Genomic DNA, 115,343 nt, shown 5'->3' with positions numbered 1-115,343 from the left:
CAAGTGGCACCAACAGATATCTCGGTTTTAGTAACTGGAGAATCTGGTGTTGGTAAAGAAAGTATTCCAAAAATCATTCATCAATTATCGCACAGAAAACACGGAAAATACATTGCTGTCAATTGTGGAGCTATACCAGAAGGCACTATAGATAGTGAACTTTTTGGACATGAAAAAGGTGCTTTTACTGGTGCAACTCAAACACGTTCTGGTTATTTTGAAGTAGCAGATGGAGGTACTATTTTTCTAGATGAAGTTGGCGAATTACCACTTACAACACAAGTGCGTTTGCTTCGTGTTCTTGAAAATGGCGAGTTCATTAAAGTAGGTTCCAGTCAAGTACAAAAAACCAACGTACGCATAGTTGCTGCAACAAACGTAAACATGTTCGATGCAATTAAAAAAGAAAAGTTTCGTGAAGATCTTTATTACAGATTGAGTACTGTTGAAATTCACTTACCACCTTTAAGAGATAGAAAAGAAGACATTCACTTATTATTTAGAAAATTTGCAAGCGACTTTGCTTTAAAATATAAAATGCCAACCATTAAACTAACAGATGAAGCTATAGTTTTATTGTTAAAATATAGATGGAGTGGAAATATTAGACAATTACGAAATGTTGCTGAACAAGTCTCAGTTTTAGAACAAGATAGAACCATTAACGCTTCAACACTAAATGGCTATCTACCTAGTGCAGGAACAAATCTACCAGCCATTATTAACACATCTAAAGCTGAAAGCGATTTTAGTAATGAACGCGAAATTTTGTATAAGGTATTGTTCGACATGAAAAACGATTTAAACGACTTAAAGAAGCTAACCATGGAACTTATGAAAAGTGGTAATGCTAAAGACGTTCAAAAAGATCATGAAGGTTTGATTCAGAAAATTTATGGTCAAGAGGAAGAAAATGAAGATACTATTGAAGACCTAGAAGTGTTATCTATTCCTGAAAAATCTACGAATAATGATACTACCGAAGAACTGCAAGACAAATATCATTTTGCCGAAGAAATTGAAGAAGAAGAAACACTATCTTTACACGATAAAGAACTGGAACTCATAAAAAAATCGCTTGAACGTCATCAAGGAAAACGTAAATTAGCAGCTGCTGAGCTAGGCATTAGCGAGCGTACTTTATACAGGAAAATTAAGCAGTTCGATTTATAGATTAAGTTTTTTGTATCTTTAAAAAACTAAAAATCAGTTCTCATATGAAAAAATCACTGTACTATCTTTTCTGCTTTTTAATTATTTCTTCCTGTGGTAATGATGACGATGCAACTACATCACAATCTCAACCTAATGAAAACCCTTCTCTTGAAGTCACCAATACTGTTGAAGTAACTACAGATGAAAATAACTTTTTAGGTGTAGATGATGTTTTAACCTATACCATATCTGTTAAAAATACTGGAGATGTTACTTTAAACAATATCAACCTAACTTATAATTTAACAGATAATAATGGTGGTTCCTTATCATTAGATTCTGCTATTAGTTTTGTTAATTCAGATGCAAATAGTGAAGATGGAACTTTATTAGTTGAAGAGACTGCCAATTATACAGCAATCTATACAATTACACAAAGCGATGTGGATGCTGGTGGCATATCAAATAGCATTATTTCCAATGGAACAACTCCAAATGGAACTGAAATTAATGACACTAGTGATAATGGAGATGATGAAGATGGTAACGATTCAAATGACCCAACAGAAACCATTATTGAATTTGACCCATTAATCATTTCAGAATATCACGAACTCAATAGTTCAGGTGATATTAGAACTAAATATGCTTTTAACGAAGAAGGTGATTTCTACAAATACAGCGATATTGGAGCAAATTTGAGCCTCATTTTTGAATATGATTCTGAAGGAAAAATTACAATTATAGAGGAAACGGACTTACTAGGCACAGTATTGAATACACATGAAATATCTTATGATACTGATAATAGAGTCACCAGTATTGGCAACCATAATTACATTTATAATACAGATGAAGAATACTATTATGATGAAGATTCCTATTTTGAAAGCACCTATGAAGATGGTGATTTGATTTATACTGAAATTGGTTATTTAAAATTTTTGATTTCTGAAAGCGCTGCTAATAGTTTCACAGATTTTTGTAATTACGGTTATAATTCTGTCTATAATACTGTAACAGAGACTTACACCGAAGAGTACACCTATTGTAACGTTCTTCTCGATGGTATTATTGGTCATGATGGAATAAATGTCATAGCAGATTATAACGAAAATGATGATATTACTTACGAGCACTTTTCTTCAATCAATCCAGTATATACAGATTCAAACAATCTACAAATGTTATTTGATTTTCTTAAAAATCTTAATATTTTAGACGATAATTTCAACTATAAAGTAATTTGGTCTCAAAACAATTTACAATCAAGTATTCCAGAAATAGAGCCTTCATCAAATATATGGTTCTACAATTTTAATGATTTAGAACTGCCTATCGAATCAACTATTCAAAGTTATTATGCAGGTAGTCTTGAATATGAAGGGCTTTTTGCCAATTATTACTATCAAGGAGATACCATTCCAGATTAAAAAAAATATTTTTTGAAAACTTTATGAACTACTTGTATTTAAAGAATTAAAATTGACTTATAATATTTTTGTTATCTTATTGGTTTAAAATTCACACTAATATGACACGTCAACTATTACCTATTATTCTAATCTTTTTATTTTTTTCTTGTAGCAATAATTCAGACGACAATCAATCTCCTAATTCAAATGAAAATGCAGCTCTTGAAGTCACCAATACTGTTGAAGTCACTACTAACGAAAACAACTTTTTAGGCGTAGATGATGTTTTAACTTATACTGTATTAGTCAAAAATACTGGCGAAGTTGATTTAACCAATATCAATTTAACATATACTTTAACCGACAATAACGGAAATCCTTTAACTCTTAATTCTGCTATTGCATTTGTAAATTCAGATTTAGGAAGTAGTAATGGATCATTATTAACTAATGAAACGGCAACTTATACAGCAACCTATACTATTACACAAAGTGATGTTGATGCTGGTGGAGTCTCTAATAGTATTTCAGCCGAAGCTTTAACGCCCGACGGGAATACAATAACCGATATTAGTGACGATGGTATTGATGATGATGGCAATTTAATTGATGACTCAACTATTACCATATTAACTGAACCAACTGTCGATTCAACTATAATTTCACAATTCCATGTTCTTAATTCAGATGGCGACCCATACATTAAATACTATTTTGATTATTATGGGCAACTATACAAGATTTATTATACTGATATAAGAACACATCCACACAACATTTTCATTTACAATTTTGAATTTGATTCAGAACAAAAACTCATTAACTACTCAAAAAATAATGAAAATGGTGTGCCATTATGGTCTAGCGATATTATTTATGATGCTCAATACAGGATAATGAGTATAGGTAGTAGGCAGTTTGAGTTTGTGGACGAAGATTCGGATTATTATATTGATTTAGACAATTATTCTGAAGAAATCTGGACCAATGGCGATATTGAATATACTGAAATTTATTTCACCAAGTACAGTGTAGGCAGTAACCCAATAATGAGTGTGTGTAGTTATTCTTATAGTTCTGAATACAATACCATTACCGAAGAATTTTCTGAATATGGTGGCTGTGGAGATACGTGGTGGAATAACTACAACGGCAATGTCACTAGTGATTGTTCTGATACTGATTGTGTAATTTTTAGTCACAACACAATCACAAATCCACTATATTCTACAACTAATTTAATTAATTTATATCCTCTTGTTAGTCCTTTTGGCGGGAATTATAATCTTCTTTTCTTTTTATTCTCACAAAACAACTTGACATTAATAAATTATTCAGATCCAAGTAGAATAGCTTTTACCTATATCCTAAATGAAAATAATTTACCAGAATCTTCAACTAGACAATATATTGATGAACTTGGGCCTCAACCTGCGCAAGCGTTTGGAAATTATTACTATCAAGGAGATGCCATTCCAGATTAAAAAAAAATATTTTTTTGAAAACTTTATGAGCTACTTGTTTATAAAGAATTAAATTTGAACTCCCTATAAATTTAGTTTTCAAAAAAACGAGAATGAAAAAAATAGTATTATACAGTATATTAATCATTTCAACCCTAACATTAATTGGTTGTGGAGCTTATTCATTTACAGGTGCATCCATTTCATCGGACACTAAAACCTTTCAGGTAAATTATTTTAGAAATGATGCCATATTAGTCGAACCAGGATTAGATAGACAGTTTACACTAGCTTTACAAGACTTACTCCTAAATCAAACCAATTTAGAGTTAGTAACCTCAAATGGCGATTTGGTTTACGAAGGAGAAATTATAGAATATAGAATCTCGCCAACAACAGCAACTGCAAATAATACAGCAGCGCAAAACAAATTAACTATAACTGTTAATGTGCGTTTTTATAATAGGAAAAATGATGAAGAAGATATGGAACAACGTTTCTCTTTTTTCTATGATTATTCTGGAGACGCCAATCTTGTTGGCACACAAAAAGTAGTAGCCATAGAAACTATTTTTGAAAGATTAACCCAAGATATTTTTAATGCAACACTAGCAAAGTGGTAAATAAATGAATCAAAAAGAATTTATACACGTTCTTCAAAATCCACAACAAGTAACTGCTGACCATACGTTAGATTTGAAAGCAATTACAGAAGAATTTCCGTATTTTCAATCGGCTCGTGCACTGTATCTTAAAGGATTAAAAAACAAAGAAAGTTTTAAATACAATCAAGAGTTAAAAACAACTGCTGCATATACTACAGATAGAAGTATTTTATTTGATTTTATTACTTCGAAAGAATTTCTTCAAAATGAAATCTCTCAATATATAAAGCAAAACACAGCAAATTTAAAAGATATTTCTGTAGATGTTGAAGATATATCAGTTCACAAAAGTGTATCTATAGACGATGCCTTAAAACAACAAATAAAAGATACCTCTGGTGTTCTTGATCCAGAATTGTTTCAGCCAAAAATTAAACGAACTGAAATTGCAAGTTTTAAATTAGACGAAACAGAAAAAATTGAAGAATCCAACAAAACTGATGCATCTCAAGAAGAACTTTCTCCAGATACTGTTTTAAAATTAGGTAAACCATTACAATTTCACCATAACGAAACACATTCCTTTAACGAATGGCTTAAGTTAACACGATTTAAACCTATTGAAAGGACAGATGAAATTGAGTCTGTACAAGATTCAGATGCAACAACTTTAGACAGAGAAAAGAAATTCGATTTAATTGAAAAGTTTATTATCGAGAACCCAAAATTAAAACCTGAAAAGACTACAACTAAAAATACAAACCTTGCCGAAGAACAAATGATTCAACCAGAATCTTTAATGACAGAAACTTTAGCAAGAATTTATGTAGAACAAAAAAACTATAAAAAAGCAATTCAATCTTACAACATATTAAGTTTGAAATATCCAGAAAAAAGTGGTTTCTTTGCAGACCAAATTAAAGCAATAAAAAAATTACAAGAACATAACAATAAATAACATGAGTACGTTTACAATATTTTTAGCTCTAATAGTCGTTGTAGCCTTTTTACTAGTAGTTGTAATTATGGTTCAAAATCCAAAAGGTGGAGGATTATCTTCTTCATTTGGTGGAGGTGGCACTCAACAATTAGGTGGTGTAAAAAAGACAACAGACTTTTTAGACAAAAGCACATGGACTTTAGCAACATTAATGTTAGTATTAATATTACTTTCTAACGTAGCTATTAACAGAGGTTCTGAAACTTTAGAATCTAAAGCTTTAGATACTGAAGCAACAACACAACCAGTTGTTCCTGCAACTCCAGCTGCTCCAGTACCAACAAACAATAATGAAACTGAACCAGTTTCAGAATAATTAAATTGTTTTAAAAAACTTATAAAAATGCCAACTAAACTAGTTGGCATTTTTTATTTAATGAAAATTTGTCAGTCTCTTTTTATTGGCACATTTTTAGCACAACGCTAAAGCGTTAACATTAACTTTTTAATTAAAAAACATATAAATATGAGTTTAAACATTAAACCATTAGCAGATAGAGTTCTTATAGAACCTGTAGCAGCTGAAACTAAAACAGCTTCTGGAATTATAATTCCTGATAATGCCAAAGAAAAACCACAACAAGGAAAAGTTATGGCAGTTGGTAAAGGCACAAAAGACGAACCTATGACTGTAAAAGTTGGCGATACTGTTCTTTATGGAAAGTATTCTGGAACAGAATTGAAACTTGAAGGTAAAGATTACTTAATGATGCGTGAAAGCGACATTCTTGCAATTATATAATTGCAAATTCCAAAAAAAAATAAAAACTAAAAAACAAATTCCAAAACCTTAAAATTGAAATGCAGTAATTCCTTTTTTGGAATTTAGTATTTGAATATTGAGAATTAAAAATTTTAAATAAAAATTTTCATTATGGCAAAAGATATAAAATTTGATATTGAAGCACGTGACGGTTTAAAACGTGGCGTTGATGCATTAGCAAATGCAGTAAAAGTTACTTTAGGACCTAAAGGTCGAAATGTAATAATTAGCAGAAGCTTTGGTGCACCTCAAGTAACTAAAGATGGTGTAACAGTAGCTAAAGAAGTAGAGCTAGATAACGAGCTTGAAAATATGGGAGCACAAATGGTAAAAGAAGTTGCTTCTAAAACCAACGATTTAGCTGGAGATGGAACAACAACTGCAACTGTTCTAGCACAAGCTATTGTAAAAGAAGGCTTAAAGAACGTAGCTGCTGGAGCAAATCCTATGGATTTAAAACGTGGTATTGACAAAGCAGTTGAAGCTATTACTAAAGATCTTGAAAAACAAGCTAAAAAAGTAGGTAACTCTTCTGAAATGATTAAACAAGTTGCTGCAATTTCTGCAAATAACGACGATACTATTGGTGATTTAATTGCTAAAGCATTTAAGAAAGTTGGTAAAGAAGGTGTAATAACTGTTGAAGAAGCAAAAGGTATGGAAACATACGTTGATGTAGTTGAAGGAATGCAATTTGACAGAGGTTATCTTTCTCCTTACTTTGTTACTGATGCTGATAAAATGATTGCCGATTTAGAGAATCCATACATTTTATTATTCGATAAGAAGATTTCTAACTTACAAGAAATCCTACCAATATTAGAACCAGTTGCACAATCTGGACGTCCATTATTAATTATTGCTGAAGATGTTGAAGGACAAGCCTTAGCTACTCTAGTAGTAAACAAATTACGTGGTGGATTAAAAATTGCTGCTGTAAAAGCTCCTGGATTTGGAGACAGACGTAAAGCTATGTTAGAAGATATTGCTATCTTAACTGGAGGAGTTGTTATTTCGGAAGAAAGAGGTTTCTCTCTTGAAAATGCCGATTTAAGCATGTTAGGTACTGCAGAAACAATTACAATTGACAAAGACAATACAACTATTGTTAATGGCTCTGGAGATGCAAAAGACATTAAAGCTAGAGTAAATCAAATTAAAGCTCAAATTGAAACAACTACATCTGACTACGATAAAGAAAAGCTTCAAGAACGTTTAGCTAAATTAGCTGGAGGTGTTGCTGTACTTTATGTAGGTGCTGCTAGTGAAGTTGAAATGAAAGAGAAAAAAGATAGAGTGGACGATGCATTACATGCAACTAGAGCTGCTGTAGAAGAAGGCATTGTTGCTGGAGGTGGTGTTGCTTTAGTAAGAGCAAAATCTGTTTTAGAAAAAATAACTACTGAAAATTTAGACGAAGTAACAGGAATTCAAATTGTTGCTCGTGCTATTGAAGCTCCTTTACGTACTATTGTAGAAAATGCTGGTGGCGAAGGTAGCGTTGTTATTTCTAAAGTAATGGAAGGTAAAAAAGATTTTGGTTTTGATGCCAAATCTGAAACATACGTAGACATGCTTAAAGCTGGAATTATCGATCCTAAGAAAGTAACACGAATTGCGTTGGAAAATGCTGCTTCAGTTGCTGGAATGATATTAACTACAGAGTGTGCATTAATCGATATTAAAGAAGATGCTCCTGCAATGCCTCCAATGGGTGGAGGTGGCATGCCAGGTATGATGTAATGGCAAAGCACTAAAAATAGATTAAAAAAAACGCCTCGAGAATTCGAGGCGTTTTTTATAGTTTTTATTTAATAATGCTCACTAATTTATTACCATAGTATCCCACAAAAGATTAATCATATCTTCTCCTTCATTATTTCCATCTCCTCCTAGGTTCATAGTCATGATTAGAATTCCTTCATCTTTCTTTCCAACTGCAGAAATTTCATAAACCTCAACTTCACCTTTATATTCTAATTCTGCTTTAAGAATTCTAAGTTCATCTCCAGATTTTAATTTTTTATCATAATCTTTTCTCTCCAATGTATAACCATAAGTTACACTCTCTTTAGTTACTTCATTCAACATCATTTCCTGCAACATAGTTGGATTAAATGAATCGTATTTTTGCACAATAATTCCAGATCCACCTGCAGTCATCAACATAATTTGTTCAATGCCCATATCTATTTCAGTTTTAGAAACTTTATGGTTTTTTGAATATTTAAAACTGTAAAAAGAATCGTTATAAATTAATGTGTCTTTTTCTTTTACTGAAATTTGAATGGTTTTTCCATCTACTTTAAACTCATACTCTTTTTCTAATGATATTTCTTGAGATTGGTTATTAACAGTAATTATAAAATCGGTTTGAGAATATGTATTTGAAAAACATAAACAGGTGAAAATAAAAAGTAATTTTTTCATGAGATTTGGTTAGTTATTAAAAGTGCAATATAAAAAAAGTCCAAACATTTGTTTGGACTTTTTAATTAAATTAATCTTCTTTATGATCTTCAACAACAGATTCTTCACGATACTTACAACAATCATGAACGCTATTATAAGCTTCATCTGTTGCAATTATTTCTTTTGTGTCATGACCAACTGCAGCAATGTTTTTTTCTACAGTTTTTAAATCTGTTTTGTTTTCGTCGTAAATTAATTTTAACTCGTGTGTATTCACGTTCCAAACAGCAGATTTTACTCCTTTAGTTTTTAAACACGCTTTTTCAATTCGATCTTTACACATGTTACAAACACCATCTACTTCAATTGATGCTTTAGCATTTTTGTTTTGAGAAAAGGCTGTCATGCTAATAAGCATAATAACAATAATTCCTAGTTTTTTCATAATATTAATTTTAATTAGTTTGTTTATTCTACTTTAAATCTTAATCCAGCATAATACATACTTCCAAAAATTGGACCATATACAAATGTAGTATCAAAATATGAACCAAATGGGTCGTCTGGAGATACTATAGGATTATCTTGTCTTACATCTGTAATGTTTTCACCTCCCAAATATATTTCAAATTTTGGAGAAAACACCTTTGTTATTTGCGCATTTAATGTCCCAAATGTTGGCGAATACTCTGACACCTGATATGCTACTGGATTGGCAGCAGTTGAAGAAAAACGTTGTTCGCTCAACCAGTTATAAGTAGCATCAAACTTCCAGTTAGCTCCATTAGGTTTTACAGGTGTTTCGTAAGAAGCATTAGCAAACAAACGATTTTGAGCTGTTAATGGCTTTTCAAGTTTACCAGATTGATACTGTGTTTTTACGTTGTAATATTTATAGGCCAATCGTAAATCGAAATGACTAAACACATTATAATTGAGCTCCAATTGAAAACTATTCGCAAAACTTTCGCCATCTAAATTATAAAAACTCACAGCTTGTGGATTTTCATAATCAACCACAACTTGATTGATAAAATTAGTTTTATAAAAATCTAATGTCACATCAGCTTTTCTGCCAAACAGATTAAATCCTTGTAAAAAAGACACACCATAATTCCAAGCAATTTCAGGATCAAGACCATAAATATCTCCACCAGAATTCACAATATTAATTTGTCTGGAAGTAGCAAACATGTTTTGGTTTTCAGTAAAAATATTGGCACTACGTTTTCCTCTACCAATAGACGCTCTAACAGCTGACTTTTCCCAAGGAGTATAACGCATATGCAATCTAGGAGTAATAAAAATTCCAAGTAAATTATGATTATCTACACGAACACCAGCTGTTAAATTCAGCTTGTCAAGATTATCGTAATTATATTCAAAAAAACCTCCAATAGATGCTTCAGTACGTTCGTATTCTGTTGAATTTACCAATTCTTTATAATGGTCGTATGTATAACTTAATCCAGTTTTAATTTTGTGTCTGGAATCGCTAATAATAGAATTGTACATCGCATTTGCATAGACACTATTATGAACAATATCATAAATATTAAGTCCGAAATACGATTCCTGTTCATGCCAACTAAATGCACTTTGTACACCTAAACTTCTATAAGGAATTTCTGGATCTACATAGCCAAATTTTGCTGCTGCTTCAAAACGTTGCGTATCAATTTCGCTTCCCCAAGCATTGGTTGTTAATTTATCTGTTTCTGGATCAAAATCTAATTGACCAGATTGTTTTCCATCATTCAGATATTTTACATTAATAAAACTTACCAAACCTTTTTCAAGATTGGTATATTGCCAACGATTCATAATGTTAATCTGATTATAGATTGGCATATCCATAAAACCATCATCATTTATATCGTGCTTTTTATCATGTGTATTTCCATGAATATATAAACCAGTATCCCATTTATCTGAAACCTTCGTGTTTAAATGTGCATTAAGCTCCAAACGTTCGTTGCTTCCTGCATATAAGTTTACAAACAAAGACTTATCTGTTCTTGGTTTTACTAACTCTGTATTTATTTGTCCTGCTATACTTTCATAACCATTAACAACACTACCTGCTCCTTTGGTAATCTGGATGCTTTCCACCCAAGATCCAGGAATAAAACTCAAGCCATATGCTTGTGAAGCTCCACGAATAGAAGGAATATTTTCGGTAGTAATAAGAATATATGGACTTGTTAAGCCTAACATTTTAATTTGTCTGGTTCCTGAAACAGCATCTGCAAAATTAACATCTATAGATGGATTGGTTTCAAAACTTTCAGATAGGTTACAACATGCTGCTTTTAAAAGCTCGTCGCTACTAACATTCATTATGTTTTGAGACTGCAAATAAGATCTAGCTGTTGCTTGTTTTCTGGTTGTCAAAACCACTTCATCTAAACTACTGCTTGGTTGTAATAAATGATGAATATGGTCTGTGTTATCAACCGTTAATGTATCGGTTTTATAACCAACATAACTAACTACAAGTTTTTTATAATCGGTTTTATATGGAATGGTAAATTTTCCATCAAAATCGGTGACATCACCAACAGTTGTGTTCAGCCAATACACATTGGCTCCTATTACGGGAATATGCTTGCCATCTTCATTTACTTGCATTATCATGCCATTAATTTTCTCTTGTGAAAATGAAAATATAGGAATTATGATTAATATTAGTGCTAATTTTCTCCTAATTGCACGATTATAATATGTATGAAATTTTTGAATAGTTATATCTATCATTATTGAATTTTAATTTGAAAAAATAGTGTCATTTCTCATTTTGCAAAGGCAAAAGATTTCTTGAAGTCCCCATCCTCCTGTCTATCGACATGCAAGGGGATGAAAAATAATCTGTTTATCAAATAATAAAAACCTGATCGAGAACTTGTATGTCTGCAACCAGATTAGGTGGAGAGTAATCTTTATGAGGTATTACCATTTCTGGTAATCCTTCAAATAAATTTATATAAGTATAAATGTAAGAGCTAAGAAATTGTTGCTGATCAAATTGCAAGTCTTCAAAAGATGTCTTAGTAAGCTCATCCTGACCTTTAACAACTTCTATTTCATCTTTACAACAATGCTTTTTCTCTAAATTAAATGCAGCAACAGATTCCATGTCCATACCACAATTATCTACTTTAGAAAATATGGCAACATCAACTAAATTATCGCCACAGTAGTGCTTTTCAACTGTAAAAGACAACGTTGAAAACAAGACTAAACAGGCTAATGTTACTGAAAACGTTTTATGTAAAAATGCTTTTATCACAATGCAAATTTACAAAAAAAGGAATTGAAACACATTTTTTATTAAAGGATTAACAATTACAACCGTTGTTTGTGATAATAAAAAGCTGGAATAAGCAATAAAGCTATTAGTGGTTGAATTAAGAATCTTCTACAATTAAAAAATAAATAATAGTCTTCTTGTTTTGGATGGATTACAAAATAGAGAAATAATGACATGAATACTACATAAGCGATAATATAAATCAATACTGAGAATTTTATAACACTTTTATCATAAAAAAGGATAAACAATATTCCTAAAGAAATTATGGTGTTCAAAACATAACGAAGTGTTGTATAAGCTGCCAATTTAAACACTTCCTGTCTTGGCGAATCTATATACAAATAATCGTTTTTAAAAAATGCTAAATATGGATCATAAAATAATTGTTCTTCGAAGATTCTAATAAGCACTAACAAGCTAACCAGAACAAAAAATAATATGTATTTAAAAAGCTTACTCATGATTCTTACTTCTAATTGAAAATCTATTTACCCATAACAACCAAAGCAAACAAACCATTCCATAAATAATGGCTGGAAAAATAACTGTGTGTAAAATATCTTTTCGCCATGGGTAATGATATAGTCCAATAGACAAAATAACTACACGAAATAAATTAGCAACATAAATTAACACGCTACCTACTAATAAATAGAAAAACGTGGTTTTAAACTTTCCAGTAAAAGCAATTATAAAAGATGCAAAGAGAATAATAACACTTACAGAATTACAACCTTCTATAACTCTTGCCACATATTTTTTATTAATAATTAATTTCATTGAAGGCTCATTTGGATGAGGAATTACTTGTGCGTTATAACCTAAACTCTCAAGCACTTCCTTACTTTGTTTAGCAACCAAATTTGTCATGTAATCTGGATAATAAATCTCGCTGGAAGCATATTGTAAATATAATTTATATGAAAAAGTTAAAACAGTATACACCAAAATAAAAGTTAGAATAAACTTGATAACTGTTTTGTATTGTTTAATAAGGTCTTTCAAAAAAAAATAATTTAGTTACGACGTTAAATTTATACAAATTCAGAGATTCTATAGGTTCTTTTTAAATACTTTTGTTTAAAATTTTTTGAATAATGACTTTTACATCACTTAAACCACAAATAGAAAACATTATTTCTTTAACAGAAAAAACGGTTGACACACGTTTAAAACACATTTGCGAACTTTTAGAATTAGAAATTCCTCATTACAATTGGGTTGGTTTTTATTTTAAAAATGGTGATAAAAACGAATTAAAATTAGGACCTTATGTTGGTGAACCTACAGACCATACTATTATTCCATTTGGAAAAGGTATTTGTGGGCAAGTTGCTGTAAGCAATAAAAATTTTGTGGTTCCAGATGTTGCAGCTCAAGATAATTATATAGCTTGTAGTATAACAGTAAAAGCAGAAATTGTGATTCCCATTTTTGTTAATGGTGAAAATATTGGTCAGATAGATATCGACTCGAATACTCCAGATCCATTTACTAAAGATGATGAACGTTTTCTAGAATTTGTTTGTGAAAAAGTAGCAACAATTCTATAGTTGTTAATAACTTTGCCTTTAAGTTAAAAAAACACAACTTTTTAGCGCTTCTTCATTCTCTTTTTTTTGATTGAAATACCTACTTTTGCACTCATAAAATGCAACTTACATTCATAAGTGAAATAAATTCATTTCATAAAGAATGTCCATACAACAACACAACTAAAATGAACAACAACAAAACTATTAAATCGGCTTTAATTTCTGTATTCAGTAAAGACGGATTAGAACCAATTGTAAAACAATTACATAAACAAAATGTAACTATTTACTCCACAGGTGGAACAGAAATATTTATAAAAGACTTAGGGATTCCTGTTATTCCAGTAGAAGACGTAACCTCCTATCCTTCTATTCTTGGTGGTCGTGTTAAAACATTACATCCTAAAGTGTTTGGTGGTATTTTAAACAGACAAAATAACGAAAGTGATGTTAAAGAACTGATAGATTTCGAAATACCTCAAATAGATTTAGTGATTGTTGATTTATATCCTTTTGAAAAAACTGTTGCTTCAGGAGCAAGCAATCAAGATATTATTGAAAAAATAGATATAGGTGGTATTTCTTTAATTCGTGCAGCAGCTAAAAATTATGCAGATGTTGTTTGTGTATCTTCAGTTGAAGATTACAGTGAGTTTTTAGAATTACTTCAAACCAAAAATGGAGAAACTTCTGAAGAAGATAGAAAACATTTTGCTGCAAAGTCTTTCAATGTCTCATCACATTACGACTCATCCATTTTTAATTATTTCAATAAAAATCACGACATAGCATCATTTAAATTAAGTCAGACTAAAGGAAAAGTTTTACGTTATGGTGAAAATCCTCATCAGAAAGGGTTTTTCTTTGGAAATTTCGATGATATCTTTACAAAACTTCATGGAAAAGAGTTAAGCTACAACAACCTTTTAGATGTTGATGCTGCTGTAAATTTAATGAACGAGTTTAAAGGCGAAGCTCCAACGTTTGCTATTTTAAAACACAACAATGCATGTGGTTTTGCTCAAAGAGACTCTGTACATCAAGCATATGTAGATGCATTAGCTGGAGATCCAGTATCTGCTTTTGGTGGTATTCTAATAAGTAATACAGAAATAGACTTGGCAACAGCTGAAGAAATACACAAATTATTTTGCGAAGTCGTTATAGCTCCTTCATTTTCAACTGAAGCAGAAGCAGTATTAAAAGGAAAAAAGAACAGAATATTATTAATTCTAAAAGATGTAGACTTACCACAAACAACTGTTAGAACTTGCTTAAATGGTGTTTTAGTACAAGAAAAAGATGCCATTACAGATTCTATAGAGAATTTATCTTATGCTACAAACAATAAACCAACCAAAAGTGAGTTAGAAGATTTAATATTTGCTTCTAAAATTTGTAAGCATACCAAATCGAATACCATTGTATTAGCAAAAAACAAACAATTATGTGCTAGTGGAACAGGACAAACAAGTCGTGTAGACGCATTAAATCAGGCCATACATAAAGCCCAAACTTTTAATTTCGAATTAAAAGGAGCAGTTATGGCAAGTGATGCTTTTTTTCCATTTCCAGATTGTGTAGAGATTGCAGATAATGCTGGAATTTCAGCAGTTATTCAACCTGGTGGCTCCATAAAAGACCAATTTAGTATTGATTATTGTAATGAAAATAATCTGGCTATGGTATTTACTGGAACACGTCATTTTAAGCATTAAAATTCCCACGAAGGTGGGAATCTCATTAATTAACTGAGAATACTTCATTTAAAAAATAAGTATATCTCATCGAATTATGAGAATCAAAAAGAAAAGCAAAGATAATATTGCATAACTTTTATTACATTTACAAGATTAGATTAACAACCCTCAAATAAACAACATAAACGCATGGGATTTTTTGATTTCCTAACCGAAGAAATCGCAATAGATTTAGGAACTGCAAACACACTTATTATCCATAATGATAAGGTTGTTGTAGATAGCCCTTCAATTGTTGCTAGAGACAGAATTTCTGGAAAAATAATTGCAGTTGGTAAAGAAGCCAGCATGATGCAAGGGAAAACACATGAAAATATTAAAACTATTAGACCACTAAAAGATGGTGTAATTGCAGATTTTGATGCAAGTGAGCAAATGATAAGTATGTTCATTAAAAATATTCCTGCATTAAAAAAGAAATTTTTCACTCCTGCATTACGTATGGTTATTTGTATACCTTCTGGAATTACAGAAGTAGAAATGCGAGCAGTAAAAGAAAGTGCAGAACGCGTTAATGGAAAAGAAGTTTATTTAATCCATGAACCAATGGCAGCTGCTATTGGTATTGGTGTAGATATTATGCAACCTAAAGGAAACATGATTGTGGATATAGGTGGAGGAACTACAGAAATTGCTGTTATTGCTCTTGGAGGAATTGTTTGCGATAAATCGGTTAAAATTGCAGGCGATGTTTTTACTAACGATATTGTTTATTACATGCGTACACAACATAATTTATATGTTGGTGAGCGTACTGCTGAAAAAATAAAAATTCAAATTGGTGCAGCTACCGAAGATTTAGAACTTCCTCCAGAAGATATGAGCGTTCAAGGGCGTGACTTATTAACTGGAAAACCTAAACAAGTAAATATTTCTTACAGAGAGATAGCTAAAGCATTAGACAAATCAATTTTACGTATAGAAGATGCTGTTATGGAAACCTTATCTCAAACACCTCCAGAATTAGCTGCAGACATTTACAATACTGGTATTTATCTAGCAGGTGGAGGATCTATGTTAAGAGGTTTAGACAAGCGCTTATCGCAAAAAACAGATTTACCTGTTTATATTGCTGAAGACCCTTTAAGAGCTGTTGTAAGAGGAACTGGTATCACGCTAAAAAACTTACCTAAATATAAAAGCGTCTTGATAAAATAGTTTAACACATGCAGCAAATAATAAACTTCATCATAAGAAACAAATCGTTTTTGTTATACTTATTGTTGTTTTCAATTGCCATTGTGTTTACCATTCAATCGCATTCGTATCATAAAAGTAGATTTATAAATTCTGCTAATTTTTTATCTGGTGGCATTTACAAATCTGTAAATGACGTAAATGAGTATGTTAATTTAAAAACTCAAAACGAAATTCTTCAGGAAGAAAACAGTGCGTTAAGATCTCTTTTGTTTAACCAAACAGATTCCATAAACAGAACATTTATAGACAGTTCTTTTTCAGGTATTTCTTATAAATTTTCACCAGCTATAGTCCTTAAAAACAGTTATTCTTTAAGTAATAATGTGTTATTAATTAATAAAGGCAAGAAAGATAGTATTCATCAAGATTTTGGAGTTATTTCTTCAAAAGGAATTGTGGGTATAATAGATCATACAAGTAAAAAGTATGCAACTGTTATTTCTATACTAAATACCAATAGTAGAATTAGCGCAAAGTTAAAAAACTCAAATCATTTTGGATCTTTAGTTTGGAATACAGAATCTCCAGAATTCATTCAATTAACCGAAATACCAAAGGTTGCTCCAATAAAAAAAGGCGACACCATAGTAACTTCAGGACGATCGACTATATTTCCAAAAAACATTCCAATAGGTGTTATTGATAGTTATAATTTAGATGTTGCTAAAAATTATTATACTGTACATATTAAATTATTTAATGATATGACAAGTATAGAACATGTTTATGTTATTGAAAACAAAGACGCAGAAGAACTAAACACTTTAATAAATAATACCGATGAATAGTATTATTTTTACACATACTTTTCGCTTTATAATACTCGCTTTATTACAAGTATTGGTATTAAACTATATTAATTTTCTTGGCTTTATAAATCCATATTTATATATTTTATTTATTCTTTTATATCCTTTAAAAAACAACAGAGTTGTATTTATCCTTCTTAGTTTTTTATTAGGTTTAACAATAGATATGTTTTCAGATTCCGGAGGAGTTCATGCAGCAGCTTCTGTTACAATTGCTTTTATTAGACCCTTTATTTTAAAGTTTTCTTTTGGTGCAGTTTATGACCATCAAACCATGAAATTTGCTAATGTTGAATTTGGTTCTAAACTTACTTATATAGCAATTCTCACTTTTATTCATCATTTCATATTGTTTTCATTAGAAATTTTTAACTTTTCTAAAATAATTTTAATACTCCAAAACACGTTATTCTCAAGTATATTTACTATTATACTCTGTGTACTAACAACCATTATATTTAGCAGGAGAAATTAATGAGACAATTTTTACTTTTCATATTAATTATCATTGTAGGTCTAACGTTCATTACAAGGCTTTTTTACCTTCAAGTTTATAATTCAGAAGCACATAATTTATTTGAAGACAATGCCATTCGAAAGGTTTATGATTATCCGAAACGTGGTTTTGTTTACGATAGAAATGGTGTGCTTTTAGTAGCAAATCAACCATCTTATGATGTTATGATTATTCCTCGAGAAGTAAAACCCTTAGACACTTTAGAATTTTGTTCACTTTTAAAAATTAGCAAGGAGCAATTTATTAAAACCTTTAATAAATCTTATCACTATTCACCAAGGTTACCTTCTGTTTTTGTATCTCATCTTTCAAAAGAAGATTATGCTGTATTACAAGAAAAAATGAGAAAGTATGAAGGTTTTTATATTCAAAAGCGTTCTCTAAGAGATTACCAAACAACTATTGGAGCAAACGTATTAGGTTATATTGCTGAAGCTACACAATACCAGATAGATAATGACCCATATTATAACATGGGAGATTTAGTTGGAAAACAAGGTGTTGAATTATCATATGAAGAAGAACTTCGAGGTGTAAAAGGTATAAAATTTATACAAAAGGATAGATTTAACAGAGATATTGGCCCATATAAAGATGGTATTTTCGATACTATCCCTCAACAAGGAAAAGACATTACCATATCTATTGATGCAAAACTTCAAGAATATGGCGAACAACTCATGCAAAATAAACATGGTGGCATTGTTGCCATAGAGCCAAGTACAGGAGAAATATTATCCTTAATCTCTGCTCCCACTTATAATCCAAATTTATTAGTAGGAAGAAAGCGTTCCAGAAATTTTACAAAACTTTATAACGATACCATAAGCAGACCTTTAATAGACAGAGGCTTATTACGTATGCATGAACCTGGATCTCCTTTTAAAGCGCTTGTTGCATTAGTTGCATTACAAGAAAATGCCATAACGCCTCAAACAACAGTAACGTGTAGTGGTGTTTACCATTATGGAAGAAAAGGAACTATGGGCTGCCATTGTGGTGGTGGTAAACGTGATTTGGTTTTAGGTATAGCAAAGTCTTGTAACTCATATTTTGCAAATGCTTTTCGAAAAAGCATCGATATCATTCCAGATGCTGGACAAGCAATGGATGTATGGAGCGATCATATGAAAAGTTTTGGCTTAGGAAATTTTTTAGGTTACGATTTGCCAATTGGAAAAAAAGGTAATATTCCAGATGGTGCTTATTACGATAAATGGTATCCAGATTTTAATTGGGGAGCTACAACCATAATTTCCAATGCCATTGGGCAAGGCGAAGTTTTAGTAACTCCTATTCAATTAGCAAATGTAACAGCAGCTATTGCAAATAAAGGTTTTTATTATACACCTCATATTATTAAAAATATTGATGGTCAAACAATAGATGAAAAATTTACTACCAAAAGACAAACTACAATTGATGAAAAACACTTTGATCCAGTTATTCAAGGTCTTCATGATGTTTATAACAATGGTACAGCATGGTTTCTTAAAGTTCCAGACATTGAAATTTGCGGAAAAACAGGAACCTCTGAAAATTTTGCCATAATAGATGGCAAGAGAACTCAATTAACAGACCATTCCATTTTTATTGCTTTTGCACCAAAAGACAACCCGAAAATAGCCATAGCAGTATTTGTTGAAAACGGGTATTATGGTGCACGATGGGCAGGAAGAATTGCTAGTTTGATGATAGAAAAATATTTGAAAGGCGAAGTTACTCTGAAGCAAATGGAAAAACTTGTTTTAGAAAAAAGTCTTGAAGATGAATATGCTAAACCTTATTCTGGAAAACCGTTTACTATAAATAAATAATGTATAGAGAAACAAATAGACATTTTAGATTCGATTGGATGACCATCATTTTATTCCTTCTTCTAGTAGGATTTGGGTGGTTAAACATTTTATCTGCTTCTCATATTGGAGAAACAGTCGATTATTTCGACTTTTCCCAACCTTATGGTAAACAATTAGTATTTATTATCTTAACTTTTTTACTCATTATACTAATACTTTCAATAGAATCTAAATTTTACGAACGATTTTCAAGTTTAATATATTTAGTTTCCATGCTGTCACTTATTGGATTGTTCTTATTTGGTAAAAATGTCAATGGAGCAACCTCTTGGTATGCTATTGGAGGTATGACTATTCAACCTAGCGAATTTGCAAAAGCTGCTACTGCGCTTGCAGTTGCAAAGTATATTAGCGATTTACAAACAGATATTAGAGTTTTTAAAGATCAAATACAGGTGTTTATTATTATAGTTATTCCAGCCATTTTAATATTACTTCAAAATGATGCTGGAAGTACTGTAGTTTATGCGTCCTTCTTTTTTGTTTTATATAGAGAAGGCTTGCCAAAAGTATATCTAATTATTGGACTCTTATTAGTCCTTATTTCTGTTAGCTCATTAAAATTTGGCGCAATAGTTACTGCTATAGCTATTACGTTAATAGTTTTAGCGTATCACTTTACAAGGAGAAAAAAACCTGCTTTTTTAAAAACAATTTCAGTTATTATTGCCTGTATAGTTTTAAGCTTTGGTATTAAGTTTCTTTATCAAAATATTCTACAACCTCATCAACAAGATAGAATTAGTCTGTGGTTAAGATTAGAAAAAGATCCAGTTAAAATTGCACAAATGCGTAGAGATATTTTGTACAATTTATACGAATCTGAAAAAGCAATTAGTTCTGGTGGCATAACAGGCAAAGGATTTTTAGAAGGTACAAGAACTACAGGAAAATTTGTTCCTGAACAACACACAGATTATATTTTTAGTACAGTTGGCGAAGAATGGGGATTTGCAGGAACCACTTTTGTCGTAGTGCTCTTTGTTCTTTTATTATTGCGAATTTTACATTTAGCCGAATTACAAAAGTCACAATTTAGTCGTGTCTATGGCTATAGTGTGGCATCCATACTTTTTTTCCATTTCATGATCAATATAGGCATGGTCATGGGATTAATTCCAACTATAGGAATTCCACTGCCTTTCTTTAGCTATGGAGGTTCTGGACTTTGGGGCTTCACTATCTTACTTTTTATTTTTATTAAGCTCGATTCTAATAGAATTAATGAGTGGTAATTAAAACAAATCACTTATTTTGCTTTATAATAATTTTTTGTACTTTTATTTAATCTATTTTCTTGTATTAATTAATTCCTATAAAACACTATGAAAAATCCACTCAAAAAAATAAGTTTTTTGTTTGTAGCTTTTTTAATTACATGTAACAGTAATGCACAAGTTAACAGCGATTACGATAAAAATACAGATTTCACAAAATACAAAACTGTAAGTTTTGGCGGTTGGGAAAAAGAGAGCGATAAAATATTAAACGACTTCGACAAAAAAAGAATTACAGATGCCTTAACAAATGAATTTAACTCTAGAGGAATCAATCTAGTAGAATCAAATGGAGATGCAACTATAACTTTATACTTGGTTATACAAACTAAATCCAACATTACTGCTTACACAAATTTTAATGGAGGCCTAGGTTATACTGGCCGTTGGGGATATGGTAGAGGTTTTTATGGAGGTATGGGAAGTGCCACTACTTCACTTAGTGAAAACGATTATAGAGTAGGTACGCTTGTTATTGATATGTATGATACTGCTGAAAAAAAACTTATCTGGCAAGGTGACATGACTACTGATGTTCAAGAAAAATCTCAAAAAAGAGAAAAAACAATACCTAAAAACATTGGTAAACTAATGAAAAAATTTCCAATTGCTCCTCTAAAAAAATAAGTCCAACTAAATATTTAGAAGTACGCAACACCTTTTCTATTGTTTAGAAAAATCTAAACAATAATTAATAATAAATTTTAAACACCATTATGAAAAACACATTTTTAGCTACTAGCTTACTATTAATCTCATTTATGGGATATTCACAAGAAACAAAAATAATAGATTCAACAGCTGTTTTTATTTTAGATCAAATGGGAGATAATATAGGAGATTTACAATCTGTATCTTTCGATTTAAGTAATTCCATTGACGAATTTGATGATCAAGGTAATATTGTTACCCAGTTTTCAACAAGCACAATAACATTTTCTGGTCCAGACAAACTTTTAATAAGAACAGATGGAACTAAGGGAAAAGTTGGCTATTGGTACGATGGAACTTATGTAACCTATTATTCTTACGATGAAAACAATTATGTTACATTAGAAGCTCCTGAAACAACTATTGAAATGATAGACACAATGCATGAAAATTATAGTTTTCAATTTCCTGCTGCCGATTTCTTCTATCCAAGTCTTACAGACGACATGATAGAACAATTTGACTCAATTTCATATTTAGGAAAAAAAGTTGTTCGTGGCGTAGAATGCTATCATATAATGGCTTCTAATGAAAAGCTAAATATTCAAATGTGGATATCCAACGAAACATTTTTATTGCCTAAACATTTTATAGTTATATATAAAGAAAAATCTAATATCCAATACGAATCTACGTTCAGTAATTGGTCTATTAATCCTGTTATTCCTGAGTCTGCATTTTCTTTTCTTGCTCCTCCAACAGCAAGGTTAATTAGCATTCTAAAAAAGTCATAATAATATTAAAATAAAGAATCATGTCAATATATTTTTCAAATTTAAAATTTAAAGCAGGTGTTTTATTAGTGTTTTTAGCATTGGTAATGCCAACAGAACAATTACAAGCACAAAGAATGGGACACTCAGCTTCAAGAGGTGGTGGTCATTCTATGTCTAGAGGTGGTGGTCATTCTGTATCAAGACCAGCTAGCAGACCTTCCAATAATAGAGCAACTACTAACAGAACGCCAAGTAGAAGTAAACAAACAACGCGTCCTGCGACTAGCAATAGAACCCCTTCAAGAAGTATTAATGGTGGACATAATAAAAGTACAAATAGAAATTTTTCTAAGAATAATGTTCCAAACAGAAGTACAAAACCAGCTACTGCTAACAAATCTACTCGAGACAAGTCTAAAGTTGGCGATAGATCGAACAATAATGCAGCTCCAAAACTAAATACACGAGATCGTAAAACTTCTAATGTTAAAACTAAAGATATTAATAGAGGTTCTGGAAATCGTGGCAATGGAAATAGAGTGGGCAACAAAAATCATATTGGTAATAACAATGTAAATATTAATGTTAATAATAGTAGAAATACTCGAGTTAATGCTAGTTCTAGACATTATTCAAGACCTCCTTATAGATATGGTGGACATAGTTATTATTGTCACAGACCTTATTACTACCATCCATACAGACCTTTTTATTGGGGATCTTATTATCATCCTTGGGGATATTTTACTGCCACATTAGTATCAACAGCAATAATTGTTGCTATAGTAAATGACGATGATGATGATGACAAAGAAGAATATCATTATGATAATGGTACTTATTATTTAAAAACAGAAGACGGCTTTGTTGCTGTTCAAGCACCTGTTGGTGCACAGGTACCCGAAATTCCAAAAGAGGCTGAAAAAGTAGAAGTAAATGAAACCAACAATTACTATTATGGTGGTGCTTTTTACGAAGAGAATGCTGACGGTTATATTGTTGTTCCAGCAACTGCAGGAACCATCGTTCCAGGAATTCCTGAAGGTGGTGAAGAAGTGAAAATTGGAGATGTTACTTATGTCCAATTTGGAGAAACTTATTATCAACCTATTCAAGTGGATGGAGAAAACATGTATGAAATTGTAGAAGTAAAAACAGAATAGATTCGTTTTAAGAATTGATTTCATGAAATTAATTACAGATAATTATTTAAAGGCAGTAATAACAATTACTTTATTACTGTCTTCAATTTATTTGTATTCACAAGGAGATGGTCCAAGAGCACATTTACAATCACCTATAGGTGTATGGGCTATAAACCCAAAATACCTCCATCTGGATCAAAACTTACTACCTAATGGGAATATTTTAGTAAAAAACGCCAATATAAATGTGGATGTATTCCCAACGACATTAGTTCATACTTTTAGTATTAAGGGTAAATTTGCTCGTGTTTTTGGAATGATAAATCCAGGATCGTTAACAGCCACTGGAAACTTTGAAGCAAATTCAATTCAGACCTCAAAAGAATTAAGTGCTAGTGGTTTTTCAGATGGCTTTATTGCTTTTGAATATGGTCTAATTGGCTCACCTGGACTCAATGCATTTGAATTTGCAGAACACAAACCTCAATTCAATTTGAATGGTTTTTTTAGGTATTGGTATTCTGGAACTTACGATAGTAATAAGCTTATAAATCTAGGAACCAACCGTTCAACATTCGAATTTGGAACAACCATGACAATACCTTTTCATAAAGATCTTTCACAAAATGCAACCTGGTTAGAAATAATGCCAACAGTTCAGTTCTATACAGACAATAATAATCCTGCACGTTCTTCAACAGCAAATAAAGTAGCGCAAAAACCATTATTTATAGTTGAAAATCACTTAACACATAATTTAAATAAGAAATTATGGATTGGAGCCGATTTACGCTATCAATTAGGTGGAGAAACTAGTGCTGATGGCGTTTCAGATGACAATCAAATTAATATTTTAGGAGGTGGTTTAAATGTAGGTTATCAAATAATACCACCATTATCTGCTTTTATGGGTTATGACACAATATTGCTTGGAGATAATGATGCTCAATCTAATATGCTACGCGTTAGTTTGGTGTTTGCTTATATTAATTTAAAAAAAATAAACACTAAATAATTTGTTATGAAAACGCTAAAAACAATATTATTGACACTGCTTTTCTTTTCAATTCTAACTAATTGTAAGAAGGATTCTGAAAATAAATCAGAAACAGAATTACTTACTGATGGAGTTAACCATGAAAAAACATCTGAAATTCTATATTTTGAGAATAAGGAAGCTTTTTTCGGAGAAACACATTTACATACTAAATATTCTCTTGATGCTTTTATTGGAGGCAATAGATTAAATGCTTCTCAAGCTTTAAAATTTGCACAAGGAGAAGAAGTATTATTAGAATCTACTGGTAAAACTATGCAACTTAAAAGACCTCTAGATTTTGCAGCAGTAACAGATCATGCTGAATATATAGGCGAAATGTATTCTGTACTTAGCCCGAATTCCAAAGCTTATAATAATGAACAAGCAAAATCTTTGCGAGAAGTTAACGGTTTAGAAGAAGGTCTTAAACTTTTTGTAGAACTAGTGGTTAAAAATAATCGTAGTTCAAAACCACAACATTTAGAGTTTTACGAAGGCACTATGTCCACCATGAGTGCTTGGGAGATAATGAATAAACAGACCGAATTGAATTACAAGCCTGGAAAATTTACCACGTTACATGCCTTCGAATGGTCTGGAGCTCCTAATGGTGGTAATTTACACAGGAATATAATTTTCAGAGACACTATTGTTCCAGACCTACCAGTTAGCTATATAGAGGCAAATAGAGAAACAGAGTTATGGGAATGGCTCGACAATATTAGTAGAAACGGATCTTCAGTACTAGCAATACCACATAATTCTAATGCTAGTAAGGGGATGATGTTTGATGAAAATATGCCAAATGGCGATCCAATTACAAAAGAATACGCAGAGATGCGTCAAAAATACGAACGGACTATAGAAATCATGCAAATAAAAGGAGCCTCGGAAGTTCATCCTAATTTTTGGCCAAATGACGAATTCGCCAATTTTGAAAATGCACAGTCTCTCGAAAATTATAGTGGACGCTCTTTTGAAGAAAAAAACTTTGTAAGGTACGCTTTAAAAAAAGGGCTACAATATGAAGACGAATTAGGCATTAACCCTTATAAATTAGGTTTTAATGGTGGTACAGATAATCACAATGGTTTAATGAGTAATGTTGAAGAAGACAACTATTCTTCAGGAAGTCATGGTTATGTAGATGCTACAGCTCAAGATCGTGTAAAAAACACAGTAGATGGATGGGCTAAGGCTTACGATATAAATCCAGGTTCATTAACTGGTGTTTGGGCACCTAGAAATACACGCGAAGATATATGGGACGGGCTTTATAACAGAGAAACATTTTCAACAAGTGGTCCGAGAATGAAAGTTAGGTTATTTGCAGGTTACGAATATAAAGACAGCTATGAAGATTACAATTCCTTTGTAAAAGATGGTTATGCTAAAGGCGTACCAATGGGTGGAGATTTAGGTGTCGATTTAGAAAAAACACCAAAATTTTTAGTCTGGGCTCTTAAAGATCCTATGAATGCAAATCTTGATAGAATTCAAATTATTAAAGGTTGGTATGAAAATGGAGAGTTATTTGAGAAAACCTATGATGTAGCTGTTTCTGACAATAGATTAAAAACTGATGGAACTATAACACCTACTGATGCTAAAGTAAATCTAACTACGGGTGAATTTGATAATTCTAAAGGATCTGCAAACTTTATGACAACTTGGACTGACCCAGATTTTAATCCAAATAATAAATCTTTTTATTACGCTAGAGTATTACAATTACCAACTGCTAGATGGACGCAATGGGATGAAATAAAAGAAGGTGTTAAATATCCTGATAATGTGGCAAAAACTATTCAAGAACGTGCTTGGTCTAGTCCAATTTGGTATAGCCCAAAATAAATTAAACATCATGAAAACACTAAAAATCAACCTTCTATCAATGTTAATCTGCTTCATTTTCACTAATTGTAAAAATGATAACAAAAGTATTCCTGATAAAACAGGACCTAACCAAAACACTGAATTAAAAGTAGAACGCACAGCTGGTTACAATGAGTTCAAAAACCCTTATTTCGGTCAAACCCATCAACATACAGGATGGTCTTTTGATGAAGCTTTTTATAATGTTAAGCTTGGACCAGAGAATTCCTATAGACATGCAAGAGGTGAAAAGGTAAAACATCCTTCTGGGTATGATGTACAGTTAAAACTTCCATTAGATTTTATGGTGGTTTCAGATCATTCAGAATATTTAGGTGTTTTAATTCAAATGTACGACCCTAATAATCCGTTATCAAAAAATCCTTTGGCTAAACAACTTATCGATTCTGGTGACGATATTACCAAGTCAACAAAAGGGTTTTATGGACTAGTTACTAAAACCATTCAACCTGATGGCACAACGAAGCCTGATTCAACACTTAACACGATTGAAATTAGAACAAGTGCTTGGGATAAATATGTTAAGATAACCGATGATTTTTACGAACCAGGAAAATTTACAACCCTTGTAGGTTACGAATGGTCTTCTCAACCTAATATGTCTAATCTGCATAGAAACGTCATTTTTAGATCTTCTAAAAATCTTCCTCTTCCCTTCTCATACTTTGATTCAGAAAAACCTGAAGATTTATGGAAATGGATGGATAGCCAACGTGATTCAGGCATAGAATTATTAGCCATTCCACACAATGGTAATTTAAGCAATGGACTCATGTTTGCGCTTCAAGATTCATACGGCAACCCATTAAGTATCGAATACGCCAAAACACGTATGAGAAATGAAAAACTAACAGAAATTATTCAAACAAAAGGGCAATCTGAAACCCATCCTTTAATGGCTCCAAATGATGAGTTTGCATATGACTTTGAATTATGGACAAAACCAGTAGCAGGACCAGGAACGGTAAAAGTATTGGAAACTAATTACGTTAGAAACGCATTTAAAAACGGTTTAAAACTAGAACAAGACCTTGGTGTAAACCCTTTTAAATACGGCGTTGTTGGTGGTGGAGACATACATACCTCTATTGTTTCGCATGAAGAGTATCAACATACAGGAGAGCATAATTTAAAATCTGGGACACCAGAAGAACGCTTATTACAAAATTTACCTGGTGAACCTTCAAAAATTGAACAAGGATCTGCAGGATTATCATGTGTATGGGCTGAAGAAAACACACGAGAATCTATATACGATGCTATGGAACGTAAAGAAACTTGGGCTACTTCTGGCTCAAGAATAACAGTTCGTATTTTTGGTGGTTACGATTTTGGTACAACTCAACCTGGTGACTCTAATTGGGCAGAAATAGGTTACGCCAATGGTGTACCAATGGGAGCAGACATGAACTCTAATTCAGGAAATAAAACCCCTCAATTTATGGTTTGGGCACTTAAAGGACCAAATAGTGGAAATTTAGATCGCATACAAATTATTAAAGGCTGGGTGGATACAAATGGTGAAAGTCATGAAAAAATATACAATGTAGCTTGGTCTGATAATAGAGTGTTAGATGCTAAAGGCAAGCTACCTGCTGTTGGTAATACCGTTGATATTCCAAATGCTACTTACACAAATACTATTGGAAGTCCAGAATTGAAAACCGTTTGGGAAGATCCAGATTTTGATGCAAGTCAACCAGCATTTTATTATGTACGCGTATTAGAAATACCAACACCTCGCTGGTCTACTTATGACGCTAAAGCTTTAGGTATAGACCCTCCAAAAGATTTTCCTGCAACTATTCAAGAACGTGCTTGGTCAAGCCCTATTTGGTATAATCCTAATTAAACACACATATTTGGAGAAAATAAAGGGTTTTTTTGTAATTTGTGTACTTAATCTAAAATTCATTTTATAATGAAAAAACTCACCTTTTTATTAGTTGCCCTAGCTTTAGTAGCTTGTAAAAACGATAAAACAACTGAAGTAAATACAGAAAAAGAAACTACTTCTGAAACTAATTCTACTTCAGAATCTGCATCAAGTGAGTATCCAACTAAAGTTTTTTGGGGAGATACGCATCTTCATACCGATTTATCTTTAGATGCTGGTGCTTTTGGAAACAGAATTGGCATGGACGAAGCCTACAAGTTTGCTCGTGGTGAAGAAGTAACTTCTTCTACTGGTTTAAAAGCTAAATTAGCTAGACCTCTGGATTTTCTTGTAATAGCAGACCATTCCGATGGTATGGGTGTGTTTCCCGGAATAGTTAATAAAGAAGAATGGGCAACAAAGCTAAAAGAATATCCTCGATGGAGAAAATTTTATGACGAGGGGAAGAATTCAGAAATGGCTTTAGATATTATCTCTAACTTCAGTCAACGTACTTTATCATTTAAAACAAATGATTCAACTATGATGAGGCCTGTTTGGAATTCAGTTGTTGAAGCTGCAGAGAAATATAATGAGCCTGGTAAATTCACAGCCTTTATTGGTTACGAATGGACCTCACTTATTAAAGGAAACAACTTACATCGTAATGTAATTTATAGAGATAATGGAGATAAAGCTATAACACAAATACCTTATACTAATGAAGATAGTTCAGATCCAGAAAAACTTTGGGAAAATCTAGCATCTTATGAAGAAAGAACTGGAGGACAAGTCTTAGCAATTCCACATAATGGAAACTTATCAAATGGAATGATGTTTATGGAAGAAACAATCTCTGGGAAAGAGTTTGATGAAGCTTACCTAAAGAAAAGAGCAAAGTGGGAACCATTATATGAAGTTACTCAAATAAAAGGTGATGGTGAAACACATCCTTATTTATCACCAAACGATGAATTTGCAGACTATGAAAATTGGGACTATGGTAACTTAGATTTAAGTGCTTTAAAAACCAATGAGATGCTAGAACACGAATATGCACGTTCAGCTCTAAAAATTGGATTGAAATACAAAACAACTATGGGAACCAATCCATATAAATTTGGAATGGTAGGAAGTACAGATTCTCATACATCTTTAGCAACAGCTGATGACGATAATTTCTATGGTAAAGCATCAAATGTAGAGCCTTCAAAAGACAGATGGAAGCATCCTTTTGTTCAATCTGATAAAGGAATAATATATACATGGCAAACTATTGCTTCTGGATATGCAGCCGTATGGGCACATGAGAATACAAGAGCATCAATTTGGGATGCCATGGCTCGTAAAGAAACTTACGGAACAACAGGAGCTAGAATGCAAATTCGCTTTTTTGGAGGTTGGAATTATACAGATAGTGATTTATCTAATTTAGTAGAAGCTGGTTACTCAAAAGGTGTACCAATGGGTGGAGATTTAATTAATGCTGGCACTAAGAAACCTACTTTTATTGTTTATACGCTTATGGACCCTTTAAATGGGAGTTTAGATAGAATTCAAATTGTAAAAGGTTGGGCACATGCAGATGGCACTTTAGAGGAGAAAGTATTTGATGTGGTTTGGAGTGGTAATCGTGAAATTGATTCAAATGGAAAAGTACCATCTGTTGGTAATAGTGTTAATTTAGAAGATGGAACTTGGGATAATTCTATTGGGGCAACAGAACTGAAAGCTGTTTGGACAGACCCTAATTTCGATCCAACTTTAGAAGCATTTTACTATGTTAGAGTAATTGAGATCCCAACACCACGTTGGACATTATATGACAAATTAAATTATGGAGTAGAATTTACTGATGAAGTACCTCTAACTCATACAGAAAGAGGATATACTTCTCCAATATGGTATAGTCCTAAATAAATAGATTATTTATAAAAATTTTATTTAAAAGACTGCTATTTTTAGGCAGTCTTTCTAAATTTACAAAATGAAAAAATTATTAAAAGACCCCTTTTTGCATTTTATTTTAATTGGTGTCATTTTGTTTGCATTATTTAGACTTGTAAATCAGACAACAGAAACTAAAAACACCATTGTTATTAATGATTTTGATATAGAAAATATAATTTCAACATGGGAAATGCAATGGAAAAGACCACCAACAGAACAAGAAATACAAAACCTAATCAATGTTAATTTAAAACAAGAAATATTTTATCAAGAAGCTCTAAAAATGAATTTAGATCATAACGATGAAATTATAAAAAGAAGACTTTCTCAAAAAATGCAGTTTTTATCGAATGATATTGCTGCAATGATAAAACCAACAGATGCAGATTTAGAAGACTATATACAAAAGAATAAAGAAAAATATCTTACTCCTTACTCCTATTCTCTTTACCAAATTATTTTCAGTCCTGATAAAAGAGACAATAATCTAAAAGATGCAACAGACGTTTTAAATCTGAATAAAAACACTTCATTTGAAGAAATGAAATCTAAAGGTGATGCATTACCTTTCAATTATCATTTTACAAATATAAATGCTGATGAATTGGCTTTACAATTTGGAACTCAATTTTCTGAAGCTTTAGTAAATCAGGAACTCAATAATTGGGTAGGACCTATTCCTTCTGGATTTGGATATCATTTAGTTTTTATCACTCAAAAAACAAAACCTGAATTACCTAAATTAGAAGATATTAGAAAAGAAATCACAAGAGATTACGAATATGATTATCAAAAAGAACTAAACGAAAGTATTTATCAAGAGTTGAAAAAACAATATGATATTAGAATTGATATAAAATCACCAGATTTTGACCCTGAATTTGTAAAGTATTTGCAGGAAAAATTAAATAATTAGAATGAAAAAGTTTTTATTTTTCATATTTACCATAATCACTTTTAACAGTTGGTCACATGAAATTCGCCCAGCTTTCTTACAAATAATTCAAAATAGCGACTCCAGCTATGACGTTTTTTGGAAAGTTCCAAGTTTAGGAGATGGAGTTCCAAAAATAAGTCCCGTATTTGCACCATTTTTCTCTGTTGAAGTTTTAGAACAACCTAATCAAATACCAGGTTCTGTAATATATAGTTATAGAATTAATTCTAATAAACCTTTACAAGGAAGTATAATAACTATTGAAGGTCTTAACAAAACTCTAATTGATGCCTTAGTTAGTATATCTTATCTTAATGGAGAAAAAGTCACATTAATGTTACAACCAGATAAAACATCGATGATTATTCCCGAAAAGGAGACCTTATTAAACACAATAAAAACATATTTGATACTTGGTACAGAACACATTTTATTAGGTGTAGATCACCTTCTATTTGTTTTGGCTTTATTGCTTATTACACCTGGTTTTAGAAAGCTAATAAAAACTATTACAGCTTTTACCATAGCACACAGCATCACGTTATCGCTTTCTGCTTTAGGTTTTGTAGGTCTACCAGGACCACCTGTTGAGGCCGTTATTGCTTTAAGCATTATATTCCTTGCCTATGAAATAATAAAATATTATCGAGGAGAAGAGTCTATAGCTATAAACCATCCATGGATTATAGCTTTTGCTTTTGGTCTATTGCATGGTTTTGGATTTGCAGGTGCATTAACAAGTATTGGCTTACCTCAAACTACTATTCCAGCTGCATTGTTGTTTTTTAATATTGGAGTTGAACTTGGTCAAATTTTATTTATTGTATCAGCAATCGCAATTATTTGGCTTATAAAAAAATCTAAAATCAGCATTCCAGATTGGGTAAAATTAGTCCCAGTTTATGGTATAGGATCAATTGCATCATTTTGGCTTATAGAGAGAATAGTAAGCTTTTGGGCATAAAACTATTTCTTACTATTAAAATTGTGGAACAAAAATATTATCCTTATTTTTATATTTCTTACTAATCAAATTATAAAATCAATGAAAAACACAAAAACAATTAGTGCTTTTATTTTATTAATGCTAATGGCATTTTCTGTAAACGCACAAAAAAAACCAAATATTCTAGTTATCTGGGGAGATGACATTGGCACTTGGAACATTAGCCACAATAATCGTGGAATGATGGGCTATAAAACACCTAATATAGATCGCATAGCAAAAGAAGGTATAGGCTTTACAGATTATTATGCGCAACAAAGTTGTACAGCAGGTCGTGCTGCTTTTATTGGAGGAAGTGTACCTGTTCGTTCTGGAATGACAAAAGTTGGTATGCCTGGAGCTATGGAAGGTTGGCAAAAAACCGATGTAACTATGGCAACAATTCTTAAAAGTCAAGGTTATACTACAGGACAATTTGGTAAAAATCATCAAGGAGATAGAGATGAGCATCTACCAACCATGCATGGTTTTGATGAATTTTTTGGAAACCTATATCACTTAAATGCTGAAGAGGAACCAGAAAATTTTGATTATCCAAGTGACATGGTATTAAAAGACGGTCAAACATTTAAAGAAAAATTTGGCCCTCGTGGTGTTTTACACTCATGGTCAGATGGTAAAGGTGGACAACGTATAGAAGATACAGGACCACTTACCAAAAAACGTATGGAAACTATTGATGACGAGAGTGTAGCAGCAACTAAAAAATTTATTAAAAAAACAGTTGAATCAGGCGAACCATTCTTTGTTTGGTGGAATGGTACTCGTATGCATTTTAGAACACATGTAAAAGAAGATAGACGTCATGAAGGAAATGATGAATATACTGATGGTATGATAGAGCATGACATGCATGTTGGACAATTACTAGACTTTTTAGACGAATTAGGTATTGCAGATAATACAGTAGTTATGTATTCTACAGATAATGGCCCTCACTATAATACTTGGCCAGATGCAGGTACGACCCCATTTCATGGTGAAAAAAACTCGAATTGGGAAGGCGCTTATCGTGTACCAGCATTTGTTCGTTGGCCTGGTCATTTTCCAGCAGATATTACTTTAAATGGCATAGTGTCTCATGAAGATTGGTTACCAACTTTTGCAGCTATTGCAGGAAATCCTAACATTAAAGAACAATTAAAAAAAGGCACTTCACTTAATGGTAGAAGTTATAAAAATCATATAGATGGCTATAATCAATTAGACTATCTAACTGGAAAAACTGAAGAATCTCCTAGAGAAGGATTTATTTATGTGAATGATGCAGGATCTATTGCTGCATTAAGATATGGTGATTGGAAAGCTACTTTCTTAGAAAACAGAGCTAGACAATTACAAATTTGGTTAGAGCCTTTTGTTGAACTACGTGCACCACTTTTAGGAAACTTACGTCGTGACCCTTTTGAAAAAGCATATCTAGGTTCCAACACATATTACGATTGGTATATTGATAGAGCTTATATCTTAATAGCCATACAAAGCTATGCGTTTAATTTCCTTTCAACCTTTCAAGAATATCCACCTAGTCAAACTGCTGGAGATTGGAGTTTAAGTAAAGTTGAAAAGCAAATTGAAAATATGACTACAAAAAGTAATTAAATACTCATTAAAAAGACAGGCTTTTGGTCTGTCTTTTTTTTTATTATTATGAAAAAATATATTCTGTTAAGTATTGCTTTTACTTTTCTTCTTATAATAAGTTGTAAAAAAGAAAATTCAAATCAAATAGAAAATGTTACTATTGAAACTGAAGTAACAGAATCAGACCCATTACCTTCTTGGAATGAAGGCGCAACAAAATCTGCTATTATGGATTTTGTTTCTGATGTCTCTAATTCTGAAAGCCAAAACTTTATTCCCATTGCAGATCGTATTGCTACGTTCGATAATGATGGAAATCTATGGTCAGAACAACCTGCTTACTTTCAATTATTCTTTGCAATAGAAAGAGTAAAAGCACTTGCCTCTGAGCATCCAGAATGGCAAACAACACAACCTTTTAAATCGGTTTTAGAAGATGACATGAAAACGTTGGCTTCATTTGGAGAACATGGTTTATTAGAATTAGTAATGGCTTCACATTCTGGAATGACAACTGAAGAATTTGAACAAATTGTTACTGATTGGCTGGCAACTGCAAAACATCCTAGATTTGATAAACCTTATAATGAATTAGTTTACCAACCTATGTTGGAATTACTTGATTATTTAAGAGCTAATGACTTTAAAACTTTTATTGTCTCAGGTGGAGGTATAGAATTTATGAGACCTTGGGTTAATGAAGTTTATGGCATTCCAACAGATCAAGTGGTTGGTAGTAGTATAGCAACTGAGTTCGATTATAATAATGGGAATCCTGTAATAAGAAGATTACCTAAATTAGATTTTATAGACGATAAAGAAGGAAAACCTATTGGAATAAATAAATATATTGGCAAAAAGCCTGTTTTCGCATCTGGAAATTCAGATGGCGATTTACAAATGCTACAGTATACTGATTCTAATTCTTATCCATCTTTTCAGCTTTATTTACACCATACAGATTCTGTTCGTGAGTGGGCTTACGACAGAGATTCGCATATTGGCAAACTAGACAAAGGACTTGATGAAGCTAACGAAAAGGGCTGGACTATTATTGATATGAAAAACGATTGGAAGGTAATTTACCCATTTCAATTAAACTAATATTGATTTTTGATTAACATAAAGATTAATTTTTTAAAAGACTGTTTTGAAAATTTTCAAAACAGTCTTTCCTATTATATCAACTTTTGCATTATCATTAATTGATTTTCTTTTTTTTTGTATATTGGATTATAATTTACTAACAATCATTCCTTTATATTACTAACTAAACTTATTAAAAACATGAAAAAATTATTAGCTGAATTTATTGGAACCTTTTGGCTTGTGCTTGGAGGTTGTGGAAGTGCTGTTTTAGCAGCTGGTGTTGAAAATGTAGGTATTGGACTTGTAGGAGTTGCTCTTGCATTTGGTTTAACTGTACTAACTGGCGCCTATGCATTAGGTCATATTTCTGGAGGTCATTTTAATCCAGCAGTTTCTATTGGATTATTTATGGGAGGTAGATTTGAAGGTAAAGATTTACTAGGATATATTATTGCTCAAGTATTAGGTGGCATTTTAGGAGCTGCTATTTTATATCTAATTGTAAGTAGTTCTGCAGATTTTAGTGGAGTTGGTTCTGCACCAGGAGCGTTTGCCACTAACTTTTACGATGCTAATGTTTACGGTGTAAACTTTGGGCTAATTGGTGCTTTAGTTACCGAAATTGTAATGACATTTATGTTTTTAATTGTTATTCTTGGTGCTACACATAAAAATGCTTCTCCTGGATTTGGTGGTATGGCAATTGGTTTAGCTTTAACGCTAATTCACTTAATTAGTATTCCTGTAACTAACACATCTGTAAATCCTGCAAGAAGTACAAGTCAGGCTTTATTTGTTGGTGGAGAAGCAATGGGACAACTTTGGTTATTCTGGGTAGCTCCAATAGTTGGCGCGATACTAGCTGGTTTAGTCTATAAATTTATGGCTCCAAACAAGGACTAATAAAAGTATATTTATAAAAAAAGGCACTTTAAAAGTGCCTTTTTTTATTTCTTTAATTCTAATTTTTCTGCAAAATAATCACAAAAATCTTTCATTGTAGCAGTCATTTTTTCATCCTGAGTCGCTCTATTAAAAGTATCACTCATGGCTACTAATGTTTGATGAAAGAATAACTTCATCTCATCTACAGGCATATCTTTAGTCCATAAATCTATTCTTAAAGTTTCTTGAGCTTTACTATCCCAAACAGATAACAACATAGCTTTTGCTTCTTCGTTATTAATACCTCCATCGTCTGCTGTCCATGTTAATTTTTCTGGAATTCTATTGTCGTCTAATTCAACCGTTAATTCTATAGTAGATTTTAAATTTGCCATTTATTTATTTGGTTTAAAATTTGAATGATTAAAAATTTCTTTTGGATCTGCTTGTAGTAAATCTTTTAAAGACACATCGTTTCGTTTCATATAAGCTCTAACTATTTGCCAACCCATATATTTTCCTATTTGACCTGGAGATTCTTTATCAATTTCTTCTAAATAAAATTTAGAAAAAGGTGCTGGGTTAATAAACCTATTTGGCAATTTAGAATCTGTACTAAACAGTAATTCTTCTTCTATAAAAAAGCGCCAAATTTCAGTTTCGTTAGATTTGGCCCATTCAAGTTGCGACTTAGAGTAACCAATTTTTTCTGCATCTGTTTTAAAAGGAATAACAACATCTTTAAAATAGAGCTGCTTTCCAAAATAAATCATCTCGTCTAATAAGGTTTTGTTCTGTTGCTGATATATATATTTATCTCCATAAGCTCCTGCAAGGTCTACAACAATTTGTTCTCTATTAAAATCTTGCCTAAGGTAATTCTGGATACCTTCATAAAATTTATGGTCACTTCCTAAATACGTATCTAAAGAAATTAAAACAATAGTATCTGTAACTATTACTTTATTTCTGTAATCAACCTCTGAAGTAACAGTTATAACTCGAGGTGTTTTAAATTCTGGAAAATAATATTTTAAATGTTGAAAAAGTTGTGCGATTTCCTTTTTCTCATCTTTTAAATCTAAAAATACGTCTTGTGTTTCTTGTGTTAATTCTTGTTGTAGAGTATCATTTACTTTAGCTATCCAAAAAGAATCTGGATACTTTTCTGAAAACATAAACGGATAAGCTTTTTTTAAATCTGGTAAACTAGTTGCAGTTACCTTCCCGAAAGCGATATCAAATCTTTCAATAATATAATCTACTTCAATTTTTGCAATCTCATTTTCATTACTATTGTCCTTTTGACAAGAAAAAATTGAAAATAAAATTAAAAACAATAAAATAATTTGTTTCATATAAAACTAAAAGGGTGTTAATTTTTATTAATAAAGCGATTCCTTTATTTTTGTTCGACAAAGGTAGTATTCTTTGTTTAAATACATTTAAAATGCAAACAGAAAAAGTAATAGATTATATAGTTAAATGGCTTAAAGATTATGCTATTAACGCAAAAGTTAATGGTTTTGTTGTTGGAATTTCTGGAGGAATAGATTCAGCCGTCACTTCTTCCTTGTGTGCTAAAACTGGATTAAATGTATTATGTATTGAGATGCCAATACATCAAGCTGAAAGCCATGTTACAAGAGCTCAAGAACATATAAAACAATTAAAGAAGGAGTATAAAAATGTAACAGATATTAAAGCCGATTTAACACCTGTTTTCGAAGAATTTAAAACTGAAGTTTCTCTTGATGGCGAACAAGCTATTGTAGATATGGCTTTAGCTAACACAAGAGCTCGATTGCGTATGACTACCTTATACTATTACGCAGGTTTAATGAAATTATTAGTAGCTGGTACTGGAAATAAAGTTGAAGATTTTGGTGTAGGTTTTTATACAAAATATGGAGATGGAGGTGTAGATTTAAGCCCAATTGCCGATTTATTAAAATCTGAAGTCTACCAATTAGCCAGTAAACTAAATATACCAGAGACTATAATAAATGCAGCTCCAAGCGATGGATTATTTGGTGATGCCAGAAGCGATGAAGACCAAATTGGTGCCTCTTATCCAGAATTAGAATGGGCTATGAAAATGGTTGAAGAACATAAAACTGAAGCAGATTTTGTTGGTAGAGAGAAAGAAGTATTTAAAATTTATAAACGTTTCAATTCTTCTAACAAACACAAAATGAAGCCTATACCAATTTGTGAAATCCCAAAGAATTTAAAATAATATTGATGAAAATTTGGCAATAATTTACTATATTTACTTATTACACTTTAATTCTCACTTTTTTTGCCTCGACAGTAAAGATATTTAAAACTCTTTAAGATGATAAAACTGTTGGTAGTAGATAGCCACCCAATTATTAGAAAAGGTATTGAACTTCTGTTTGTAGCTTCCAAAGACATAAAAGTTGTTGGAGGAGTAAGCAATGGCGAAGCTATTTTTGATTTTTTAAGACAAGAAAAAGTAGATGTAATTCTATCTGAAATAGATTTACCTAAATTAAATGGTATTACAGCCTTAAGACGTCTGTCTAAAGAATACCCAAACATAAAAGTACTTATTTTCACGTCTCAACCAGAAGAAATTTATGCTCTTAATACTATAAAGGCTGGTGCTTCTGGATATTTAACAAAAACTGCTAATGTAATTACATTAAAAGAAGCCATTATGAAAGTTGCTGAAGGCGACACCTATTTAAGTAACAACCTAGCTCATCAATTAGCTTTTGGAAGACAAATTAATAAATCGTCTAGCACTCTTTATAGAAAACTCTCAACAAGAGAAATTGAAGTTTTAAAACTAATTTCTATTGGCAGAAAGAATAAAGAAATTGCTAAAGAATTAGATATAAACGAAAAAACGGTTAGTACTTACAAATCACGATTAATGAAAAAACTACACGTAGAGAATATTGTAGATTTAATTAATAGAGCCAAATTAATGGAGCTTTAAAGGGGCTTATTCAACTTTCTGGATAATAAATTGTCTAATTTTTTATAACCAACAACTTCTTCTAAGATATCTCTATATTGTTTTTCCAAATCTCCTTTAGTTTCAAGACTCAATTCTTCAATTTTTTTACTAATTAAATAACAACGTAGGCTTAAAATAGTTTCACTAACTAATTGAGCAATCGAATCTGTTTTATCTTTAGGAAAGATATTTTTACTATTCCAATTAGATAATGCGTAGCGTTCATCTTCCATTAAAATAGTTGTCATTTCACTAGCAATTTCAGCATCTACATGATTTATAAAATTTTCTAAAGCAAACTCTGGATTTTGATTTAATGTATCGATTATTTTATAGTAAAGTTCTTTGAATTTAAGGTTAGTAAACTCCATTTCGTCTTCCTGAAGGTCTAAATATATTTTTTCAAATACTTTAGCTTGATGAATTACAGGCTCTAAAATTAATTCGCTTTTATCGTTTTCTTTTAGAATTAAATCCTCAAAATCTTCTGTTCTATTTCCATAAAGTAAGAGTAGTTGGATGATTTTTCTTTCTAACTCGTACTGAACATCCACTTTTCTTTGTGGTTGCTTATTTTTTATTACTTCGAATGCCTTTTGTTCTTGCTTATATTGTTTATTGGCTTCTTGATTGTCTTTTTTTGACATTTGCGCCAAGGTGCTGTATAAAACACCTTCACTTATATCCATTATTTTAGAACACTCTTGAATATATATTTCGCGCTTTATTCTATCTGGAATTTTCGAAATGCTATTTACAATATCTCTTACTGTTTCAGCCTTTTTAATAGGATCGTTTTTTGAATCTTCAAACAACATGGAGGCTTTAAACTGAATAAAATCTTGAGCATGTTCTTCTAAATATAAGGTAAGTTCTTCCAACGTATTCTGTTTGGCAAAACTATCTGGATCTTCACCTTCAGGAAACGTACAAATCTTAACATTCATACCTTGTTCCAATATTAAATCGATACCTCTTAACGAAGCTCGAATTCCAGCTGCATCGCCATCAAAAAGAACTGTTATGTTTTTTGTTAATCTGTTTATTAACCTAATCTGCTCTGGTGTTAGTGCTGTACCAGACGAAGAAACCACATTTTTAATTCCTGTTTGATGAAACTGAATAACATCTGTATATCCTTCTACCAAATAACAATTATCTTCTTTAGCGATGCTTTGTTTGGCATGAAAAATACCATAAAGCACTTTGCTTTTATGGTAGATGTCGCTCTCTGGTGAATTTAAATATTTAGCAGCTTTTTTATCGTTTGTTAAAATACGTCCTCCAAAACCTAAAACTCGTCCACTCATGCTTCTAATAGGAAACATGACACGACCTTTAAATCTATCAAAACGTTTTTCTTCTTTAACAATAGTAACTCCTGTTTTAGCTAAATAATCTAAATTATAACCTTGTTTTAAAGCTTCATCTGTAAAGGCTTGCCATTCATCTAAGGAATAACCTAATTGAAATTTTTTAATAGTTTCTTCAGTAAAGCCTCGTTCTTTAAAATAACTTAAACCAATAGCTTTACCTTGATCTGTTTTATGCAGTATCTTCTGAAAATATTTACTGGCATATTCGCTCACTAAATACAAGCTTTCACGTTCGTCTGCTTGTTCTTTTTGCTCGCTTGTTTGCTCTGTTTCTTCAACTTCAATATTATATTTATTAGCTAAATATTTAATAGCTTCTGGATAGGTAAAATGTTCATGCTCCATTAAAAAGGCTACCACATTCCCTCCTTTCCCACTTGAAAAATCTTTCCAGATTTGCTTTACTGGAGACACCATAAAACTTGGAGAACGCTCATCGCTAAAAGGACTTAAACCTTTAAAACTACTACCAGATTTTTTAAGTTGGACAAAATCGCCAATAACCTCCTCTACTCGAGCAGTTTCAAAGACTTGATCTATGGTGGATTTTGATATCAATTTAAAAAATTAGTGGTTTTGGAAATACAATTTACATCGAATGGTAAAAGTAATAAAATACAAATAGAAAAGGCTTCAAATTTAGAAATTGAAGCCTTAAAATTCAAATTAACTACTTAAACTAATCCATATCGAAACGAATACCTAAAGAAATATTATTCTGGTCTATAGCTTGATCTTTAAAAATGGTCGATAAATCGTATTTTGCATAAATTCCTACATGTCCAAAAGAAATATAAGAACTCAATCCATACACAAAGTTATTGGTGTTGTAATCTTTAATTTTATCTTTTTGGAAATCGCCATTGGCATCATCATACTTTAATTTCTGCATGGATTGTAACACAAAACCTCCATAACCACCAACACCTATTTTAAACTTCTTGTAGGTTGAATATCTAAAATAATTTTCTTTTTCAATTTTCTTAGAAGGCCCAAACTCAAAATGCACAGGAAATACCAAGTTTGTTGATCTAAACTTCGATTTATCTAAGTTTAACGGAAACTCTTCTAAAGTGACTACATTATCTTCTTCTTGAAAATACAGATTATCTTTTATATCTAATTTATTCCATTGAAAAGAAATACCATATTTTAAACGAATGGCATTAGAGTTATTAAGTAATCTTGTTTTCCAAGCCCAACCTAATTCTACAAATCCAGAACCTCCAAGTTTGTATGGCGAATCGTTAAGAGATTGCCCTTCAATAATGGCGTTATTAAACCCAATGGCAAAAACCAAGTCGCTTGTAGTACGTCTATCGTATTTTTTAGGTTCAATTCTTTTCTGTGGTCCTATATATATGCTTCCAGTATCAAATTCATCTGAATCCTTATCTTTTCCAAGAATAATTGTAAAACCTTCTAAATTAGCTCCAGTGTCGTAAGGCACATGCTCATTTCGTTCTAAAAGAGCAATTCTATTATCTATAATAGCTAACCTGTTTTCTATATTTAGTGCATGTTTGGTAGCTAATTCTTCTTTTAAAGTATCTGCTTTATCTTGGGTAATTTCGTTATTATCTAATTGTAAGTCTATAGCTTCTACTTCTGTTTTTAGCAACTCTTTTTCTTGGGTTACTACCTGCTCTTTTTGTGCCTCAAGAGCTTCAATTTTATCTTTATTAGATATTTCTTGTGCAGAGATAAATTGCACAGATAACGCTAGCACTATAAGTGCTACATATTTAGTGATTGTTTGCATAACTATTGTTTTTATTATTGATGAATGTTGTTAATCATTACGCTGGGCAACTGCAGTTTTTACCTTTATGTAATTTGTTTTCACTGTTTCAAAAACTTTTGCTCTAAAGGACTCGTCCATATCTTCTTCAACGTCTTGAAGCAACTTATTTGCGTCTATAGAATATGTTTTTGTTTGAGATTTTTCAGCAATATTTTGCTGTGCTTTTTTTAGTAAAGCATCAATATCTGTTTCTGTTTGATTCTTGTTTATTTGAGTTTTTAATTGTGCTAATTCTGTTTCTACTGATGGTGTTTCAAGTAATGAATTGCTAATTATTTCTTCAGGTTCTTGAATGTTTTTCTCTAGGGCTATACTTGAGTTTTTAGCTTGAGAATTTTTGGAAACCACTGATTCTTTTTTAGTTTTATGAGATTCTATTTTTCCATCTGAAATATTATCAACTTCTACTTTCTTTTCTTCAATACTAACTAATGTCTCTTCTGACTCTATTACAATATTATTTTGAATTGTTTCAATTTCTTTAGCTTCAGTTTCTACTAATACAGGTGTTTGATTATTTGTTTCAGAAGTATTAAAAAACATATTTACCATAAAGAGAATTCCTACCAAACTTGCTGCAATACCTAAGAACCAAATAGTTTTATTGGGTGTGTTTTTAGCATCTACATCCAATCTATCAGAAAGGGAATTCCAAGCTTGACCTGATGGCTGGAGAGTTCTTTTTTCCAGCTTTTCTTTTATGTTTTCCTCGAATTTAATTGGAGCCATAACTTGTATTGTTTTGTTTATTAATCAATTCTTGCAACAATTTTCTTGCTTTAAATAATTGCGATTTAGAAGTCCCTTCTGTTATCTGTAAAAGTTCTGCAATTTCAGCATGTTTGTAACCTTCTATGGCATACATTACAAATACCATTTTGTAGCCTTCTGGCAAACCATCTATTAACTTCTGGATTTCGGCTACTTCAATTTCGGTATTTATTTGATTTGAAAAATCGTTTGATTCTTCAATCTTTTCTACCGAAAATTCAATGTGCTTCTGTTGTCTTAAAAACGAAATAGATTCTCGAACCATAATACGTCTAATCCAACCTTCAAAACTTCCTTCAGCTTTATAATTTTTAAGGTATTTAAACACCTTAAAAAAACCGTTTAACATAGCTTCTTCGGCATGTTGAACATCTTTAATATAATATCTACAAATACTCAACATTTTAGGTGCATGCAGTTCAAACAAAACGTGTTGCGCTTCACGATTGTTTTTTATTGCTTTTTTTATAAGCACAGTTTCGTTTTTGTGGAGTTGTATAACTTTCACTTAAAGGGATTTGTTCTGCTTCTATTTATAAAGACGAAAAAATCTTGCTAAAGGTTGCCTGACTAATAGGTTTATTTTTATAAAAGAATGTTTTATTGAATTTAAATATCTGTAAATGTATGTGTTAGAATTTACTTTTTTCTATCAATCACATAATTAACCATCAACACAAGAGATGTTTTATATGTAGATTCTGGATAGATCTGAAGAATTTGTAGGGCTTCTTCTTGAAATTCCTTCATTTTAGAAACTGCGTAATCCAAGCCACCATTTTGTTTCACATAACTAATAACTTCAGACACACGTTTTTTATCTCGATTTTTATTTTTAATAGAGTTAATTAGCCAGCGTTTGTCTTTTTTATCTGCTTGGTTTAGTACATAAATTAAAGGCAAGGTCATTTTTTGTTCTTTAATATCTATTCCTGTAGGTTTACCAATAGCCTCGTTCCCATAATCGAACAAATCGTCTTTAATTTGAAAAGCCATACCTATAAGTTCTCCAAATTTTCGCATACGTTCTACATGTTCAGATTCTGGTTTTACAGAAGCTGCGCCTAGACTACAACAAGCAGCAATAAGCGTTGCTGTTTTTTGACGTATTATTTCGTAATAAACGTCTTCAGTAATGTCTAATTTTCTGGCTTTTTCAATTTGAAGTAATTCGCCTTCACTCATTTCTCTAACTGCAATAGAGATAATTTTTAGTAAATCGAAATCGTTGTTATCAATAGAAAGAAGTAAACCTTTAGAAAGTAGATAATCCCCTACCAAAACAGCAATCTTGTTTTTCCAAAGCGCATTGATAGAGAAAAAACCTCGACGTCTGTTGCTTTCATCAACCACATCATCATGCACTAAAGTGGCTGTATGTATTAACTCTATAACAGAAGCACCTCGATACGTACGTTCGCTAATTTCGCCATTTGAGACCATTTTAGAAACTAAAAACACAAACATTGGTCGCATTTGTTTGCCTTTTCTATTAACAATATAATGCGTAATACGGTTTAGTAGAGCTACTTTTGAAGACATAGAAAGCTGAAACTTCTGTTCAAAAAGTTCCATTTCGTATTCGATTGGCTGTTTTATTTGTTCTACTATTTTCAAATGAAATGAGAATGCATTATTAAAGTAACAAACCTAATAAAAAAGCTTGTCATTTACTATTTTAACTAATTCTTCAACCATTTTTAGAAAATAATTCGTATTTTTAATAATATAGTAACCATTAAAATCAATATTTATGAAAAAAATTACTTTACTTTTTATTCTGCTTTTAGCATTCACAACCCAAGCACAAACTGTTGTGTGGTCTGATGATTTTAACGATGAAGATATATCTGATTGGACACTAACTGATAGTGATGGTGATACTAATAATTGGGGAGATCAATTTGTCATCAATGATTCAGGAGGTAGTCCTGTTACACCAGTATCTTTAATTTCTAGATCTTGGTTAGGAAGTCCATTAACACCAGACAATTGGGCTGTTTCACCAAGCATTGATTTATCAGAAGCTTCTGGTTTAATAACTCTAGAATACATTACTCAAGTTGCAGCAGCATCTTGGGATGAAGAAAAATACAGCATTTATGTTGGTACAACTAATGATATTAGTGTTTTAGTTAACTCTGCAGTAACTCTTACAGAAACTTTAGGCGATGCAGGAAATACTGGAACACCTACTCCTCACCTTTTTGACATCTCTGCTATGGCTGGAGAGCCTGTAGTTTATGTTGCTTTTAGACATTGGGATTGTGTGGATCAAGATTTTTTATCTGTCGATGATGTAACTGTATCAGCTGAAACTTTAAGCATTGAAGAATTTACAGAACCAAATGTTTATAAAATTGGTTGTAATAATCAGTATATTTCTATTTACAATGTAAATGATGAAGTGAATTATAAACTAATTTCATTAACTGGACAGCAGCTTTTAGAGGGAAAAACTTCTAATAAAACTCATACAATTGATGCTACAAGTTTAGCTTCTGGTGTATATATTATTGAAATTTCTAACCCATTAACTAATGCTGTTTTTAGAAAGAAAATTGCTTTTTAAGTATAGTATTAATTAAAAATATATTAAGACTGCCTATCAGGCAGTCTTTTTTTTAGCTTTTATTAGCCAATTGTCCACATGCAGCATCAATATCTTTTCCTCTGGAACGTCTTACGGTTACAGTAATATTTTTAGCTTCAAGCATAGACACATACATATCTATTGCTTGAGAGTTTGCTTGTTGAAATTCGCCATCATCAATTGGATTGTATTCAATTAAATTAACCTTGCTTGGTGCGAATTTGCAAAAAGCAATCAAGGCATCCACATCTTTCTTTTTGTCGTTAATGTCTTTCCAAACCACATACTCATAAGTAATTCTATTTTTTGTTTTGGCATACCAATATTCTAGAGCTTCTCGTAAATCGGCTAATGGAAAGTTTTCGTTAAAAGGCATGATAGATGTTCTAACCTCATCTATTGCAGAATGAAGCGAAACGGCTAGTTTAAATTTTACGTCATCATCAGCCATTTTTTTAATCATTTTTGGAACTCCAGATGTAGAAACCACAATACGTTTTGGCGACATGCCTAAGCCTTCGTCTGACGTGATTTTATCTATCGCCTTTAAAACATTATTATAATTCATTAGTGGCTCTCCCATTCCCATAAACACAATATTACTCAAAGGTCTATCGTGATACAATCTGCTCTCTCTATCTATAGCAACAACCTGATCGAAAATTTCGTCTGGATTTAAATTACGCATACGTTTTAATCGAGATGTAGCGCAAAACCTGCAATCTAAACTACAACCTACTTGACTGGAAACACAAGCTGTTGTTCTTGATTTAGTAGGAATTAATACAGATTCGACTATTAAACCATCATGTAAACGCACTGCATTTTTAATAGTACCATCTTTACTTTTTTGCATGGTATCTACATGAATATGATTGATAACAAAGTTGTCTTGCAGCATTTGCCTTGTTTCTAAAGATATGTTTGTCATATCTTCAAAAGTATGAGCTCCTTTACTCCACAACCACTCGTAAACCTGATTCCCTCGAAAAGCCTTATCTCCTTCTTTGACAAAGAATTCTCGAAGTTGGTCTTTTGTTAATGCACGTATGTCTTTCTTTTTTGTTTCCATGTATTTGCAAAAGTAAGAAAAAGGGATTAGTAAAAAGGAATTAGGGACAAGGTAATGGTTGCGTGAAATACGCATTAGCAATTGAACGCATGTTTGAGCTCTTTTTTTGTTGTTGCGCCTATGCAACATAAAAAAGCGAGTAGTGAAAGTGCGACCCTTTTGGGTAATGCAAAAAAAAGCCTCTAAAAAAAGAGGCTAATAATTGTTTTTAGTTTGTATTTAAAATCTAGATACAATTTTTGAGATTCTTAATCAAGTTGAGGACTAGATAATAAGCATGGCATCACCATAACTGTAGAATTTATATTTTTCTTTTATTGCTTCATCGTATGCTTTTTTAATGAAATCGTGTCCAGCAAATGCTGAAGCCATCATTAACAACGTTGATTTTGGTGTATGAAAATTAGTAATCATGCAATTTGCTATACTAAAATCGTAAGGAGGAAAAATAAATTTATTAGACCAACCATCAAATTCATTTAAAGTACCACTTGAAGACACTGCACTTTCTATAGATCTCATGGCTGTAGTTCCAACAGCACAAACACGCCTTTTTGTTTTAATTCCAGTATTAATAATATCGACAGCGTCTTTTTTAATAATAATTTCTTCACTATCCATTTTATGTTTAGATAAATCTTCAACCTCAACTGGGTTAAAAGTACCTAAACCTACATGTAATGTTACTTCGGCAAAATTGATTCCTTTAATTTCTAAACGTTTTAATAAGTGTTTAGAGAAATGTAATCCTGCAGTTGGAGCAGCTACAGCTCCTTCATTTTTTGCATAAATAGTTTGGTAGCGTTCTTCATCTTCTGGTTCTACATCTCTTTTTATGTACTTAGGAAGTGGTGTTTCTCCAAGTTCCTGAAGTTTCATACGGAAATCTCTATAAGATCCATCGTATAAGAAACGTAAGGTTCTACCTCTAGAGGTTGTATTATCGATTACTTCTGCTACTAAAGATTCTCCTTCTCCAAAATATAGTTTGTTTCCAATTCTTATTTTTCTAGCTGGATCTACAAGCACATCCCAAAGACGTTGCTCTTCGTTTAATTCTCTTAATAAAAACACTTCAATTCTTGCTCCAGTTTTTTCTTTGTTTCCAAAAAGTCTTGCAGGAAATACTTTCGTATTATTTAGAATCATTACATCGTCCTTATCGAAATAATCTATAAGATCTTTAAACATTTTATGTTCAATGGTTTGCTTTTCGCGATTTAAAACCATTAAACGAGATTCGTCCCTATGTTCTGATGGATACTCTGCTAATAATTCTTCTGGAAGGTCAAAACTAAAATGTGATAATTTCATGTGTGTCTATCAGTTTTTATGTTAAAATGAAAGTGTTTATTTTTGTAAAGGTTGCAAATATACAATCTGAAAGTAGGCGTTGTCAAGTATTTAGGTAGTTATTTTAAAAATCATTTGGTATAATTTGAAATCCTATGTTTTTTAAATCTTCCCAAAACGAAGGATATGATTTTGAAACTACTTCGGCATCGTTGATTCCTATTGAAGTCTTTAAGGCTAATGGTGCAAAAGCCATAGCCATTCTATGGTCGTTATAAGTATCAATTGCTACTTGAGATTTTATTGCTTTTGAGGCTTCTAACAATAAACTATCTTCTGAAACAGAAACTTCGCCTCCTAATTTCTCAATTTCTATTTTAAGAGCTAAAAGTCTATCTGTCTCTTTAATTTTTAATGTATGAAGTCCAGTTAGTTTGCATTCAAGTCCTAAAGCAAAACATGTTACTGCAATAGTTTGTGCAATATCTGGAGCATTGGATAAGTCTAATTCTATTAATGTTTGACGATTAACTGTTTCTGATTTTTGAAGTATAATGCTATTATTAAGATAAGTTGTTTCAACACCAAACATCTTATAAATGTCTGCTAAAACAGAATCTCCTTGCAAAGAGTTTTCTTTATATGAAGATAAGTTAACTATTGTTCCAACTTCACTTAATGCTACAAGACTATAGTAATAGGAAGCAGACGACCAATCGCTTTCAATTATCAATCTTTGATTTTTGATACTTGATTGCTGATTAACTTTAATAACGTTTCCATTAAAAGAAGTTTCTATTCCTACTTGTTTCAATAAACTTAAGGTCATTTTGATATATGGAATAGATGTTACCTTTCCATCAAGAGTTAATTCTAAACCATGTTTTAATTTTGGAGCAATAAGTAATAAAGCAGAAATATATTGACTACTTACATTGGCTTTTAAAGTCACACTATTTTTGGTCAATTTTTTTCCTGTAATTTTTAATGGAGGAAAACCTTCTGATTCTAAATATGAAATCTCTGCTCCTAAGCTTTTAAGGGCATCTATCAATATTTTTATTGGACGTTGTTTCATTCTATCGGAACCAGTTAAAACTACTTCTCGTCCTGCTTGTGTAGCAAAATAGGCAGTTAAGAAGCGCATAGCTGTTCCAGCATGATGAACATCAATAATCTCTGATGAAGACGACAAGGCTTTAGACATGACTTGTGAATCATCAGAATTTGAGAGGTTTTCTATCTCGATATTTGGATATAAAGCTTGCAATAACAACAACCTGTTAGACTCACTTTTAGAACCTGTAATGTTGATTGTTGATTGTTTATTTAAAGTAGATTTATTAAGCTGAATGTTCATTTTAAAAAAGATTCCTTCTTTTTAAGGAATTTATTATTTAAGCTTTTCGTTATTATGATGTCTATCGTGATCGCGTTTGGTTTTTTTTTCCATTTTTTTATCGAAAGCCGTTTGCAAATCGATTCCTGTTTGGTTGGCAAGACATAATACTACAAAAACAACATCTGCTAATTCTTCTCCTAAATCTTTGTCTTTATCACTTTCTTTTTCGCTTTGTTCTCCATAACGTCTGGCTATAATTCGGGCAACTTCTCCCACTTCTTCGGTTAATTGAGCCATGTTTGTTAATTCGTTAAAATAACGTACACCATGTTCTTTAATCCATGTATCTACTATTAATTGTGCGTTTTTTATATCCATTCCTATACTTTTTTAAGAACAATTTTTTCGGCTTGTTTACTTACTACCAACTCAAAAAACTTTTTAAACTGCTCATAATTTGTTGGCAATATTAATGTGTTATTTAAATCCAAAGTAATTACCATTTGGAGCATTGTACCATTTTCTCTTATTAAATATGTAAATTCTCCTTCGGTATTATTATACTGTAATTTTTCGTTTTCAGGCAAAGATTCTACTTGAAAACCTTCAGGTAACATAATGTTCACCATATATTTCCTCGATGTAGGAAAATCTAAATCTATTGGGTATTTTCTAGTTTGAAGTTTAAAAGGCGACTCTTCAATTTTTAAAAATAATAATGGTGAAAAATAATAACTATCTCCTATTTCTTCTAAGGCTTCATCTAATTGATATTCATAAGATAAAAGTACAGGTTTTATAGGAATATTCATGTCTGCTACTTCAATATTTGACACTTGCAAATTTCCATTTTCAGATTCTATTTCTTTTATTAAGTCATCTTGCGAATGGCTTTCAAACGTATTCCTATAATCTAAAGCGCTATAATCTGTGTACTGACTTCTTACTTTTCCAGTTGCTGATAAGTCTGAATTTAATTTAATATTTAAAGAAATTACTTCTTTTGAAGGTTCTTGTACAGATAAATCTACCCAATCTGAGCTTCCATCTCGACGTATTAAACGACCTTGCCAATTTAACACTTTTACTGGTAAGACATTTAAACTTGTAAAGCTCTTTGAAGCGTCTAAAAGCACCATGCCTTGTTCTAAATTGACTGCACAAATAACATAATTAAATCCACCTCGCGTTGGGAATAACGGAACACCATTATCTTTTGTACTAATTAAAACTGGATTTGCATCAAGACCAGATTCACGCAACATAGCTATTAAAATTAAATTAATATCTGCTACATTTCCAGCTCCTTGCTTGTAGGCTTGCCTTACTCCTAAATCTGTAAAATAGCCATGAATACCATTCCATTTTACTTTGTTTTTTACAAAATTAAAAATGTTATAGGCTTGCTCTGCTGGGTCTGTTGCTCCAGCTTTCGCTGAATTTAAGTCATCTCCAAAATAACCTGACTTTTTTAACTGTTCTCCAAAATCGTTGCTATCGTAAATGGTTTTTGTTACTTTTTCCCAATTAGTTGTAAAATCCTTTCTTGGTTGATCTGGATACTTGATATAGCTTAAATCCATTTTCATGATAGCTCTATAATTATCTATATTAGACACATGAGTTTCATTTTTTAAAGCTGGAATGTTAACCAAATTGGCTGTAGTTATATTTTCTCTATAGTTCCATTCATTTTTACTAAAATCAGAACGAGTTCCTCTTGTTGGAGTATGAGAAATTTTAGTTTGCATTTCACCTGATAGAAAAACAGTTGTCTCTTTATAAGTGTCATTTAATTGTGGATAATATGCTGATCTAACATTTGGGTATTTTGCGTAATTATAGAATTCTGGTGTAGACATTTTAAATTCTAATCTTCTTATTGGTATTTCTTGTTGAAACTCAATATCATCTATTCTAATTAGCTCAGATTCTATAGTATATTTATATTCAATTATGCATCCTTCTTTAATATTAGGCATTGTGAACTTAGTAGTTAACCAATATCTATTCGTTTCTTCTTCAAAAATACCATCGTTTTTTAACTTGTCTTCAGTAATTTTATTACCATTTAAATTATACGTATATGCTTTAAAACCTGTTAAACTTTCTTCTAACTCATTAGACTCATTATATAGTTTAATTGATTTTGTTGCTTGTTCAAATCCTTCTTTATTGTAAATTTTAATCCGTTCGTGAATCTCATTTTTTTGAACAAACCCTTTACTCTCTATATACTCAAATTTAATTTCTTGATTTCTATATAAAACTGTAGCATTTGCTTCTGGATCTGTTGGGTCTGATTTTTCTTGAAGTTCTTCTTTACTTATTTTTCCAAATTTATAGTCTTGAGCTGTTGCTATTTGTAAAGTGAATACGCATGCAAATAAAAAAAAGAATTTCATAGGTTAAGATTTTGAGTTAAATACAATTTTAGAGTTATCGTGTTTTTTAATACTAAGGCAAAAGTCTCTAAATGTCTGATACTCTTCTTTAGAATAAGTGCCTTTATTTATTATCAATTCACGTTTATAGGTAATTACATTATTAGTTGTTGTGATGCTTAGAATATATGATCCAAATTTGTTTTGAATTGAAATGGGCTCCTTCATAGCTTCCACATGTAAAGCATTTGAGAATTTAATTTGATAGGTGTCTACATCTGTAAATCCTCTTTCTATAACAAATGGTAATTTTCTGTTTTTATATCTTGGAGGTGTTTCTGTTGTTTTATTAAACACATTAGGCTGAAACAACAACCTATTTCCAGCTTTAGAAGCATAATTTGGAATTCTAATATTCACATCTTCAGTAAACACAATACTATCTTTGTTATTATTGAAGCTCATGTTAAGAATTTCGAGGTTATTAATTTCGTTCCAAAAATCATCTTTATAATATAATTCCTGTTCTTTTTTGGTTCTGTTTTGTATGCCTTCGTGTTCGCCATATTGAGCTCCTTTAGAATTAATTTGAAGCTCTCCAATAACGGTTCCATTTTCATCTAGAATCATATCTGCATCTATCTCCTGAATGTTTTCTTCTGTTTTATACACTTTAGTATGTACAATTTTTCCACCTTCTGGTGTAATTATTAAAGCATCTCTATCGTCAGTAAAATTAGCATTATATCCAAATGGACTAGTTTTGCTTGTGCATTCTAACCAAATATAATTTTCATTATCAGGTAAACATAGAATAACGTGATTTCCTTGAATTGCAGAAAAGTCTTTATCTATATTTTTTAATTTATTGTCGCCATAAATAACTGTGTAATAAGAATCCACTCCAATTCCATTTAGCAAAGCCTTAGTATAATTTGTTAATGCTTTACAGTCGCCATAACTTAATCTATCTACATCCTGAGCAATCATTGGCTTCCATCCACCTATACCAACTTGCACACTTATGTAACGGGTTTTGTCTTGCATATACTGATAGACAATTCTCGCTTTTTCTACATCTGAATTAGCATTTGCAGTCAGTTGTTCCATTTTACTGATAACCGATCGAGGTAATTGTTCTGTTCCTTTAATTAAATTATTGTTCATCCATAAACCAAAATCTTCCCAATTGTTATTAACGCCTTTTACACCTTCCATATCAAACTCAGTCAACGCTGCTTTTAAATAAGGCGCGAAAGTTTCAAAATCTGGACTAAAAGATTCATATTCTATTGCAGCTAAATTTTTAGCCACAAAATGAAACTTACTAATAGAATCTATTTGAAATTCTTTAAAATTTGAAGTCTTAATTTTAATTGGAATCTCTGAAGTGTTCGTAATTTTATATTCTGCATTCTCTGTACTCACATAAAAACCTTCAATGGGTTTCCAACTAGGCATGAATGCTGTAGAATTATAAACTACTTGTGTTTCAAAAAGTATGGTGTATGGATAGGTATTTGGAGTGTAGTCTAAGTATTTTACACGACTATCTGAATAAAGTGTACCACCTGAAACAGCACTCACATCTTTAAAATCGTTTTTCTTGAATTTTGCTATTTCCTTTCCATTTGCGTTAAAAATACGAGCTTCAAGATCTTGAATATTTATATTCTCGTCGTAATAATGATAAGCATCTATTTTACTATCGCCTTCTTTGTTTAAAACAGTGACAATTCTTTTGTTAGAAAATATAAATTTATTGTAGTCAATAATTTCTATGTGCACATTATCAAACCTAACAACTGCATTTGATTTTATTTTAAGTTCTGAAGGGATGGAATATACATTGTATAAATTTTCATCCTGAGCTGCTATATGTGTGTAAATTAGTGAGGAGAGTACTAAAAGTAATATTTTCTGCATGTAGGTACTTTTTTTCTCTTACTCAAAAATAGGATTATTTGTGAATAAACAAAGTAGTTAATAAAATTAATTCTCTTATTCTTTATTTTTAGAATCTATTATTATAGTTACTGGCCCATCGTTTAAAAGTTCTACTTTCATATCTGCACCAAATTCGCCTGTTTGAACCTTTTTCCCTAAATCTGTCTCTAATTGTTTAACAAAAGCTTCATAAATAGGAATGGCAACATCTGGTTTGGCTGCTTTAATATAACTTGGTCTATGTCCTTTCTTTGTATTTGCGTGAAGCGTAAATTGACTTACCACAATAGCATCTCCATTTACATTAAGTAACGATTGATTCATTACGCCATTTTCGTCATTAAAAATTCTGAGATTAACTATTTTATTCGATAACCATGTAACATCTTCATTGGAGTCTTCGTCAATTATACCCAATAAAATAAGTAAACCATTAGTCATGGATGCTACTTTTCTCCCTTCAATGGTTACACTTGCTTTTGATACTCTTTGAATAACTGCCTTCATTTTTATTCAGATTCCCAATTATCTGTTCTATAATGTTCGTCTTCACCTTCTAAAATTTGAAGATAACTTCTGTAACGTGAAAAGGCTATTTCGTCTTCATCTAAAGCTTTTTTTACAGCACATTTTGGTTCGTCTACATGAATGCAATTATTAAACTTACAATCTTGTTTTAGCTTAAAAAATTCTGGAAAATAATCGCCAACCTCAGTTTTATCCATATCTACAATGCCAAAGCCTTTAATTCCTGGTGTATCAATAATTTTTGCTCCAAAGCTTAAATCGTACATCTCGGCAAAAGTAGTTGTATGTTGACCTTGCATATGCTGACTTGAAATAGCTTTTGTTTTTATTTCCAAATCTGATTCTATAGCGTTAACCAAAGTTGATTTCCCTACTCCAGAATGACCTGCAAACATGCTTACTTTATCTTTCATCAGTGCTTTTACTTTATCAATGTTTTTGCCTGTTGTGGCAGAAATACCAATACACTCGTATCCTATTTTTCTATAAACATGAGCTAAATATTTTACTTCATCTAACGTATCATTAGAGTAAGTATCAATTTTATTGAAGAGTAAAATGGTCTTAATGGAATAGGCTTCAGCAGTTACTAGAAACCGATCGATAAAACTTGTAAACGTAGGAGGATTATCTATAGTAATTAGTAAAAAAACCTGATCGATATTTGATGCAATTATATGTGTTTGCTTTGAAAGGTTTACAGATTTTCGAACAATATAATTTTTTCTATCGTGGATCTTGGTAACAACACCAACTGGTTCTTCATTATTAGTTGTATCTAAATCAAAATCTACAATGTCTCCAACAGCAATTGGGTTGGTACTTTTAATACCTTGCATACGGAATTTTCCTTTTATTCTGCATTGATATGTGGCACCTAATTCTGTTTTTACAGTGTACCAACTTCCAGTAGATTTATATACTAATCCTGTCATTAATACAAAGATGCCACTATTAATTAATATTTAAAAGAGATTCACAAATAATGACCTTAACTATTCGGTTTAACTATTAATAATTTTCTCTTGATGATTAATAGATTCCTGATGCACTGCTTTAAAAACACGCAAAATAAATTCTTCACTTAAATTCTTTTCTTCTCCTTGAAGAATCATTTTTCCAAGAATCTCATTCCAACGTTTGGTTTGTAAAACAGCCACATTATGTGCTTTTTTAAGTTCTCCAATATCGTCAGCTACTTTCATACGTTTGCCTAAAATATCTATCAATTGATGATCTATCACATCTATTTGCGTACGCATTGTGTTTATTTTGTTTTTAAATTCGGCAGCTTCACCAATTTCTTTTCTAATACGTAAATCTTTGGTGTATTGAATAAGTGTTTCTGGTGTAATTTGTTGAGATGCATCACTCCAAGCCTTATCTGGATTATGGTGTGTTTCTACCATCAAACCATCGTAATTTAAATCTAGAGCAGTTTGGCATAAATCGAAAATAATATCTCTACGTCCTGCAATATGCGAAGGGTCTAGAATTAATGGTAAATCTGGAAAACGATTTTGTAAATCGATAGGTAATTGCCATTCTGGATTGTTTCTATATCTTGTTTTTTCATAAGTTGAAAAGCCTCTGTGAATAACACCTAAGTTATTTACTCCTGACGTGTGAAATCGTTCCACAGCTCCTAACCAAAGGGCTAAATCTGGATTAACAGGGTTTTTAACTAATACAATTTTATCTGTTCCTTTTAAGGCTTCGGCAATTTCTTGAACAATAAACGGACTTACTGTTGTTCTTGCTCCTACCCATAAAACATCTACATCGTGCTGCAATGCTAAATCTACGTGATTGGCATTGGCTACTTCCGTAGAAATTAATAATCCTGTTTCTTCTTTTGCTTTTTGTAACCACTTTAAGCCTAAAGCTCCAACTCCTTCAAAATTTCCTGGTCGTGTTCTTGGTTTCCAAATTCCTGCTCTTAAAACGGTTGCATCGCTATCTTTTAATTGATGTGCAATCGTTAAAACTTGTTCTTCCGTTTCTGCGCTACATGGTCCTGCAATCACTAAAGGATGTTCTAAGTTGAATGCGTTTAACCAGTTTCTTAATTCTTTTTTATTATTCATAATATTCTCTTTATGCAATTCCGTTTAATATATCTTTTATATGATTGGTGTTTTCCATTTCATTAAAAATGTCATCAAAATTATCAGCCTCCATAAATTCCTTAAATTTAGTAAGATTGTTTATGTACTCGTCTAAAGTTTCAATAACATTTGTTTTATTTTGCTTAAAAATGGGTGTCCACATGTGTGGTGAACTTTTTGCTAACCTTACTGTTGAAGCAAAACCACTTCCAGCTAAATCGAAAATATCGCGTTCATTTTTTTCTTTTTCTATAACTGTTTTCCCTAGCATAAAAGCACTAATGTGTGATAAATGTGATACATATGCTATGTGTTTATCGTGTGCTTCTGGATTCATATAGCGCAAATTCATTCCCATAATTTTAAAAATGGTTAAGGCACGTTCTTGTAATTTAAATGCTGTTTTTTCTATTTCGCAAATAATGTTTGTTTTGTTTACAAACAAGCCTTCTATTGCAGCACTTGGTCCAGAAAATTCTGTTCCAGCTATTGGATGAGTTGCTAAAAAATTTCTTCGTTTTGGGTGATTCTCCACAACTTTACAAATATTTACTTTTGTAGAACCAGAATCAATTACTAACGTATTGTCTGATACTTTATTTAAAATCTCTGGCAACAAGCTTTCTGTAGCATCTACTGGAATGGAAAGAATCACTAAATCTGCTTTATATAAATCTTCAAAAATTGCTTTTTCATCAATTAGATTTAATGACAAAGCTTCATCTAAATGTGCTTCATTTTTATCAACTCCATAAATCAAAATATCAGGATTCAATTTTTTTACATCCTTTGCGATGCTTCCTCCAATTAATCCAACTCCTATAATGTATATGTTTTTCATATTATTTAATTCTTGCAATGGCTTCCTCTATTATATCTGTAGTTGCACAAAGTGAAAAGCGAACATATCCTTCACCTTGACTTCCAAAAACTGTTCCTGGAGCTATAAAAATGTCATGCTCTTTTAATAATAAATCGATAAACTCTTCCGATTTTAAAAAAGCTGGAATTTTTGCCCAAACAAACAAACCTGTTGCATTTTTGTCGTAAGTACAGTTTAAACTATCAGCTAATTGCCAAATTAGCTTTCGTCTTTCTTCATAGACATTGTTCAAGCTTACATACCATAATTTTGAACATTTTAAAGCTTCAATAGCGCCTTTTTGAACACCATAAAACATGCCAGAATCCATGTTGCTTTTCACTTTTAAAATATGATTTATATAATCTGATTTTCCTAAAACCATACCAATTCTCCAACCAGACATATTAAAGGTTTTACTTAAAGAATTCAATTCTAAACAAACATCTTTTGCTTCTGGAATACTCAAAATACTTCTTGGCGAATCATTCAAAATAAAGCCATAAGGATTATCGTTTATAATCAAAATTTGATGCCTTTTAGCAAAAGCGACAAGCCTTATAAAGAAAGCTTCAGTAGCAACTGCTCCTGTTGGCATGTGTGGATAATTTATCCACATAATTTTTACTTTAGACAAATCTTGTTTTTCAAGATTTTCTAAATCTGGCAACCAATTATTCTCTTCATATAATTTATAAAAAACCGGTTCTGCTCCAACCAAATTTGTTACTGAAGCATAAGTTGGATATCCTGGATTTGGAATTAACACTTGGTCTCCTAGGTTTAAAAAAGCCATAGAAACATGCATAATGCCTTCCTTACTTCCCATTAAAGGCAGTACTTCTGTAGTAGGACTTAAATTAACTTGAAATTGATCTCTATAAAAAGACACCATAGCTTCTCGTAATTCTGGCAACCCTTGATAGCTTTGATACTGGTTAGCTTGAGCATCGTTAAAACTATTACATAAAGTTGTTATTACTTTTTGTGGAGGCTGTAAATCTGGACTTCCAATCCCTAAATTAATGATTGGTTTTCCGTTTGCTTGTAGCAATCTAACTTCTCGAAGCTTTTTCGAAAAGTAGTATTCTTCAATGGTTTGCAATCTTAGTGCTGCTTCAATCATTGTTTTGTATTTTTATATTCGCCTAATATTTTAAATTCTTCGGTCATGATTTCCATGATGGATTTTGCTTTTTTATAATCTTCAAAATCGTTAAAAGTTACATCTACGAAAAAAGCATATTTCCAAGGAGTTTCTATTTTTGGTAAGGATTGGATTTTCGTTAAATTCAGTTTGCAATCGCTCATAACATTTAACATGGCTGCCAGACTGCCTCTTTTATGTTCCAATTCAAATTTTATAGAAGCCTTGTTTATTTCTGTTTCAGGTATTTCATGATTTTCTCTTTTTACAATTACAAAGCGTGTTTCGTTATGCTTTATGGTTTGAATACTTTCAGAAATAATGTTTAACTCGAATAATTGGGAAGCTAATTTACTTGCTATAGCTGCAACTCCCTTTAAATTTTTGTCTTGAATACGTTGCGCTACTTCGGCTGTATCTTTATCTTCAATAAGTTTAATATGTGGCTGTTTTTTAAAGAATTCTTTACATTGCAACAAAGCCATTGGATGTGAATAAACCTCAACAATATCTTTAATATCCTGATTTGGCAAGGCCATTAATTGATGTTGCACATCTAAATAATGCTCGCCAACAATATGTAAATTATGATTATCAATTAAAGCGTAATTAGGAATTATAGATCCTGCAATCGAGTTTTCTAAAGCCATTACAACAGCATCTGTTTTTCCTATAATCAAGCTTTGTACTGCTTCATCAAAAGTTAAACATTCTTTAACTTTTAATTGGTTTCCAAAATATTGCTGAGATACAATATGATGGAAAGATCCTTTTACTCCTTGAATGGCTATTGTTTTTATCAAAATTATTTCTCTTATTTAAGTTTTAAACAAAAAAAAGTCCCGATTTTCATCGAGACTTTTTTTTAATATGTATTAATATTATTTATTAAAATTACATATACAACGTCTCGTTTCTTCTGTTAAAAAAGAAATAATACCAATTGTAATATGCAAAATTTGATGTTGCTTTCATAATGTGGGTGCTAAAGTAGACAATAAAATGAAAAAACAAAATGTAAAGACTATTTTTTAATTAAAAACGTTACTAATTAGTTATTTTTACAAAAAAATCGAGGTCTTTTATGTCTATTCAAGTTGAAAATATCACAAAAAATTACGGTTCTCAAAAAGCTTTAAATAACATTTCTTTTAAGGTGAATAAGCCAGAAATTGTTGGTTTTTTAGGTCCAAATGGTGCAGGAAAATCGACTATGATGAAGATTTTAACCACCTATATTGATGCTTCTGAAGGGCACGCAAAAGTGAACGATTATGACGTAAACATAAACAAACAAAAGGTGCAACAAAGTGTTGGATATTTACCAGAACACAATCCGTTGTACTTGGAACAATATGTTAGAGAATATTTAGCTTTTAATGCACAAATTTATGGAGTTAAAAAACAACGCATCGAAGATGTGATACAACTTACTGGTTTAACTCCAGAAGCTCATAAAAAGATTGGACAACTTTCTAAAGGTTACAGACAACGTGTAGGTTTGGCAAATGCTTTATTACATAATCCAGATGTGCTTATTTTAGATGAACCTACAACTGGTTTAGACCCTAACCAATTGGTAGAAATTAGAGCTTTAATTAAAAATATAGGCCAAGAAAAGACCGTTTTTCTTTCAACACATATTATGCAAGAAGTTGAAGCCATGTGCGACCGAGTGATTATTATTAATAAAGGCGAAATTGTTGCAGATAAAAAACTTAAAGACCTACGTGAAGGTCAAGAACAAATTGTTATTGTAGAATTTGATTATCGCGTTGAAGATGCTTTTTTATTGAAACTGCCAAAAGTAAAACAAGTAATAAATACTCACGATTTTATTTACGAAATCACTTTTTCAACAACCGAAGACATGCGCTCTCATGTGTTTGATTTTGCCCATGACAACCAATTAAAGATTCTTCAACTAAATCAGAAAAATGTGAGCTTGGAGAGTTTGTTTCGGGACTTGACCAACAAGTAATTTACTCAAAAATAAGTTCTCCAGTATAAAACTGTTCAACCTCTACATTCGGTGGATTATTTTTAGATATTAAATCTCCTGTTCCTCTTAATTCTCCTGTTAACAATTGTTGTGGATTTACAATTATATCGTTGCTTCCTCTGTGATAGATTGAAACTTCTTGAGCTGTTAAATTAGCACCTTCAAAACGTCCAGTTCCTGAGAAAAAACCAACATAGAGTTTGTTTGTTTCTCCAGAAATATAAAAAGACGATAGGTTATTTGCTGTAACTCTTAAATTATTAGCATTGACTTGCAATCTAAAATCACCCATGGTAAAAGCACCTTCTGAATTAAAATCCTCTGAAAATAGTTTTAAGTTATTATAGTTTAAAACACCATCTGAAGAGATATCAAACTGAGTCGAGCTTCTAATATTAGTAATATTTGGAGCTGAAACATAGATTTTTGTTGGTTCGTAATCTCTTACATAATTACAAGAATTGTTATCTGTTAGTCTTAATTGATTATCAATAACAACAACTTCCACATCATTCATTAAATTTTCGCCAGTTTCAATTACCAAACTGAACTCTAAATCTTCTTTTAAAATTAATTCTATATTCCTGTTTACTAGAATTTTTTCAAACGGTTCAACTACTACTTCCTGCTGTATGATGTTTCCTGATTTCTGGAAGCAATCGTTTGCATCTTCGCTATCACAAGCAAAAAGAAATACTAAGAGAAATATGTATACTAGTTTTTTCATTCTTTACAATCTAATTCCTACTCCAAATTCAACAGCTTCAGCTTTAGCTCCATGGGATTTTAAGGTAATGGCTCCAAAAATTTTCTCTCCAAAATAACGTTTCATTCCAATTCTTAAATAAGTTCGTCCTTCAAAATCGTATGGATAATACACATAATAACCAATTTGCGTAACTAAAGACATTTTATTTATAAACAATTCGTGTCCAGCAAAAACACCAACACGTTTATAGTCTTCGTCTCCAGAGACATTTTCTTCAGGGAATGCAACCGATTTATAATATATTAATTCTTTTAGAAACAAGGAAAAGAAAACATCAGTTCCTAACTGTACAGCACTTTTATGAGACAATCGCTTATCTGCATAAGCCGATAGTATGTAAAAAGGATATTGACCACTTCCAATAACATCACTTTCATTTATTCCACTTCTAAAAACTAAGTTGTATTTAATTGGCTGTGTAAACTTTTCTTTAGTAACTGTTTTTATATATTCTGGATCTACTTCATCTAGATTATAAGTCACACCAACATTAAAAGCAATTGTATTCACACTGGTATTTGGCGCCTTTACATTTGCATTGGAATAATGCAAGAGTGAAAATCCTGCTTGTACTCCAAACCTACCAAACAAGCGTTCCTTTTTATAATTAAGCATCAAATAGGTAGCACTTAGAATGGTCGAACCAAAAGCCACGTTTTTATGATTATCTTCTTTATCGTAAGGATTCGTATTGTATGCTAGTCCTTGTCCAATACGCAACATTAAATTACGCTTTAAGAAATAAAAATTATAATGAGCATAAAGTGAATAATTGTTTCCTAAAACATCGTTTTTTAAATCTTGATAGGCAAACGAAACTCCCCAATCTGGATAACCATATCGTTGTTCCCAATCTTTCTCACCAAATGTTTTTTTGTTCCAGCTTAGAATAACTCCTTCAGGATGACCTTTAATTAAATGTAGAATATCGTTGTTGTGTAGAGCAATATTCCCAATAAAATAATTAGCTTCGAAATACGATTTTGTTTGCTTTTCTTGTGAAAAAACAAATCCGAAACTTAAACATAAGAAGTAGGTTATTAATTGCCTCATTTATTTTATTTGTGAAGCAAAAATAACAGAATAATTAAAATACCTGTGATGCAATGGCTTTTATATTATCACTTTTTCCCATCGAATAATAATGAAGTACTGGAATTCCAGCTTTCTGAAGCTCTTTAGACTGCTTGATACACCACTCTATTCCAAGTTGTCTTACCTGTTCATTGTCTTTACATTTTACTACTTCTAGTATTAATTCTTCTGGTAAATCTACATGAAATCGATGTGGAATTAAATTGAGTTGTTTTTTGGTTGCAATAGGCTTTAACCCAGGAATTATTGGCACTTTTATACCTTCTTTTCTGCATTTGTCCACAAAATCAAAATACTTCTGGTTGTCGAAAAACATTTGAGTCACAATATATTCAGCGCCATATTTTATTTTCTTTTTCAAGAAATGAATATCGCTATCCAAACTTGGTGCTTCCATGTGTTTTTCAGGATAAGCTGCAACACCAACACAGAAATCTGTAGCTGAAGAATTAAGAAGTTCTTCATCTAAATAATTCCCTTTGTTCAGTTCCGAAATTTGCGTTACCAGTTCACTAGCATAATTATGTCCTTCTTTTTCTGCTTTAAAATAGGTTTCTGTTTTTACGGCATCGCCACGTAAAGCCATGACATTATTTATGCCTAAAAAGTCTAAATCTATCAGGAAGTTTTCGGTATCTTCTTTTGTAAATCCACCACACAAAATATGCGGAATGGCATCTACGCGATATTTATTTTGAATGGCTGCACAAATTCCAACCGTTCCAGGTCTTTTTTTAACCACTTTTTTCTGTAACAAGCCGTTTTCAAGTTCCTTATAAACATATTCTTCTCGATGATACGTCACGTCAATAAATGGTGGTTTAAATTCCATTAACGGATCGATATTATCAAATATGGATTGTACGTTTTGTCCTTTTAAAGGTGGAAGAATTTCGAATGAAAACTGGGTGTTTCCGTTGGCGTTTTTTATGTGTTCTGTTACTTTCATGTGCTCTTCCCACGAAAGTGGGAATCTCTTTTTTTTGCCACGAATACATGAATCTATATTCGAAACTTAATTAATATTCATTTTATTTTAGCGCTACCTAAAGGTCGGGCTTTCTCTACTCGCTCTCTTCGAGGAGCTCAAACAAACCGTTTAATCCCTAACGCACATATCAGAATGTAAATTCCATTCCAAACATCTCAATATATTTGTCATGAGATTCCTGCCTTCGCAGGAATTTAATCTGCTAAATTAGGACTCAACCATTTTTCTGCTTCGGCTTCTGCAATACCTCTTCGTATAGCATAATCTTTTACTTGATCATGATTAATTTTACCTAATCCAAAATATTTCGCTTCTGGATTTGCAAAATAATAACCACTTACGCTTGCTGCTGGCCACATGGCTAAACTTTCTGTAAGTTCTACTCCAATATTTTGTTTGACATCTAATAATCTCCAAATTGTTTTTTTCTCTAAATGATCTGGACATGCTGGATAACCAGGAGCTGGACGAATACCTTTATAATTTTCTTTAATTAAATCTTCGTTTGTTAAACTTTCGTCTTGCGCATAATTCCAGTAATTTGTTCTTACTTCTTTATGTAAATATTCTGCAAATGCTTCTGCCAAACGATCTGCAAGTGCTTTAATCATAATAGCATTATAATCGTCATGATTTTCCTCAAACTCTTTCGCTAAAGATTCGGTTCCAAAACCTGCACTTACACAAAAGCAACCCATATAATCTTGAACTCCTGATTTTTTTGGTGCGATAAAATCTGCTAGAGCCAGATTAGGTTTTCCAACTGCTTTTTTAGATTGCTGACGAAGGGTTAGGAATGTTAAATTTTGTTCAAGACCTCTCGACTGCGCTCGAGGTGACAATCCGTTTACAGTTATTTCAATATCATCATCATTGACTGTATTTGCTGGAAATAATCCGAAAACAGCTTTAGCCTTCAGAAGTTTTTCATCGAAAATACGATTGAGCAAAACTTTGGCATCTTTAAATAACTCCTTGGCTTGTTCTCCAACAACGTCATCTTCCAAAATATTTGGATAACGACCATGTAAATCCCAGCTTCTAAAAAACGGACTCCAATCGATAAAGTCTTCTAATTTTTTTAAATCAAAATCTTCAAGAACTTGAATTCCTAATAGTTTTGGTTTTATAATTTCAGAATCATTCCAGTCTATTTGAAATTTGTTTTTTCGTGCATCTTCTATTGTCAAATATTCTTTTTCTCTGGTACGCTTTAAAAACTGTTCTCTAAATTTATTATACTCTTCCCTTATTTCTTCTTTAAAAATGGAACTGTCTTCTTTTAATAACTTTCCAACAACGGTTACAGCTCGTGATGCATCGCTAATATGAACGACAGTGTGCTTATAATTTGGTGCAATCTTCACAGAGGTATGTGCTCTTGAAGTGGTTGCTCCTCCAATTATTAATGGAATGTTCAAATTTTTCTTTTCCATTTCTTTAGACACATAAGACATCTCGTCTAAAGAAGGTGTAATCAATCCGCTTAATCCAATGATATCCACATTCTCTCTAATAGCAGTTTCAATAATTTTTTCTGGTGGCACCATGACCCCTAAATCGATAATTTCATAATTATTACAACCTAAAACCACGCTTACGATATTTTTTCCAATATCGTGTACATCGCCTTTAACTGTTGCCATCAACACACGACCAGAAAATTCTTGTTTTCCATCTTTTTCAGCTTCAATAAAAGGCTGTAAATAAGCAACGGCTTTTTTCATAACCCTTGCCGATTTTACTACTTGAGGTAAGAACATTTTTCCACTTCCAAACAAATCGCCAACCACATTCATACCTATCATTAAATGACCTTCTATAACTTCAATTGGACGAGACGAATCTTTTCTGGCTTCTTCAACATCTTCAATGATAAAAGCTTCAATTCCTTTTACCAAGGCATGTGTAATTCTATCTTGAAGTGGTTCATTTCTCCATTCTAAAACAGCAACTTCAACATCTTTTTTATTGCCTTTTACTGTTTCTGCATAATCTAATAAGCGTTCTGTAGCATCATCTCTTCTATCGAAAAATACATCTTCAACCAATTCCAACAATTCTTTATCAATTTCATCATAAACCTCTAACATTGCAGGATTGACAATGCCTAAATTCATTCCGTGTTGAATGGCATGATATAAAAAAGAAGCGTGCATGGCTTCGCGAACTGTATCATTTCCTCTAAATGAAAAAGATACATTACTTACGCCTCCAGACACATTTGCATAAGGTAGATTCTCCCGAATCCATTTGGTAGCCATGAAAAAATCCAAAGCGTTTTTTCTGTGTTCTTCCATGCCTGTGGCAACAGGAAAAATATTAGGGTCGAAAATAATGTCTTGTGGTGGAAAGTTAACTTGGTTAACCAAAATATCATACGAACGTTTACAAATTTCTATGCGACGTTGGTATGTATCTGCCTGACCATCTTCGTCAAATGCCATAACAATGACAGCTGCTCCATAACGTTTTACTAATTTTGCATGATGAATAAATTCAGCCTCTCCTTCTTTTAAACTAATCGAATTCACAACCGATTTTCCTTGAACCACTTTTAAACCTGCTTCTATAATCTCCCATTTGGAGCTATCAATCATAATAGGAATTCGAGAAATATCAGGCTCTGAAGCTATCAAATTCAAAAATTTAGTCATGGCATACACACCATCCAGCATGCCTTCGTCCATATTCACATCAAGAATTTGTGCACCACCTTCCACTTGATGTCTTGCAACTTCTAAAGCTTCGTTGTAGTTTTCTTCTTTAATTAAACGAAGAAATTTTCGTGAACCTGTCACATTGGTTCGCTCACCAACATTAATGAAATTGCTTTCTGGTGTTACAACTAGTGGTTCTAGACCTGAAAGAGTTAAATACTTTTGGTGTTTATTCATCTTATAAATTAGTTCTCGACTGCACTCGAACAGACAGTTCTTGGTTTATACTTCGAAGCCACTTCAGCAATCGCTTTTATATGTTCTGGATTTGTGCCACAACAACCTCCAATAATATTGATAAGGCCATCTTTTAGATAGTCTTCAATAAATTGTTGCATCTCTTTTGGTGTTTGATCATATTCTCCAAATGCATTTGGCAAACCTGCATTTGGATGCGCTGAAGTAAAAAACTCCGTTTCGTTAGACAATCGTTGTAAATAAGGTTTTAGCTGTTCAGCTCCAAGTGCGCAATTAAATCCGACACTTAATAATGGAATATGGGAAATGGATGTTAGGAACGCTTCAACCGTTTGTCCGGAAAGTGTTCTTCCAGAAGCATCTGTAATGGTTCCAGAAACCATAATAGAAATATCGATGTTGCGTTCCTCTTTCACTTCTTCAATAGCAAACAAACAGGCTTTGGCGTTAAGAGTATCGAAAATTGTTTCTACTAAAAGCACATCTACGCCTCCATCAATTAAAGCTTCTACTTGTTGTTTATAGGCAATTCTTAATTCATCAAACGTAATAGCTCGAAATTCTGGTCTATTTACATCTGGCGACAAACTTGCGGTTTTGTTTGTTGGACCAATGCTTCCTGCTACAAATCTTGGCTTTTCTGGATTTTCTTTGGTAAATTGGTCTGCTACTTTTCTTGCAATTTTAGCCGATTCAAAATTAAGTTCATACACCAAATCTTCCATGTTGTAATCTGCCATAGCAATGGAAGTTCCAGAAAATGTATTGGTTTCTACAATATCTGCACCAGCTTCAAAATACAATCTATGAACTTCGGCAATGGCTTCTGGTTGCGTAAGCGAAAGCAAGTCGTTATTACCTTTTAGCGATGTTGGGTAATCTTTAAATCGCTCGCCTCTAAAATCTTCTTCTGTAAATTTATAACGTTGCAACATGGTTCCCATGGCTCCATCGAGAACTAAAATGCGTTTTTGTAAATTTTGAATAATATGTGACATTTTTGATAAATTATATCAATATGTCATCAGGAAAGTAAGTTGAAAATACTTGTGGTTATCTGTCCTAATTTTGAAAAATACTCAATATAGGTTAGAATTTAGCACCTTCTTTATAATTAAAGGGTTGCTAAGGCTTCACAGGGTCTATTCCCTCTGCCTTTCGTGATAACAATCAATAATATTAATGAACTTTTATATATGCAAATATAGTGTCTGAAAAATTTAATATCCAAATATATTAGGAAAAAAAGTGAAATTAATTTGCTATCCATTTAATTTTTCTACATTTGCAATTCAAATATCAAGAGGAAAAATTTGTCTGATTGCAACCTCTTTAAAAAAATGCTAAAGCAGTAACATTCTACTCCTCTAGCAATAGCAATCTGACATTTTTTCAATAATTTAATAAATATTAAAACAATTATTTATGTCTTATTTATTTACTTCCGAAAGTGTTTCTGAAGGACATCCAGACAAAGTAGCAGACCAGATTAGTGATGCTTTAATTGATAACTTTTTAGCATTCGACAAAGACTCTAAAGTAGCATGTGAAACTCTTGTTACAACAGGACAAGTAGTTCTTGCAGGAGAGGTTAAATCGAACACCTATTTAGATGTTCAGAAAATTGCTAGAGATACCATTAACAAAATTGGCTACACAAAAAGCGCCTACATGTTTGATGGCAATTCTTGTGGTGTTTTTTCTGCTATACATGAACAATCTGAAGATATTAATCGTGGTGTAGATAGAGCAAGCAAAGAAGAGCAAGGTGCAGGAGATCAAGGAATGATGTTTGGTTATGCAACTAGTGAAACTGAAAATTATATGCCTTTGGCTTTAGATTTAGCACATAGAATTCTTATTGAATTAGCTGCTTTACGTAGAGAAAACAAAGATATAACCTACCTACGACCAGATTCTAAAAGTCAAGTAACTATTGAGTATAGCGACGATAATGTACCTCAACGTATTGATGCTATTGTAGTTTCTACACAGCATGACGATTTCGATAACGACGAAGCCATGTTAGCAAAAATCAGAAAAGATATTGTAGAAATTCTAATCCCAAGAGTGGTTGCCAATTTACCAGAAAACTTACAAGCCTTATTTACAGACAATATTAAATACCATATTAATCCAACAGGGAAATTTGTAATAGGTGGACCACATGGAGATACAGGATTAACTGGACGTAAAATTATTGTGGATACCTATGGTGGAAAAGGTGCTCATGGTGGAGGTGCTTTCTCAGGAAAAGATCCAAGTAAAGTAGATAGAAGTGCTGCTTACGCAACTAGACATATTGCTAAAAACTTAGTAGCAGCAGGAGTTTGCGAAGAAGTTTTAGTGCAAGTTAGTTATGCTATTGGAGTTGTTGAACCTATGGGAATTTTTGTAGATACGTATGGAACGTGTCCGTTTAATATGACAGATGGCGAGATTGCTAAAAAAGTGTCTGATATTTTCGATATGCGCCCAGCTGCCATAGAAGAGCGTTTAAAATTACGTAACCCAATGTACAGCGAAACAGCTGCATATGGCCATATGGGAAGACAAAACGAAACCGTTACAAAAACCTTCGAACAACCTAATGGAGAACCCGTAACTTTAGAAGTTGAGTTGTTTACTTGGGAAAAATTAGATTATGTAGATAAAGTGAAAGCTGCTTTTGGGCTGTAAAACCTTTAGTTGCTGATTAAATATTAAAAGCTCCATAATGTATGTTATGGAGCTTTTTTAATTTGGGTTTTTTCTTGAAATTGATGAAATTCGTTTACAGACATACAGGAATCTGTTTTAAAGATTTCTATATGTACGCAAGCATTAATTTTAAACAACCATTAACTTATGAAAATCATGACCAAAAATAAAAGACTTATTATAATCCTACTTGCAATACCCTTAATCTTATTATTTCCATTAATTGCAATGCAATTTTCTTCTGAAGTAAATTGGTCATTAGTAGACTTTCTTGTCATGGGAATACTATTACTTGGTTTTGGATTTATGCTTGAGATTGTATTGAGGAAAGTTTCGAAAAAGAAAATTCGAATTGCTCTAATAGCGATTATATTTATTGCATTCTTACTTATTTGGGCTGAATTGTCGGTCGGAATATTCGGAACTCCTTTTGCAGGTTCTTAAAACATTATATAACTATTCAAATCAACAAGTAAAGGAGATTACTTCTAAATTTCAATTCATAAAGACCCTTGTTATATTTATATTCTGAATTAATTATTTTGATCCTTTTCCTCACTTCGTGAAAATGAAAAATCAAACTGCAGTCGCAGTTTATTTTTTTGTTTATAAAATATGCTTTTGAGTAAACTCAAGCATATTTTATAAACAAAAAAATCCACACTTTCGTGTGGATTTTTCGAGTTAAAGTGGGGAGAGCAGGATTCGAACCTGCGAAGACGTAGTCAGCAGATTTACAGTCTGCCCTCGTTGGCCGCTTGAGTATCTCCCCAAAACCGAGTACAAATATATTATAGTTTTTAAATTATTTTGTAAAAATCTTTTACTTTTTTATTCTTAAAACACAAAAAACTCATAATGACATATTTAGTTTTTCATTATGAGTTTTTGAGACCTAACTTAATATAAGCAGACTGTTTTTTTTTAATCCAATCCTCCTCTACGTTCTGGTGAACGTGGTTCTGGCCATGTACGTTGCTCTCCTGTTCTGGAATCGATTGGTAATACAATTTTCTCAGTAGAGGTTCTGTTTGGATCTTCGCAAGCCATATACACTAAAATAGCAGTTAAAATAGCATTGCTTCTAACATCGTCGAACACAATCTTATCGTACGTGTCTCTGTTTGTATGCCATGTATAATTCCAGTAAGACCAACTTAATGAGCTTAAATTAAAAGCTGGAGCTCCAGCTGCTAAAAATGATGCATTATCTGAACCTCCTCCACTTGGAGAACCTGGAAAATGTGTTTCAATATGTTTTGTAATGTCTTTTGGTACTGCTTCTAACCATCTAGATAAATATTCGTAAGAATGTAAAAATCCAGCTCCTGAAATATTCACCACACGACCAGTTCCGTTGTCTTGATTAAACATGGCTTGGGTGTTATTTACAATTTCTGGATGATCTTCAACGAAAGCTCTTGAACCGTTTAATCCTTGTTCTTCACTTCCCCAATGTCCAACTAAAATTGTACGTTTTGGGTTTGGATATACTTTTTTAAGGATGCGCATGGCTTCCATCATGACTAAAGTTCCAGTACCATTATCTGTGGCACCTGTTCCTCCATCCCAAGAATCGAAATGAGCAGATAAAACAACATATTCGTCTGGTTTTTCAGTTCCTTTTATTTCTGCAATAGTATTTAAACTTGGAGAAACTCCTAAGTCTTTAGATTCTGCAACTATTTTAACTACAGGTTTATTTCCATATTCTACTAATCTGTAAAGCATGGTATAATCTTCTAACTCAATATCTACTGTTGGTATTTTTTTTGTTCTAGAACTAAATATTTTATTTGAACCAAAGGCTTTAGACCAATAAGATGTAATAATTCCAGCTGCTCCTGCTTCTTCTAAAGCTTGATTTATTTCTCGTCTGCCATAACCTGTTCGTTCCATATTTGCACGCCATTCTTTTTCTAAAGTATCTCTTTCTCTTTTCATTTTTTCGAAAGATTCTTCGGTTGCAAATTCTTCCCAGTTGTAATCTGGTCTTCCGGTTGCTTGATATATAGACGTCATAACAAACTTACCTTTTACACTTTTCATCCAGTTTTGAAATGCGATTGAATCTTTAACTGTTGGAATGGTAACCACCTCTGCAGTGACTCCTTTTGGTCCTGTACTTGGATTCCAAGCTAGTTGCATACCATCTAAGGTTTGAACACGAGGTTCTAACATATCGATATGCGTAATACCTCTTTCCCAAGCTTTCCATTCTCCCCATTTTTCGTTTTTAGCTGGAATTCCCCATTTAGTATATTTTGCTACAGCCCAATCGTTTGCTTGTTGCATTTGAGGTGTTCCAACAAGACGTGGACCAATAACATCTAATAATTCGTGAGCTAAAATCTCTAATTGCGAATTATTTGTTGCTTCCTCAATAATATTTTTAACAACTGGATCTTGTTCCTGTGCCTGAAAACTATAGTTGAATAATAGTAATACAACTATAAGAAATAATTTGAATGCCTTTTTCATATGTATTTGGTTTGGATTAATTTTTATAGTCAAACAAATTACAAATTTTTTAAATAAAAAACCTTTTCTATTTGATAAGGTCTTTGTGTTAAGGATTGTAGTGGCATCCTTTTCTTTTTGATAGATGCTTCGACATACTCTGCATAACAAAAAAGAAAAGATATAGCGAAAAGCCTGACTTTTGCCTTCTATTTAAGGCAAAAGAAACACCCAAATATTAGAGGGAATAAATAGCTCTAATTGTAAGGTATCTTGGTTGAATAAAATATTCGCTAGTGCTTACAGAAATATTACTGGTATTACTTTGAGTTTGAGATTGTGTGTTTAATAAATTGGTTGCTTTGAGTTCAAACTCCCATTTAGCATCTTTATCTTTTCTGTATGCTAAGGAGGCATCCCAAAAATCGAACGTATTTATTGTTCGATCTTGGTCGCTAAAATTATTGTAAGCATACGATGTTTTAAAGGTGAAACGCTCCCATATTAAAGCATCGAATTCTATAGATGGTACTTTGGTAAAATACTTGCTTCTACTGGAGCCTTGGTCGTTATCCTGAATGGTGTAACGATAGGCCAATTCAACATTTGGAGCTTTTTTAAAATTGGTTCTAAATTCTAAACCATAAGTTTGAGAATAATTCTCGTTTACAGATGGTGTGTTTTGAATAAACTGATTGAATTTTGTATAGGTGAAGTTTCCATTAACTGTAGCTCTATATTTTCCGAAAGACCTTTGAAACCTCCCACTAGCAGAAAGTGACTCGTCTGCATAACTTGAGTTGAATGGTGTATTACTTCTAATAACACTTTCGAAATTAGTAATATTTCTAATTTGATCGATGCTTTTTCTATAGTTTACATTAGCAAATACATTTGTGTAATTAAACATATTAAAACTAAAATAAGTTAGATTAATATTGTGTGCAGTGGCGTTTTCTAATTCAGGATTTCCATAAAAATACGAATTGTAATTATTCATTACATAGCCACGTGCAAAATTTGTGACGTCTGTAAATTGCGTTTGCATGGCATAATTAAAGATTAACTGCTCACTTTTTTTCAATTGAATTCTGGCATCAAAATCTGGTAAAACTCTAAAAAAGTTGTCTTTATATTTTTCTCCAAACTGGACATTATTTACATTATAAGCATGTGTAGAAAGACCTGGAGTAAACGTAAATTTTCCTAATTTAATGGTGTAATGAACACCTAAGTACAGATCGGTAAAATTGTAATTAATATCGTTTGTTGCTAAGCCATTGTTTTCTGTAGGGATTGGATTAAATTCTGAACCGTTGTCTAAGAATTGAAATAAACTTGAAGTAAATTTTTGATTGCTATAAATGGTTCCAAGAGTTACATTAATATTACTCTTGTTATTTAAAACATTCCAGTAATCAATTTTTCCATCTAACTGGTTTGATTTTACACGTTTATCTTGAGCTACATTATAATTAGATTGTGTGGTATCGAAACCTATAACATCTGCAACATCATTATAATTACTTTTTTCTTCTATAACAGCATTATAGAATGGGTCTTCGTCTTGAATTAAGGATTGTATTTCTAATGAAAAAATATTTCTTTCGTCTAACGTGTAGTAATAATTAAGACTTTGCTTCACACTAAAAGGACTTGATTCTTCGTATTGATCTGTATTTCCTAAAACAGAAGAAAAGACGTTTTGTTCTTGAGATTCTTTTGAAAATCTTCCTAATACATCGTAATCCATTTGATTATTGCCATTAGGCTTGTATTTAGCACTTAATTTAAGCATTCCTAAATCGCTACGTTGTGTTGTATTACTTTGTGTCGTTTCGTCTGGAATTCCTAATTCTGGATCTGTATAGACAATATTATTATTTTCCTGTAATTCGTTTTTACTATTTGAATAAATGGCAAAACCACTAATATCTAATGTTTCTTTAGGTGAATAACTAAAATTTGCTGCTCCAAAATTAAACACGATACTTTTTGCTTTATTATTTTGAAGTAAAAGAAAGCCTAAATCGTTATTTCCTAGATTGATGCTTGTTCCACTTTTTCGGCTAGGCATTCTAAAACCTCCAGAAAAATTAAAATAGTCTCTACGAGTAAAGGCTAATTCGCCAATATTATTCATGTCTCCAATAACATTGATACTTAATTTAGGACTGTAATAAAATAGTTTAGGCTGCACTAAATACAAACCTTGATCGCTTGTAGCTCCACCTCCAGCAGTAACTGTTCCAAACCAAAAATTTTCTTTCCCTTCTTTAAGTTTAATATTAATAGCTACATTATCTTGATTGTTAGTTACAGAACTTAATTGACTTACTTCGGAATAATTTTTTAGTACTTGAACTTTATCCACAGCATTGGAAGGAATATTTTTTGAAGCTAATTTAGAATCGCCATCAAAGAAATCTTTTCCATCGACCATAACTTTCGATACTTTTTTACCTTCTACTTCTATCTCGCCATCATCGTTAATTTCTACTCCAGGTAATTTTTTAAGTACGTCTTCTAGTTTTCTTTCGGTTCCATCTTTAAAAGAATCTGCATTATAAACAATGGTATCGCCTTTAATAGTTACAGGCATTTCGTAAGTAAGTTCTACTTCGTCTAGTGTGTTATCGTTTTGAAGTGTAAAATCTTTTGAAATATTCTCGGTTTTAGTTTCTATAAGTTCATCTATTGCTTTCATCCCAATATAACTTACTTGAATGTTATAGTTTGAATTAGCTTCTAGTGAGAGTTTGTATTTACCAATATCGTTTGTAATGCCATAAGCATCCATGTTTTTGGTCTCTTGATTTATAGCAACCACATTTGCTAATTCTAAAGGATTTCCAATGCTATCTTTTACAACACCTTCAATTTTTACTTGACCGAAACAGATATTTGCGACAGCAAAAAAGGATAAAAATATTATTTTTTTCATAAAATTAGTTTGATAAATTAATGACGCGAACCTCCTCTATTTCGTCCTCCATACATTTCACGCATTTCTTCTATCTTCTTTTTCATGATGTCGTTATACTCTTCTTGAGTTACCTCTTTTCCTTTTTCTGGTCTTTTAATATCTTCTTTTTCTTCAGGATTTAAAACTATTTTAGAACACAAAATGGTTGTTCTATCTGCATTGACTTCAAGAATAAGCCCTGGTAATCCCCAATATTCTCCTGGACCTTGACTTACTGGAATTTGCATGGTATACCAAGCCGTAACCTCTATAGTTTCTGGAATCTCTATTTCGTCCATCACATCTTTGGTGCTAGTGCTATCGGTTTCTTTTTTAGCATCCTCTTCTGTATTCTTTCTTCTCATGCTTCTAAAATCCATTGCATCTACTTTTTTTGTAGCTGTTGCTTTAAAACAAGAATATTGTCCTATTTGTTTGGTTTCGCCACTTAGTTTCCAATCTAATTTTGGTAAAGAATCTTTAATTAAAAACTGTTTTCCAAAGAATTCTTGCTCTTGTAGTAACACATTTTCTTTTACATTTTTATACTGTGCTCCTCCTGTAAAATTTCCCATCATCATTCTAAAACCTCCTCCTTGACCTGGAGCTTCTAATTTTTCTTCCTCTTTGTATGTAGATTCTGTTTTATTAAAAACTAAAAAGTATGTTTTTTCAAGCATGCTTTTCATTCTTTCAGCAAATTGCTTTTTTTGTTCTTCACTAAAATTCCCACCACCAAAATTATTCATATCAATGGTTGTTTTAGATAAATAGGTAGCTTTCCCTTGAAAATCTTTTTGTGCAAAAGAATAAGTAGTAGTAAATAAGACAAAAAAGACTGAGATTATTTTGAGTGTATGAGAAGTAAAATTCATTTTTATAGGTTTCTTTTATTAAAAAATTCATTGTTAAGACTTTAAAAATAGCATTTAGTTTAAACTTTTAAATTAAAGTTTTCATAAATATTATTTTAATGTTATTGTTCTACGATTTTAATCTCAAAACTAAATGGAATTTCGTACTTTTCAATTCGCAATGAAAACAGTCCTATACTTTATATTATTTATATCTTTTTCCATTTTCGGACAAGAACCAATTGAAACTACGTTTGTTTCTAAAACACCTTTTGAAGCAGATAAAATTATAGGCATTGATAATTTTGGCACGATTTATTTTATAAAAAAGAATACGCTTTATAAAATTGAAGACGACAAAAACTATTCTTATAGCAATGTCCAACATGGTAGAATTTCAACAGCAAATAGCTTTAATCCTTTAAAGATTACAGTTTTTTATGAAGATTTTAATACTGCTTTTATTTTAGATAATAGATTTGCTGAAATAATTAAAATTGATTTTAGTAGTTTAGAATATTATAAAAATGTGTCTTTTGTTTCTACTGCAAACGACAATGCGTTGTGGGTTTTTAATCAAGATATTCAACAGTTAGAATTATTCAATTATAAATCGAATAAAACAGTTGCTACAACTTTACCTACACAATCTGAAGCTTTAGATTTAAAAAGCAATTATAATTATAGCTGGATGTTAACCGAAAAATTTCTTTATAAATATAATTACTTTGGCAGTTTAGTTTATAAAGTTAAGAATGATGGCTTTTCCTCTATTATAGAAAGCAATGAGCAAATATTTTTAATAAAAGAAAATGACCTCTATTATTTTAATGAAACAGAACAAGTTTTTCAATTGATTGAAACACCTAAATTGTTAACAAAACAGTTTTTAGTAACCAATGAAACCTTGTATATTTACGATTCAAAAAATTTACACAAATTCCAACTAAACAATAAATAATTATGCATGTTGCAATAGCCGGAAACATTGGTGCTGGTAAAACCACACTTACAAAATTACTTGCTAAACACTACAGATGGGAATCTCAATTAGAAGATGTGGTAGACAATCCTTATTTAGACGATTTTTACAACCAGATGGAACGTTGGAGTTTTAATTTACAAGTTTATTTTTTAAATAGTAGATTTCGTCAGGTAGCACAAATTAGAGAAAGTGGTAAAGACATTATTCAAGATAGAACCATTTATGAAGATGCACATATTTTTGCGCCAAACCTTCATGCTATGGGATTAATGACCAATCGCGATTTTGAAAATTATAGATCACTATTCGACCTCATGGAATCTTTTGTTCAAGGTCCAGATTTATTAATCTATTTACGCAGTTCTATTTCAAATCTGGTTTCTCAAATACATAAAAGAGGTCGTGATTACGAAAACTCTATTAGCATTGATTATTTAAGTAGATTGAATGAACGTTATGAAGCTTGGATTCATGGTTACGATAAAGGGAATCTTTTAATTATAGATGTAGATAATTTAGATTTTGTTGCTAATCCAGAAGACTTAGGAAGCATTATAAATAAGATTGATGCTGAAATTAATGGACTATTTTAATCTCAATCTCAACTAATAAAAAAGCCACGCATTACGTGGCTTTTTTTAGTATCTATTTTTTATTTAAGATTACTCTATCTCTATAGAAATCTCTTCTTGAAGATCAGCTTTATTAGATTTTACTTTTACAGATGAAGCTCCAGCTTTTAATGATTCTACTTTAGCTTTAACTTCTTCTAAAGTTCCAGAAATAACTCTTTCATCTACATTAGATTCTCCATTTTCAACAGTTGTAATATTAACAACAGCTTTAGCAATATCATCGCTTTCAACCTCCATTTCTACATAAACCTTTTTTATCACTTCAGTAGTTTCATTTGTTTCAGTTAGAGCAACACCTTCTTCAATAGCATGTCCACCTAAAATTGGAGCAATTACTAATCCAATTAAACAGGTTAATTTAATTAAAATGTTCATTGAAGGTCCAGAAGTATCTTTAAATGGATCTCCAACAGTATCTCCAGTTACAGCAGCTTTATGAGCTTCAGAACCTTTATAAGTCATTTCACCATTAATCATTACACCAGCTTCGAATGATTTTTTAGCGTTATCCCAAGCACCACCAGCATTGTTTTGGAAAATTGCCCAAAGTACACCAGAAACAGTAACACCAGCCATATAACCACCTAACATTTCAGCAATAGCCATATTATCCATTCCAAAAATCATTGGAACAAAAGCAATAACTAAAGGAAATCCGATAGTTAATAAACCTGGCAACATCATTTCTTTTAAAGATGCTTCAGTTGAAATAGCAACACATTTATCGTATTCTGGTTTCCCAGTTCCTTCCATAATTCCAGGAATGTCTCTAAACTGACGACGTACTTCTTCTACCATTTCCATAGCAGCTTTTCCAACAGCATTCATTGCTAAAGCAGAAAATACTACTGGTACCATTCCACCAACAAATAACATGGCTAAAACAGGTGCTTTAAAGATGTTAATTCCATCGATTCCTGTAAAGGTTACATAGGCAGCAAATAATGCTAACGATGTTAAAGCTGCAGAAGCAATAGCAAATCCTTTTCCTGTTGCTGCAGTTGTATTACCAACTGAATCTAATATATCTGTACGTTCTCTTACAATAGGTTCTTGTTCGCTCATTTCGGCAATACCACCAGCATTATCAGAGATTGGCCCGAAAGCATCAATTGCTAACTGCATTGCAGTAGTTGCCATCATTGCAGAAGCAGCTAAAGCTACTCCATAGAATCCAGCAAATGCATAAGATGCCCAAATAGCTCCAGCAAATAATAATACAGAAGGGAAAGTAGAAATCATACCTGTTGCTAAACCAGCAATAATATTTGTTCCAGCTCCTGTACTTGACTGTTGTACAATATTTAAAATTGGTTTTTTACCTAAACCTGTATAATATTCAGTTACAGAAGAAATAACAGCTCCAACAACTAATCCTACCAAAGTAGCATAGAATACGCGCATTGAAGAAATTTCTTGAAGACCTTCACCAAAGAAATTCATTTGCATAGTTTCTGGTAACATCCAAGTAACTAAACCAAAACAAGATATTGCTACTAAACCAATAGATGTCCAGTTACCAACATTTAAAGCTCCCATAACTTGAGCTTCTTTGGCATCGTTACTTTTTATTTTAACTAACATAGTACCAATAACAGAAATAATAATTCCTGCACCAGCAATTGCCATAGGTAATAAGATTGGTCCAATACCTCCAAAGGCATCGTCAATCATTCCACCCATATCTTTAATAACATAGTTACCAAGAACCATCGCTGCTAACACAGTAGCTACGTAAGAACCAAATAAATCGGCTCCCATTCCGGCAACATCACCTACATTATCACCAACGTTATCTGCAATAGTTGCAGGATTTCTTGGATCGTCTTCTGGGATACCAGCTTCAACTTTTCCAACTAAATCGGCTCCAACATCTGCTGCTTTTGTATAGATTCCTCCACCAACACGAGCAAATAAAGCAATTGATTCTGCTCCAAGAGAGAAACCAGCTAATGTTTCAAGAACAATAGTCATATCCATGGTGTTTGTCCATGTACTTCCCATAAAGAACCAGAAGAAAATAATGAAGAATAAGGTTAACCCTAAAACAGCTAATCCAGCAACTCCTAATCCCATAACTGTACCTCCACCAAAAGAAATTTTAAGTGCATTTGGTAAACTTGTTCTAGCAGCTTGTGTTGTTCTAACATTTGTTTTAGTTGCTATTTTCATACCTATGTTTCCTGCAAATGCAGAAAAGAAAGCCCCAAAAATAAAAGCTATTACTATTAACCAATGTGTTGTTGGAACTATAAAAGATACAGCTGCTAAAGCCACACTTACAATTACTACAAAAATTGCTAATAATCTGTACTCAGCATTTAAAAAAGCAAGAGCTCCTTCGTAGATGTGATCTGAAATCTCTTTCATCTTCCCATCTCCAGCATCTTGTTTCATTACCCAAGATTTCTTAACCACCATATAAATTAATCCTAAAAGTGCCATTGCAATTGGCATATAAATCATCATTGATTCCATATTATTTTTTTGTTTGTTTAGTTTTTAGCAGCGCAAATGTAACAAAATACGTTAACATTTAAAAACCCTTCTACATGTATTGTAAAAGGGTTTCTAATATATAAGTTAAAGACACTGTTTAAATAGTAAAATCTCCTTTAGTTTTATGCTCACTATTTTCATAACGATTTACACATTTATTAAGAATATCGTAAGCTTCTTCGGCATTTCCCCAACCACCAACATCGACTCTCTTTTTTTCTAAGTCTTTATAAACTTGAAAGAAATGTTCTATTTCTTTTATTTGATGAGGATTCATATCTGATAAATCGTTTAGATTGTTCCAAATTGGATCTGAAACAGGTACACATATTACTTTCTCATCTGGTCCTTTTTCATCAGCCATGTGGAACACGCCTATTGGTTTTACCTCAACCACACACATTGGGAAGGTTGGTTCTCCACCCATTACCAAAACATCTAATGGGTCTCCATCTAAGGCTAAGGTTTCAGGAATAAAGCCATAGTCTGCTGGATACATCATAGATGAAAACAACATTCTGTCGAAACGTATTTTCTTTAATTCGAAATCGTATTCGTATTTATTTCTACTCCCTTTTGGTATTTCAATCAATACATCGAACGTTAATTTCCCTTTATTTGTCATCTTAATTTTTTTAGGACTGCAAAGGTACGTAAGTGTTTGGTTTTGGGCAACAAAAACGTATTTGACTTTGTTGTTTTTTTGGTTAACTTAGTTTAATTGGAAGTCGAATGGAATGGATTGAATTTAACTTTAGTCTTTGGTTATGTGCAAACTGAAAAACAATCTTCAGACAAGCTAGCAAAATTTCTACCTTAAAGGAAGTCTCTTCTTAAATTCCTAATATCAATCTGTTAAAATAAATACCTTCTTTCAAAATTTTTATATCTTGCTGTATCAATCAAAATAAAACCAACCTTCTCAACATGAAACACTTATTAATCCTTCTCGTGTCCTTTTTTAGTTTATCTACCATACATTCTCAAACCCAACCATGGCAAGGGAAATTTGAACCTATTGACAACATGATTCCTCCTCCAAACACTTATAGAACAGCAAGTGGAGCTCCAGGAAAAGCCTATTGGCAACAACGAGCAGATTATAAAATAAAAGCAACATTAGACGAAAAAAACAATGTGCTTTTTGGAGAAGAAACCATTACTTATTATAACAATTCTCCTGATGACTTAAATTATATCTGGATACAATTAGAGCAAAACGTTAATAAAAAAGGAAATGAAGATTTTGGTGATGTTTTTGGTGGTGTTTCAGATTCTATTAGCTCCAGACAAATGCAATTTCTAACAAGAGCTGTAGATTTTCCTACTGGATATTCTATAAAATTTATTAAAGATGCTTCTGGAAAAGACATGACGACTTATGTTAACAATACCATGATGAAAGTGATGCTTAACCAACCTTTAAAATCTGGTTCTTCTGTAAGTTTTTCTTTAGCTTGGTCTTACCCAATTACAGATAGAAGTATGTTTTTATTGTCCAGAGAAGGCTACGAATACTTTCCAGAAGACGATAACACAGTCTATTTACTTGGGCATTGGTTTCCAAGAATGGCTGTTTATAATGATACCGAAGGTTGGCAAAACAAACAATTTAATAGATTGGGTGAATTTGCTTTAGAATTTGGAGATTATGAGGTTGAAATAACTGTTCCTGAAGACCACATTGTGGCATCTACTGGTAAACTACAAAATAGTGAGTCTGTATTAACTAAAACTCAAAGGCAACGTTTACTGGAAGCTGAGAAATCTTTTGATAAACCTGTAATGATTATAACTCCTGAAGAAGCTACTCAAAATGAAAAAACTAAAGCGAGTAAATTAAAAACATGGAGGTTTCATGCAAAAAATGTGCGTGATTTTGCTTTTGCTTCGTCACGTAAATTTATTTGGGATGCACAAGCACATCAGTTTTCAGATCATGTTACTATGGCTATGTCTTATTATCCAAAAGAAGGTTTGCCTGTTTGGAGTGAGGAATCTACAAGAGCTATTGTTGCTGCATTAGAAGTATATTCTGAAGCAACTTTTGAATATCCATATCCTGTTGCCATTTCTGTAAACACATCGAACATTGGAATAGAATTCCCAATGATTAGTTTTAATGGAGGTCGACCTAAAAATGGAAAAATGAGCGACAGAGCTAAAGCTGGAATGATTGGCACCATAATCCACGAAGTTGGACACAACTGGTTTCCAATGATAGTTAGTTCAGATGAAAGAAAATGGATGTGGATGGACGAAGGCTTAAACACGTACTTACACCAAAGAACAGTTGCTGAAAAATATCCAGAATTCCATAGCACCACACCTAAAGATATTGTACCATTTATGAGTGGCGACCAAAATATTTTAAGACCCATTATGACTACTTCAGACAACGAATTGCTAACACAATTTGGAGCTAATTTTTACCAGAAACCTACTGTTGGCTTACAAATGTTAAGAGAATCTATTATTGGTCCAGAGCTATTTGACCAAGCTTTTAAAGAGTATGCTAACCGTTGGAAATATAAACATCCAAATCCTGCAGATTTGTTTAGAACCCTTGAAGATGCTACTGCTACAGATTTAGATTGGTTTTTTAGAGGTTGGTTTTTTACAACTGATAAAGTAGACATGGAGCTTTCTAACGTAAAATGGTTTAAAGTATATGAAGATGATTTAAATATTGAAGATCAGCATAAAAAAACCACCTTTAAAATAGAAGGCGAAAGCGCTGAGACTATTGCTACCGATTTTTCTGGAGGTCCAGAAATTATTACCATGACTCCAACCTCAGAGAATAGCTATGGAGGTTTTTTATCAAGACTTGATGAGTCTGAAGTTAGAAAACAATTATCTGGTAAGAATATTTACGAATTAACCATTAAGAACATTGGTGGATTGGTAATGCCATTAACAATAGAATGGGTTTATATAGATGGCACAAAAGAAATTGACAAATTACCTGCTGAAGTTTGGCGTTTAAATGAATATGAAATAAGTAAAACTTTTTTAAAGACTAAAGAAGTGAAACAAATAAACCTAGATCCTAATTTTGAGTTTGCTGATACAGATACAAAAAACAATAGCTTTCCAAAAGTGGAAACACCTTCAGATTTTGATGCGTTTAAAGAAAAGAATAAAGAATAGAATAGTTTAAAACCTAAATCCGAAATTAATAGAAACACCAAAATCTCGGGCTCCAGGATTATCAAAATAATTACCTCTAAAGTTAAAATCTACTCTCATGAGCTTAAATATATTCCCAACACCTACGCTGTATTCGTAGTAAATTTCTTTGTTTGGAGCCAATAAAGTCATATTTGTAGGACTACTTAAGGCAATATTCTCATCAGATAAATCTCCCCAAACACCTCGAATGCTAACTATTTCTCTCCAATTTAATTTTCTTAAAAATGGGATTCTAGAAAATAATCGTCCATTAAAATTATGCTCAAGAAATAAAGCAGCATACGTATCTGTTACAAACTCGTAATAATCTAATTGAGAAAATGATCTGTAAAACGAAAAATAAGATTGATTTCCAGGCACAATACTTAATAACCCTAGAGGCACTTCACCAAAAGTCTTACCTGCTTGAAAGGTTGACTTAAGCTGTCCAAGACCACCAATTTGCCAAGGCTGTATGTATGAAAATTGTACTTTAGTATAATCAAAATCACTATTAAATAAATCTTTGGTTCCTACACTAAATTGTGTAAATAAGGAAGCATAGTCATCATTTGCATTTAGTCTTTCAACACCATGACCAGTCATCTTTCTTTGAGGATAATAGTTTACTGAAAAAGTACTTTCAAATTGTTGGATTTCAGAAGAAACTCCTGTTGGAGATTCTGGATCTACATAATCTAAACTAAACGTTGGTGAAGCAGAAGATAAAGTTCTATAATCGCCACCTACTCGAAAAACTAGATTCTGCCATGGCTCCATTTCTATAGCTAATGCTACTAAATTAATGTTTGATAGCTTATCGTTTGTAGCAACCGAAAAAATATCGTTAGATGCTAAACTTCTTCCTAAAACATCTGTTGAGCTTGTTAAATTTGCTCCAATTTGCTCAATATCTCGTCTATGTCCTGCTGAAATTATGAGTCGGTTTCTTTGGTTCAATAACAATTTTGCAGATAAACCATATTTAAACTTATTATCTTTAAAGCCATAAGCTAAAAACCCTTGAGCTCGCCATAAATCGTTTTGACCAAAATAAGTTCTAGCTCCTGCTCTAAGCCTTAAGCCTTCCACATCGTTATAACCAAAAGTTGAAGAAATTGGTCCAATATCTAAATTATACTTATCTAACTCAATAAATCCTGAAGATAATATGGAACCTAAATTGTAAAGCCTTTTAAATTTAGTAACCGTTTTTAAGGTGTCTAACATTTTATAAACTCCTTTTTCGTCTTTATTTAAAACTTCCATTCGGTTTTCATCCCAAAAAGCATCATCTCTATTGTATGCGTCTTTATTATAATCGAAAACTTCTTTTTTATAAAACTCTTCTTCCTTTACCTGGTCAAACACATAATTATTGTAAAGTGTTGTTCGTTTGCCATAAATGCCTCGTGATTTTTCCTTTTTATTAAGTGTAAAATCTGACATAAAATAATCTCGCTTTACCAAAAACACAGAATCGTTTAAAACTTCAAATTCCTGCTCAATATAAATATCTTTAACCCAGTTTATATTAGCACTCTTTGAAGCCTGCATATTAATATCTTTAATAGCAAACGTGGTATCTGCAACCCAGAAATCGCCTTTAAAGGTTAATTCGTTTTTACGCCTAGGATAATAAATAATATTGTAGCACCATTTATTATCAATAAAAGCACTATCTGCTAGCACGTAATTGTATGTATTAATACCAGTAGTAGATATTGGGCTAACAAAACTTTTATCGAATAACTTAAGATAATTATCGTAAACATCATATTCAGAATATAAATCTTTTACAAAATCTATGATAGCTTGATTATTATCAAATCCAGAATTTTTATTTCCTTTTAGCTCTATTTTTTCTTTCTTAAGAATATTATCTCCATAAACTTTTGCTGCTTCTTCATTTATAAAAAATGGGAGATATGTTTTTCCGGTAACTCTAGAAGTATCAACATGTTTAAAAACAAACTCCATACCTTTAAACAATTTTCCTTCCATTAAGGCGCTATCTATGGTGTTTATATCAAACTCTACCTTTTCATATCTATCGTAAGCATATTGCTTAAACTTCTTGAGACCATTTTTACGTTTTTGCTCCCAAATTTTCTGCAAAATGGCAATAGCAGGATTCTCTTCAGCTTTTTTTGATTGTTTACCTGCAATTATAAGAACTTCATTTAATGCAGCTGCTGCTTCCTTTATGGTAAAACTTAAATTGTAATTGACTTTTTTATCTAAAGGATATTCTATGGTTTCGTATCCTATAAAAGAAACCGTTAAAGTTTTCCAAGTTTCTGAAGATTCTAAGTAAAAGGTTCCATTTTCATCTGTGATAGTCCCTTCAGTAGAATTTTTAAAGATAATGTTTGCATAAGCTACTGGATCGTTATTTTCATCATAGACATGACCACTGACTTTTGTTTGCGAAAACAAAAAGCCAATGCCTGAGAAAAAAAATAAAACTAATAACTTAAACTTCATTATAACAAAAAACTTCATCAACAATATTGCCAATGAAGTCAATTTAATTTAAAAATTATATATTTATTTATATAAAACCTTTTTAACAGCTTTAATCACTTCATTACTATTAGGCAACCATTCTTCAAATAAAACTGATGAATATGGTGCAGGAGTATCCGCAGTATTTATTTTTATTATTGGTGCATCTAGATAATCGAAGGCTTCTGCCTGAATGATATAAGTGATTTCTGTCGATACATTACCAAAAGGCCAAGCTTCTTCAAGAACAACCAATCTGTTTGTTTTTTTAACCGAAGTTAAAATAGTTTCTTTATCTAAAGGACGAACAGTTCTAAGATCAATGATTTCACAAGAAATACCTTCTTTCTCTAATTCTTCAGCAGCTTTATAAGCTTCTTTAATTATTTTTCCGAAGGACACAATTGTAACATCTTTACCTTCACGTTTAACTTCTGCAACTCCTAATGGAATGGTGTATTCTCCTTCTGGAACTTCGCCTTTATCGCCATACATTTGCTCACTTTCCATAAAAATAACTGGATCGTCGTCGCGAATAGCAGATTTTAAAAGCCCTTTAGCATCGTAAGGATTTGAAGGAACAACTACTTTTAAACCTGGTGTGTTAGCAAACCAACTTTCAAAAGCTTGAGAGTGTGTAGCTGCTAACTGACCAGCAGAAGCTGTAGGTCCACGAAATACAATTGGACATTTAAATTGCCCACCTGACATTTGTCTAATTTTTGCTGCGTTATTTATAATCTGGTCAATACCTACTAAAGAGAAGTTAAAAGTCATGTACTCTACAATAGGTCTGTTTCCAGTCATGGTAGAACCAATAGCTATACCTGCAAAACCAAGTTCAGCAATAGGCGTATCGATAACACGTTTTGGTCCAAACTCGTCAAGCATACCTTTACTTGCCTTGTAAGCTCCATTATATTCAGCTACTTCCTCTCCCATTAAATAAATGCTTTCATCTCTGCGCATTTCTTCACTCATGGCTTCGGCAATTGCTTCTCTAAATTGAATTGTTTTCATTTTTATAACTTTATTACGAAAGGCAAAAGTAAGAATTATTGGCAAGAAAATAATATATTTTTATTTGGTATAATCAATCGTCTTTTAAACTTTCTTATTTTTAAGATTCCAAATAAAAAATCACTTAAAAACAACTCCATAAAAATTGACGACTTAAATTCAAGTTTGTATTTTTTAAAAGCGATTTCGTTAGACAATAATATTTCTAGAATCATCAAATTTTTAAAAATGTAACTCACCTTTTAATAGCATCATAATTAATTCCTAAAAAATGAAAATTTATTATGCGTGCATAGTAAATATTCTGAATAAAATAATTAACTTCGTAGCCTGAAAACAATTACACATATTTAAATAAAAACAATATGAAAATATTAGTATGTATTAGTCATGTACCTGATACGACTTCAAAAATTAATTTTACAGAAGGAGACACAAAATTTGACACTAATGGTGTTCAATTTGTTATCAATCCGAATGATGAATTTGGTTTAACTCGTGCCATGTGGTTTAAAGAAAAACAAGGAGCAAGCGTCCATGTAGTTAATGTTGGAGGTCCTGAAACCGAACCAACCTTACGTAAAGCTTTAGCTATTGGAGCAGATGGAGCTATAAGAGTAAACACAGTTGCTACAGATGGTTTTCAAGTTGCAAAACAATTAGCAAAAGTGGTTCAAGATGGTGGTTACGATTTAGTAATTGCTGGTCGTGAATCTATAGATTATAATGGTGGTATGGTACCTGGAATGCTGGCTGGTTTACTAAAAGCAAATTTTGTAAACAATTGTATTAGCCTAGATATTGAAGGAACAAATGCAACTGCAGCTAGAGAAATTGATGGTGGAAAAGAAACTGTTTCTACAACTCTTCCTCTAGTTATTGGAGGACAAAAAGGATTAGTAGAAGAAAGCGATTTACGTATTCCAAATATGAGAGGCATAATGATGGCAAGGCAAAAACCATTAAATGTTCTTGAACCAATTGATGCAAATGCTGAAACTGAATCTGTTAAGTTTGAAAAACCAGCTCCAAGAGGCGCTGTTAAATTAGTAGACGCAGATAATGTGGAAGAATTAGTAAACTTACTTCATAATGAAGCTAAGGTGATTTAGTTACAAACTAAATCATCTCAAATTTATTTTGGGATCTTTAGAAATTTTTCAGAAATCAACAATGAGTTCCTGAATCAAGTTCAGGAAAAATTTTAAAAATAAAATTTTATGTCAGTTTTAGTATATACAGAATCCGAACAAGGAAAATTTAAAAAAACAGCTTTAGAAGTTGCTTCTTATGCAAAAGCAGTTGCAGACCAAATGGGAACAACTGTAACAGCAATTACTTTTAATACTGAAGACACATCTCTTTTAAGTAATTATGGTGTAGATAAAGTATTAAATGTTAACAACTCACAGTTAGAGACTTTTAATGCCAATGGTTATGCAAATGTTATAGCCCAAGCAGCAGCAAAAGAAGCATCGAAAGTAGTTATCGTTAGTTCTAGTGCAGATTGTAAATATTTAGCACCACTTTTAGCAATAGATTTAAATGCAGGTTTTGCATCGAATGTTGTAGAAGCGCCTTCAAGCACATCTCCATTTACAGTTAAACGAACAGCTTTTACTAATAAAGCTTTTAACATGACAACTATCAATTCAGATGTAAAATTAGTTGCAGTTTCTAAAAATGCTTTTGGTCTAAAAGAAAATTCTTCAAGCGCTACTGCTGAAGATTTTGCTCCTTCAGTTCCAGAAAATGGTGTAAAAGTAGAATCGGTTGACAAAGTATCTGGAAAAGTTACAATAGCAGATGCAGAAATAGTTGTTTCTGGTGGTCGTGGACTTAAAGGTCCTGAAAACTGGGGAATGATTGAAGAATTAGCAGATGTTTTAGGTGCTGCAACTGCTTGCTCTAAACCAGTAAGTGATTTAGGCTGGAGACCACATAGCGAACACGTTGGACAAACAGGAAAACCAGTAGCTTCTAATTTATATATTGCCATTGGAATTTCAGGAGCTATTCAACATCTTGCAGGAATCAATGCAAGTAAAGTAAAAGTAGTTATTAATACAGATCCAGAAGCACCATTTTTTAAAGCTGCAGATTATGGGATTGTAGGTGATGCTTTTGAAGTCGTTCCAAAATTAATCGAAAAATTAAAAGCTTTTAAAGCGCAACAATAAATATTTTTTTTAACTTGTATAGTTCTAAAGAACTGTTTAAATTACGTATTCACTAACTATAACAGCTCAGATTTTGTTAAATTAAAAAAACAAAATCATCAAATATGCTTTAAGCAGTTGGTAAAGTCCTAATTTAAACAGTTCTTTGTGTTTTAAAATTTATGAGTTTAGTTCGTCTTAATATCAAAGGGATTTCTTACAGCCAAACACAAAATGGCGCGTATGCACTTATTTTAAATGAAGTGGATGGAGACCGTAAATTACCTATAGTTATTGGTGCTTTTGAAGCACAATCAATAGCTATTGCTCTTGAAAAAGAAATTAGACCTCCAAGACCATTAACTCACGACCTTTTTAAAAACTTTGCAGATCGATTTGATATTGTAGTCAAACAAGTAATCATTCATAAATTAGTTGATGGTGTTTTTTATTCCAGTTTAATTTGCGAACGTGATAAAATTGAAGAAATTATTGATGCCAGAACTAGTGATGCTATTGCTTTAGCACTTCGCTTTGATGCACCTATTTTTACTTATAAAAATATTTTAGATAAAGCTGGAATATATTTAAAGGTAAATCCGAAGAAAGAGGGCGAAGAAGATGAAGAAGATAGTATTTTAGTCGACGATTTTATTGCTGAAGAGTTAGAATCTGGATCTCCAATTGACGTTTACAAAAGCAAAACCCTTGACGAGTTACACAATTTACTAGATGAAGCTGTGGCCAATGAAGACTATGAAAAAGCAGCAAAGATTCGTGATGAAATTTCTAAAAGATAAGAACCCTAAAAATTACAGATGAAACAATTTTTACTAGCAATTATAGCTATTTTTTTTGGAATTACTTCAACACTTGAAGCTCAAGAATTAGAAAAAAAATGGCAACTTGAAACTATTCAAGATCATGCTAGTCAAAATATATATACTTCACAAAAATCAGACGCTTTAGATTTAAATAAAGGGGAATTTAATTTTACTATTAGCAAAGACACTCTTAATGCTTCTGGAGATTATATTTATCAAAATAACCTATTAGTTTTTTACTTTAATAAGCCTCACGAATCTATAATAAAATACAAAATTAGTGAGCATACAGATTCTACTTTAGTGTTTAAAGGAAAAAAGTCAACATATTCTTTTATAAGCCCTAAATTATTACTTGAAGAAACAATTGCTGTATCTAAAACAGACAACACAATAAAGCCAAGTCAAGGTTTCTCTTTTAATAGCCTTTGGAGAGGTGTTTTAGGAATGGTATCCTTAATATTTATTGCTTTTCTATTTAGCTCAAACAAAAAAGCTATTAACTGGAAAACTGTTGGAATTGGTTTAGCATTTCAACTAATAATTGCCATTGGTGTTTTAAAGGTGCCTTTTATCCAGAGTGCCTTCGAATCTGTAGGTCAGGTTTTTATAAGCATTTTAGATTTCACTAGAGCTGGAAGTAAATTTCTATTCGAAGGCCTAGTAGTAGACATGGACACCTTCGGATTTATTTTTGCATTTCAGGTATTACCTACCATCATTTTCTTTTCTGCATTAACGTCTGTTTTATTTTATTTAGGCATCATTCAAAAAGTAGTTAAATTAATGGCTATGCTATTAACCAAACTCTTAAAAATATCTGGAGCTGAAAGTTTAAGTGTTGCTGGAAATATCTTTTTAGGTCAGACAGAAGCACCACTTCTAATAAAAGCCTATCTGGAAAAGATGACTAAAAGCGAAATGCTTTTGGTCATGATTGGTGGTATGGCAACAGTTGCTGGAGCTGTACTTGCAGCTTACATTGGTTTTCTTGGTGGAGACGATCCTGCTTTAAGACTTGTATATGCAAAACACTTATTAGCAGCTTCTGTTATGGCTGCTCCTGGAGCTATTGTTATTTCCAAAATATTGTATCCTCAAACTGAAGAAATAAATACAGAAGTAGATGTCTCATCAGAAAAGATTGGCTCTAATATCTTAGATGCCATTGCTAATGGAACAACAGAAGGGTTAAGATTAGCCGTAAATGTTGGAGCCATGCTTTTAGTTTTTGTTGCCTTTATTGCTATGATAAATGGAATTCTGGGTTGGATAGGAGATTTTTCTACCATCAATACTTGGATGGCTGCAAACACACCATATCCTGCTCTTTCTCTTGAAGCTATTCTAGGAACCATTTTTGCGCCTTTAATGTGGTTAATTGGAGTGGCAAGTGAAGATATTATGATGATGGGACAACTATTAGGCATCAAACTTGCTGCAAGCGAATTTGTTGGTTATATACAATTAGCCGACTTGAAAAACGTTGCAAATGAAATGCATTTAAACTATAACAAATCTATTATTATGGCAACCTACATGCTTTGTGGTTTTGCAAACTTTGCTTCTATTGGAATCCAAATTGGTGGCATTGGCTCTCTTGCTCCAGGACAACGAAAAGTGTTATCTGAATTTGGCATGAAAGCCCTAATTGGTGGAACCATAGCTTCTTTAATCTCTGCAACAATCGCTGGAATGATAATTGGCTAGTGGCTAATCGCCTCAGATAAATTATCACTATCTCTCGTAAAATAATTAGTTAATAACTTTTAATATTAAATTGAGCTTCTATCCTTTAGATTTGAAGCTTTTTTCTATTTTTATTTTTTGAATATTTAAGTTGAATTAAAACAAGATTCCTGCCTTCGCAGGAAGTGAACATGAAGCAATATCACGACTTAGTTAAACACGTTCTAGAGAACGGAAATGAAAAAGGAGACAGAACAGGAACAGGAACAAAAAGTGTTTTTGGCTACCAAATGCGTTTTGATTTAAGCGAAGGTTTCCCAATGGTAACAACCAAAAAACTACATTTAAAATCGATAATATACGAATTGCTTTGGTTTTTGAAAGGAGATACAAATATTGACTATTTAACAGAAAATGGTGTTCGTATCTGGAATGACTGGGCAGACGAAAATGGAGACTTAGGTCCTGTTTATGGCCATCAATGGAGAAACTGGAATAGCGACGAAGTGGACCAGATAAAGGAGATTGTCGATACGTTAAAGAAAAACCCAAACAGCAGACGTATGCTGGTTTCTGCTTGGAACCCTTCAGTATTACCAGATACATCTAAAAGTTTTAGCGAAAATGTAGCCAATGGCAAAGCTGCGCTTCCTCCTTGTCATGCGTTTTTTCAGTTTTATGTAGCAGATGGAAAATTATCGTGTCAGTTATACCAACGTAGTGCAGATATCTTTTTAGGTGTGCCTTTTAACATAGCTTCTTATGCGTTGTTTACCATGATGATGGCACAAGTATGTGGCTACCAAGCTGGAGAATTTATCCACACATTTGGCGATGCACATATTTATAATAACCATAAAGAGCAATTAGAATTACAATTGTCCAGAGATCCAAGACCACTCCCAAAAATGCTGATTAACCCAGATGTAAAAGATATTTTCGATTTTAAATTTGAAGATTTTACGTTGGTAGACTACAATCCACATCCACATATTAAAGGCGTTGTAGCTGTTTAATTAAAACCCAATTCATGAAACTTAACATATTTTTATTACTCTTTGTAGCAAGTTTTATAACTTTTTCTCAAGAAAAAAATACGACTGAATTAGGCATAAAAGAAGTTAACGAAGAATCTGATGAAGTTCCTTTTGCTATTATAGAAAATGTTCCTGTTTATTCTGGTTGTGATGAGAATATGGGAAATCAAGCTCTTAAACAATGTATGGGTTCTCAAATATCTACTTTAATAAGTAAAAATTTTAATATTAATAAAGCTAGAAATTTAAATCTGCCTGAAGGTAAGGTTAGAATTATGGCTTACTTTAAAATTGGTGTAAATGGTGAAATAAAAGATATTAAAGTAATTGCGCCACATAAAGAATTAGAGAAAGAAACTATAAGAGTCATTAAACTAATCCCTAATCTAGACAAACCCGGATATCTACGTGGAAAGGCTGTTGTAGTACCTTACACATTACCAATTGTTTTTACTGTTGAAAACAAAAAGCCTTTATCAAAAAGAGAACAAAAAAAACTTGACAAAAAAAATAAAACTTAATTGTACTCGGTAATAAAAACTAAAGCTTCGGACATTAAATCAATGCTTTGGTCCTATTTTAACTACTATCTCATTAAATTTTACTAACTTACTGAATATCATTAAAGTAAATCCCCCCTTTTCATTTTAATTAATAGTAAATACACCGAAAAGCTCAGTGTATAATCACTTATTAAAAACACCTTTATTATGAAAAAATTATTTTTATTATTAACAGTTTTCGCACTTACTTTTCAATCTTGTTCTAGTGATGATGACAACAATAACAGTGACCCAATAATCGAAGTATGCGAAACTCCTTTTGGCTTATCAATTACAGAAATAACAGACACAAGTGCAGTTTTAAATTGGGGAAATTCTAATGATATTACCGAAGTTAAAGTTGAATATGGTCCTGCTGGGTTTACTCCTGGAAATGGGACAGTTATTATGACTTCGCAAAACTCAGTTAGTATCGATGGCCTAACACCAGATACCTCATATAGCTTTTATGTGCAAGCGTTATGCTCAAGTACTAATATTAGTACGGAAAGCGGAGTTGTTTTATTTAGTACAGTTATGGCTCCTTCCCCTTTTGCAGGAACATGGAGTGGAACTTACTCAGGCGACGACACTGGAACTTGGATAATGGTGATTTCAGATAGTGGGACTTTTGTTTCTGGATCTTCTTATTCAAATAACGCTATGGAAACAATTCTTACTATTAGCGCAACAATAAATGTTGATGGTTCTGTAACTTCTGTTACAGAAAACGGAAGCACAAGTGAATCTCAAATTACTGGAGATGACCTAGAAGGAACTTGGGAAAACACTGCAAAAGGAATTAGTGGAACTCTCATTGGAAGCAGAGAGTAATTAATTTAATTATCCACTATTTGTAATTACTATTAAACAAGAAAGTGCTTTCAATTTAAGAAAGCACTTTTTTTGTTTGCTTAATAGACTTTTCATAGTTAGCTTGCAGACACTCATATATTTTTGTTGGTTACATTATAATCAACCATATTAATTGGTGTTATTTAATAAAAACCCAGTACATGAAATACAACTTAATACTTCTTTTTTTTGCAACTAGTCTATTTGCTTTTTCTCAAGAAACAATAATTCCCAAAAACACTAACGATTCAGATGATGTGTCATTTGCTTTAGTAGAACGTGTTCCAATCTATAAAGGTTGTGATGAAAACATGGGGAATCAGGCTTTAAAAGAGTGCTTTAATGAAAGAATGAATAGTCACATTGCTAAAAACTTTAATGTGAGAGTGGCTGATAAATTAAATTTACCAGATGAGACTATAGTAAAAATTTCTGTTTTTTTTTAAAATATCTACAAATGGAGAAATAATAGATATTAAAGCTAGATCTCCATATCCTGAGTTAGAAATCGAAGCTATTCGTACAATTAAATTACTACCAAAATTAAAGCCAGGTTATGTAGATGGCAAACCTGTGAGAGTGCCATATTTTTTGCCAATAAAATTTAAAATAACTAACCTTAAATCAGAAAAACCCGACAAATTTCCAGTCTACAAAAACTGCGATGAAACATTAAATTACGAGGCCTTAAAAGAATGTACTACCAACAAAGTTGCAGATTATATTAAATTAAGCGTTAATTATGAATTAGCAGACAAGCTTTTCCCTTTAGATAAATCCACTCAATTCTTGGTAAATTTCACTATAAATAAAAAAGGAAAAGCTGAAAACATTACAGCTAAAGCTCATAAAAAAGAAATGGCTGCCGAGGTCATAAATGTCTTAAAACGAATGCCAAAATTCAAGGAACCAGGTTATAAAGATGGAAAACCTGTAGAAACTGAAATGCAAATTTTAATGACCATCTATTTCTAAAGATCCCTAGAAATATGCTAACTTTACATATTATAATAACACATTATGTTCGGCAAGAAGAAAGAGATTCCTCAAATAGACAAAGAGCAATTAGAGTTAATTAAAACTGCTCAAAAACGCATAAAGCAAAAAAAACGTTTGTATGCGCACTTTGTTGTATTCTTAATTGGCGCTGTTTTTTTAATTGTCGCCAATCTAGTTCTTAATATTGGTAAAGACGTCACGTTTTTTGGAATTAATTGGTTTGTCTTTGCCATTTTAGCTTGGTTATTTATCTTCATTTATCATGTATTTAATGTGTTTGTAACTTCAAAATTATTAAGTAAAAACTGGGAGGAAAAGCAACTTAATAGCATGGTTGCTAAACAGAAAAAACGCATTGCAGAACTACAACAACAAGTAGAAAAAGAGTATCCGTTACCTGCCGAAATAAAAAGACCTTTAAAAGTTTCTAAAAAATCTGAAATTACACTCATTGTTGCAGCTGGAGAAAATGATGCCATTGGAAAAGACAACCAACTTATCTGGCATTTAAGTGACGACTTAAAGCGTTTTAAAGAGCTTACAAATGGTCACCATATTATTATGGGAAGGAAGACATTTGAGAGTTTTCCAAAACCTTTACCAAACAGAACACATGTTGTTATAACTAGGCAAGACAATTATAAAGTACCAAGTGGTGTTATTGTTGTAAATAATCTAGAAGATGCATTTGATGCTTCAAAATCAGACAAACAACCTTTTGTTATTGGTGGAGGTGAAATCTATAAACAAGCCATGCCTTTTGCTGATAAAATTGAACTGACTCGAGTGCATGAAAATTTTGATGCAGATACTTTTTTTCCAAAAATAGATTTAAATATTTGGAAAGAAACAAACAATAGCTTCCATGCAAAAGATGAAAAACATCAATACAACTTTTCATTCATAACCTATTCGAGAAGTTAAAAAATAGTAATTTATTAAAATTTACTACATTGCAAGTATTAGAATCCCAAATCTAATCGATATGAAACAGTTTCGTTTTAACATATTTACAATCATACTGTTAATTGGCATACTTCTTTTTTCTTGCCAATCTATGAATAACTTAACCATGAGTGTCACAGAACCTGCTCCTGTTTATATTCCATCTACGCTTAAAAACATAGGCCTTTTAAACCGAAGTAAAGCTTCAGACAAAAACAAACCGCTTGATAATATTGATCAAATACTTTCTATTGAAGGTAAGAATCTCGATATAGAAGGCGCAGATTATACCATTCAAAGTATTAAAGATGTATTAGAAAAAGACGATGATTATAATGTTGTAAAAATAATTTCTTCTGACAAAATAGAGAATCCAGGCTTAGGAATCTTTCCAAGTGCTTTACCATGGGCAACCATAAATAATTTATGTGTTGACAATAGTATTGATGCTATTGTTACTTTATCTTTTTACGATACAGATGCAAATATCTCATACAAAACTAGAACTGTTGAACAACTAAATGCATTTGGTATTCCAATACCTATGATTGAGCATGAAGCAACAATAAATACAAATATAAAAGCTGGTTTTCGAATTTATGATAATGTCAATAAAATTATTCGAGATGAAATAGTTACTGACAGATGGATTACTTCTATAGGTAAAGGTATTAATCCTAGTAAAGCTATAGAAGCCATTATTAGTAGAAAAGAAGCACTATTAGAAGAAAGCACTAAAATTGGTCAAGATTATATGTATAGAACCTATCCATTTAAAATTCGTGTAACCAGACAATATTATGTAAAAGGCACTGACAATTTTGAAATAGGTAAACGTCGTGCACAAACTGGTGATTGGGATGGTGCTGCTGAATTATGGGAACAGGAACTGAACAATCCTAAAGGAAAAATTGCAGGTCGAGCATGCTATAACATGGCTATTATTAACGAAATAAATGGTGATTTGGAATCAGCAATAACATGGGCTTCTAAATCATACACAGATTACGAAGACAAAAATGCTTTGAGATATCTCAAAATTCTTAAAAATAGACAAACCAAAAATATTCAGTTACAAGAACAAACACAATAACATGACAAACAAATGTATATATGTGTTTCTTTTACTTTCGGTTTATTTTAATGGAATAGCACAATCCACTTATAACATTCCAATTCCAGATGGGAATTTACATATTACTACTTATGGCCAAGGCGAACCCATTCTAATTATCAATGGTGGACCTGGAATGAATAGTGAAGGCTTTACGTCTTTAGCTGAAGAATTAGGTAAAAATAACCTTGCTATTTTATACGACCAAAGAGGAACAGGAAATTCTTCTATTTCTGAAGTCAGTACTAAAACCATGACTATGGATTTCATGGTAGACGATATTGAAGTTATACGTAATCACTTTAAATTCGAACAATGGATTGTTTTAGGGCATTCGTTTGGTGGAATGTTAGCATCATATTATGTATCTAAGCATCCTGAAAACATTAAGGCTTTAATACTTTCTGGTTCTGGCGGTTATGATTTAAGCATCACACGAAATCTAAACTTACTATCTAAGCTTAGTCAAACTGAACGTGATTCTCTAAACTATTGGAACAGACAAATTAGTCAAGGAGACACAACGTATCAAGCTAGATACAACAGGGGAAAATATTTAGCTCCAGCTTATATTTATGATAAAAAGCATACGCCTATTATAGCAGAACGTTTAACTCAAGGAAACAGAACAATAAATACTTTGATCTGGCAAAATATAAGAGCCATTGATTTTAATTGTACTGAAGCTTATAAAAATTTTAAACAACCTGTTTTAATTATTCAAGGAAAGAAAGACGTTATGGATGTTTCCATTGCTAAATCAGCACATGAACTATTAACAAATTCTCAATTAGTTTTTATAGATAAATGCGCTCATTATGGTTGGCTGGAGCAACCAGAAATTTACTATCAAGCTATAGAAGCGTTTTTATCTAACAAATAATAAAATATTACATTTTACTAAAAATGCATTCAATACACTAAGGTTAATTACAGGTATTTCATTCTTCATTCAGGCAACCATTTATCTATAAATTACGTCTAATTATATAAAGTAGTATCTTGTCGAGACAACAGCTATCATGTAACGTTTTTTGTTATATGTCGTCTTATTTACATTAACCAACCAAAAATCGCTTTTCAATGAGTACATTAAAAATCAGTAATTTATCAAAAACGTATACTAATGGTGTTAAAGCATTAGACAATGTTAGTTTAGAACTAGAGAACGGCATGTTTGGTCTTTTAGGACCAAATGGCGCAGGAAAATCATCATTAATGCGAACACTTGCAACACTTCAGGATGCCGATTCTGGAAGTGCCACTTTAGATGATATTGACATTCTAAATCAACCAGCAGAATTACGTAAAGTCTTAGGCTATTTACCTCAAGAATTTGGTGTTTATCCAAGAATTACTGCCGAACAATTATTGACTCATTTAGCTATTTTAAAAGGCATAATAAATAAATCAGAACGAAAAGAGTTGGTAAAATATTTACTCGACAAAGTTAATTTATACGACAAGCGCAATAAATCTGTCAAAGGATTTTCTGGTGGTATGAAACAACGCGTTGGTATTGCTCAAGCACTTATAGGAAACCCCAAATTAATTATTGTTGATGAGCCTACTGCTGGTTTAGATCCTGGTGAACGTAACCGATTCTATAATTTACTTGCCGATGTTGGCAAAGATGTTATAGTTATACTTTCAACCCATATTGTTGACGATGTAAGAGAATTATGCACGAATATGGCCATAATGAACTTGGGAGAAATTGTTTTTCATGGATCTCCACAAACCGCAATTGATGACTTAAGAAGTAAAGTATTCCAAAAAATTGTGAATAGAGACGAACTTGAAACCTATGCGAACGAGTACAAAATTATCTCTAACAAAATGGTTGCTGGAAGACCTCTAATTCACATATATAGTGAAGAAAATCCACAAAATGGATTTGAACAAGTAACACCTAACCTAGAGGATGTTTTCTTTTCTAAAATCAACACATCTAACGTACTTGTTTAATCTTTACTAACCATTTTAATCATGTTTAAAACATTCTTTTTATCGGAATTAAAATATACACTTAGACAACCAATGGTGTACATTTTTATATTCTTCTTAGCATTAATGGAGTTCTTTGCAACAGTTAGTGATAATGTACAAGTTGGAGGAGCAATTGGTAATGTCTATAGAAATTCGCCATATACAATTACACTTCATGTGACTATTTTTTGCATATTTAGTTTATTAATGGCTGTTGCTTTTTTTAATAATGCAGCCTTACGTGACCATAATAATGAGTTTAATGAAATTCTATTTACAACCCCTTTAAGCAAATCAGGATACTTTTTTGGTCGTTTTTTTGGCGCTTTAGTCGTTTCAACTTTACCACTTATAGGTGTTTTTATTGGTGTTCTCATAGGTACTTATATGAATACAATTTTTGGATGGATTGATGTAGAACGCTTTGGTCCATTTTACATTGAAACCTTTGTAAACAACTACTTATTGTTTGTCTTACCAAACATGTTTCTCGCTGGAGCTGTCATTTTTGCCATGGCAAATAAATGGAAAAGCACAGTTATTTCTTTTGTAGGTGGATTGTTAATTATTATAACTTACATAGTTTCCGGTTCGCTAATGTCTGATGTTGATAACGAAACCATTGCTGCTTTATCAGATGTATTCGGTATTAACACCTACGCTATTGAAACCAAATATTTTACACCTGCTGAAAAAAACACAGTTAGTCCTGGATTTTCTGGTGTACTGTTTTGGAATCGATTAATCTGGACTAGTGTTGGAATTATTATTTTATTAATCTCTTATTTTAGTTTTTCTTTTAAAGAGAAAAATAAAAAAATTAAGAAGGAGAAAGTATCTAAATCGGAAAAAGAAACGGTTTTTACTTTACCAAAATTAAATCCTTCATTTAATGCCAATACGAACTGGATTCAATTCAAGAGCTTCTTTTACACCAACTTCTTAAGCATCGTAAAAAGTGTCACTTTTAAAATATTATTCTTATTCTGTATTATTATTTTAGTTGCAGATTTAAGTGCTGGATTTGAATATTTTGGACTTCAGTCCTATCCACTTACCTACAAACTTATTGACTCAATTAAAGGCAACACAAACATCTTTACCATAATTATTCTCATATTTTTTAGTGGTGAATTAATTTGGCGTGATAGGGACAATAAAATATATGAAGTTGTAGATGCTACTGCACATACGTCGTTTATATCAATGGCTGCAAAAGCTTTATCATTAGTTTGTATTACTTCAATTTTAAACTTATTTTTTATTGGTGTTGCCATTGTTTATCAACTTCTCCATGGATTCACACGTATTGAATTAGATGTATATTTATTAGATTTCTTGTATGAAAATCTTGCGCTTTACATCGTGTTTGGAGGTATCATGATTATGATTCAAGTACTTTCAAGTAATAAATACATTGGTTACTTTATATCTATTTTAGTGTTATTAGTTTGGAGTATTATCTTAAGTATATTAGATATCACTTCTAATATGGTAAATATTGGAGGAAGTGCTTCTGTTTTCTATTCAGATATGAATGCCTTTGGACCTGGTCTAAAAAGCACACTTTGGTTTAATTTATATTGGATTTTATTATCCCTTTTAGGATTGTTAATTGCTGGTACTCTATGGAACAGAGGTTCTAAAAGCTCATTGTGGAGTCGCATAAAAACAGCAAGAAAAGAAGTACCGAAAAGTTATAGAAGTGTTATAATTATTACAGCTGTTGCTTGGTTAGGTGTAACAGCATTTGTATACTATAACACACAAGTTTTAAATCCTTACTTATCTAATGAAACTCTAGAGCAATTATCTGCAGATTACGAAAAAAAATATGGTAAGTATAGAGATATTATATCTCCTAAAGTTACAGATGCTAAGTATTACATAGATATTTTTCCTAATAAAAGAGATATTCATGTCAAAGCCGATTTAGAATTAACTAATGCCTCTGATAAACCTATTGATTCACTTCATTTTTATAATAACGAAGGTTGGGACACCAAGTTAATTATACCTAATTCAAAGGTCGTTTACAAAGACACAACCTATTTGTTTACAATCTACAAATTGAGTCCTCCTTTACAACCTGGAGAAAAAATAACAATGACAGTAGATAATAAATACATTACAAAAGGATTTAGTAATGGACAAGGGAATACAATGATTGTAAAAAATGGTACGTTCTTTAATAATAGTGCCATTTTACCAACTATGGGTTATAATGATGGTTATGAATTAGCCGATAAAAACACACGTAAAAAATATGCCCTTCCTGAAAAAGAAAGAATGCCAGAACTTACAGATGGTGTTACTGATTTGCATATGGGTAATTATATTTTTAATGGGCAATCTGATTTTATAAATGTTGAAACTGTAATTTCAACTTCAGCAGACCAAACTGCAATTGCTCCAGGTTCATTATTAAAAAAATGGGAAGAAAACGGACGAAATTATTATCATTACAAAACCGATACACCTTCATTAAATTTCTATTCATTTATGTCTGCTGATTTTGAAATAGCAAGACGAAAATGGAATGGTATAGATCTTGAAATCTATTATGATAAAAAGCATCCTGAAAACGTAGAAATGATGTTAGATGCTATTGAGCGCTCATTAGCATATTACACCAAAAATTTTGGACCATATTTTCATAAGCAATGTCGTATTATAGAATTTCCACGTTATGCCTCTTTTGCACAAGCATTCCCAGGAACAATGCCTTATTCTGAAGCCATTGGTTTTATAATCAATTTAGAAGACGAAACTGAAAACAATATTGTCGATGAAGTCATAGCGCATGAAATGGCTCACCAATGGTGGGCACATCAAGTTATTGGAGCCTATATGCAAGGGAGCACTTTGCTTAGTGAAGCCTTTTCTGAATATTCTGCATTAATGACCTTAAAAAGCATTAATGAAAATCCTATGAAAATGCGAGAATTTCTAAAATATAATCACGATCGCTATTTACGTGGACGAAGTGGTGAACGCGAAAAAGAATTGCCTTTATACCAAGTAGAAAATCAAGGCTATATTCACTATGGAAAAGGAAGTGTTATTTTATATGCGTTACAAGATTATATTGGTGAAGAAAGTGTAAATACTGCAATGAAAGGCTTTCTAGAAGAATACCGTTACAATGGACCTCCTTATCCAAGTTCATATGACTTCTTACGATATTTAGAACCACAAGTACCAGATTCATTAAACTATATAATTAAAGATTGGTTTAAAGAAATAACTCTTTATGACAATAGATTAATAGATGCAACATATAAGACTTTAGACAATGGTAAGTTTGAAGTAACCATGGAAATTGAAAGTTCAAAAGTGAAATCGGATAGTCTTGGTAACGAAACAAAAGTTGCCATTAACGATTGGATTGATATTGGTTTCTTTATGGATAATGATGAGAACAGGCTATACCAACAACAACGCGTGAAATTTAACAAAGATAAATCCTCAATCACAGTTCAATTAGATTCACTACCTGTTAAAGCTGCAATTGACCCAAGACATATATTAATAGATCGTGTATATAACGATAATATTAAAAGTTTAAATTTAGAAGATTAGTATTTTTTAAACAATTTCAAAATACCCTAAATCATGAATCTGGTTTAGGGTGTTTATTTATTTTAATATTCCTTAATTTTGCCACATGATAAAAGATCTTCAGTTACGTATTAGTTTAAAAGAGGAAAAAATTCCAAATATTCTTTTAATTAAATCTGCTGAAAACTTAGGCATGTCCAGAGATAAAATTTCTGGCATTAAAGTGCTTCGAAAATCTATCGATGCACGCAAGCCCAAAATAATTTTAAACTATAAGGTTGCTGTTTACATTAACGAACCAGTTCCAGAAACATCAGAATACACCTTCGATTATAAAGATGTTTCTAAAGCTAAACCCATACATATTATTGGTTTTGGTCCAGCAGGTATGTACGCTGCTTTACGTTGTATCGAGTTAGGTTTTAAACCCATTGTTTTAGAAAGAGGTAAAAATGTGCAAGACAGACGTCGCGATTTAAAAGCTATCAATCAAGACCATTTTGTTAACGAAGATTCCAATTACTGCTTTGGCGAAGGTGGAGCAGGAACATATAGCGATGGGAAATTGTATACTAGAAGTTTAAAACGTGGCGATGTAAGACGCATTTTTGAAAACCTAGTTTTTCATGGAGCTACAGACCAAATTCTTGTTGATGCTCATCCACATATTGGCACTAACAAACTCCCAAAAGTGGTTACAAATATTCGTGAAACCATTTTAAAATATGGTGGAGAAGTGCGTTTTGAAACTCGTGTAACCGATTTTAAAATCAAAAACAATAAAATTCAAGCCATCCAGTTACTTAATGGCGAGGAACTCTCAGCAAATCGTGTGATTCTTGCAACTGGACACTCGGCAAGAGATATCTTCTACTTGTTACATGAAAAGAAAATAGCTTTGGAGGCTAAATCCTTTGCAATGGGAGTTCGTGTAGAACATCCACAACACATAATCGATTCCATTCAATATCATTGCTCTGGACAAAGAGACGAGTTACTTCCGGCTGCTTCTTATAGTTTGGTACAACAAGTAAACAATAGAGGTGTGTATTCCTTTTGTATGTGTCCTGGAGGCTTTATAGTTCCAGCTGCTACTGCCAATGGCGAAGTAGTTGTAAATGGCATGTCTCCATCTAGAAGAAACAACCAATTTGCAAATTCTGGTATAGTAGTAGAATTAAATGTAGAAAGAGATTTTCCTAAATACGAACACTTTGGTGTTTTAAAAGGTTTAGAATATCAGAAAGATTTAGAACGTTTGGCTTTTACTGCTGGAGGACGAACTCAGTCTGCTCCTGCACAACGTTTAACAGATTTTGTAGAAGGTAGATTATCTTCAGATTTAAACTCGACGTCTTATCAACCTGGATTAAAATCGGCTCCTTTACATTCTCTTTTACCAAAACTCATTGGCGGAAATTTACGTCAAGGATTTAAAGCATTTGGTGAAAAAATGAAAGGTTATTACACAGCAGAAGCCAATGTAGTTGGTGTTGAAAGTAGAACCTCATCACCTGTAAGTATTCCTAGAAATGAAAATTTAGAACATCCTGAAGTTGAAGGTTTGTTTCCTTGTGGTGAAGGTGGTGGTTATGCTGGAGGTATTGTTTCGGCAGCCATGGATGGAGAGCGTTGTGCTGAAGCAGCAGTTATTGGATTATAAAAACAAAACAAAGCTAACTTATCATCTAAAAAAATTATTCCTATTTTTGCAACACTAAAATAGATACACATATGAACGCATATATATTTCCTGGTCAAGGAGCACAATTTTCTGGAATGGGTTTAGACCTTTATGAAGGATCAACTTTAGCACAAGAATTATTTGAACAAGCCAACGATATTTTGGGCTTTTCCATCACAGATGTGATGTTTCAAGGTTCTGCTGAAGATTTAAAAGAAACAAAAGTTACGCAACCAGCAATATTTTTACATTCGGTTATTTTAGCTAAAATTTTAGGCGACAGTTTTAAACCAGATATGGTAGCAGGACATTCTCTTGGAGAATTTTCAGCATTAGTAGCAAATGGAACATTAACTTTTGAAGATGGTTTAAAATTAGTTTCCCAACGTGCTTTAGCCATGCAAAAAGCATGCGAGCTTCAGCCTAGTACTATGGCTGCCGTTTTAGGATTAGATGATGATATTGTTGAAAAAGTATGTGCAACAACTGAAGGAGTTGTTGTAGCTGCAAATTACAACTGTCCTGGACAGCTTGTTATTTCTGGAGAAATAGATGCTATTAATAGAGCTTGCGAATCTTTAAAAGAAGAAGGAGCTAGACGCGCCTTAGTACTTCCTGTTGGTGGCGCTTTTCACTCACCTTTAATGGAACCTGCACGTGAAGAACTAGCTGCTGCTATAGAAAATACGTTTTTCAATAAACCTCAGTGTCCTATTTACCAAAACGTAACTGCTTCTGCAGTTTTAGATGCTGTAGAAATAAAAACCAATTTAATTTCTCAATTAACAGCTCCTGTAAGATGGACACAATCTGTTCAACAAATGATTACAGATGGAGCTACTTTATTTACTGAAGTTGGTCCTGGAAATGTATTGCAAGGTTTGGTTAAGAAAATAAATAGAGATGCACAAACAGCTTCGGCTAATTATACTAAAGAAGCTTAATGAAATTATCTCGAAACACTTTTATTGTCCTTCTTATTGTATTAAATATAGCCTTAGACCAGATTTCTAAAGTTTTAACTCGCCTATACGTAACACCAGGAAGCGAGACTCCAATTATTGGAGATTTTTTCACATTACATAATGTGGAAAATTCTGGAGCTTTTCTAGGAATGGGAAGCGATTTAAATCCAACATTAAGATTTATTTTTTTATTAGCTTTACCTATTCTTGTTTTAGGATATGTGACTATTCATATTATTAAAAACAAAGAATTAGATCAATTATCCTTAATAGGGTTCTGTTGTATTGTTGGTGGAGGAATAGCAAATGTTTATGATAGAATTGTCTATGGTTCTGTTACAGATTTTTTCCATATTGATTTAGGAGGAGTCTTTAGAACTGGTATTTTTAATCTAGCCGACATGTCGGTTATGCTGGGACTTGGACTACTTTTGTTTGCAGGATTTAAAAAAGGAAAAGAAACAAAAAATGCATAAAAAAAGCCTCTATTAAGAGGCTTTTATTTTTTTATCTTGCTAGACTGCAAGCTTCGCAATCTTTAACTTCACCATAATAGGTTTCTCGATATTTGTGAATTGTTTTAATGGGAATACTTAAAAAAGCTTTCTTTATATAAGTCACTTTTGTAAATAGTTCTCCCATTTTAGGTGTGTACCTTTTCTCTTCAATTGTTTCTCTTTGAACTGTAATCAATTTCATGTTTTCCGTTATCATTTAAGCTACAAAGTAACGGAAATCATTATGGAACACCAAGAAAATAAAGCTAAAACCTTGTTAATCAATATATTATTTTTGATTATTCAACAGAATCCACATATCATTATCAGATTGTTAACATAATGGTCTTTTGAATGAATATTCCCAAATTTTATAATTTAGAAAGTTTTTGTTCCCATTTCCAAGCTGAACGCATAGCATCATCTAATGTTAATTTAGATTTCCAACCTAATTCAAGATTTGCTTTTTTAGTATCTGCATATACAGAAACAACATCTCCTGCTCTTCTTTGAGCAAATTTATAATTTAATTTTTCTCCTGAAACACGTTCGAAAGACTTGATAACTTCTAACACAGAACTTCCAGTTCCTGTTCCAAGATTAAAGATTTCAAAATCCTTCTTATTCTGTTTGTCTAATAACCTTTCTAAAGCTATAACATGTGCTTTAGCTAAATCTACTACATGAATATAATCTCGAATACAAGTTCCATCATGAGTTGGATAATCGTTTCCAAAAACAGATAGTTCATTCCTTTTACCTATAGCTGTTTGTGTAATAAATGGCACTAAATTTTGTGGCACTCCAAGAGGCAATTCTCCAATTTGGGAAGATTCATGAGCTCCAATTGGGTTAAAATACCTTAATGAAACAACATTAAATTGAGGATTAACATGACAGACATCTTTTAAAATTTCTTCTCCTATCTGTTTGGTATTTCCGTAAGGTGAAAGTGCTGGTTTTACTGGAGCCTCTTCTGTTATTGGTAATGTATCTGCTTGTCCATAAACTGTACAAGAAGAGCTAAAAATGAAATTAGCTATGTATCTATTTTTATATTCTTGAAGTAAATAAACTAAGGTATTGATATTGTTTTCGTAATATAATAAAGGTTCATTAACACTTTCTCCTACAGCTTTACTTGCAGCAAAATGAATCACACCATCTATATTATTATGACGTTCAAAAAACTCTTTTAGTCCTTGTTTATTTTTTAAATCGAAATTTTCAAACTCTGGTTTTTTACCAGTAATTGCTGTAATTCCTTCTAAAACACTAATTAATGAATTAGATAAATTATCAATAATTACTACTTCGAATCCTTTATTTTGAAGTTCAACAACTGTGTGAGACCCAATAAAACCTAAACCTCCTGTAACTAAAATTTTAGCCATTTATATATTGAATGATTTTTTCTGAAATAAATGCAATTTGTTCGTCATCTAATTCAGTATGCATAGGTAAAGAAATTACTTCTTTTACTAATTGGTTTGTAACTTTAAAATCAGCTTCATTGTAACGTGAATCCTGATATGCTTTTTGATTGTGCAATGGGATTGGATAATATACTCCACAAGGAATGTCGTTTTCATTTAAAAACTTAACAAGTCCATCTCTATCCACTCCGTTTAATTTTAAAGTGTATTGATGAAATACATGGTTGTCTGGTGTACCATATTCAAATGGCGTAGTAATTTTATCTATATCCTTAAAAGCTTCGTTGTATTTATTGGCTGCTTCTCTCCTTGCATTATTATAGGTGTCCAAAAGATTCAGTTTAATATCTAAAACTGCAGCTTGAATAGAGTCTAACCTAGAATTTACTCCTACCACATCATGATGATAACGTTCGTACATGCCATGATTTACAATCCCTCTTATAATATGTGCCAGCTCATCATCGTTAGTGAAAATAGCTCCACCATCTCCATAGCATCCTAGATTTTTTGAAGGAAAGAAAGACGTTGACGCCACATGACCTATGGTTCCTGCTTTCGCTTTTTTTCCATTCTTAAATGTGTAAGTAGCACCTATTGCTTGAGCATTATCTTCAATAACAAAAAGGTTGTGTTCTTTTGCAATTTCCATAATAGCATCCATATTGGCACATTGACCAAATAGATGTACAGGAACAATGGCTTTCGTTCTTGGAGTAATGGCTTTTTTTATAGCTTCAATATCTATATTGAAATCGTCTGGATTAACATCAACTAAAACTGGTGTTAATTGTAATAAGGCAATAACTTCTACAGTAGCTGCAAATGTAAAATCGGCAGTTATAACCTCATCTCCAGGTTTTAACCCTAATCCCATCATAGCTATTTGTAAAGCATCTGTTCCATTTGCACATGGAATAACATGCTTGACTCCTAAATAATTTTCAAGATTTTTTTGAAACTCATGAACCTTAGGTCCATTTATGAAAGATGTGTTTTCAATAATTTCCTGAATGGCAGGATTAACAGCATCTTTTATACCTTTATACTGACCTTTAAGGTCAACCATTTGAATTTTTTTCATACTACACAAAATTACAAAATTCGTAAACGTTAACCAATGAAATTCTATCAAAGAAGTGTATTTTAGCAACAAAGATTCAAAATTGCAGGTAATTTATAATTTAGGGATAAACATAACCCAATTGGTGTTGAAATTTATTTCAATCTTTAACCATAAGCTCAGACTTGGTGTTACTGGAAGAAAAGACACGTTTAACATCATTAAAAGTCAGATTTCTAAATCTGATAAGACGTTATGGTTTCATTGTGCTTCTTTAGGTGAATACGAACAAGGTCTTCCTGTTTTTAAAGAATTACGAAAAACTTATCCTACCCATAAAATAGTACTTACTTTTTTTTCTCCATCTGGTTACGAAATAAGAAAAAACACAGACATTGCAAATGTTGTAGTTTACCTTCCAATTGACACCAAAACCAATGCAAAAAAGTTTCTAGACCTAGTAAATCCAGAATTAACCATTTTTGTTAAATATGATATTTGGCCAAATTTTTTAAACGAATTAAAGAAGAGGCAATTAAAAGCTGTTTTAATTTCTGCTTTATTTAGAGATAATCAAATATACTTTAAATGGTATGGTGGTTTTATGAAAAATGCCTTGTTTGCTTTTGAACATATTTTCACTCAAGATGTCCATTCAAAATCTTTATTAAAAAATATTAATTACAATCAAGTAACTGTTTCTGGAGACACTAGATTCGATCGTGTTTATAGTCAGTTGGACCAAGACAACACTTTAGGTTTTATTCAAGCTTTTAAAAACGATAAACTATGTCTAGTGGCAGGAAGCACTTGGCCAGAAGACGATGTTTTTTTAGTAGATTATATAAATTCCTTAGAAAATAATGATTTAAAATTTATTATTGCTCCTCACAATATAAATGCTCCTCAAATTCAAAAACTAAAACAGTCTATAAATAAAAAAACGATTCTATTTTCTGAGAAGAAGAACGCTTCTCTAGAAGATTTCCAGGTATTAATTATAGATACTATTGGTCTGCTTTCTAAAATTTATAGCTATGCTAACATTGCTTATGTAGGTGGAGCTGTTGGAAAAACCGGATTACATAACACTTTGGAGCCAGCAGTTTTTGGAGTTCCTATTATAATAGGTGAAAATTTTAAACATTTTCCAGAAGCAAAAGCCATGATAGAAAACAAAGGCATGTACTCCATTAAAAATGCTGATAATCTAAAAGATACATTAAATTTACTTATAAAAAACACAGATTTTAGAGAGGATTCGGGTAAAAATAATTCTAATTATATAAAAAATAATACAGGATCCGTAGTCCAAATCATGTCTTATTTACGTAGATAGAGAGAATATTTAGCATAATAACTTAAAAAATGTTAAAAATTGTTAATAAAACATATACGATGTTTGACAATTAGTTATTAAATTTGTTAATTATTTTAAAAACACTAATTATAACACTAAAACCTTTAAACTAATGAAAAAATTATTATTAAGTACTGTATTATTATTGAGCTTAAGTCTTGTATTTACTTCTTGTAGAGATGAGAAAAAAGTTGATTCTGCTGAAGACGCAATTGAAAACGCTGCTGATGCAACTGAAGATGCAATGGAAGATGCTGCTGACGCAACTGAAGAAGCAATGGAAGATGCTGGTGAAGCTGTAGATAACGCAGTTGATGCTGCTGGTGAAGCTGTAGAAAATGCTGCTGATGCTGCTGGTGATGCAGTAGATAACGCTGTTGATGCTGCTGGTGATGCTGCAGATAAAGCTGGAAAAGCTGTAGACAAAGCTGCTGATGATGCTGCTAAGGCTGTAAAAGGAGCTCACTAATTAAGTAGTTCTAAATAAAATTAGTAAAAAAGACTCTCTTAAATTGAGGGTCTTTTTTTGTTATTATTCTTAATGAATCAATATATAACTAGCATATTATGATTTATATCATAGCTTATCCTTTAATTTTTTGATATTTTTATTCATAAAATATGGAAAAAATGAAACAGGTTCTTTTACTAACAGATTTTTCTAAGAATTCTAAAAATGCTATTAATTATGCCTTACAATTATTTGAAAAGCAAACGTGTGTATTTTATGTTTTAAACACTCAAAAAACTTCAAGATATACTACTAGCGATTTAATTTCTAATAGTAATTCAAGTGTTTACGATTCTCTAGTTAAAAAAACAAAACAGAAACTAGATAAATATGTAAAAACTCTTGAAACAAAATTTCAAAATGAATCTTACCTTTTTGAATCTATTGTAGATTATGATTCTCTTCCTGAAGCCATTAACCAAATTATTCAAATTAAAAAAATAGAACTTATAGTTATGGGCACTAATGGAGCCACAGGAGCTAAAGAAGTTGTTTTTGGAAGCAATACGCTTCAAGTTATTAGAAAAGTTGACTGCACAACATTAGCTATTCCTGAAGGTTTTAACTTTAGAAAACCTAAAAATATTCTTCTGCCTCTAGATATGACTGACTCATTGAGTAGTCGTGGATTTTTAAAACTACATAAGTTTGTAAAAAAACACAAAAGCAACTTGCACATACTACGTATTAACCCAAAAAATGAAACTTCTAAAGAAGAGAAAAAGGACCTAGAGAATATAGACAACTTATTAAAAAACAAGTCGCATACTTATCATAAAATAAGCAATGTACCAATACATTTTACAGTTGATAGTTATTTACAAACTAACAATATAGACTTAGTTACTTTACTAGTTCAAAAAGAAAGTGCTTTTGAACGTTTTTTTGGAGGGTCTTCTACAAAAAAGATAAGCCAAGATTTAAAAGTCCCATTACTTATATTTCATAGTTAATAAAAAATATCAATAAAACCTTACTTATTAAACAATCTATTCTGTTTGAATAACACCTTGTAAATAATTAAAAATTCTCGATTTTAATATTAATGCTTGGTTAATAAACTGATGGATATTTTGTTCTATTTCGTTGTGCAAATTCATAAAATAATTATCACAAGCAAGCTCATCGCATTCAATTATATTAGCAATTTGACTCTTATGAGAATTAACTTTTATTATCAATTTATCTGATTTTTGAATACATTTCTCTAATTCTTTTTTAAACTGCTCAAGATTTTCAAATAGGTTCATTATTTTAGGCCTATAAATTTGAGCATTTACTAAAAACTGCAAGAAGATTAATTCTTCTTTTAAATTCTGAAGACTTTCTGCATACAATAGTACATGATACTGCAATTCTTCAGTAGATTTCTCTCTATTAAAACTTTTGTATTCTATGTGTGTTTGCATAATAAAAACTTTAATTTTATAACATTACTTTTTCAATGTCTGTAAGTTTTGGAATGGTTGCATTCCATTTAAACGTATCTTTTATTTTTACTCTAAAAGCATCTAAAGCCATAGACTCTCCATGTATTAAATAAACTTTTTCAGGAATGTTTTTTATGTTGCTCATCCAATTTAATAATTCTTCTTGGTCTGCATGAGCCGATAAACTTTCTAAGTGTTTTATAGTAGCTTTTACAGGATAATATTTTCCAAAGAATTTAATTTCATGTGCACCTTCAAGCAATTGTCTACCTCGCGTTCCTTCGGCTTGATAACCAACCAATAGAACCGTTGTGGAAGATTCATCTATAAGTTGCTGCAAATAAGTTAACACTCTACCTCCAGTAACCATGCCACTTCCTGCAATAACTATTTTGGAACGTTTATCGTCTATGGTTTCCCAGGTTTCTTTATAAGATTGAATAATATTAACATGGTTACACATAGCTCTGTAGTCTGCTTCGGAAAGTTTATGCCACTTTGGAAAGTGTTTAAAAACATCAAGTACATTGTTTCCCATTGGACTATCAATAAAAATAGGTATGTTAGGAATTCTGTTCGACTTATAAAGTTTCCACAAAATGTACATTAATGTTTGTAATCTTTCAACTGCAAAACTTGGTATAATAAGGTTGCCTTTTTTGTAAATAGTTTCCTTTATTAAATTAGAAAGTAGAGTTTCAATATCTTCTTCTGGATGGAGTTTATTTCCGTAAGTGCTTTCTATAAATAAAAAATCTGCCCATTCAGGCCTTTTTGGATCATCTAAAAGATAATCGTTAGTTCTCCCAATATCTCCAGAAAACACAAATCGTTTGCCATTAATATCTAATTCAATAAAAGTGGCTCCAATAATATGTCCATTATATTGAAATCGATAAGATATGTTTTCAGACAACTTAATCCATTTGTCATGCATTTCTACCTGAAACATATTTATAGTCTTCTCGGCTTCCCGAGTTGTATAAAATGGTAAAGCAGGACTGTGTTTTGTGTATTTTTCCTTATTGGCTTTTTCGGCTTCTTCTTCGTGAATTTTAGCACTATCTTTTAATATAATTTCTGCAATAGCCAATGTAGGTGCTGTTCCAATAATTTTCCCCTGGAACCCTTGTTTTAATAATCTTGGTAAGTAACCTACATGATCTAAATGTCCATGAGTCAACAAAACAATATCTATTTCTTCAACATCTACAGGAAGATCTACCCAATTTAACTCTCTAAGCTCTTTAAGACCTTGAAACATACCACAATCTATCAAGATATTTTTTTCGGAAGTTTCTAAAAGAAATTTAGACCCAGTAACAACTCCAGAAGCACCTAAAAAATTAATTCTTGCATATTTTTCCATGATTTTATTCTTAAGGATTACACAACTGCATTATATCATTTAAAATGCGTTCTTTTCTTGTATCTGAAATACCTAAATGATCTAAATAAAAAGAATCTCCAATCAAATCTCTACACAAAACCACATCTCTACTTAATAAGAACTGTTTTTCTCTATTTGTTAATAAGGTAGAAACTGTAATTGGATATAAACCCAATCTATCAATAATGTTTTTTAGTGCATCTTCTTTTGGGTAATCCCAGCTTAATAACTTTAATCCTATACATTTTCCATATTGTAAAGCATCTTCAGTAAATCGTGTATTAGTTACAACCCATCCCGAATTTAATTTGGTTTTTTTAGGTTTAGAATCCCAATGCTCTTTTACATCTTTAAATCTTGATGCTATATAGAGAGGTACTTTAACATTGCAATTCCTACCTTCTTCGCTATGGAATTTACATTCCACAATGGTTGTGTTTCCATTTTTATATGCTACTACATCTATTTCGTGAGTAACACATTTGCCTTGTAAAATTTTTCCAACTTCTGTTTTATATCCAGTATATTTAAAAATAGTAGCTATAAAGTTTTCAAATGGAAAACCTGTTGGACCTAACTCATAAATGGCTTTTTTAAGTTTATATTTTGAAGCAAAATAACTTTTCTTCTTTTTCAATAATGCAAAAGCCCTATTATAAATTTCTTTAGTTGAAATACCTTGATATAATTCGTCTCGAACTTTGTCAATTATTTGATCTACTGTTTTTTTATCTGCTCCAGAATGATTTAAAGAAGCTCTTAATTTTTCTAATGAAAACTTCACTTTTTCGCCTGAAGATTTAATGACTTCTATATGTTGTTCCATAAATTAAATTTAAAAATGACCTAAATACAAAAGCAATTATTAATACTAAATCTCTATTTTATTCTTTTTATCTGAAGGAATAACCAGAAAAGGAATTTTTAGATGAAAACCAATTTGATTAATGGTCGATTTAAAAAATAAGTTTTCGAAAAAAGAATGCTTATTATTTATCATTATCAATAAATTAATACGTGCTTTTTGTTGAAAATTGGTAATAGCATCTGTTATATCTTGTTTACTAACTTCATGAAATAAATGGGCTACTTTTTTAAAATAAGTTTCTAATTTAGCCTTATTTTGTTCTTGTTCATCTAATAAATCTGTTCCATAAGATACATGTAACACATTGATTCTTGAAGTAAACAGTTTCGCAATTTCAACTATAGGTTTTATTTGCTTGTCTTGGTAATTAATTTCATAATCTGTTGGGAATAAAATATCTTTAGGCGCTTCAAACTCGAATTCGTCTGGAACAGCCAAAACTGGACATTTTACATGCTTAAACACTTGTACTGTATTTGAACCAAATAATACTTCTTTTGCTCCTGTGGCACCTTTAGTTCCCATAATTACATAATCTATTCCTTTTTCTTCAACTAACTCTTTAATTTCAAGAATCAATGTGTTAAATGAAGCTCTCTTTTTAAAGCTGTGTTTGGGATTATTAAAAGTTTCTTTTATTTGTTTTTCTATAGTATCTAAACCTTTTATGGACGATTCTCTAATGGCATCTGCAAGTCCAAATTGCGAAGGACTTACCATAACATATTCTACATGATAAACAATTGGAGTATACGTGTTTAATAAATAAAACGTACAAGTTTCTTCTTTAAATAATTGAAGCGCATATTTTATTGCATTCCAAGAATTATCAGAAAAGTCTGTTGGTAATAATATTTTTTTCATGATTTAAAATTTTAAGTATTATCAAATTCGTTTTATATTCTGCAAAGCCAAAAATGGAATTTCTATATGTAAACTAAGTTTAGATATGGTAGATTGAAACAAAATGTTCTCTAGAAACGAATGTCTAGTGTTAACCATAACTAGCATATCTATCTTTTTTGATTCGATATAATTAAAAATGGTTTTTGTAATATCTTTATTTTTAATTGTAATAAAATTTATTTGATTTTTACACAATTCGTTTTTAACAAAGGCTTTATTGTCTTCTTGTCTCATTGAAAGCTTGTCGCTTTTAGAGATATATACCATATCTATTTCTCCTCTAAAAGGCATAGCCATCTCGCACAATAACTTAAGTTCTCTTCTTTTATAAGGAATCAAGTAATTAGTAGGAAACATAATATGTTTAGGCTGTGTATATTTATAATTCTCTGGAATAGCCAAAACAGGACATTGTACATATTTTAAAACTTGCAATGTATGGCTACCAAAAGTTATTTTTCTATCGTTTGTTTCTCCACGAGTACCCATAACAATAATATCTATATTCTCTTTATCAACTATTCTATCTGCTTCGTCTACAAGAATACTATTTGAAGAAATAATAAAATGTTTATGTCTAGGGTTTGGAGAAATCTCTTTAATCTGTTTAAGTATTGTTTCTAGTTTTTTAACTGAAGCATTATTAACACTTTTAGTTACTTTATCTAGTTTATCTCTACTTATTAAAGCTTCATCTGCATATATTTCATCTTGATAAGCATGCATGATATAAAATTCGCTAATCTCATATTTAAAAAGCTCTAATGCATACTTTATAGCATTTAAGGCATTATCTGAAAAATCTGTAGGAATTAATATTTTTCTCATAATTGTAAGTTTATTTCATTATTCTTAAAGTTAATTGTTAAACTCATAACAAACTATGATAAATGTCAGATTCACAAAGTTTTATAGATTAATAAATATACTTTTTTTAATATGCAAACATGCATTCTATAAGAATATTAAATGCACTAATTAATTGATTTAATGATTTTTATCATTTTATACCTCCTTTTCTATTCGTACCTTAATTGAATAGATTAATATTAAATAATATAAAAAAAGATGAAAAACCTCAACATGCATTTTTATCAAAAATTAGGCAAATTATTTTATGCTATTGCTGCAGCAGATAATGATGTTAGAGAAGCTGAAATACTAAAATTACATGAGATTGTAAAAAGCAAATGGCTTCCTGTAGATGATACAGAAGACAATTTTAACACAGATGCGGCTTACCAAATTGAATTTGTTTTCGATTGGCTTAATAATCAAGGTCAATTAAATGCAGAAGCATGTTTTAAAGATTTTATAGATTTCAAAAACGAACAAAAGCATTTTTTTACAGAACCCATTAAAAATTTAATTATTAAAACAGCTCATGCTATTGCAAATAGTTTTTCAGGAAAAAACAAGTCTGAACTTATTATGTTAGCAAAGTTAGATATAGAATTAAAGAAAATATAATTCAATAAATATGGATCAAATTAAAAACTGGATTTTAGAAAATCCTACCATTTACAGTATCGCTAAATTTGCTTTAATTGTAATTTTTGTCCTTTTAGTTATCCAATTTCTAAGACGCTTTTTAAGAAAAAACATTCCAGACACTTCAGCACGATATAAATCGCAAAAAGGGATAGAATTTATTGGATACACCTTGTTAATTATTTTATCTATATCTTATTTTACAGGAAACATAAAAGACTTTACATTAGCTATTGGTCTTTTTTCTGCAGGTGTTGCCTTTACTCTTCAAGAATTATTTTTAAGTATTGCAGGATCTGTTTACATATTTGTTGTTAAGG

Annotated in this window: 103 protein-coding genes, 1 tRNA gene, 1 pseudogene and 1 riboswitch (2 of these 106 only partly in view); of the genes and pseudogenes, 59 read left to right on the top strand and 46 right to left on the bottom strand. The window is 31.7% G+C overall.

What is annotated here, in order from left to right; genetic code table 11:
* The 8 genes from LX78_RS03910 to groL form a co-directional block, all read left to right on the top strand.
* Nucleotides 1-1,173: the 3' portion of a sigma-54 interaction domain-containing protein gene (locus tag LX78_RS03910; RefSeq protein ID WP_109681312.1), read on the top strand. Its footprint begins 84 nt before the window's first position; only the last 1,173 of its 1,257 coding nucleotides appear in the window; its start codon lies off the left edge, out of view; the stop codon is at nt 1,171-1,173.
* 44 nt (nt 1,174-1,217) lie between these two features.
* The gene (locus tag LX78_RS03905) at nt 1,218-2,588 is read left to right on the top strand and encodes a DUF7507 domain-containing protein (RefSeq protein WP_109681311.1); all 1,371 of its coding nucleotides are present in this window, start codon (nt 1,218-1,220) and stop codon (nt 2,586-2,588) included.
* Between the two features lie 101 nt (nt 2,589-2,689).
* A complete protein-coding gene (locus LX78_RS03900; RefSeq protein ID WP_109681310.1) occupies nt 2,690-4,054 on the top strand; it encodes a DUF7507 domain-containing protein in 1,365 nt (454 codons plus the stop codon).
* Nucleotides 4,055-4,146: 92 nt separating this feature from the next.
* Nucleotides 4,147-4,656, top strand: a complete 510-nt coding sequence (locus LX78_RS03895) for an LptE family protein (RefSeq protein WP_109681309.1) — start codon at nt 4,147-4,149, stop codon at nt 4,654-4,656.
* Between the two features lie 4 nt (nt 4,657-4,660).
* Nucleotides 4,661-5,596: a hypothetical protein gene (locus LX78_RS03890; protein WP_109681308.1), complete on the top strand. Its 936-nt coding sequence runs from the start codon at nt 4,661-4,663 to the stop codon at nt 5,594-5,596.
* Nucleotide 5,597: 1 nt separating this feature from the next.
* Entirely contained in the window at nt 5,598-5,954 is a 357-nt protein-coding gene (gene secG / locus LX78_RS03885) for a preprotein translocase subunit SecG (RefSeq protein ID WP_109681307.1), read from the top strand.
* Nucleotides 5,955-6,104: 150 nt separating this feature from the next.
* Entirely contained in the window at nt 6,105-6,380 is a 276-nt protein-coding gene (locus LX78_RS03880) for a co-chaperone GroES (RefSeq protein WP_109681306.1), read from the top strand.
* A 132-nt stretch (nt 6,381-6,512) separates the two neighbouring features.
* Nucleotides 6,513-8,144 (top strand): chaperonin GroEL, encoded by a 1,632-nt coding sequence (gene groL, locus LX78_RS03875; RefSeq protein WP_109681305.1) that lies wholly within the window; start codon nt 6,513-6,515, stop codon nt 8,142-8,144.
* 81 nt (nt 8,145-8,225) lie between these two features.
* On the opposite strand, the gene LX78_RS03870 is transcribed toward groL, so the two are convergent.
* The 6 genes from LX78_RS03870 to xrtF form a co-directional block, all read right to left on the bottom strand.
* A complete protein-coding gene (locus tag LX78_RS03870; protein ID WP_109681304.1) occupies nt 8,226-8,831 on the bottom strand; it encodes a hypothetical protein in 606 nt (201 codons plus the stop codon).
* A 70-nt stretch (nt 8,832-8,901) separates the two neighbouring features.
* Nucleotides 8,902-9,258: a heavy-metal-associated domain-containing protein gene (locus LX78_RS03865; protein ID WP_109681303.1), complete on the bottom strand. Its 357-nt coding sequence runs from the start codon at nt 9,256-9,258 to the stop codon at nt 8,902-8,904.
* A gap of 23 nt (nt 9,259-9,281) precedes the next feature.
* Complete coding sequence (locus tag LX78_RS03860) at nt 9,282-11,450, bottom strand: TonB-dependent receptor (protein ID WP_408068258.1); 2,169 nt, start codon at nt 11,448-11,450, stop codon at nt 9,282-9,284.
* A 238-nt stretch (nt 11,451-11,688) separates the two neighbouring features.
* Nucleotides 11,689-12,102 carry an HYC_CC_PP family protein gene (locus LX78_RS03855; RefSeq protein WP_109681301.1) on the bottom strand — a complete coding sequence of 138 codons (414 nt, stop codon included), beginning with the start codon at nt 12,100-12,102 and terminating at the stop codon, nt 11,689-11,691.
* Nucleotides 12,103-12,158: 56 nt separating this feature from the next.
* Nucleotides 12,159-12,587, bottom strand: coding sequence for an exosortase F system-associated membrane protein (locus LX78_RS03850; RefSeq protein ID WP_109681300.1), 429 nt, complete (start codon nt 12,585-12,587; stop codon nt 12,159-12,161).
* Nucleotides 12,580-13,131 (bottom strand): exosortase family protein XrtF, encoded by a 552-nt coding sequence (gene xrtF, locus LX78_RS03845; RefSeq protein ID WP_109681299.1) that lies wholly within the window; start codon nt 13,129-13,131, stop codon nt 12,580-12,582. The genes LX78_RS03850 and xrtF overlap by 8 nt, the downstream gene beginning before the upstream one ends.
* Before the next feature lie 92 nt (nt 13,132-13,223).
* Between xrtF and LX78_RS03840 the strand changes: the two genes are divergently transcribed.
* From LX78_RS03840 to aqpZ, 19 genes are all read left to right on the top strand, one after another.
* Nucleotides 13,224-13,679: a GAF domain-containing protein gene (locus LX78_RS03840; protein WP_109681298.1), complete on the top strand. Its 456-nt coding sequence runs from the start codon at nt 13,224-13,226 to the stop codon at nt 13,677-13,679.
* Between the two features lie 167 nt (nt 13,680-13,846).
* Nucleotides 13,847-15,379 carry a bifunctional phosphoribosylaminoimidazolecarboxamide formyltransferase/IMP cyclohydrolase gene (gene purH, locus LX78_RS03835; protein ID WP_109681374.1) on the top strand — a complete coding sequence of 511 codons (1,533 nt, stop codon included), beginning with the start codon at nt 13,847-13,849 and terminating at the stop codon, nt 15,377-15,379.
* 171 nt (nt 15,380-15,550) lie between these two features.
* Nucleotides 15,551-16,579 carry a rod shape-determining protein gene (locus LX78_RS03830; protein ID WP_109681297.1) on the top strand — a complete coding sequence of 343 codons (1,029 nt, stop codon included), beginning with the start codon at nt 15,551-15,553 and terminating at the stop codon, nt 16,577-16,579.
* Nucleotides 16,580-16,587: 8 nt separating this feature from the next.
* On the top strand, nt 16,588-17,409 hold the full coding sequence (gene mreC / locus LX78_RS03825) for a rod shape-determining protein MreC (protein ID WP_109681296.1): 822 nt from the start codon (nt 16,588-16,590) through the stop codon (nt 17,407-17,409).
* Nucleotides 17,402-17,905: a rod shape-determining protein MreD gene (gene mreD / locus LX78_RS03820; RefSeq protein ID WP_109681295.1), complete on the top strand. Its 504-nt coding sequence runs from the start codon at nt 17,402-17,404 to the stop codon at nt 17,903-17,905. Before mreC ends, mreD begins: the two co-directional genes overlap by 8 nt.
* Nucleotides 17,905-19,764, top strand: a complete 1,860-nt coding sequence (mrdA, locus tag LX78_RS03815; protein ID WP_109681294.1) for a penicillin-binding protein 2 — start codon at nt 17,905-17,907, stop codon at nt 19,762-19,764. The genes mreD and mrdA overlap by 1 nt, the downstream gene beginning before the upstream one ends.
* Nucleotides 19,764-21,041: a rod shape-determining protein RodA gene (rodA, locus tag LX78_RS03810; protein ID WP_109681293.1), complete on the top strand. Its 1,278-nt coding sequence runs from the start codon at nt 19,764-19,766 to the stop codon at nt 21,039-21,041. The genes mrdA and rodA overlap by 1 nt, the downstream gene beginning before the upstream one ends.
* Nucleotides 21,042-21,131: 90 nt before the next feature.
* A complete protein-coding gene (locus LX78_RS03805; RefSeq protein ID WP_109681292.1) occupies nt 21,132-21,710 on the top strand; it encodes a DUF4136 domain-containing protein in 579 nt (192 codons plus the stop codon).
* 89 nt (nt 21,711-21,799) lie between these two features.
* On the top strand, nt 21,800-22,528 hold the full coding sequence (locus tag LX78_RS03800; protein ID WP_109681291.1) for a DUF2092 domain-containing protein: 729 nt from the start codon (nt 21,800-21,802) through the stop codon (nt 22,526-22,528).
* Between the two features lie 20 nt (nt 22,529-22,548).
* Nucleotides 22,549-23,673, top strand: coding sequence for a DUF6515 family protein (locus tag LX78_RS03795; protein ID WP_109681290.1), 1,125 nt, complete (start codon nt 22,549-22,551; stop codon nt 23,671-23,673).
* 22 nt (nt 23,674-23,695) lie between these two features.
* Nucleotides 23,696-24,670: a transporter gene (locus tag LX78_RS03790; protein WP_109681289.1), complete on the top strand. Its 975-nt coding sequence runs from the start codon at nt 23,696-23,698 to the stop codon at nt 24,668-24,670.
* 6 nt (nt 24,671-24,676) lie between these two features.
* Nucleotides 24,677-26,548, top strand: coding sequence for a DUF3604 domain-containing protein (locus LX78_RS03785; RefSeq protein ID WP_109681288.1), 1,872 nt, complete (start codon nt 24,677-24,679; stop codon nt 26,546-26,548).
* A gap of 10 nt (nt 26,549-26,558) precedes the next feature.
* Nucleotides 26,559-28,442 (top strand): DUF3604 domain-containing protein, encoded by a 1,884-nt coding sequence (locus LX78_RS03780; RefSeq protein ID WP_170109790.1) that lies wholly within the window; start codon nt 26,559-26,561, stop codon nt 28,440-28,442.
* Nucleotides 28,443-28,511: 69 nt separating this feature from the next.
* Nucleotides 28,512-30,386, top strand: coding sequence for a DUF3604 domain-containing protein (locus LX78_RS03775; RefSeq protein ID WP_109681286.1), 1,875 nt, complete (start codon nt 28,512-28,514; stop codon nt 30,384-30,386).
* Between the two features lie 67 nt (nt 30,387-30,453).
* Complete coding sequence (locus tag LX78_RS03770) at nt 30,454-31,332, top strand: peptidyl-prolyl cis-trans isomerase (protein ID WP_109681285.1); 879 nt, start codon at nt 30,454-30,456, stop codon at nt 31,330-31,332.
* 1 nt (nt 31,333) lies between these two features.
* Nucleotides 31,334-32,317, top strand: coding sequence for a HupE/UreJ family protein (locus tag LX78_RS03765; protein WP_109681284.1), 984 nt, complete (start codon nt 31,334-31,336; stop codon nt 32,315-32,317).
* Between the two features lie 81 nt (nt 32,318-32,398).
* Complete coding sequence (locus tag LX78_RS03760; protein ID WP_221407891.1) at nt 32,399-33,961, top strand: arylsulfatase; 1,563 nt, start codon at nt 32,399-32,401, stop codon at nt 33,959-33,961.
* 48 nt (nt 33,962-34,009) lie between these two features.
* Nucleotides 34,010-35,047, top strand: coding sequence for an HAD family hydrolase (locus tag LX78_RS03755; protein WP_109681283.1), 1,038 nt, complete (start codon nt 34,010-34,012; stop codon nt 35,045-35,047).
* A 183-nt stretch (nt 35,048-35,230) separates the two neighbouring features.
* Complete coding sequence (gene aqpZ / locus LX78_RS03750) at nt 35,231-35,935, top strand: aquaporin Z (protein WP_109681282.1); 705 nt, start codon at nt 35,231-35,233, stop codon at nt 35,933-35,935.
* A gap of 44 nt (nt 35,936-35,979) precedes the next feature.
* On the opposite strand, the gene gldC is transcribed toward aqpZ, so the two are convergent.
* Both gldC and gldB read right to left on the bottom strand, forming a co-directional pair.
* Nucleotides 35,980-36,312, bottom strand: coding sequence for a gliding motility protein GldC (gene gldC, locus LX78_RS03745; protein WP_109681281.1), 333 nt, complete (start codon nt 36,310-36,312; stop codon nt 35,980-35,982).
* Nucleotides 36,313-37,275, bottom strand: a complete 963-nt coding sequence (gene gldB / locus LX78_RS03740) for a gliding motility lipoprotein GldB (protein WP_109681280.1) — start codon at nt 37,273-37,275, stop codon at nt 36,313-36,315. It abuts the gene before it with no gap.
* A 92-nt stretch (nt 37,276-37,367) separates the two neighbouring features.
* Between gldB and nadE the strand changes: the two genes are divergently transcribed.
* Together nadE and LX78_RS03730 are read left to right on the top strand one after the other, a co-directional pair.
* Nucleotides 37,368-38,156 (top strand): NAD(+) synthase, encoded by a 789-nt coding sequence (gene nadE, locus LX78_RS03735; protein WP_109681372.1) that lies wholly within the window; start codon nt 37,368-37,370, stop codon nt 38,154-38,156.
* Between the two features lie 99 nt (nt 38,157-38,255).
* Nucleotides 38,256-38,885, top strand: a complete 630-nt coding sequence (locus LX78_RS03730; RefSeq protein WP_109681279.1) for a response regulator — start codon at nt 38,256-38,258, stop codon at nt 38,883-38,885.
* Here the strand turns inward: LX78_RS03730 and dnaG are convergent.
* The 5 genes from dnaG to LX78_RS03705 all read right to left on the bottom strand — a co-directional run bounded on the left by dnaG (nt 38,882) and on the right by LX78_RS03705 (nt 44,474).
* Complete coding sequence (gene dnaG, locus LX78_RS03725) at nt 38,882-40,840, bottom strand: DNA primase (protein ID WP_109681278.1); 1,959 nt, start codon at nt 40,838-40,840, stop codon at nt 38,882-38,884. The genes LX78_RS03730 and dnaG overlap by 4 nt on opposite strands.
* A gap of 121 nt (nt 40,841-40,961) precedes the next feature.
* A complete protein-coding gene (locus tag LX78_RS03720; protein WP_109681277.1) occupies nt 40,962-42,044 on the bottom strand; it encodes a hypothetical protein in 1,083 nt (360 codons plus the stop codon).
* Between the two features lie 30 nt (nt 42,045-42,074).
* A complete protein-coding gene (locus LX78_RS03715; RefSeq protein WP_109681276.1) occupies nt 42,075-42,815 on the bottom strand; it encodes a hypothetical protein in 741 nt (246 codons plus the stop codon).
* A complete protein-coding gene (locus LX78_RS03710) occupies nt 42,802-43,365 on the bottom strand; it encodes an RNA polymerase sigma factor (protein ID WP_109681275.1) in 564 nt (187 codons plus the stop codon). The genes LX78_RS03715 and LX78_RS03710 overlap by 14 nt, the downstream gene beginning before the upstream one ends.
* Nucleotides 43,366-43,496: 131 nt before the next feature.
* Nucleotides 43,497-44,474: a polyprenyl synthetase family protein gene (locus tag LX78_RS03705; protein ID WP_109681274.1), complete on the bottom strand. Its 978-nt coding sequence runs from the start codon at nt 44,472-44,474 to the stop codon at nt 43,497-43,499.
* Between the two features lie 136 nt (nt 44,475-44,610).
* On the opposite strand from LX78_RS03705, the gene LX78_RS03700 reads away from it, so the two are divergent.
* Nucleotides 44,611-45,429 (top strand): T9SS type A sorting domain-containing protein, encoded by an 819-nt coding sequence (locus LX78_RS03700; RefSeq protein WP_109681273.1) that lies wholly within the window; start codon nt 44,611-44,613, stop codon nt 45,427-45,429.
* A 52-nt stretch (nt 45,430-45,481) separates the two neighbouring features.
* Here the strand turns inward: LX78_RS03700 and rlmN are convergent, their stop codons facing one another.
* The 12 genes from rlmN to LX78_RS03640 form a co-directional block, all read right to left on the bottom strand.
* On the bottom strand, nt 45,482-46,522 hold the full coding sequence (gene rlmN, locus LX78_RS03695; RefSeq protein WP_109681272.1) for a 23S rRNA (adenine(2503)-C(2))-methyltransferase RlmN: 1,041 nt from the start codon (nt 46,520-46,522) through the stop codon (nt 45,482-45,484).
* 264 nt (nt 46,523-46,786) lie between these two features.
* Nucleotides 46,787-47,836 carry a tRNA preQ1(34) S-adenosylmethionine ribosyltransferase-isomerase QueA gene (queA, locus tag LX78_RS03690; RefSeq protein WP_109681271.1) on the bottom strand — a complete coding sequence of 350 codons (1,050 nt, stop codon included), beginning with the start codon at nt 47,834-47,836 and terminating at the stop codon, nt 46,787-46,789.
* Nucleotides 47,837-47,939: 103 nt separating this feature from the next.
* Nucleotides 47,940-49,175 (bottom strand): 3-phosphoshikimate 1-carboxyvinyltransferase, encoded by a 1,236-nt coding sequence (locus LX78_RS03685; protein ID WP_109681270.1) that lies wholly within the window; start codon nt 49,173-49,175, stop codon nt 47,940-47,942.
* 33 nt (nt 49,176-49,208) lie between these two features.
* Nucleotides 49,209-49,535 (bottom strand): nucleotide pyrophosphohydrolase, encoded by a 327-nt coding sequence (locus LX78_RS03680; RefSeq protein ID WP_109681269.1) that lies wholly within the window; start codon nt 49,533-49,535, stop codon nt 49,209-49,211.
* A 2-nt stretch (nt 49,536-49,537) separates the two neighbouring features.
* Nucleotides 49,538-51,562 (bottom strand): DUF3857 domain-containing protein, encoded by a 2,025-nt coding sequence (locus tag LX78_RS03675; protein ID WP_109681268.1) that lies wholly within the window; start codon nt 51,560-51,562, stop codon nt 49,538-49,540.
* A gap of 3 nt (nt 51,563-51,565) precedes the next feature.
* Nucleotides 51,566-53,467, bottom strand: coding sequence for a DUF3857 domain-containing protein (locus tag LX78_RS03670; protein ID WP_109681267.1), 1,902 nt, complete (start codon nt 53,465-53,467; stop codon nt 51,566-51,568).
* Between the two features lie 75 nt (nt 53,468-53,542).
* On the bottom strand, nt 53,543-53,995 hold the full coding sequence (gene dtd, locus LX78_RS03665) for a D-aminoacyl-tRNA deacylase (RefSeq protein ID WP_109681266.1): 453 nt from the start codon (nt 53,993-53,995) through the stop codon (nt 53,543-53,545).
* Between the two features lie 2 nt (nt 53,996-53,997).
* Nucleotides 53,998-54,951 (bottom strand): ribosome small subunit-dependent GTPase A, encoded by a 954-nt coding sequence (gene rsgA, locus LX78_RS03660; RefSeq protein ID WP_109681265.1) that lies wholly within the window; start codon nt 54,949-54,951, stop codon nt 53,998-54,000.
* 69 nt (nt 54,952-55,020) lie between these two features.
* Nucleotides 55,021-56,103 (bottom strand): bifunctional 3-deoxy-7-phosphoheptulonate synthase/chorismate mutase type II, encoded by a 1,083-nt coding sequence (locus LX78_RS03655; protein WP_109681264.1) that lies wholly within the window; start codon nt 56,101-56,103, stop codon nt 55,021-55,023.
* Between the two features lie 10 nt (nt 56,104-56,113).
* Complete coding sequence (locus LX78_RS03650; protein ID WP_109681371.1) at nt 56,114-56,965, bottom strand: prephenate dehydrogenase; 852 nt, start codon at nt 56,963-56,965, stop codon at nt 56,114-56,116.
* A 1-nt stretch (nt 56,966) separates the two neighbouring features.
* On the bottom strand, nt 56,967-58,112 hold the full coding sequence (locus tag LX78_RS03645; RefSeq protein WP_109681263.1) for a pyridoxal phosphate-dependent aminotransferase: 1,146 nt from the start codon (nt 58,110-58,112) through the stop codon (nt 56,967-56,969).
* A complete protein-coding gene (locus tag LX78_RS03640) occupies nt 58,109-58,936 on the bottom strand; it encodes a prephenate dehydratase (RefSeq protein ID WP_109681262.1) in 828 nt (275 codons plus the stop codon). The genes LX78_RS03645 and LX78_RS03640 overlap by 4 nt, the downstream gene beginning before the upstream one ends.
* A 281-nt stretch (nt 58,937-59,217) precedes the next feature.
* On the opposite strand from LX78_RS03640, the gene gldA reads away from it, so the two are divergent.
* On the top strand, nt 59,218-60,114 hold the full coding sequence (gene gldA, locus LX78_RS03635) for a gliding motility-associated ABC transporter ATP-binding subunit GldA (RefSeq protein ID WP_109681261.1): 897 nt from the start codon (nt 59,218-59,220) through the stop codon (nt 60,112-60,114).
* Nucleotide 60,115: 1 nt separating this feature from the next.
* Here the strand turns inward: gldA and LX78_RS03630 are convergent, their stop codons facing one another.
* The 5 genes from LX78_RS03630 to LX78_RS03610 all read right to left on the bottom strand — a co-directional run bounded on the left by LX78_RS03630 (nt 60,116) and on the right by LX78_RS03610 (nt 66,906).
* The gene (locus LX78_RS03630; protein ID WP_109681260.1) at nt 60,116-60,862 is read right to left on the bottom strand and encodes a head GIN domain-containing protein; all 747 of its coding nucleotides are present in this window, start codon (nt 60,860-60,862) and stop codon (nt 60,116-60,118) included.
* A 3-nt stretch (nt 60,863-60,865) separates the two neighbouring features.
* Complete coding sequence (locus LX78_RS03625; protein WP_109681259.1) at nt 60,866-61,957, bottom strand: acyloxyacyl hydrolase; 1,092 nt, start codon at nt 61,955-61,957, stop codon at nt 60,866-60,868.
* A 34-nt stretch (nt 61,958-61,991) separates the two neighbouring features.
* The gene (metF, locus tag LX78_RS03620) at nt 61,992-62,948 is read right to left on the bottom strand and encodes a methylenetetrahydrofolate reductase [NAD(P)H] (RefSeq protein ID WP_109681258.1); all 957 of its coding nucleotides are present in this window, start codon (nt 62,946-62,948) and stop codon (nt 61,992-61,994) included.
* Nucleotides 62,949-63,184: 236 nt separating this feature from the next.
* On the bottom strand, nt 63,185-65,887 hold the full coding sequence (metH, locus tag LX78_RS03615; protein ID WP_109681257.1) for a methionine synthase: 2,703 nt from the start codon (nt 65,885-65,887) through the stop codon (nt 63,185-63,187).
* A gap of 8 nt (nt 65,888-65,895) precedes the next feature.
* The gene (locus LX78_RS03610; RefSeq protein WP_109681256.1) at nt 65,896-66,906 is read right to left on the bottom strand and encodes a homocysteine S-methyltransferase family protein; all 1,011 of its coding nucleotides are present in this window, start codon (nt 66,904-66,906) and stop codon (nt 65,896-65,898) included.
* Between the two features lie 52 nt (nt 66,907-66,958).
* Nucleotides 66,959-67,078, bottom strand: a riboswitch (SAM riboswitch).
* Nucleotides 67,079-67,333: 255 nt separating this feature from the next.
* Here LX78_RS03610 and metK point away from each other — a divergent pair.
* Both metK and LX78_RS03600 read left to right on the top strand, forming a co-directional pair.
* Nucleotides 67,334-68,587, top strand: coding sequence for a methionine adenosyltransferase (gene metK / locus LX78_RS03605; RefSeq protein ID WP_109681255.1), 1,254 nt, complete (start codon nt 67,334-67,336; stop codon nt 68,585-68,587).
* Between the two features lie 168 nt (nt 68,588-68,755).
* Complete coding sequence (locus LX78_RS03600) at nt 68,756-69,052, top strand: hypothetical protein (RefSeq protein WP_245881463.1); 297 nt, start codon at nt 68,756-68,758, stop codon at nt 69,050-69,052.
* 246 nt (nt 69,053-69,298) lie between these two features.
* Here the strand turns inward: LX78_RS03600 and LX78_RS03595 are convergent.
* The 4 genes from LX78_RS03595 to LX78_RS03580 form a co-directional block, all read right to left on the bottom strand.
* Nucleotides 69,299-69,380, bottom strand: a tRNA-Tyr gene (locus LX78_RS03595).
* A 152-nt stretch (nt 69,381-69,532) separates the two neighbouring features.
* Entirely contained in the window at nt 69,533-71,089 is a 1,557-nt protein-coding gene (locus tag LX78_RS03590; RefSeq protein ID WP_109681254.1) for a M20/M25/M40 family metallo-hydrolase, read from the bottom strand.
* A 217-nt stretch (nt 71,090-71,306) separates the two neighbouring features.
* The gene (locus LX78_RS03585; protein WP_109681253.1) at nt 71,307-74,012 is read right to left on the bottom strand and encodes a TonB-dependent receptor; all 2,706 of its coding nucleotides are present in this window, start codon (nt 74,010-74,012) and stop codon (nt 71,307-71,309) included.
* A 17-nt stretch (nt 74,013-74,029) separates the two neighbouring features.
* Nucleotides 74,030-74,908, bottom strand: coding sequence for a GLPGLI family protein (locus LX78_RS03580; protein WP_109681252.1), 879 nt, complete (start codon nt 74,906-74,908; stop codon nt 74,030-74,032).
* A 160-nt stretch (nt 74,909-75,068) separates the two neighbouring features.
* Between LX78_RS03580 and LX78_RS03575 the strand changes: the two genes are divergently transcribed.
* Together LX78_RS03575 and LX78_RS03570 are read left to right on the top strand one after the other, a co-directional pair.
* Nucleotides 75,069-75,848 carry a hypothetical protein gene (locus tag LX78_RS03575; protein ID WP_109681251.1) on the top strand — a complete coding sequence of 260 codons (780 nt, stop codon included), beginning with the start codon at nt 75,069-75,071 and terminating at the stop codon, nt 75,846-75,848.
* Between the two features lie 2 nt (nt 75,849-75,850).
* On the top strand, nt 75,851-76,465 hold the full coding sequence (locus tag LX78_RS03570; protein WP_109681250.1) for a deoxynucleoside kinase: 615 nt from the start codon (nt 75,851-75,853) through the stop codon (nt 76,463-76,465).
* A 69-nt stretch (nt 76,466-76,534) separates the two neighbouring features.
* On the opposite strand, the gene LX78_RS03565 is transcribed toward LX78_RS03570, so the two are convergent.
* Nucleotides 76,535-78,985 carry a sodium-translocating pyrophosphatase gene (locus LX78_RS03565; protein WP_109681249.1) on the bottom strand — a complete coding sequence of 817 codons (2,451 nt, stop codon included), beginning with the start codon at nt 78,983-78,985 and terminating at the stop codon, nt 76,535-76,537.
* Nucleotides 78,986-79,103: 118 nt separating this feature from the next.
* Complete coding sequence (locus LX78_RS03560; protein WP_109681248.1) at nt 79,104-79,631, bottom strand: inorganic diphosphatase; 528 nt, start codon at nt 79,629-79,631, stop codon at nt 79,104-79,106.
* A gap of 302 nt (nt 79,632-79,933) precedes the next feature.
* On the opposite strand from LX78_RS03560, the gene LX78_RS03555 reads away from it, so the two are divergent.
* Nucleotides 79,934-82,159: a M1 family metallopeptidase gene (locus LX78_RS03555; protein ID WP_109681247.1), complete on the top strand. Its 2,226-nt coding sequence runs from the start codon at nt 79,934-79,936 to the stop codon at nt 82,157-82,159.
* A gap of 6 nt (nt 82,160-82,165) precedes the next feature.
* Here the strand turns inward: LX78_RS03555 and LX78_RS03550 are convergent, their stop codons facing one another.
* Together LX78_RS03550 and LX78_RS03545 are read right to left on the bottom strand one after the other, a co-directional pair.
* Nucleotides 82,166-84,667 (bottom strand): DUF5686 and carboxypeptidase-like regulatory domain-containing protein, encoded by a 2,502-nt coding sequence (locus LX78_RS03550; RefSeq protein ID WP_109681246.1) that lies wholly within the window; start codon nt 84,665-84,667, stop codon nt 82,166-82,168.
* A 63-nt stretch (nt 84,668-84,730) separates the two neighbouring features.
* Nucleotides 84,731-85,708: a pyruvate dehydrogenase complex E1 component subunit beta gene (locus tag LX78_RS03545; protein WP_109681245.1), complete on the bottom strand. Its 978-nt coding sequence runs from the start codon at nt 85,706-85,708 to the stop codon at nt 84,731-84,733.
* Nucleotides 85,709-86,073: 365 nt separating this feature from the next.
* Between LX78_RS03545 and LX78_RS03540 the strand changes: the two genes are divergently transcribed.
* From LX78_RS03540 to lspA, 18 genes and pseudogenes are all read left to right on the top strand, one after another.
* Nucleotides 86,074-86,820, top strand: coding sequence for an electron transfer flavoprotein subunit beta/FixA family protein (locus LX78_RS03540; protein ID WP_109681244.1), 747 nt, complete (start codon nt 86,074-86,076; stop codon nt 86,818-86,820).
* Between the two features lie 108 nt (nt 86,821-86,928).
* The gene (locus LX78_RS03535) at nt 86,929-87,888 is read left to right on the top strand and encodes an electron transfer flavoprotein subunit alpha/FixB family protein (protein WP_109681243.1); all 960 of its coding nucleotides are present in this window, start codon (nt 86,929-86,931) and stop codon (nt 87,886-87,888) included.
* Between the two features lie 161 nt (nt 87,889-88,049).
* On the top strand, nt 88,050-88,667 hold the full coding sequence (locus LX78_RS03530; protein ID WP_109681242.1) for a bifunctional nuclease family protein: 618 nt from the start codon (nt 88,050-88,052) through the stop codon (nt 88,665-88,667).
* Nucleotides 88,668-88,685: 18 nt separating this feature from the next.
* The gene (locus tag LX78_RS03525) at nt 88,686-90,401 is read left to right on the top strand and encodes a NupC/NupG family nucleoside CNT transporter (RefSeq protein WP_109681241.1); all 1,716 of its coding nucleotides are present in this window, start codon (nt 88,686-88,688) and stop codon (nt 90,399-90,401) included.
* 170 nt (nt 90,402-90,571) lie between these two features.
* Entirely contained in the window at nt 90,572-91,396 is an 825-nt protein-coding gene (locus tag LX78_RS03520) for a thymidylate synthase (protein ID WP_109681240.1), read from the top strand.
* A gap of 14 nt (nt 91,397-91,410) precedes the next feature.
* A complete protein-coding gene (locus tag LX78_RS03515; protein WP_109681239.1) occupies nt 91,411-91,938 on the top strand; it encodes an energy transducer TonB in 528 nt (175 codons plus the stop codon).
* 189 nt (nt 91,939-92,127) lie between these two features.
* Nucleotides 92,128-92,793, top strand: coding sequence for a fibronectin type III domain-containing protein (locus tag LX78_RS03510; RefSeq protein ID WP_109681238.1), 666 nt, complete (start codon nt 92,128-92,130; stop codon nt 92,791-92,793).
* 182 nt (nt 92,794-92,975) lie between these two features.
* Complete coding sequence (locus LX78_RS03505; RefSeq protein ID WP_109681237.1) at nt 92,976-93,260, top strand: hypothetical protein; 285 nt, start codon at nt 92,976-92,978, stop codon at nt 93,258-93,260.
* Nucleotides 93,247-93,366, top strand: a pseudogene (locus LX78_RS15035) (energy transducer TonB); the annotation flags it as partial. The gene LX78_RS03505 and the pseudogene LX78_RS15035, both read left to right, overlap by 14 nt.
* A gap of 27 nt (nt 93,367-93,393) precedes the next feature.
* Nucleotides 93,394-93,789 (top strand): energy transducer TonB, encoded by a 396-nt coding sequence (locus tag LX78_RS03500; protein ID WP_245881462.1) that lies wholly within the window; start codon nt 93,394-93,396, stop codon nt 93,787-93,789.
* A gap of 45 nt (nt 93,790-93,834) precedes the next feature.
* The gene (locus LX78_RS03495; protein WP_109681235.1) at nt 93,835-94,737 is read left to right on the top strand and encodes a dihydrofolate reductase; all 903 of its coding nucleotides are present in this window, start codon (nt 93,835-93,837) and stop codon (nt 94,735-94,737) included.
* Nucleotides 94,738-94,885: 148 nt separating this feature from the next.
* Complete coding sequence (locus LX78_RS03490) at nt 94,886-95,851, top strand: DUF6340 family protein (RefSeq protein ID WP_245881461.1); 966 nt, start codon at nt 94,886-94,888, stop codon at nt 95,849-95,851.
* 1 nt (nt 95,852) lies between these two features.
* Nucleotides 95,853-96,755: an alpha/beta fold hydrolase gene (locus LX78_RS03485; protein ID WP_109681233.1), complete on the top strand. Its 903-nt coding sequence runs from the start codon at nt 95,853-95,855 to the stop codon at nt 96,753-96,755.
* A gap of 200 nt (nt 96,756-96,955) precedes the next feature.
* Nucleotides 96,956-97,840, top strand: coding sequence for an ABC transporter ATP-binding protein (locus LX78_RS03480; RefSeq protein WP_109681232.1), 885 nt, complete (start codon nt 96,956-96,958; stop codon nt 97,838-97,840).
* A gap of 21 nt (nt 97,841-97,861) precedes the next feature.
* Nucleotides 97,862-101,443 (top strand): M1 family aminopeptidase, encoded by a 3,582-nt coding sequence (locus tag LX78_RS03475; protein ID WP_109681231.1) that lies wholly within the window; start codon nt 97,862-97,864, stop codon nt 101,441-101,443.
* 85 nt (nt 101,444-101,528) lie between these two features.
* Complete coding sequence (locus tag LX78_RS03470; protein WP_109681230.1) at nt 101,529-103,085, top strand: NAD(P)/FAD-dependent oxidoreductase; 1,557 nt, start codon at nt 101,529-101,531, stop codon at nt 103,083-103,085.
* A gap of 71 nt (nt 103,086-103,156) precedes the next feature.
* On the top strand, nt 103,157-104,050 hold the full coding sequence (gene fabD, locus LX78_RS03465) for an ACP S-malonyltransferase (RefSeq protein ID WP_109681229.1): 894 nt from the start codon (nt 103,157-103,159) through the stop codon (nt 104,048-104,050).
* On the top strand, nt 104,050-104,547 hold the full coding sequence (gene lspA, locus LX78_RS03460) for a signal peptidase II (RefSeq protein ID WP_109681228.1): 498 nt from the start codon (nt 104,050-104,052) through the stop codon (nt 104,545-104,547). Before fabD ends, lspA begins: the two co-directional genes overlap by 1 nt.
* A 31-nt stretch (nt 104,548-104,578) precedes the next feature.
* Here lspA and LX78_RS03455 read toward each other — a convergent pair whose 3' ends face one another.
* From LX78_RS03455 to LX78_RS03445, 3 genes are all read right to left on the bottom strand, one after another.
* Complete coding sequence (locus LX78_RS03455) at nt 104,579-104,770, bottom strand: hypothetical protein (protein ID WP_109681227.1); 192 nt, start codon at nt 104,768-104,770, stop codon at nt 104,579-104,581.
* A 169-nt stretch (nt 104,771-104,939) separates the two neighbouring features.
* The gene (gene galE / locus LX78_RS03450; RefSeq protein ID WP_109681226.1) at nt 104,940-105,962 is read right to left on the bottom strand and encodes a UDP-glucose 4-epimerase GalE; all 1,023 of its coding nucleotides are present in this window, start codon (nt 105,960-105,962) and stop codon (nt 104,940-104,942) included.
* The gene (locus tag LX78_RS03445) at nt 105,955-107,088 is read right to left on the bottom strand and encodes a DegT/DnrJ/EryC1/StrS family aminotransferase (protein ID WP_109681225.1); all 1,134 of its coding nucleotides are present in this window, start codon (nt 107,086-107,088) and stop codon (nt 105,955-105,957) included. Before LX78_RS03445 ends, galE begins: the two co-directional genes overlap by 8 nt.
* Before the next feature lie 124 nt (nt 107,089-107,212).
* Between LX78_RS03445 and LX78_RS03440 the strand changes: the two genes are divergently transcribed.
* From LX78_RS03440 to LX78_RS03430, 3 genes are all read left to right on the top strand, one after another.
* Nucleotides 107,213-108,406 (top strand): 3-deoxy-D-manno-octulosonic acid transferase, encoded by a 1,194-nt coding sequence (locus LX78_RS03440; RefSeq protein WP_342766611.1) that lies wholly within the window; start codon nt 107,213-107,215, stop codon nt 108,404-108,406.
* 133 nt (nt 108,407-108,539) lie between these two features.
* Nucleotides 108,540-108,896 carry a hypothetical protein gene (locus LX78_RS03435; protein WP_109681224.1) on the top strand — a complete coding sequence of 119 codons (357 nt, stop codon included), beginning with the start codon at nt 108,540-108,542 and terminating at the stop codon, nt 108,894-108,896.
* Between the two features lie 161 nt (nt 108,897-109,057).
* Nucleotides 109,058-109,891 carry a universal stress protein gene (locus LX78_RS03430; RefSeq protein WP_109681368.1) on the top strand — a complete coding sequence of 278 codons (834 nt, stop codon included), beginning with the start codon at nt 109,058-109,060 and terminating at the stop codon, nt 109,889-109,891.
* Between the two features lie 36 nt (nt 109,892-109,927).
* On the opposite strand, the gene LX78_RS03425 is transcribed toward LX78_RS03430, so the two are convergent.
* From LX78_RS03425 to LX78_RS03405, 5 genes are read right to left on the bottom strand one after another with little or no spacing between them, the layout of a single operon-like run.
* Nucleotides 109,928-110,347 carry a hypothetical protein gene (locus LX78_RS03425; RefSeq protein WP_109681223.1) on the bottom strand — a complete coding sequence of 140 codons (420 nt, stop codon included), beginning with the start codon at nt 110,345-110,347 and terminating at the stop codon, nt 109,928-109,930.
* A 16-nt stretch (nt 110,348-110,363) separates the two neighbouring features.
* Nucleotides 110,364-111,737: an MBL fold metallo-hydrolase RNA specificity domain-containing protein gene (locus LX78_RS03420; protein ID WP_109681222.1), complete on the bottom strand. Its 1,374-nt coding sequence runs from the start codon at nt 111,735-111,737 to the stop codon at nt 110,364-110,366.
* Nucleotides 111,738-111,747: 10 nt separating this feature from the next.
* On the bottom strand, nt 111,748-112,584 hold the full coding sequence (locus LX78_RS03415) for an ATP cone domain-containing protein (protein WP_109681221.1): 837 nt from the start codon (nt 112,582-112,584) through the stop codon (nt 111,748-111,750).
* 45 nt (nt 112,585-112,629) lie between these two features.
* Nucleotides 112,630-113,490, bottom strand: a complete 861-nt coding sequence (locus LX78_RS03410; protein ID WP_109681220.1) for a universal stress protein — start codon at nt 113,488-113,490, stop codon at nt 112,630-112,632.
* 21 nt (nt 113,491-113,511) lie between these two features.
* The gene (locus LX78_RS03405) at nt 113,512-114,360 is read right to left on the bottom strand and encodes a universal stress protein (RefSeq protein ID WP_109681219.1); all 849 of its coding nucleotides are present in this window, start codon (nt 114,358-114,360) and stop codon (nt 113,512-113,514) included.
* A 240-nt stretch (nt 114,361-114,600) separates the two neighbouring features.
* Here LX78_RS03405 and LX78_RS03400 point away from each other — a divergent pair, with 240 nt between their 5' ends.
* A complete protein-coding gene (locus tag LX78_RS03400) occupies nt 114,601-115,002 on the top strand; it encodes a hypothetical protein (RefSeq protein WP_109681218.1) in 402 nt (133 codons plus the stop codon).
* Nucleotides 115,003-115,012: 10 nt separating this feature from the next.
* Nucleotides 115,013-115,343: the 5' end (the start) of a mechanosensitive ion channel family protein gene (locus LX78_RS03395; RefSeq protein WP_109681217.1), read on the top strand. Its footprint extends 569 nt past the window's final position; 331 of the gene's 900 nt are visible here — the first part of the coding sequence; the start codon lies at nt 115,013-115,015; its stop codon lies beyond the right edge, outside the window.

It is taken from the genome of Xanthomarina spongicola, from assembly GCF_003148645.1.
Taxonomy (GTDB): domain Bacteria; phylum Bacteroidota; class Bacteroidia; order Flavobacteriales; family Flavobacteriaceae; genus Xanthomarina; species Xanthomarina spongicola.
The sequence above is the reverse complement of the archived record's forward strand: the minus strand, read 5'-3'. Positions and strand labels throughout refer to the sequence as shown.

Coding starts and splice junctions, on each gene's coding strand:
- LX78_RS03905 (WP_109681311.1), top strand. CDS start 1,218: ATGAAAAAATCACTGTACTATCTTTTCTGCTTTTTAATTATTTCTTCC.
- LX78_RS03900 (WP_109681310.1), top strand. CDS start 2,690: ATGACACGTCAACTATTACCTATTATTCTAATCTTTTTATTTTTTTCT.
- LX78_RS03895 (WP_109681309.1), top strand. CDS start 4,147: ATGAAAAAAATAGTATTATACAGTATATTAATCATTTCAACCCTAACA.
- LX78_RS03890 (WP_109681308.1), top strand. CDS start 4,661: ATGAATCAAAAAGAATTTATACACGTTCTTCAAAATCCACAACAAGTA.
- secG (WP_109681307.1), top strand. CDS start 5,598: ATGAGTACGTTTACAATATTTTTAGCTCTAATAGTCGTTGTAGCCTTT.
- LX78_RS03880 (WP_109681306.1), top strand. CDS start 6,105: ATGAGTTTAAACATTAAACCATTAGCAGATAGAGTTCTTATAGAACCT.
- groL (WP_109681305.1), top strand. CDS start 6,513: ATGGCAAAAGATATAAAATTTGATATTGAAGCACGTGACGGTTTAAAA.
- LX78_RS03870 (WP_109681304.1), bottom strand. CDS start 8,831: ATGAAAAAATTACTTTTTATTTTCACCTGTTTATGTTTTTCAAATACA.
- LX78_RS03865 (WP_109681303.1), bottom strand. CDS start 9,258: ATGAAAAAACTAGGAATTATTGTTATTATGCTTATTAGCATGACAGCC.
- LX78_RS03860 (WP_408068258.1), bottom strand. CDS start 11,450: ATGATAATGCAAGTAAATGAAGATGGCAAGCATATTCCCGTAATAGGA.
- LX78_RS03850 (WP_109681300.1), bottom strand. CDS start 12,587: ATGAGTAAGCTTTTTAAATACATATTATTTTTTGTTCTGGTTAGCTTG.
- LX78_RS03840 (WP_109681298.1), top strand. CDS start 13,224: ATGACTTTTACATCACTTAAACCACAAATAGAAAACATTATTTCTTTA.
- purH (WP_109681374.1), top strand. CDS start 13,847: ATGAACAACAACAAAACTATTAAATCGGCTTTAATTTCTGTATTCAGT.
- LX78_RS03830 (WP_109681297.1), top strand. CDS start 15,551: ATGGGATTTTTTGATTTCCTAACCGAAGAAATCGCAATAGATTTAGGA.
- mreC (WP_109681296.1), top strand. CDS start 16,588: ATGCAGCAAATAATAAACTTCATCATAAGAAACAAATCGTTTTTGTTA.
- mreD (WP_109681295.1), top strand. CDS start 17,402: ATGAATAGTATTATTTTTACACATACTTTTCGCTTTATAATACTCGCT.
- mrdA (WP_109681294.1), top strand. CDS start 17,905: ATGAGACAATTTTTACTTTTCATATTAATTATCATTGTAGGTCTAACG.
- rodA (WP_109681293.1), top strand. CDS start 19,764: ATGTATAGAGAAACAAATAGACATTTTAGATTCGATTGGATGACCATC.
- LX78_RS03805 (WP_109681292.1), top strand. CDS start 21,132: ATGAAAAATCCACTCAAAAAAATAAGTTTTTTGTTTGTAGCTTTTTTA.
- LX78_RS03800 (WP_109681291.1), top strand. CDS start 21,800: ATGAAAAACACATTTTTAGCTACTAGCTTACTATTAATCTCATTTATG.
- LX78_RS03795 (WP_109681290.1), top strand. CDS start 22,549: ATGTCAATATATTTTTCAAATTTAAAATTTAAAGCAGGTGTTTTATTA.
- LX78_RS03790 (WP_109681289.1), top strand. CDS start 23,696: ATGAAATTAATTACAGATAATTATTTAAAGGCAGTAATAACAATTACT.
- LX78_RS03785 (WP_109681288.1), top strand. CDS start 24,677: ATGAAAACGCTAAAAACAATATTATTGACACTGCTTTTCTTTTCAATT.
- LX78_RS03780 (WP_170109790.1), top strand. CDS start 26,559: ATGAAAACACTAAAAATCAACCTTCTATCAATGTTAATCTGCTTCATT.
- LX78_RS03775 (WP_109681286.1), top strand. CDS start 28,512: ATGAAAAAACTCACCTTTTTATTAGTTGCCCTAGCTTTAGTAGCTTGT.
- LX78_RS03770 (WP_109681285.1), top strand. CDS start 30,454: ATGAAAAAATTATTAAAAGACCCCTTTTTGCATTTTATTTTAATTGGT.
- LX78_RS03765 (WP_109681284.1), top strand. CDS start 31,334: ATGAAAAAGTTTTTATTTTTCATATTTACCATAATCACTTTTAACAGT.
- LX78_RS03760 (WP_221407891.1), top strand. CDS start 32,399: ATGAAAAACACAAAAACAATTAGTGCTTTTATTTTATTAATGCTAATG.
- LX78_RS03755 (WP_109681283.1), top strand. CDS start 34,010: ATGAAAAAATATATTCTGTTAAGTATTGCTTTTACTTTTCTTCTTATA.
- aqpZ (WP_109681282.1), top strand. CDS start 35,231: ATGAAAAAATTATTAGCTGAATTTATTGGAACCTTTTGGCTTGTGCTT.
- gldC (WP_109681281.1), bottom strand. CDS start 36,312: ATGGCAAATTTAAAATCTACTATAGAATTAACGGTTGAATTAGACGAC.
- gldB (WP_109681280.1), bottom strand. CDS start 37,275: ATGAAACAAATTATTTTATTGTTTTTAATTTTATTTTCAATTTTTTCT.
- nadE (WP_109681372.1), top strand. CDS start 37,368: ATGCAAACAGAAAAAGTAATAGATTATATAGTTAAATGGCTTAAAGAT.
- LX78_RS03730 (WP_109681279.1), top strand. CDS start 38,256: ATGATAAAACTGTTGGTAGTAGATAGCCACCCAATTATTAGAAAAGGT.
- LX78_RS03720 (WP_109681277.1), bottom strand. CDS start 42,044: ATGCAAACAATCACTAAATATGTAGCACTTATAGTGCTAGCGTTATCT.
- LX78_RS03715 (WP_109681276.1), bottom strand. CDS start 42,815: ATGGCTCCAATTAAATTCGAGGAAAACATAAAAGAAAAGCTGGAAAAA.
- LX78_RS03700 (WP_109681273.1), top strand. CDS start 44,611: ATGAAAAAAATTACTTTACTTTTTATTCTGCTTTTAGCATTCACAACC.
- rlmN (WP_109681272.1), bottom strand. CDS start 46,522: ATGGAAACAAAAAAGAAAGACATACGTGCATTAACAAAAGACCAACTT.
- queA (WP_109681271.1), bottom strand. CDS start 47,836: ATGAAATTATCACATTTTAGTTTTGACCTTCCAGAAGAATTATTAGCA.
- LX78_RS03685 (WP_109681270.1), bottom strand. CDS start 49,175: ATGAACATTCAGCTTAATAAATCTACTTTAAATAAACAATCAACAATC.
- LX78_RS03680 (WP_109681269.1), bottom strand. CDS start 49,535: ATGGATATAAAAAACGCACAATTAATAGTAGATACATGGATTAAAGAA.
- LX78_RS03675 (WP_109681268.1), bottom strand. CDS start 51,562: ATGAAATTCTTTTTTTTATTTGCATGCGTATTCACTTTACAAATAGCA.
- LX78_RS03670 (WP_109681267.1), bottom strand. CDS start 53,467: ATGCAGAAAATATTACTTTTAGTACTCTCCTCACTAATTTACACACAT.
- dtd (WP_109681266.1), bottom strand. CDS start 53,995: ATGAAGGCAGTTATTCAAAGAGTATCAAAAGCAAGTGTAACCATTGAA.
- rsgA (WP_109681265.1), bottom strand. CDS start 54,951: ATGACAGGATTAGTATATAAATCTACTGGAAGTTGGTACACTGTAAAA.
- LX78_RS03655 (WP_109681264.1), bottom strand. CDS start 56,103: ATGAATAATAAAAAAGAATTAAGAAACTGGTTAAACGCATTCAACTTA.
- LX78_RS03650 (WP_109681371.1), bottom strand. CDS start 56,965: ATGAAAAACATATACATTATAGGAGTTGGATTAATTGGAGGAAGCATC.
- LX78_RS03645 (WP_109681263.1), bottom strand. CDS start 58,112: ATGATTGAAGCAGCACTAAGATTGCAAACCATTGAAGAATACTACTTT.
- gldA (WP_109681261.1), top strand. CDS start 59,218: ATGTCTATTCAAGTTGAAAATATCACAAAAAATTACGGTTCTCAAAAA.
- LX78_RS03630 (WP_109681260.1), bottom strand. CDS start 60,862: ATGAAAAAACTAGTATACATATTTCTCTTAGTATTTCTTTTTGCTTGT.
- LX78_RS03625 (WP_109681259.1), bottom strand. CDS start 61,957: ATGAGGCAATTAATAACCTACTTCTTATGTTTAAGTTTCGGATTTGTT.
- metF (WP_109681258.1), bottom strand. CDS start 62,948: ATGAAAGTAACAGAACACATAAAAAACGCCAACGGAAACACCCAGTTT.
- metH (WP_109681257.1), bottom strand. CDS start 65,887: ATGAATAAACACCAAAAGTATTTAACTCTTTCAGGTCTAGAACCACTA.
- LX78_RS03610 (WP_109681256.1), bottom strand. CDS start 66,906: ATGTCACATATTATTCAAAATTTACAAAAACGCATTTTAGTTCTCGAT.
- metK (WP_109681255.1), top strand. CDS start 67,334: ATGTCTTATTTATTTACTTCCGAAAGTGTTTCTGAAGGACATCCAGAC.
- LX78_RS03600 (WP_245881463.1), top strand. CDS start 68,756: ATGAAAATCATGACCAAAAATAAAAGACTTATTATAATCCTACTTGCA.
- LX78_RS03590 (WP_109681254.1), bottom strand. CDS start 71,089: ATGAAAAAGGCATTCAAATTATTTCTTATAGTTGTATTACTATTATTC.
- LX78_RS03585 (WP_109681253.1), bottom strand. CDS start 74,012: ATGAAAAAAATAATATTTTTATCCTTTTTTGCTGTCGCAAATATCTGT.
- LX78_RS03580 (WP_109681252.1), bottom strand. CDS start 74,908: ATGAATTTTACTTCTCATACACTCAAAATAATCTCAGTCTTTTTTGTC.
- LX78_RS03575 (WP_109681251.1), top strand. CDS start 75,069: ATGAAAACAGTCCTATACTTTATATTATTTATATCTTTTTCCATTTTC.
- LX78_RS03570 (WP_109681250.1), top strand. CDS start 75,851: ATGCATGTTGCAATAGCCGGAAACATTGGTGCTGGTAAAACCACACTT.
- LX78_RS03565 (WP_109681249.1), bottom strand. CDS start 78,985: ATGGAATCAATGATGATTTATATGCCAATTGCAATGGCACTTTTAGGA.
- LX78_RS03560 (WP_109681248.1), bottom strand. CDS start 79,631: ATGACAAATAAAGGGAAATTAACGTTCGATGTATTGATTGAAATACCA.
- LX78_RS03555 (WP_109681247.1), top strand. CDS start 79,934: ATGAAACACTTATTAATCCTTCTCGTGTCCTTTTTTAGTTTATCTACC.
- LX78_RS03550 (WP_109681246.1), bottom strand. CDS start 84,667: ATGAAGTTTAAGTTATTAGTTTTATTTTTTTTCTCAGGCATTGGCTTT.
- LX78_RS03545 (WP_109681245.1), bottom strand. CDS start 85,708: ATGAAAACAATTCAATTTAGAGAAGCAATTGCCGAAGCCATGAGTGAA.
- LX78_RS03540 (WP_109681244.1), top strand. CDS start 86,074: ATGAAAATATTAGTATGTATTAGTCATGTACCTGATACGACTTCAAAA.
- LX78_RS03535 (WP_109681243.1), top strand. CDS start 86,929: ATGTCAGTTTTAGTATATACAGAATCCGAACAAGGAAAATTTAAAAAA.
- LX78_RS03530 (WP_109681242.1), top strand. CDS start 88,050: ATGAGTTTAGTTCGTCTTAATATCAAAGGGATTTCTTACAGCCAAACA.
- LX78_RS03525 (WP_109681241.1), top strand. CDS start 88,686: ATGAAACAATTTTTACTAGCAATTATAGCTATTTTTTTTGGAATTACT.
- LX78_RS03520 (WP_109681240.1), top strand. CDS start 90,572: ATGAAGCAATATCACGACTTAGTTAAACACGTTCTAGAGAACGGAAAT.
- LX78_RS03515 (WP_109681239.1), top strand. CDS start 91,411: ATGAAACTTAACATATTTTTATTACTCTTTGTAGCAAGTTTTATAACT.
- LX78_RS03510 (WP_109681238.1), top strand. CDS start 92,128: ATGAAAAAATTATTTTTATTATTAACAGTTTTCGCACTTACTTTTCAA.
- LX78_RS03505 (WP_109681237.1), top strand. CDS start 92,976: ATGAAATACAACTTAATACTTCTTTTTTTTGCAACTAGTCTATTTGCT.
- LX78_RS03495 (WP_109681235.1), top strand. CDS start 93,835: ATGTTCGGCAAGAAGAAAGAGATTCCTCAAATAGACAAAGAGCAATTA.
- LX78_RS03490 (WP_245881461.1), top strand. CDS start 94,886: ATGAGTGTCACAGAACCTGCTCCTGTTTATATTCCATCTACGCTTAAA.
- LX78_RS03485 (WP_109681233.1), top strand. CDS start 95,853: ATGACAAACAAATGTATATATGTGTTTCTTTTACTTTCGGTTTATTTT.
- LX78_RS03480 (WP_109681232.1), top strand. CDS start 96,956: ATGAGTACATTAAAAATCAGTAATTTATCAAAAACGTATACTAATGGT.
- LX78_RS03475 (WP_109681231.1), top strand. CDS start 97,862: ATGTTTAAAACATTCTTTTTATCGGAATTAAAATATACACTTAGACAA.
- LX78_RS03470 (WP_109681230.1), top strand. CDS start 101,529: ATGATAAAAGATCTTCAGTTACGTATTAGTTTAAAAGAGGAAAAAATT.
- fabD (WP_109681229.1), top strand. CDS start 103,157: ATGAACGCATATATATTTCCTGGTCAAGGAGCACAATTTTCTGGAATG.
- lspA (WP_109681228.1), top strand. CDS start 104,050: ATGAAATTATCTCGAAACACTTTTATTGTCCTTCTTATTGTATTAAAT.
- LX78_RS03455 (WP_109681227.1), bottom strand. CDS start 104,770: ATGAAATTGATTACAGTTCAAAGAGAAACAATTGAAGAGAAAAGGTAC.
- galE (WP_109681226.1), bottom strand. CDS start 105,962: ATGGCTAAAATTTTAGTTACAGGAGGTTTAGGTTTTATTGGGTCTCAC.
- LX78_RS03445 (WP_109681225.1), bottom strand. CDS start 107,088: ATGAAAAAAATTCAAATGGTTGACCTTAAAGGTCAGTATAAAGGTATA.
- LX78_RS03435 (WP_109681224.1), top strand. CDS start 108,540: ATGAAAAAATTATTATTAAGTACTGTATTATTATTGAGCTTAAGTCTT.
- LX78_RS03430 (WP_109681368.1), top strand. CDS start 109,058: ATGAAACAGGTTCTTTTACTAACAGATTTTTCTAAGAATTCTAAAAAT.
- LX78_RS03425 (WP_109681223.1), bottom strand. CDS start 110,347: ATGCAAACACACATAGAATACAAAAGTTTTAATAGAGAGAAATCTACT.
- LX78_RS03420 (WP_109681222.1), bottom strand. CDS start 111,737: ATGGAAAAATATGCAAGAATTAATTTTTTAGGTGCTTCTGGAGTTGTT.
- LX78_RS03415 (WP_109681221.1), bottom strand. CDS start 112,584: ATGGAACAACATATAGAAGTCATTAAATCTTCAGGCGAAAAAGTGAAG.
- LX78_RS03410 (WP_109681220.1), bottom strand. CDS start 113,490: ATGAAAAAAATATTATTACCAACAGACTTTTCTGATAATTCTTGGAAT.
- LX78_RS03405 (WP_109681219.1), bottom strand. CDS start 114,360: ATGAGAAAAATATTAATTCCTACAGATTTTTCAGATAATGCCTTAAAT.
- LX78_RS03400 (WP_109681218.1), top strand. CDS start 114,601: ATGAAAAACCTCAACATGCATTTTTATCAAAAATTAGGCAAATTATTT.